Origin of the sequence: Xanthomonas cissicola (assembly GCF_008801575.1) — a bacterium.
Classification (GTDB): domain Bacteria; phylum Pseudomonadota; class Gammaproteobacteria; order Xanthomonadales; family Xanthomonadaceae; genus Xanthomonas; species Xanthomonas cissicola.
This window is the reverse complement of the sequence record NZ_VZPL01000015.1, coordinates 1-92,162: the sequence shown is the minus strand read 5'-3', so window position 1 is coordinate 92,162 and position 92,162 is coordinate 1. Positions and strand designations below refer to the sequence as shown.

Genomic DNA, 92,162 nt, shown 5'->3' with positions numbered 1-92,162 from the left:
ATCGCCACGCCGCTTTCGGCTTCGCGCAGAAAGCCGATGACCTGCTCGTCAGTAAAACGTTTCTTCACGTCCAATCTCCTCGGGGTAGGGAATTGGACTCCAAACTGAGGCGCTACTCAAAATTGGGTGGACGTCGCGAGTAGTCCAGCCGCCACCATCCACCTTGCCCCGGGGTTCAAAGGGTTCAACCTGAACCACCAGCAGCGCGGCCGGTTCCAGGCTCATCAATTCCGATAGATACCGAAAGCGGTTGTGCTCCCACTTGGAGCACGACGGCTTGCGCGGCTTGGGTTGGCGGTGGATTACATGCACAGCGAAGGGCTCAGTTTGATTGGTGAGTGCTGAGCAAGAAGCCAGGCCACCCAGGCCGCCCTAATGCTAAGAGCTTTCTACAATTTAGTCGCTATAGAATTAATAGCTTTGATGGCTAAATCACGATAATCTTTATTCACTTTTACACGGTGTCCGCTGATATTAAGTTTGCCCGTCTTCAATATATCGAACGGTGTACCACGAGCAAAGGCTACTACACCTGTTGTACCAAAATCGCGTATTTCAACTATACCGTCGGTGACTTTGTTGAAGGTGAAATGCTCACCATATGAATTAACCAAGTCAATCAAATCAGTGTCGATCCCAGACAAGACTGCGGCGTAGGCCGATGCAGAACCCATGTACTGAGTTAGGCGATTTTTCAAGATTAAGTGCACTTTCGGGAGCGATCGGCCAGCCACCTTCATTTTGCTGGCAAACGTGTACTGCTCATATACCTTTGAAGGAAGCTTGAGGCCGTAGATGAGCGAAAACGCATTCTGGATTGCGCGGCGCGATGAGTCATCAGCCATCACCGGAAGCACAACGCGATCAGCCGCAGCGAGCGCAATCTGCGTATACATAGAAAAACTCGGATTTGTGTCAATAAAGACAATGTCGTAGTCACTACCGATACGAGCCAAAAAGTCACGCAGCCAGTCGATTACCCCGAGCCATGTGTTTACCCCTGGCAATTGTAAGTTTGCCAGTGAATTCATTGCTATGGCTTGCAGTTCAAGTAACGGGTCGCCGCAAACAAGGTCGATAGACTTCGGAATTGACGAGTTGTACTTCCACGGACTGGTGATGTATTCCTTCGCATTGAAACTCGGGATCTGGTGAGCGGAGGGCATGCGCAAATCGAAGTAGCCACCGATACTGCACCGAGGGGTCATGCCCTGCCGTTCAAGAAGTTTACCGCTACCGCCATTCTGAAGACCACCAAGAAACAACTCCGACATATTTGCCTGAGGACATATGTCTATGGCCAAGATGCGTTTCGTTGGATTACTTTTTGCATATTTGCAGATAGTCTGGAAGGCAAGGCTTGTCTTGCCTGTCCCACCTTATATTGTTCCAAATTGCGTAATTTAGCATTTCATTCAATCAAAGGTCAAAAAAAGACTCTATCAGAGGTCGGCAGGAATTCGTGTAAAAAACAGCAAAAGTGATCTAACTAGCTGTCAGCAAAGGTTTTTTACACGAACCCCTGCCGACCCTCAGCCACGCTCGACCATCGCTACCTTTGACGATGCACTGAGAGCCCCATCGCCAATTCCGCCGATGACGGCAGCCGCCGCTGGATCTCGCATCGCCGCTTCTGACGATGAGATCTACTCTTTGACATTTGAGGGACCGAACTGCGGGGCTCTCCCGTCTGCGGCCGCGAGAACCGGCTATTCGACGGTCGGCAGGGAATCGTGCTGAACAGGGCCATCTATTTCGTACCGAGGTACGTACTACGTGATTACGTAATGTTTTGGGTTATGTCAGGCCACAAGTCCGCCATGCTCTAAAGCGGAATAATTCTGGTTTATCCCGCCTGATAGCGTTGAAAGCCCGGTTCTCCAGGGGGGCGCAGTATGGAACTTCCCCATCGCGCAGGATCAGGACGAGGGTCGGCAGGACGGCCGATATGCTTGCAAGGGCGCCACAAGACTTGCTATTACATTTAAATTCAATGACTTGCCCGAAAAATGGCTGTTCTCGGAACGATTCCCGGCCGACCCTCGGCAATGCCTGCCTGGGCAGAGGTTAGCTCAAGTGCCTGCGCCTCATACGCATCGACCATTTGCGTGGTCAAGGCCTCAGCATCCAGGCGCTCGGCCCCCCAACCAATTTGGGCCGCGCGCATTGCATCGTTTGCCGCCTCCTGGCGCACGGCGTCAACCGTAGGGAAAACCGGCCTGGTCAAACAGCGCCTCGGCGGCGGCAAAGATGCGATCACGCGTGTCCTTGGACAGATCCATGTACAGCTCCGTGCGGATTAACCAGTAAGAATAAGAATAATATTATTCTTACTGGCCAAGTGATTATTTCGTGACATTTTTCAGGGGTTCAGCCGACATACGTGTAAAAATCACTCACAGAATCCAATTTCTCTTGTAAGAACATGACTTTGCCAGATAAAACGGATTCCCGGCTTTTAGGCGATCAACGGCGAGGTGAAATCTCGCCGCGATCTTCCAACCAGGTGCGGACCATTTCGCCGGCGAGCTTGCTCAACGCGTACACCGCAACCAGGCCAACCAGCCACGGTGCAGCCATGTCGGCCATCTGCTCGGTGTACGCGCTCGCGTGCGGATCGTTCAGCACGAACAGCAGCATGGCGAACAGAAAGTACAGCGTAAACACAACGCCGAAGCCGACCAGGCCAGCGCGTGACAAGCCACGCAAAAGCGGCAGCAGCTGAGCGTGCAGAAACGTATTCATGGCGGAACTCCATCGAAGGACGGACAAACTCTAGCACTGCTGTCGCAGCTACTTTGGCCAGCCTCGCTGTAATGGAGCGCGAGTTGATCGTCAAGCGCACCCGTGCCGGACTGGAAATGGCCCACCAGCTTGGCCGCAGAGTCGGCCGCAAGCACCTACACCAAGGACCAATGGGTGACTGCGTGGAATTGGCCGTTATGTGCGCTGGCGGCCTCGCCGCGAGGGTGCTTGCAGCGCGGCCTTGAATGATCGACCATCAAACATCACTGTTTGATAGATCGATCATGACATCGCCCATTTCCATCACCACCTTGGCCGCCCTCGCCAGTGCCGGCGTGCTGCGCACCGTGCAGCTGGTCGGCCAGGTCGGCGGCTACACCGTGATGGTGCGGGTTGGCCAAACCGAAAAGCAACTGACCGGCCAGCGTGGCGAGCCACGCGTGTTTGCCTCGCTCGACACCGCCGCCACCCAGCTGCTGGCGCTCGGGGTGACGGTGTTCGAGGTGCTGCCGGCCAACTACGTGCGCGCGCCCAAGGTCTACCGACGCGGCCGCCCTGCCGCGTTGAAGGCGCTGGCCAAGATCCAGAGCGAGGGCAAACCCGCCAAGCCGGCCAAGAAGCGGGCCGGCGCGGCGACGGTGGCCACCGTCGCCGCGAAGATCCTGCCCAGCGATCGGGCGCAGCTGAAATTGCCCGGCTTGCCGCGCACCCGGAAAGCTGCCCGTGCCACCAGAGCATCCCATGACCACTGCAACGCGCCTGCAGCTGCAGGCCACGGTCGATGCGATCGCTGCCCACGCCTACATCGCGCCACCGCGCGTGAGGCTCTGGCGGCATCGCAATGCACGCTATAACGCGCTCACGCACACCATCGCGGTGTCCCAAACACTCGCGCTCACACTCGATGCCAACCAGCGTTACACCTTGCTCGCCCACGAAGTGGGCCATGCCCAGCGGCGCGCGACGATGCTCAAGCGGGTCGGCAGCTACTTCTGGCCGCCAGCGCTCGCGCTGGTGGTTGGCGCGATGACCGCTGCCGCTGTCGGCAGCTTCGCCGCAAAGCCGCTGGCCATCACCGACCCGCAGACCTTGTGTGCGCTTGTGCTGGGCATTGTTGCAGCCGTGGTCGCTGGGCAGCTTGCCGAGCGCACCAATCGACGCGCCCGCCGGGACAGCTACGCCGAGGAACTGCGCGCTGACCGTTTTGCCAATCGCATGGCCGGTGATCCGGCTGCTATGACAGCTGTGCTGCACTCGTGCGCCCGGATCGAGGATGGCGGCGAGCTAGGTGCTGAGGCAGAGCGACGCATTGCCTTTGCACGAGACAGTTCAACGCGAACCGGCCAGTCCAGACCCTCTGTTTGTCATCGGCGCCGCTTGAATGGACCTTGTGACCTTTGGTCGCAACCTATTCCTTTCGGGCTGCGGGCGCGATCAGTTCCTTCTGCTCAGGTAGCGGACCGGGACGGAAGCGCCCTCCCGCTCGCGCTTGCGACACGGCAAACTGCACATCATCTTCGGCATCAGAATGACTCTTAATCGAGCTTTGCCTCTTCAACCCTTGCAGTACACCCTGTGCCTCAAGATGAGTTGCCGGCTCTTGCGTCGTTTGCTCATTCGTGGTCCGGCCAGCGTGTTGCTCGACCACATATTCGCTCGCTTTCCCACTGGCGCCTGTGACGTTGAAGCATCCCATATAAGAACCCCTACTTAGAGTGCGGACTGCCAACTTCTCATGAAAAAGCGTAAACCTGCTTTAACCGAGCGAAAAACCGTGTGGACCGGCGAACTCCTGCCCAGCGATCGGGCGCAGTTGAAATTAAGGGTCGGCAGGGATTCGTGTAAAAAACAGCCGAAAGTGAGCTAATCGCTGTTGGTAGTGGAGTTTTGTTACCCGGAAATATCCGCTAACTCACTGATGCAATGGGTCAAATCCGAGCTTGTGAGTCATTTTTACACGTATGTCGGCTGAACCCCTTTCACACTTCGACGCAACGCGCATAGCCGCCCGCGCGCCTCTTGGCACGACGTCTGCGCTTGGGTTCGGTAATGTGCGCCGGCAGTGACGCGGCTCGGGGCGGCAACGGCCTGATAATTGCCGCGATGCCCCAGCCAGCTCACCGCTTCCAGCTTCAGTGGTCACGTCGCTTGCAGCGGCGGACATGGCATGTCGCTTGGGAGATGCCCATGCAGCTGGGAAGACATCGGCAGGGCGTGATTGACCTGGTTGTGAGCAACGGCAGATGGACCGTGGCCATCGGGCTGGACAACCGAACACCGCGCAAGAAGTCGATTCGCAAGCTCACGGTGTTTCCATGCGACCGGGCCTATGTGATCTGTCGCAGCGGATTGATCCACCGGGTGAAGTGACGGCGGCCGCGCTGTTGTGCGCGTAGCGCACGATGAGCGCTCTACCACTGCGCGTTGATCGATACCCTCGGCCTGGCCAGGGCCTTGTCGTCGCCACGCTTGCCACATCACTCCCTGCTGACCTGCTTTTGCGGTGAGGGAGCCGCCGGCACTGCGCCTGGGGCTTGATTAGGCCGCGCGGTGGTTGGCGCAGTGTCGGTGGGATAGGGGCGCTGGCGCCCCTATCCAGGGGTGCTAAGCCTCGACGTTCGGGCAGGTGAGCGAACTGTCATCCTCTGGCTTACGCCTTCGACCGCTTCAGTGTCCATTCGTCAATCATGTCCGCCCAGTCCTGCAACATCGCCGTCCGCTGCTCACGGTACTCGGCCTTGTTGTAGACAGCCCTGACGCCTCGCTGTTCGTGCGCCAGGCATTTCTCAACCCAGTCCGTGTTATAGCCGGCCTCATGTAGCAGCGTGCTTGCAGTGCGCCGCAAGTCATGTGGCCCGAACTTAGCGAGTGACTTCTCTTCCTTCTGCGCCAGCCGATATGTCAGCGTCATCACCTGGTTAAGCGTGGCGCTACTCATGGGCAAGTCCGAGTCGTATCGCGACGGCAACACGTAGTCCGATCCGCCGGCAAAGGTCTTGAGGGCAATGAAGATGTCCAGCGCCTGCCTTGACAGGAACACCAGGTGCGGATTGCGCCGCTTCATGCGCTCCTTTGGGATGGTCCAAAGCGCATCACTGAAGCTGATCTCGCTCCATGTCGCGTTGGTCAGCTCGCTCTTGCGCACCATCGTCAGCAGCAGCAATTTGGCGGATGCTCGGATAGATGGCGTTGTGCCGATGCGCTCCATGTACTGGTACATCAGGCCGATCTCATGGGGCGTCAGCGCACGGTCGCGCGGCTCGAACTTGGCGATAGTGGTCGGCCGCACCAGCTCTGCCGGATTCTCGACCTTCTGGCCGCGCTCAATAGCCCAGCGAAAGACCTGTAACACCACCTCGCGAGCATGCACAGCGGTCGCCGGTGCTCCGCGCTCCACGATGGTATCGGTCAGTGCGCGCAAGTCCTCGTGGGTGATCTCCACAAGCTTCTGATTGCTGAATTTCGGCTTTAGCTCGCGTTCGTAGACTGAGCGGCGCATGTCGCGGGTGGAATCGGCCATCTGGTAGCCCCGTAGCCACTTTTCCGCCCAGGCCCCGAACGTCTCCGCGTCCATGACACGGACCTTGTCCCGCGCCTTTTCCTTGGCCGGTGACTTCCCGGCCGCGATCATCTTCTTGGCCTCGCCCAACCGCTCGCGGGCTTCTGCCAGGGTGATGCCGCCGACACCGTAGCGGCCGAAGGTGATGGTCTCCTGCCTACCGTGGATCGAGTAGTTGTAGCGGAACGAAATCGCTCCAGCGGCCGTGACGGCTACATAGAGGCCGTCGCGATCATTCACCTTGTAGAGCTTGTCCTTCGGCTTGAGGTTGCGCAGCTTGGTATCGGTCAACATGGTTCTCGGCCTGATTCAACTCAAATACCATGATCCAGAAGCCGGCCAATCCTTGTGTAAAAAACAATAAAATCATCGCGTTACGTGATTTCGATACCATGAAAATCCGCAAGGTGGTTACATGGTATCGGCGACTTCTCATGCCATAGAAGCACTCAATGCCATCTATCATGCCATGAAAAAACGGCGCTTGGCGATGCTATTCATTGCCAGATGGCGCCGAACGAAATCACAAAAAATCCTGTAATGACGAGGACTTAGATATGTTTTCGTGCTACTAGATGCCAGCCGGTGCCAGACGCCGGATCACTCCCACTCGATCGTCGCCGGCGGCTTGCCGGAGATGTCGTAGACCACCCGCGACACGCCGCGCAGTTCGTTGATGATGCGGTTGCTCACCGTGCCGAGGAAGTCGTACGGCAGGTGCGCCCAGTGCGCGGTCATGAAGTCGATGGTTTCCACCGCGCGCAGTGCGATCACCCATTCGTAGGCGCGCGCGTCGCCGACCACGCCCACCGACTTGACCGGCAGGAACACCGCGAACGCCTGGCTGGTGGTGTCGTACAGGTCGGCCTTGCGCAGTTCGTCGATGAAGATCGCGTCGGCCTTGGCCAGCAGCTCGGCGTACTCGCGCTTGACTTCGCCGAGGATGCGCACGCCCAGGCCGGGGCCCGGGAACGGATGGCGATACACCATGGTGCGCGGCAGGCCGAGCTCCACGCCCAGGCGCCGCACTTCGTCCTTGAACAGTTCGCGCAGCGGCTCGACCAGGCCCAGCTTCATATGCTCGGGCAGGCCGCCGACGTTATGGTGGCTCTTGATCACGTGCGCCTTGCCGGTCTTGCTGCCGGCCGACTCGATCACGTCCGGATAGATCGTGCCCTGCGCCAGCCACTTGGCATTGGCCAGCTTGTTGGATTCTTCGTCGAAGATCTCCACGAACAGGTTGCCAATGATCTTGCGCTTGGCTTCCGGGTCGCGCACGCCTTCCAGCTTGGCGAAATAGCGGTCGGCCGCGTTGACGCGGATCACCTTGACGCCCATGTGCTCGGCGAACATCGCCATCACCTGGTCGCCTTCCTGCCAACGCAGCAAGCCGGTATCGACGAACACACAGGTGAGCTTGTCGCCGATCGCCTTGTGCAGCAGCGCGGCAACCACCGACGAATCGACGCCGCCGGACAGCCCGAGAATCACTTCGTCGTCGCCCACCTGTTCGCGCACGCGCGCGATCTGGTCCTCGATGATGTTGGCCGCAGTCCACAGCGTCTGGCAGCCGCAGACATTCACCACGAAGCGACGCAGCAAGGTCTGGCCCTGCAAGGTATGCGTCACCTCCGGATGGAACTGCACGCCGTACCAGCGCTTGGCTTCGTTGGACATGGCCGCCACCGGGATGCGGTCGGTCGTGGCGGTAATGGTGAAGCCCGGCGGCACCTGCGACACGTGGTCGCCGTGGCTCATCCATACATTCATGCGCGAAGCGCCGGCATGGTCGGTGAGGCCAGCGAACAAGGCATCTGCCGCCACCACATCCACTTCGGCATGGCCGAATTCGCGCTGATCGGCGGCTTCGGTGGCACCACCCAACTGCGCGGCGAGCGTCTGCATGCCGTAGCAGATACCGAACACCGGCAGGCCGCTATCGAACACTTCCTGCGGCGCGACCGGTGCGCCAGGCAACGTGGTCGACTCCGGGCCGCCGGACAGAATGATGCCCTTGGCACCGAAACCGGCAATCTCCGACGGATCGTGATCCCATGCCCAGATCTCGCAATAGACCCCGATCTCGCGGATACGCCGCGCAATCAGCTGGGTGTACTGCGCGCCGAAATCGAGGATGAGGATCTTGTCGGTATGGATGTTGGTCATTGAGAGCCGGGAATCGAGAATCGGGATAAGGGATTCGCAACAGCAAACGCGGCGCCGGCCGCTATCGGACGAGGAAGCGGCGGGCTCTTACGATTCCCGATTCGCGCCCCCCATTCCCGGTTACCCGGCGCGATAGTTCGGCGGCTCTTTGGTGATCTGCACGTCGTGCACGTGGCTTTCGCGCTGACCGGCGCCGGTAATCTTGACGAACTTGGGCTTGCTGCGCATTTCTTCGATGGTGGCGCAGCCCACATACCCCATGGTCGCACGCAGGCCACCGATGAGCTGATGGATGATGCCGCCGACCGGCCCGCGATACGGCACGCGGCCCTCGATGCCTTCGGGAACCAGCTTGTCGGCATCGGAAGCATCCTGGAAATATCGGTCCTTGGACCCTTTCTCCATCGCACCCAGGCTACCCATGCCGCGGTAGCTCTTGTAACTGCGGCCCTGGAACAGTTCGACCTCACCCGGTGCTTCTTCGGTACCGGCCAACAAGCCGCCGACCATCACCGTCGAGGCACCGGCCACCAGCGCCTTGCCGATATCGCCGGAATAGCGGATGCCGCCATCGGCAATCAATGGAATGCGGTCCTGCAGCGCCTCGGCCACCATATCCACCGCAGTGATCTGCGGCACGCCCACGCCGGCAACCACACGCGTGGTGCAGATCGAACCCGGGCCCACGCCAACCTTGACCGCGTCCGCGCCGGCATCCATCAACGCCAATGCCGCATCGCCGGTGACGATGTTGCCGCCGATCACCTGCAGCTGCGGATAGGTCTTCTTGACCCACGCCACGCGATCGATCACGCCCTGCGAATGGCCATGCGCGGTATCGACAATCACCACGTCCACGCCGGCCGCGGCAAGCAGCTCGATGCGCTGCTCGGTATCGCCGCCCACGCCCACCGCCGCGCCCACCAGCAAGCGCTTGGCGCTGTCCTTGGCGGCATTGGGGTTATCGGTCTTCTTCTGGATGTCCTTGACCGTGATCAGACCGCGCAGCTCGAAGCTGTCGTTCACCACCAAGACCTTTTCGATCCGGTTGCGATGCAGCAGCTCGAGCACTTCCTCATCGCTGGCGCCTTCGCGCACGGTGATCAGGCGGTCCTTCTTGGTCATGATGTGGCGGACCGGATCGTCGAGCTTCTTTTCGAAGCGCATGTCGCGGCTGGTGACGATACCGACCAGTTCGCTGCCATCCACCACCGGCACGCCGGAGATGTTGCGCGCGCGCGTCAGTGCCAGCACTTCGCCGATGGTCGTGTCCGGGCTGACGGTGAACGGCTCGGTGATCACGCCGGATTCGAACTTCTTGACCCGCGCCACTTCGCCGGCTTGCTGCTGCGGGGTCAGGTTCTTGTGGATGATGCCGATGCCGCCCAGCTGGGCCATGGCCACCGCAAGACGGTGTTCGGTCACTGTGTCCATCGCCGCCGACAGAATCGGCAGTTTCAGGCGCAGGTCGCGCGTCAGCCGGGTTTCCAGACTGACGTCCTTGGGCAGGACCATCGAGTGAGCGGGGACGAGCGAGACGTCGTCGTAGGTAAGAGCTTCAGCCTGGATGCGTAGCATCGGCGGACCCGAGTTTGGGGAAGCGCGGCATTTTAACGCATTGGGGCCGGGATTGGGGAGCCGTGATTCGGGATCGCAACAGCGTCGCGTTGCACCGCTCACCGTTTGCCTGTTTGCCGATTGCCGGCCGATCTCGGATGCGATCCGGATCAGCCGATGCAGGCACTTCGCCTTTGCCTTTAACGAATCCCGAATCCCGAATCCTGAATCCCGGCCGCATCAGCGGCCTCGATGGTGTTCTGCATCAGCGTGGCCACCGTCATCGGCCCTACCCCGCCCGGCACCGGGGTGATCCAGGCCGCGCGCTGCGCGGCGGCGTCGAAGCCGACGTCGCCCACCAGGCGGCCATCATCGAGCCGGTTGATGCCGACATCGATCACCACCGCGCCCGGCTTGACCCATTCGCCCGGAATCAGCCCCGGGCGGCCGACTGCCACCACCAGGATGTCCGCATTGCGCACGCTGGCTTCCAGCACATCGGGCGGGGTGAATTTGTGGCAACTGGTGACCGTGCAGCCGGCGATCAACAGCTCCAGCCCCATCGGCCGGCCAACGTGATTGCTCACGCCCACGATGGTGGCATTGCGGCCGCGCACCGGCTGGTCGGTGTGGCCGAGCAAGGTCACGATGCCGCGCGGCGTGCACGGGCGCAGCCCGAATTCGCGCAAGGCCAGATGCCCGACATTCTGCGGATGGAATCCGTCCACGTCCTTGCGCGGGTCGATGCGCTGAATCAGCCGGTTGGCATCGGGAATGCCCGGCAGCGGCAGCTGGATCAGAATGCCGTGGATCTTGGGATCGGCATTGAGCTCATCGATCAGCGACGCCAACTGGGCTTCGCTGGTGCCCTGCGGCAGGTCGTAATCGAAGGCTTCGATGCCGACCTTCTCGGCCGCGCGCCGTTTGTTGCGCACATACACCGACGATGCCGGATCGCCACCGACCAGCACCACCGCCAGCCCGGGGCGCGCCTTGCCGGCCGCCACCCGCGCGTCCACCCGCAGCTTCAATCCGTCGAGCAATTCCTCGGCAATGCGGCGACCATCGAGAAGGCGGGCCGAAGCGGAGGCAGCTGGCGCAGAAGCGGTCATGGGGCGTCAGGTGTAGAGTCGAAGGCCGTCTATTGTCCCCGATTCCGCCATGACCGACACCACCTCACGCACCGATTCGAGCACTACTTCGATCGAAGCGGCAGCATTTCGCCGTCTGCTGCAGCATCTCAACCAGGAACGCGCCGACGTGCAGAACATCGACCTGATGATTCTCGCCGGCTTCTGCCGCAACTGCCTGGGCGATTGGTACCGAGAAGCGGCCGAAGCGCAAGGCCGGGCCATGACCAAGGAGCAGGCGCGCGAAGCCGTCTACGGCATGCCATTTGCCCAGTGGAAACAGCAGCATCAAAGAGATGCCACGCCCGAGCAACTGGAAGCCTTCGCCGCCGCCCAGCGCAAGCATGGCTAGGCAGGCATCGGCGAGCGCGCCTGCCAAGATGTCCGGAGCAATCTGTGACTGTGAGGTGGGCGCGCTGAGAAGCCGGAGCGCACGCTCTAGTCGCGCGTCTGCGTCTCTACTTGCCCAGCCTGCGGTACCGCATCGGGATTCAGCGTGCGACTTCCGCGACGCGGCCGCGTGAACGGCGTGGGCCGGGGTGCGGTCGGCACGGTGTTGCCATACATCAGCCTGGCACCGGCGCGTGCATCGCCGGCAGCGATCTCCAGTTCGAAACGCTCTGCATCGCGGCGGCGGATCTCACGCGAAATCATGCCGGCTTCGTCCTCGTCCACACCCAGCTCCACCAGCGCCACTTTGCCGAAGATCACCGCCGACTCGAAGGTCTCGCGGATCTGGTAATCCACTCCCGCCGCGACCAACTGCAGCGAATGCTGGCGGTCGTACGAACGCACCAGCAGCTTGGCATGCGGAAACTCTCGCGTTGCCAGCTCGACGATGCGATTAGCTGCCTCTTGATTGTCGACGCACACCGCAATCGCACGTGCGCTGTGTGCGCCGGAGGCGTGCAACACATCGAGCCGGGTACCGTCGCCGTAGTAGATCTTGAAACCGAATTCTTCCGCGCTTTGGATCATCTCGATGTCGTTATCGATGATGGTCACATCCACATCGCGCGCCAGCAGCGACTGACTGGCCACCTGCCCGAAGCGCCCGAAGCCGATGATCAACACGCTGCCGGTCTGGCCACTGGCTGCTTCCACGCCATCCAGCGAGACCGCCGCCGCAGGCGTCAGCCGCCGTTGCAGCAGCACGAACAACGGCGTCAGTGCCATCGACAACACCACAATGGCGGTCAGGCTGGCATTGACTTGGGCATTGATGACGCCCGATGCCGACGCGGCGGCAAACAGCACGAAGGCGAACTCGCCGCCTTGTGCCATCAGCACGCCACGGTCCAGCGCCTGGCGATGGTCGCTACGCATCAGCCGCGCCACGCCATAGATACACGCGCCCTTGCCCACCATCAAGGCCAGCACGCCCGACGCGATCAAGCGCCAATCGGCCGCAACCACGCGCAGATCCAGGCTCATGCCGACACCCAGGAAAAACAGCCCCAGCAGGATGCCGCGAAACGGTTCGATATCCGCTTCGATCTGATGCCGGAATGTGGATTCCGACAACAGCACGCCGGCCAGAAAGGCGCCCATCGCCATCGACAGCCCGCCCACCTGCATCAACAGTGCCGCGCCCAGCACCACCAGCAACGCGGCAGCGGTCATCACTTCGCGCGCCTTGGAGGCAGCCAGGATGCGAAACAACGGATTGAGCAGCCAACGCCCGGCCACCAGCAAGCCAACGATGCAGGCCAGACCGATGCCGATGCCCTGCCAACGCTGCGATGCGGCCTGCGGGTCGCCGCTGGCTCCCATCCAGGCCACGATCGCCAGCAACGGCACGATCAACAGATCTTCGAACAGCAGGATCGCCACGATCTTCTGCCCCGGCGGCAAGGCGACGTCACCGCGCTCGGCCAACAACTGCATCACCACCGCGGTGGAGGTCAGCACAAAACCGGACGCCGCCACGAAGGCCACCGGTAGCGCAAAGCCGAGCAACATGCCGACGCCGGTCAACGCCAGCGCGCAAACCGCGATCTGCAGCGCGCCAAGTCCGAAGATTTCCTTGCGTAAACTCCACAGGTGCGAGGGGCGCATTTCCAGCCCGATCACGAACAGAAACATCACCACGCCCAACTCGGCCACATGCAGGATGGCCTGCGGCGCGTTGAACAGGCCCAACCCGAACGGACCAATGGCAAGTCCCGCTGCCAGATAACCCAACACCGAGCCCAGGCCGAGACGACGGAACACTGGGATCGCAACCACGGCAGCGCCGAGCAGCACCACCACGTTGATCAGTTCACTGGATTCGGCAGGTTGGCTCATGCCCGGATTCTAGCGGCACCGGCGCGGCCTCGGCCTGCATCAGGGTGCGCATCTTTGCCCGCGCTTGGCGTTGCCAAGCCGAGCTCTGCAGACGCGATAACGCGTACGACAAGCTCCCAAACGACGAACGACGCCAGCTGGCGTCGTTCGTAGAAACAGCGATCAGGCAACAATCAGCCGCGCACGTCGGCCTGGGCCAGTGCTTCGCGCAGGATTTCCTTCGCTGGGCCGCCATGCTTTTCGTGCTCGAGCGCAAAATGCACGGTGGCTTCGATCAGGCCGATATGCGCGCCGCAATCGAAACGGCGACCCTCGAAGCGGAAGGCATCGACCTGCTCTTCCTTCAGCAATCCGGCGATCGCATCGGTGAGCTGGATTTCGCCGCCTGCGCCTGCACCGGTGGCTTCGAGCAGGTCGAAGATCTTGGGGCTCAGCACGTAACGACCGACCACGGCCAGGTTGCTTGGCGCGACTTCCGGCTTGGGCTTTTCGACGATCGCGTTGATGCGGCCCTTGCGGCCGTCGAATGCGTCGGTGGAAACGATGCCGTAGCTGGCTGTCTTGTCGTGCGGCACGTCTTCCACGGCGATCACGCTGCCGCCCGAGGCTTCCGCCACGTTGGCCATCTGGGTCAGCGCAGCATCACCGCGGTTCCACATCAGATCGTCCGGCAGCAACACCGCGAACGGTTCGTTACCGACAACGGCCTTGGCACACAGCACTGCATGACCCAGGCCCAGCGCTTCGGCCTGCGTCACAAAAATGGCGCGAACGCCGTCCGGCAGCGCATGGCGCACAAGCTCCAGCTGCTCCAGCTTGCCTGCACGCTCCAGCTTCTGCTCGAGCTCATAGGCCTTGTCGAAGTAGTCGGCGATGGAGTGCTTGTAGCGGTTGGTCACGAAGATCAGCGTATCGCAACCAGCCTGGATGGCTTCGTCGACGGCGTACTGAATCAATGGCTTGTCGATGATTGGCAGCATTTCTTTCGGCACTGTCTTGGTTGCCGGAAGAAAGCGGGTCCCAAGACCTGCGACGGGGAATACGGCCTTGCGAATACGCTGGCTCATTACAGTCTTCTGACCTCACGTGCGGGGAATGGAACGACCGTATCAGATCGCGCGTCGACTTTCCGTCGAGCAGCCGCGAAATCCGGCATCAGGCTGCCCAATACAGTCTCCATCGCTTTGATGTCGTAGCGGTTAACGGCCTCGCGCAAGCGCATCACCAGCTGCAGCACCTGCTCATGCGAGAACTCGCGCACACCGGCCTCCAGAATTTTGGGGTGCGCGGTGGGGCGATAGGCTTCGTCGGAATAGAACAGCGTCTCGTGCAACTTCTCGCCCGGACGCAGGCCGGTGTAGAGAATCGCCACGTCCTTGCCTGGCTGCTTGCCGGCCAGACGGATCATCTGCTCGGCAAGCAGTCGAATCGGCACCGGCTCGCCCATGTCCAGTGTATAGATCGCACCATGCGACGCAGATGCAGCCGCCTGGATGACCAGCTGGCAGGCTTCGGGTATGGTCATGAAGTAACGCGTCACATCCGGATGCGTCACGGTTACCGGGCCGCCCTGGCGGATCTGTTCGCGGAACAACGGCACCACGCTGCCGGCCGAATCCAGCACGTTGCCGAAGCGCACGGTGATGAAGCGCGTCGGCGCATCGCGCGCGTCAAGGCTTTGGCAGATCATTTCTGCATAGCGCTTACTTGCGCCCAGCACGTTGACCGGCTCGACCGCCTTGTCGGTGGAGATGAAGACGAAGGTTTCGATACGTGCACGCTGGCAGGCGCGCGCCACGTTCTCGGTCGCCAGGACGTTGTTGCGCACCGCCTCGCGCAACTGCTCTTCCAGCAACGGCACCTGCTTGTACGCGGCTGCATGGAAGACCGCGTCCGGCGTGGCAGTGTTCAACGCATGCGCCACGACCGCCGGGTCGCCGCAATCGCCTAACACGCGCACCACTTCGATATCCGGGAACAGCCGGCGTAGATCCGAGTCGATGGTCAGTAGCGCCAGCTCGTCGATTTCCAGCAGCACGATACGACACGCGCCGTGGCGCGCGCACTGGCGGCAGACTTCCGAACCGATCGAACCGCCGGCGCCGGTCACCATCACGGTCTTGTTGGTCAGCCAGTCGCGGATCAGGCGCCAGTCGGGCGTGACCGGCTTGCGGTTGAGCAGGTCCTCGATCGCGACCTCCTTCAACTCGCCCGGCAACGAGCGCCCCTCCAGCACGTTGATCAGCTTGGGCACCATGCGGAACGGCAGGCCGGTGCTTTCGCAGATCGCCACGACGCGCTGCATGCCGGAGGCGTCCAGCGACGGGATTGCGATCACCAGCAATTTGGCGGCGGTCTCTTTAGCAATGGCGGCGGCCTGATCCAGATTGCCCAGCACATTGAGACCCTGGATCTTGGCCCCATGCAGGTTATTGGCGTCGTCCAAATACCCGACCGGCACAAATGCGCCGGTGCGACGCAGATCGCGCACCAACCCTTCAGCAGCCCGACCACCGCCAAGGATCAGCACGCGCTGCGCGGCATCGCCGGAGTGCGCAATCTGATAATCCTTCCATGCGCGATACAGCAGACGCGGCGTGCCAAGTAGCGCCGACAACGCAAATGGATAGACCACCAGCACCGACAGCGGCACGCCATCCAGACGGTCGTACGCCAGCGCCAGCACGATTGCGACGAGTCCAAGAAAACTCGCCTTGAAGATGTTCCACAGGTCCGGCACCGAGGCGAAGCGCCACAACCCGCGGTACAACCCCATCTTCCAGAACACCAGGCCCTGCGCCACCAACACCACCGCTGTGCGCCAGTCCCACAGCGGCAGATTCGGCGCGTCGCGTAGCATCGAGTAGCGGCCGGCATGCAGCAGCTGCCAGCACACCCACACCATCAGCAGGTCATGTACCACGACCGCTATCTGCGGCAGCGCCTTGGTCAAACGGTCACGCCAGGAAATCATAAAAGTCCATTAGTCAAGAATTGCGCAATCCATCGCGCAGAAAATGCCAGATCGCAGTGGCGCCCATGCCCCATACCAGCGCGCCGTACACCTGCAGCCAGAACGGATCATGACGGATTAACAGGTACAAGCAGACGGCAATGAGGCTGAAAGCGAAATAAACGCCCGTTACCGGAACGTGCGTCTCAAGAAGACGCGCCAGACGTTGGTACACGTGCTGGGCATGCGGCTCCCACCAGCGTTGCCCGGAGAGCATGCGAGCAAGCAGTGTGAAGCCGGCGTCTACAAGAAAGGCCGTTAACGGGAGCCAGCTGATCCACCAGCTCACCTGACCACCTGCGACGTTCAGCGCCAATAGCGCCGCCAGCACATAGCCGAGCGCACCGCTGCCGCCATCGCCCATGAAGATGCGCGCACGTGGGAAGTTGAACGGCACAAACCCGAGGCACGCTGCGGCAACCGCCAGACCTGCCCACGACCAACCGGCAGGCGCTACCAGCGAGAATCCCAGGGCGGCCAATGCCGCCTGGGTGCTGGCCAGACCGTTGATGCCATCCATGAAATTCCAGACATTGATCAACATCACGGACGCAGCGGCAGTCAGCACTCCATCCCACACGCTGCCTGTGCCATGCCAGACCAAGGCGCCCAATGCCACCGAGGCAGCCAGGTGGATCGAGAACCGCAGCCTTGCCGAAAGCGGACGGTGGTCGTCCCACCAGCCCACCCCGGCCACTGCGACCACGCCCGCCGCGAACCAGCAGACCGTCAGCCGAGATGTCGGCCATAGCGCGCAAGCTGCAACGCAGCCCAGCAAGATCGCCGCCACAATCGCCATGCCGCCGCCGCGCGGGGTTGCCACCACGTGGCTACGCCGTTCACCGGGATGATCGAGCAGGCGGCGGTGCAAGGCATAGCGCCGCAGCCCCCAGGTCCCCAGTGCCGCGACCAGCAGGTGCAGCACGCACCACAGCCACACCATCAGACCACCGCGTAGTTCAACAGCGGCTTGACCGTACCCCATTCCTTGCAGCTCGGGCATTGCCAGTGATGCGTCTTGGCACCAAAGCCGCAGCGTGTGCATCGGTAGCTCGGATTGCGCACCAGCAACTGGTCGGTGATGTGCTTGAGGTCCTGCAAGGTGCCGACCGGGTCGCTCCCCTCAGCCAGGGTGAGGTCGATCAACGCCGACTCACCACGCACCGACGGGCGATCCTTGAGCTGGCGGCCAAGATAGGCCAGCGCAGGTGCGACGCCATCCTGGGCTTCCATCAACTGGGTCAGCGCCAGCACCGGCGCAATGCCACGATAGTGCTCGGTCATCTCCGACAGGAAGTTGCGTGCGCCGGCGATATCGCCGACCCGTCGATACGCGGCCATCAATGCGGGAATGATCTCGGGCAGGTATTCCGGATCATGCCGGGCAGCACGTTCGAAAGCGCGCACCGCCGCTTCGTCGTGGCCGCGCTCGGCTTCGATGCGTCCTTCCAGAATGCCGGCGCGCACGGAGGTGCCATCGGCCTGGTAGGCACGCGCGATCGCTTGTAGCGCATCGTCGGTCTTGCCCAGGCCGCGATAGCGGTCAGCCAGTTCGCATTCGAATTGCGAGATCAGCTTGCCCATCGGCTCGCCGGTCACTTCTTCATAGCGGGTGGCGTTGTCGATCGCCTTTTCCCAATCGCGCTCGGCCTGATAGATGCCGATCAGGTGGCGCAGCGCCTGCGGCGCGCGCTGGTCCAGTTGCGCCAATTCGGTAAAGACCGTTTCGGCACGATCCAGCAGACCTGACTTCATATAGTCCTCGCCGAGCGCCAGCAATGCCTGGACGCGTCGCTGATCGGTCAGGTCGCCACGCTGCACCAGGCCCTGATGCAGGCGGATCGCGCGGTCCACTTCACCACGGCGACGGAACAGATGCCCCAACGCGACCTGGGTCTCGAAGGTTTCCTTGTCCAGTTCGGCGATATGCAAAAACAGCTCGATCGCCTTGTCCGGCTGTTCGTTGAGCAGATAGTTCAACCCGCGGAAATACGTGCTGGAAAGACGACTGACCTGCGTGTCGCCATGACGTTGACCGCCACGACGGCCGACGATCCATCCACCAAGGGCAGCCAGCGGCACGAACAGGAAGAACCAGATCCACTCGGTCAGAAAGTCCATACGTCGTTACAGTCCATCGATGGGGCGCGGCTCGACGGTCGCAGGCGTGACAGGCCTGGCGTCGGCGCGACTGACCGCAACAGCCTTGTTGGCCTGGCGCAGTTTGGAATAGAGGGGAATGACCACACTGACCAGCACCATGCCGGCACCGATCAACACACCGACCAGCAGCGCGACGATGATCGCGACGCCCGAACTGGTATGCACGCTGGAGAACAGGAAATCGAGCGTGACATCCTGGGAATTAACCGCACCAATGATCAGACCGACCAGCAGGAAGGCCAACATCACCAGCAAGCGAAGCACCTTCATGGCGAGACTCCGTCGGGAAGCGAACTAGCTTAACCGAGACGACATAAACGCAGCGCCAGAATGGCTTCAGTCTGCCGTATCGGCCACATCCACAGGCACCACGGAGCTCACGCGCTCACGCAATTCCTTGCCCGGCTTGAAGTGGGGAACATGCTTGCCCGGCAGCGCGACCGACTCGCCGGTCTTGGGATTACGTCCCAACCGTGGCGGACGGTAATGCAGCGAAAAACTGCCGAACCCGCGAATTTCGATCCGATCACCGTCGGAGAGGGCCTGCCCCATCATTTCCAGCAGCGACTTGACTGCCAGATCTACGTCGTCCGACTTCAGATGCGCTTGGCGTCGCGCCAGGATTTCAATCAATTCGGACTTGGTCATGGGAAGACTTGCTTTTTTCGACTGACACATCGGAATCGGCCCGGGCAAGCCCGGGCCGATCCATTACGCTCTTGCGAGCGCTACGCGCTTACTCGGACTTGTTGTTGTTCAACTGCGCACGCAGCAGCGCGCCCAGCTGAGTCATGCCGCCCGATGCGGAAGCGGACTGATAGTCCTCCAACGTTTCGCGCATTTCGGCATCGTCCTTGGCCTTGATCGACAGCTGCAGGGTGCGGCCCTTACGGTCCATACCCACGAACTTGGCTTCGATCTTGTCGCCGACCTTCAGGTGCTGGGTCGCATCGTCGACGCGCTCGTTGGCGATGTCGCGTGCAGCGACGTAGCCTTCGATGCCATCGGCCAGGTCGATCGTGGCGCCCTTGGCATCCACTTCACGGACCACGCCTTCGACCTTCGAACCCTTCGGGTTGGACGCCATGTACTGACCGAACGGGTCCTGCTCCAGCTGCTTGACGCCCAGGCTGATGCGCTCACGTTCCGGGTCCACTGCCAGCACGACGGCTTCCAGCGTGTCGCCCTTCTTGTAGTTGCGCACGACATCTTCGCCGGTGGTGTTCCAGCTGATGTCGGACAGGTGCACCAGACCGTCGATGCCGCCGTCCAGGCCGATGAAGATGCCGAAGTCGGTGATCGACTTGATCTGACCGGACACCTTGTCGTTCTTCTTGTGGGTGGCAGCGAAGGTTTCCCACGGATTGGCGGCGACCTGCTTCATGCCCAGCGAGATGCGGCGACGCTCCTCGTCGACATCCAGCACCATCACTTCGACTTCGTCACCCACCTGCACAACCTTGGACGGGTTGACGTTCTTGTTGGTCCAATCCATCTCGGAGACGTGCACCAGACCTTCGACGCCCGGCTCGATCTCGACGAACGCGCCGTAATCGGTGACGTTGGAGACCTTGCCGAACACGCGGCTGTTGGCCGGGTAACGACGCGCGATGTTGTCCCACGGATCTTCGCCCAGCTGCTTCAGGCCGAGGCTGACGCGGTTACGCTCGCGATCGAACTTCAGCACGCGCACGTCCAGCTCGTCGCCGACGTTGACGACTTCGGACGGATGGCGCACGCGCTTCCAGGCCATGTCGGTGATGTGCAGCAGGCCGTCGATACCGCCCAGGTCCACGAATGCGCCGTAGTCGGTCAGGTTCTTGACGACACCCTTCAGGATCGCGCCTTCCTGCAGCTTGTCCATCAGCTGCTCGCGCTCTTCCGAGTGCTCGCTTTCGACCACTGCACGACGCGAAACCACCACGTTGTTGCGCTTGCGGTCCAGCTTGATCAGCTTGAACTCCAGTTCCTTGCCTTCCAGGTAGGCCGGGTCGCGCACCGGGCGCACATCCACCAGCGAACCAGGCAGGAATGCGCGGACATCCTTGATGTCCACGGTGAAACCACCCTTGACCTTGCCACTGATGCGGCCGGTGATGGTCTCGTTCTTTTCCAACGCTTCTTCCAGCTCGTCCCACACCATCGCGCGCTTGGCCTTCTCGCGCGACAACACGGTTTCGCCGAAGCCGTTCTCGATGGAATCGAGGGCAACCTTGACCTGGTCGCCGACGCCGACATCGATCTCGCCAGCGTCGTTACGGAACTGCTCGATCGGCACGATGCCTTCGGACTTCAGGCCAGCGTTGATCACCACCACGTCGCCGCGAACTTCCACGACGGTACCGGTGACGATGGAGCCCGGCTTCAGCTTCGCCAGATTGGCTTGACTGGCTTCGAACAGTTCTGCAAAAGATTCTGTCATTTGAATTTACTCAGTTGAACACACGGGCGCCGATCGTCGGAGTGCGACAGATGCGAACCGCCCAGCCTGTTGGTCGACTCCGGACAGCGAGTCGGTTGGAAGTCATAGAACCGCCACGCAGGATGCGCGACGGAGCTTTGGAACGCCTCACGGTCGGCGGGGCAAACCCGCTTGCGAAACGCTTACGACGGCGTGCGGCCTGCGAGCAACCCGACCACACGCTGGACGACATCTTCGATTCCCATTCCGCTGGTATCGATCAGCACGGCGTCTTCGGCCGGCCGCAATGGCGCCACCACCCGCTGCGCATCACGGGCATCACGGGCCATGATCTCGCGCAGCAGGTCGTCAAAGATAACCGAAACACCCTTTTCCATCAACTGTTTATGGCGACGACCCGCACGTTCTTCGGCACTGGCGGTCAGAAACACCTTGTAGGCAGCATCGGGAAAGATCACCGTGCCCATGTCGCGCCCGTCGGCAACCAGGCCGGGCGCGCGCCTGAATGCACGTTGGCGCTCCTTCAGGGCGCTGCGAACCTCGGGAATGGCCGCAATGGCCGAGGCCAGCGCGCCGGTAGTTTCCAGGCGCAGCTCACCGGTCGCGTCTGCACCATTAACCAGCACGCGCAACCCTGCCTCTCCCGCATCGTCGAATTCCACCTTGGTGTCGAAGGTGCAGCGCACCAGCGCTGCCGGGTCGGAGACATCCAGGTCGGCCCAGCTCGCAGCGACTCCGACAGCGCGATACAGTGCACCCGAATCGAGGTAATGCCAGCCCAGCCGGGCGGCCACGATCCGGCTCACGGTGCCCTTGCCGGCACCGGAGGGGCCATCGATGGTGAGGACGGGCGACAGGTCGGTCATTCAGGTTTCCGGAAGGTCATCAGGCCGTAGTGTAGCGCCGCTCGCCGCGATCGCGCTGCAACCACTTGAAAGCACGACGAAAAGCCGGTTAGAATTGCCGGCTTAATTCCGGGTGCACCCTCGATTGCGGGCACTCTTCCATCGAATCCAACCGTTTACGCCGAGGTGTGCCATGAAAGTCCTGTCCTCCCTGAAGTCTGCGAAGACCCGTCACCGCGACTGCAAGGTGGTCCGCCGCCGCGGTAAGGTCTTCGTGATCTGCAAGTCGAACCCGCGTTTCAAGGCGCGTCAGCGCTAAGCCTTTGCGGCGCGTGCAAGACCCGAGAAAGCCGCCTCCGGGCGGTTTTTTCTTGGCCGCTGCTTCACGGCGGTGGTTGGCACACGCATCTGCCGCCGGCCGCCGCCCAGCCAGGACATGGTGCCGCTGCACCGGGGGGCGCCTGGGCAATCGCGGCGGCGCCAGGTCAGCCGTGTCTCAGCAGCGCCTAGCGTCGTTTTTTGCTGTAATCAACATCTGAAATCTTGTCCACTGGGGAGTAGATGACATGCGTAACCGTTTGTTTGTGATGCCGCCAGCCGTGCTCGCAATCGCGCTGATGGGGATCAGTGCCGTTGCTTCGGCCGATACACTGCTGGTCGACCGCGCACAGCAGAAGCCTGCCGCCGCCCTGCCTTTGCGCGGCGAGAGCATGAGCCAGGTCGAAGGCCGCTACGGCGCGCCACAGGAAAAGCTCGACCCGCGCGGCGGCCAAAAGCGCCAGTGGCCGACCATCCATCGCTGGGTGTATCCGGCCTTCACCGTTTACTTCGAAAAGAGCAAGGTGATCGACGTGGTGGCCAACAAGGCCGATGCCGACGAGATCGGGCCCAAGCCGCCGATCCGCTGAGGCGTTGGTGACGGCTCGGCCGCAGGTGCTGGCATCCGCCTCCGCACACCGGCTGTACGAGTCGCATCGCAAGGTGTACCGGGTCCGTCAGTAGCCGGACATGCGTTGCTGCAATGCTGTCAGAAGGCCGGGCGCGGCGATCAGCGCCTGGATCGCAAGAGCCCGCATCAACGTGCGGGATATCGTTGAACGTGCGGGCGATGGCCCGCACACCAAGATGAGTATTTGCCTGGCATGACCGACCGTCTTCGCTTTCCCGCCGAGTGGGAACCCCAATCCGCCGTGTTGCTCGCGTGGCCGCATGCCGGTACCGATTGGGCCGAGCGCCTGGCCGACGTGGAAGAAACCTATATTGCGCTGGTCACGGCGATCTCCCGCTTCGAGCCGGTGGTCATCTGTGTGGCCGACGACGATCTGCAGATCTATGCCGAGGCGCGGCTGCGTTCGGCGCGGGTGGACATGACGCGCGTGCGTTTCGTGATCGCCGCCTACAACGACACCTGGCTGCGCGATTCGGGCCCGATCACACTGCGCCAGGAAGCCGGCTTCCGGTTGATGGATTTCCGTTTCACCGGTTGGGGCGGCAAGTTCGAAGCCAGCCTGGACGATCAGTTGGTGAGCTCGCTGGATGCCGCACAGGTGTTCGTGCCGGCGCAGGTGGAGACCGTCGACTTCGCCCTGGAAGGCGGCGCAATCGAGACCGATGGCGCCGGCACGCTGCTGACCACCTGGAAGTGCCTGCATGAGCGGCACCCGCAGCGCACGCGCGAATCGCTCAGCAGCGATCTGGCCACATGGCTGGCGCAGGAGCGCGTGCTGTGGCTGGATCATGGCTACCTGGAAGGCGACGATACCGACGCGCATATCGATACGTTGGCGCGCTTTGCCGGCCCGGATGCGATCGTCTATCAAGGCTGCGATGTGGCCAGCGATTCGCATTACGTCGAGCTGCAGGCGATGGGCGCCGAATTGGCCGCGCTGCGCAAGGCCGACGGGCAGCCGTATCGGCTATTTGTGCTGCCGTGGGCACAGCCCATTCTCGACGAAGGCCGCCGGCTGGCTGCGTCGTATGCCAATTTTTTGATCGTCAACGGCGCGGTGCTGATGCCGGCCTATGGGGATGCGGCCGATGCAACCGCGCAGGCGGTGCTGGCGCAGGCATTCCCGCACCACGAGATCGTGCCGGTGCCGTGCCGTGCGCTGATCTGGCAGAACGGCAGCCTGCATTGCCTGACCATGCAATTACCTGCAGGCCTGCTCGCGGCCTGAGCGCAGTTGCAAACCTCGCCTGCGTTGCGGCCGCACAGACCGCGCGTGGCTCCTGTTCCGGCCGGCAGGCCGGTGTTACGCCATGGCGCGCTACCTTAGTGCGCTACTTACGTTGGATGCTGCCATGACCCGTCATCTCCTCCCCGTCGCGCTGATCCAGGAGCGCAACCACGGCGACGCCGAGGCCAACCTGGCCGTCATCGCATCGCGCGTGGCCGAAGCCGCCGCGCAGGGCGCCAAGCTGGTGCTGCTGCAGGAACTGCATAACGGTGCGTATTTCTGCCAGCACGAGTCGGTGGACGAATTCAACCTGGCCGAGCCGATTCCCGGCCCCAGCACCGAGCGTCTGAGCGCGCTGGCCAAGCAGCACGGCGTGGTGCTGGTCGCATCGCTGTTCGAACGCCGCGCGGCCGGCCTGTATCACAACACCGCAGTGGTGTTCGAAAAGGACGGCCGCCTGCTCGGCAAGTACCGCAAGATGCACATCCCCGACGATCCGGGCTTCTACGAGAAGTTCTATTTCACTCCGGGCGATCTGGGCTTCACGCCGATCGATACCTCGGTGGGCCGCCTTGGCGTGCTGGTGTGCTGGGACCAGTGGTATCCGGAAGCGGCGCGCCTGATGGCGCTGGCCGGTGCGGAGCTGCTGCTCTACCCCACGGCGATCGGTTGGGATCCGGACGACCAGCAGCCGGAGCAGGAGCGCCAGCGCGATGCCTGGATCCTCAGCCATCGCGGCCATGCGGTCGCCAACGGCGTGCCGGTACTGTCGTGCAACCGGGTCGGCCATGAGCCCTCCCCGCTGGGCGCATCGGGCATCCAGTTCTGGGGCAACAGCCATGTGCTGGGGCCGCAGGGCGAGTTCATTGCCGAAGCCGGCCAGGACCCGACCGTACTGATCTGCGATGTCGACCTGCAACGCAGCGAACATGTGCGCCGCATTTGGCCATTCCTGCGCGACCGTCGCATCGATGCGTACGGCGATCTGCTCAAGCGCTACATCGACTGACGCATGCCACTCGAGTTGCGTGCGGTCCGCAATGCGGACATTCCGGCGATCACTGCGATCTATGCGGAGCAGATCGCCGGGGTCAATACCTACGAATACAAGGCGCCATCGCTCGATGAGATGCGCGCGCGGGTCAGCGCGATCGTGGATGTAGGCTACCCCTATCTGGTCGCCGAGCTCGATGGCGTGGTCGCGGGCTACGCCTATGCAAGCGCATTTCGCGCGCGCGCCGGATATCGCTGGACGGTGGAGAACTCGATCTACCTGTCCGCAGCGATGCAGGGCCGCGGCATCGGCAAAGCGCTGCTGGGCGAGCTGATCGCGGTGTGCGAGCAGCGCGGCTTCCGGCAGATGATTGCGGTGATTGGGGATGCCGGCAATCTGGCATCGCGACACTTGCATGAACGTTTTGGATTTCGCACGGTCGGAGTCTTCAACGGAATCGGCCGCAAACACGGCCGCTGGCTGGACGGCGTGCAGATGCAACGCGCGCTCGGCTCCGGCGACACCGCCCCTCCTTCTGATGAAAAGACCCATGACTGAGCAGCCCCCCCACGTTCTGGACGATGCGCTGTCCGGCCAGCCGCATCGCATCGTCGAACGCGACGGCGTGCGCTATACCTTGCTCGGCACCGCGCACGTGTCGCTGGCCAGCGTCGCCGCCGTGCAACGGGCGATCGGCAGCGGGCGTTACGACGCAGTGGCGGTGGAACTGGATGCGCAGCGCTTGCAGGCGCTCAGCGATCCCGATGCCCTCGCCCGCCTGGATCTGGTACAGGTGATCCGCAAGGGGCGCGTGGCCTTGTTCGCGGCGAATCTGGCCCTGGCGGCGTATCAGCGTCGCCTGGCCAAGCAACTGGGCATCGAACCGGGCGCGGAATTGAAGGAGGCGGTGAACCTGGCGCGCGCGCAAGGCTTGCCGGTGCATCTGATCGATCGCGAGGTCGGCCTGACCTTCAAACGCGCATCCGGGCGCCTGGGATTTTTCGGCAAGATGAAACTGGCCGGCGGGTTGCTCGGCGGCCTGTTCGCTGCCGACGAGGTGGGCGAAGAGGAAATCGAAAAGCTCAAGCAAGGCGACATGCTGGAGGCAAGCTTCGGCGATTTCGCCAGCGAAAGCCCGGAGTTGTACGAAACGGTGATCGCCGAGCGCGATCAATACATGGCCACACGTTTGCGTGAAGAAGTCGGCGCAGACCAGCGCGAGATCTTGGCGGTAGTCGGCGCCGGGCATCTGGCCGGGCTCGCGCGCCATCTGGAACAGGGCACCGCTGCCCCCGGCCCGCTGCGCGAATCGCTGGAATACGTGCAGCAGCGCAAGCGTATCCCGTGGATCACGCTGGGCATCCTGGCGGTGATCATCACTGGCATCGGTATCGGGTTCTGGCGTGGTGGCCTGAGCATGGGCGCGGACCTGTTGTTGCAGTGGGCCATGTACACTGGCGGCATGGCCGCGCTCGGCTGCTTGCTGGCGGGTAGCCACCCGTTGAGCATTCTCACCGCCGCGGTCGTTGCGCCGTTCAAACCATTCCGCCTGAGCGTGCCGACCGGTGCATTCGCCGCGCTGGTCGAAGTGCATATGCGCAAGCCGGCCTACGGCGATTTTCTATCGCTGCGCGACGATGCGCAGACGCTGCGCGGCTGGTACCGCAACCGCGTCTCGCGCGTGGTGCTGACATTCCTGCTGACCAATTTCGGCAGCATGGCCGGTGTGTGGCTGGCCGGGGTGCAGATCTTTAACCGTCTGCATGGGTGAGCGTGGCGGCGCTGAATCCGCCAGATCCAGACCGTTCGTAGGAGCGCACCCGGGCGCGATGAGGCTTTACCGGTAAATCCCTGTCGCGCCCAGGTGCGCTCCTACGGCGTCCGGTTGATTGCTGGATGCTCCGGCGCGAGCTGCAGGCGTACCCACACCCCATAGTGATCCGATGCCCAGCGGCCTTCGGCATAAGGCGTGTCGAACAGGATGCGGGCTTCGCGGGCCAGCAGGCGGTTCTGCTGGAAAAACACATGATCGATGCGCGCAGGCCTGTCGAAGACGTGCATGTTCAAGGTGCTGACCGTGGCGTCGCTATTGCGATGCACGCTGCCGTAGCTGTCGCCGTAGCCCTTGCGTAGCGCTTGCAGATCGAGCGTGTCGGCGGCGGTGTTGAAATCGCCGGCGATCACCACCGGCGCCTGTGCGCTGTTGGAGGCGATGAAGTCCAGCAGATCGGCCACCTGGCGCGTGCGTATGCCGGTACCGCGTGCGTCGGCGCGTTCGTTGAGATGGGTGACGTAGACGTTGACCGGTTGGCCGTCGACATCCACCTGCAGATGCGCGGCGACACGGTAATCGTCCAGGGGCTGCAGCAGGCGCTGGTGCGTGGCGAGCACCCTGCGGCGGCTCAACAAGGCGTTGCCGTAGCGTTTGGGGGCGCCGACCGGATCGACCGAGGCGAAGATGTAGTCATAGCCGAGCTTGCGCGCGAGCCAGGCGGCCTGATTTTCCACGCTGCCGCGGCGCTCGATCACTTCCTGCAACGCAATCACATCCGGCGCCAGTCGCTTGAGTTCCTTGGCGATATGCGCGCGTCGCGCCGGCCAGTCTTCGCGATCGTGATGCAGGTTGAGCGTGACCAGGGTCATTTCACGCGACGCTGCGGCGGGTGACTGCGCGACGTTCGCTGACTGATCACGATTGCCGCGCTGCACTGAGGAAACGCCCTGCCCGGCTTGCCCAGCCTGCACGCCGGTGGACAACAGCAGGAGGGCGACCAACATGAGCGGCCGTTCGGAACTTCGCCATGCTGGCGCTGCCCGGGACAGCCGCCACGCCTGCCTCATTGCGTGGTGCGCTCGGCCCGCCGCACCGCGCTGGGCACATCGATTTGCACGTTCGCCGGCATCTGCTGGATGCGTAATTCGCCGTTCTGCCACTCAGCCGGTTCGCCGTTGATCGTGGCCTTGCCCGGGGTGCCCTGATACGGCCACGGCAGCACCACACCGCCCGGCGGCAGGATCAGACCGGGCTGCAACTGCAGCACCAACTGCTTGTCGGTGCGTTGCAAGGTGTAACTGAGCCGCCCGTACGGCGTGCGCAGTTCGGCGATGCCAATCCCCTTGCCTTCGAACCAGCGCGTCGGCGTGCCGGCAGCGATGACCAGGCTGGCATCGGATTCGCGGCCGTAGGCGAACATGTCCAGCACCGAGCGTACGAAGTCCGAGGCGACCCAGGCATGCGGCAGATCGCCGACGAAGAACGGTGTGCGCGGCGTGCGCGAGACCACTTCGGCCCATTGGTTCCAGGGTTGTGGCGCGCGGTCCTTGAAGAAGAACGCGGTCGCGTCCCAGGCGCGGTCGCGCCAGCCCAGGCGCACGAATGCGGCCACGTTGCGCCACTCGTAGGGCGTGTAGTCCTTCCATTCGCGCTTGCCGTCGCGGCGGTCGGAGAATTCCTTCCAGTAACGCTCGAAGGTCTTGGTCAGCAGATCCTGCGGCAGGCGTTGCTGCTCGCCGCCTGGCGTCAACGCAATGGTGGTCGAGGTCGCATCGAAGTCGCCCAGTTCCGCCGAACCCGGCACGAAGTCGAGGTTGTGCTGACGCACCGCCGAACCCAACGATGCGATCAGATCGCCGCTGAATTCATCGCGTGCGGTGCTGAAGCGGGCCACCTCCTCTGGCTTGTCCAGCGCACCGGCCAGCATCGCCGCGTCCTTGTAGCCGCGCAGTGCCCAGAAGTTGTCCCAATACGAATGCACCGGCTTGGCCGAATAGCCTTCGTGACTGATCGACACCGGCATCATCCCGTAGAAGGCCGGGTTACGCATGAAGTTTTCTTCGGTGCGCTCGCTGGCGCGCAGCGTTTCCATGTAGTCGTAGGTACCTGTGACATGCGGCCACATCTTTTCCAGGAAGGCCTTGTCGCCGGTATAGCGGTAGTACTCGGCGATGTTGTAGATCAGCTCACCGTGGCTGTCGTTCTCCGGCACCGGGTCGCTGCCGCGGTCGTCCACGCAGCACGGCACCATGCCGTCGGCGAACTGATACGGCGCAAACCAGTCCACATAGTCGCGCACCACGTCTTCGCGACCCAGCCGCAACAGCCCTTCGGAAATCATCGCGCCGTCGCGGATCCAGCTACGCGAATACGAGCGCGTGCCCGGCTGCAGGCGCGGGCCGATGCGCGAGATCAGCATGTGCGCCAGCGCGGTGCGCAAGGTATCGACCACCGGCTTGCCTTCGGCCGGCACACTGATGCGCACGCGATCGAGCTTGCTGCGCCACTGCTGCGCCACCCGCTGCTGCGCGGTGTCGGCATCGAAGCCCGCCGGCAGCTGCGCGGCGCCGGTTTGCGGAATGACCAAGGCCACTTCACGGCGTTGGCCAGGCTCCAACTTCCAGCGATACAACAGCACGCCCGACGCCAGCCCGGTTTCGTCCTTCACCTGGGTGACTGTCGGCGGCGTGGCCGCAGTGAGATGGCTGACGTCCATGCCGCTGTCGAAGGCGCTCGCAAAGCCGGCATCCGGCCGCTGTGCAGCGAACACCCGCGGCTTGCCGTTGACGCTGACCTGGCCACCATCCACTGCGAGTTGCTCGATGCGGCTGATGCCACCCAGGGTGTTGAGAAACTGTGCCGGCGGGTTGACCTGAAACGGACGCACGGCCAACGCCAAGGTGAACTCGCGCGCGTCCTTGCCGGTGTTGTGCAGTTGGTAACGCGCGACCAGTTGCGCCTGATCGGGGGTGCCCTGCACGAAGGCAGTGACACGCAGATTCATCAGGTCGTGGTGCCAATCGACGCTGGGAATCGGCAGGTAATCGTCCTGCAGGCTTTGCTCGCTGCTGACATCGGACCAGTGCAACACCTTGCCGCCGGTCACTACGAACGGCTCGATGCTGAAACCGCCCTTGCCGACTTCCACCGCACCGTCTTCGCCAATGAGGCCCTGCTCGGTGCCGCCATCCAGGCCCAGTATGGTCCAGTACGGCTGCTCGCCGGAGAAGCCGCGCGGATAACTCCCGCGCGGTAGCTGCGCGGCCAGCGACTTGATGAAGTCGTTGGGCGTTGCGGCGAATGCCAGCGGCTGCAACTGCACTTCCTTGATGCCATAGCGCCAGTTGGGGCCGTCCTTGAGATCGAAACGCAGGTAGCGTGCCTCAGTATCGGGAAGCGCCAGCCAATCGGTGCCGCCCGCGCCGGCAGTGACGGTACGCAGGTCGCGCCAGCTCCGTCCGTCGCTGGACGAACGCACCACATATTGCGAGGCCTGCAGTCCCGGAACCCACTGCACCACCGCACCGCCGAACTCGCGCACCTTGCCCAGATCCAGCGTGACCGTCTGTTGCTTGACCGCGCCGCTGAGCCAGAACGTGTCCGGCTTGCCATCGGCCAGGCGCTGTTCCAGCGCAGGCGCGGTGTCGGTGATGGCCTTGGCCTGGAGCGGCGAGGTGTCTTCAGGTGGCAGCGGCGTGAGCGTGAGCCGGTCCAAGCACACCGTGCCCTTGCCGCCGACCTTGTTGTAGATGGTGAACTCCACATCGGCGCTGCTGCGCAGCTGCTTGTCCTGACCTGGGCCCCAGGCTTTTTCGATATTGCGCTTACGGTAGCTGACCGTGGTCCAGTTCTTGGGGAAAGCAAAGCCGGGGCGGTTGACCCACCACACGTTGTCGCCGCTGGCATCGATCAGCTTGAGCTGCAGATCGTTGGACGGCGATTCGCCGCGCAACGCAAACCCGAGCCGGTAATTGTCCGGGTACTCGATGGGCAGATTGCGGCGAATGCCGACATAGCCGGCGACGCCGTTGAAGTTGTAATCCAGACACAAGGCATGCCCACCGGAGGTGGTGGCTACCGGCCGCAGCGAGCCGCTGACCTGGTTGGACACCACCAGGCGCCAGGCACCGATGTCGTTGAAGCCGTCGAGCACGCGCTCCTGCGCCTGCGCCGCGCCCGCAGACGTAACGAAAGCGGCCATGGCACACAGTCGCAGGAACACTGGTTTCACCCCTTCACACTCCCCAGCAGAAGACCTTGGATGTAGTAACGCTGCAGCGCCAGGAACAATAGCAGCACCGGAATCACCGTCACCACTGCACCGGCCATCATCAATTCCACGTCCATGATGTGCTCGCGCGACAGCGCAGCCAGCGCCACCGGCAAGGTGTATTGCTCCTGGTCGGTCAGCACGATCAGCGGCCACATGAAATCGTTCCACGAGCCCATGAAAGTGAAGATGGTCAAGGTGACCAGCACCGGCTTGAGCATCGGCAACACGATCTGGAAGAAGATGCGCATCTCGCTGGCGCCGTCGATGCGCGCAGCCTCGATCAATTCGTCCGGAATGCTGCGCGCGTACTGACGCACCAGGAAGATGCCGAAGACCGTGGCCAACGCCGGCACCACCACCCCGCCGATGTTGTTGACCAGATGCAGCTGCTTCATCAGCAGGAACAGCGGCAGCATCGCCACCTGCGCCGGGATCACCAACGCCGCCATCAGGATCTTGAAGATGCGCTCGCGGCCGACGAACTGCAGCTTGGCGAACGCATAACCGGCCATGGTGTTGACCAGCAACGACCCGAGCGTGATCAGCCCGGACACCAACAGGCTGTTGGCGAAGTTGCGCGCCATGCCGGTGCGCGCGAACAGCTCGTGATAGTTGGCCGTGGTGAACGCCGAGGGCAGCATCGGCGGCGGAAACCGGCTGGCCTCGCCAGTGGGCATGAACGACACCGACAGCATCCACAGCAGCGGCGCCAGGCTGATCACCGCCAGCACCAGCAGGCCGCCGTTGATCAGCACGGCATTCCAGCGCGATTGGCCAACTTCACGGCTCATATCAGGTCCTTCTTGCGGCCAAAGCGCAGCATCACGGTGGTCACCGCCAGAATGATGAGGAACAACAGGAACGCCACCGCCGAGGCGCGGCCGAGGTTCCACCATTTGAAGCCTTCTTCGAACATGAAATACAGCACGCTGACGGTGCTTTGCAGCGGGTCGCCGCGGGTCATCACGTAGGGTTCGGCGAACAGCTGGAAGTAACCGGAAATGGTGATCACGCCGACCACCATCAGCACCGGGCCGAGCATCGGCACGGTGATGTGCAGGAACTGCTTCCAGCGTGAAGCGCCATCGATGCGCGCAGCTTCGTACAAGTCCTGCGGGATCGCCTGCAGCCCGGCCAGGAAGATCACCATGTTGTAGCCGAAGTTCTTCCACACCGCGAACAGCATGATGGTGGGCATCGCCCAACGCGGGTCGCCCAGCCAGTCGATTGGGGCGATCCCCAACTGGGCCAGGCCGAAGTTCACCAGGCCGTACTTGATATGGAACAGGTAGCGCCAGATCACCGCCACCGCCACCAACGTGGTCACCACCGGCGCGAACAAGGCGGTACGGAACAGCGCCTTGAAGCGCGAGGCCTTGGCGTTGAGCAACAGCGCCGCGCCCAGCGACACGCCGATCGACATCGGCACGCCCAGCAGCACGAAATATGTGGTGTTCCACAGCGACTTCCAGAACAGCGGCGTCTGCAGCAGGTCGATGTAGTTGCCCAGGCCGACAAAGCGCAGATGGCTGCTGTCGGCCAATGCATACAGGTCGAAGTCGGTCACGCTGAGCACCAGCGCGGCGAACACCGGCACGCCAAAGAACATGCCCAGCACCAAGATCGACGGCGCGGCGAACACCCAGCCGGCGACGGAATTACGCTTCATCATCGTGCGGCTCCCTGGTCCGATGCGGCGGCTGGCGCGGTGGTGTCTGCAGCAGCTGGCCTCACTACCGGCTGGGCCGTGTCACCGGCCGGGCCGACATGCCCGCCCTCCTGCTCGAAGATCCAGCGGCGCTTGGCCAGAATTTCGTCCACGCGTTGATCCAGTTCCTGCACGGCGGCGTCGTGCGATTGCCCGCCGCGCACCACGCGCTCGGTCACCAGACGCATTTCCTGCACGATGCGTTCCCACTCCAGCACCTTGGGCGTGGCCTTGACACGCTCCAGCTGGTCGCCGAAGGCATGCGCCAGTGCGTCGTTGGCCAGCGAGGGCAGCTTCCAGGTACTGCGACGCGGCGGCAGGTCGCCGATGATGGCGTGGAAACGCGCCTGCACCTGCGGCTGCGACAGATATTCGATCAGCTTCCAGCTGGCGTCCTTGTGTTGCGAGGACTTGAAGATCACCAGGCTGGAACCGCCGGCAATGCCGGCACCCAGGCCATTGGGCCCCGGCAATGGCGCCGTGCCCCAGTTGCCTTCCATGCCCGGCGGCTGGCGCAGCTTGAACTCGCGCACGTTCCACGGGCCGGACAGATAGAACGCGTAATAGCCGTTGAAGAATTCGTACCAGACATTGGAGACCTGGGTCTCTGAGACCTTGGGCGCCCAGCCCTGCTGATACAGGTTGTCGTAGAAGCCCAGCGCCTTGCGGAAACCGGCGCCACGGAAATTGCCGTAGTTGTCATGGTCGCGCAGCAGGCGGTCGTCCTGCTGCAGCGCGAACGACAATTGCTGCTCGAATTCGTTGAGCGGCATCAGGATGGCGTAGCGGTCGGGGCCGACCTTGCGCTTGATCGCGGCCATCACCTGTTCCATCTCGGCCCAGGTCTTGGGCATCTGGCTGTAGCCGGCCTCGCGCAGCAGGTCCTTGCGATAGAACAGCAGGCGCGTGTCCACATACCACGGCACGCCGTACAGCGTGCCGTCGACCAGATTGGTGTCCCACACGCCAGGGAAATAATCGGCCGGGTCGACGATCTTGGAGCGCGCCACGTACGGCTGCATCGGCTCCAGCGTATCCAGCAGCGCAAATTCCGGCAGCCAGGTGTTTCCGAGCTGACACACGTCCGGCAGGCCGTCGGCGGCAAAGGCGGTCAGCAGTTTTTCGTGCGCCGCGGTCATTGGGATGTTCTGCACATCCACATGGATGGTGGGGTTCTGCTTTTCGAAATCGGCCACCAGCTCGGCGACCACTTCGGCCTCCTTGCCCATCGCCCAGAACCGCACCGTGGTCTTGCCCGGATCGGAGCGTTCGCATCCCGTCGCACCTGCACACAGGGCGACGGCCAACATCAACAGTTTCAAAAGGCGCACGGATTACTCGGGTTTTTGGCGTTGCGAGGGGTCTTGCTGGGCCTGGGCGGCGGCGGCGCGCGATTCGGCCATGCCCAGCGCGCGCGCGGCGGCTTTCTGCTCGTCCTTCTGCGGCGCCGGCTGCGGCTCGCCCTCCGGAGTGAGCCAGCCGCCGGTAAAGCCGGCGCGTTCCAGACCGGCACGGATGTAGGGGTTTTTCTTCATCACGTTCCAGACGAATTCGTTCTGGTAGTTGGCGATCATCGCCAGGATCGGGCCCTGGTCGATGGCGATGTAGTCGCTGGCCACCCAGCCGCGATCCGGCACCATGCGCCCGGTCTTGAGCGGGATGTCGTAGTTGAAGCTGGGATTGAACGAATCCAGGAAGCCATAACTGGAATACAGGAAATCGCCATAGCGCTTGTGCATCTCTTCGGTGGCCGGGATCACCACTTCCGGAGCGAACACGATCGAAGAAATCGCCGCCGAGGGCACGATGGTGCCGTCGTCGAAATTCTCGCGCAGGCCGGCGCCGCGCGAAGAGTAATGGCGGAATTGACGCTGCTCGCCGCGGTATTCCTGGCTGGTGTTCTGCGGGCCATCGCTGGCGGTGAGGCCCCAGACGTTCTCGCCGTAGTCCTTCCACTTCATCGGGTTATCGATGGCGTAGTCGCGCTGCGCCAAGGTGGCGCGGCGGCTGTTGAGGAAGTAGTCGATGCCGCGTTCGCGCATGTACTGGTCCTGGATATCGCGGAAATCGATCCAGACATGGCTGTATTGGTGGCCGAACAGCGGGCCGAACGACAGGTATTCCTGGCCCTGGTACACGCCCCAGTCGTTGTTGTAGGTGCGGGTCCAACTGGTCCATGCGTCCGGATCGACCCCATGCGTCGGCGAGCCCAGGGCGAGGATGTACAGCATCATCGCCTCGTTGTAGCCCATCCAGTCGTGGTTGATGAAGCCGCTTTCGGGGAACCAGCCCATCGAGATCAGCGGCGCGCGCTGTTGCAGCCAGCGCCAGTCCACGCGCTTGTACAGCGTGTCGGCGATCTGGCGGATCTCCTTTTCGCGCGGGTCCTCGCCGTCGTAATACGACTGGGTGAACAACACGCCCATCATCAGCAGTGCGGTGTCCACGCTCGACAGCTCGACCCAGCTGTCGTAGCGGTTGCCCTGCTGCATGTCCAGAAAATGATAGTAGAAGCCCTTGTAGCCGGCCCGGCCTGTCTTCTGCGGCCCCATCGGCGCGTCGCGGAAGAATTTCAGCGTGGTCAGGGTGCGGTCGATCGCCTGATTGCGACTGACCCACCCGTTTTCGATGCCGATCGGATAGGCGGTCAGCGCGAATCCGACCGACGCAATGCTGGCGAACGGGCGCGACGGAAACCGGTCCGGCGACAGGCCGTTGACCTCGTTGGTGGTGTCCCAGAAAAACTGGAACGTGCGGCGTTCGATGTCCGAAAACAACGGCGGCAGCGGCGGCTTGACCGGTTTGGGCGGCAGTTGTGCCTCAACCAGGATGACTTTCACCGGTGCCTTCTTTTCGGCCACCTTGGGTTCCTCGGCTTGCTTGCACGACGCCACGACCAGCGCGCCCAGCAAGAGTGGAATCGTCAACCATCGCGACGTGTTGCCCCTGTCCATCCGCCCCCCACGTGTGTAATCGATTACATCTGACACGCCAACCTACCCTATCCAGGCGCCGAGTTCGACCGCCCTGGCGTTGCGGCCAGGGCGGTCGAGCACCTCACCAGTTCAGGCCGAAAGCCAGACGGAAGGTGCGCATCGGCGACGCCAGCACACCGGTCGGTGTGCCGTAAGCCGTGTTCAAGTCCTGCAATGTTCCGGTATCGCCGTTGAAGGTGGCGTAATTAACCCAGTTGAACACGTTGAGGATATCCGCACGCACATTGAATTTGACACCACCGCCGGTGTCCCACTCTTTATTGGCGGCAATGCTGAATTCCTTGTAGCCCAGCGTGCCATCCGGCTTGAACTGGATGATCTGGCACTGGTCGTTGCCGGCCAGGCAATTCTGGCCATAGCGCGCGGTCTGGCTGGCCAGCGACAGCTTGCCGGACAGCTTGATCTCATATGGCAGCTCGTAGATGCCGGTGACCACCAAGCGGTTCTTCGGGATGCCGCCGGCCTCACGCCAGCCATAGTCCTGGATGCGTTCGCGGTCCAGCGCATAGTGCTCGCCGAACTGACGGTTCTCCTTCGCATCGGAATAGGTGTAGGCCACGGTCAGGCCCCAGCCGGACTCTTCGTCGAAGGGCTTTTCCACCTGCAAGGCCAGCTGGTTGTTGCGGGTTTCCACGCCATTGGTGCCCAGCACGATGGCGCTATAGCCGTTCGGGCCGTCGGTCGGCACGCCGGAGGTGGTGCCCGGCTGGAAGAACGAACCGTCCGGCAGGCGGTTGCCGCGCACGAAAGCAAAACCGTCGTGGCTCTCGATGCGGCTCAGGGTGACATCGGTGAACCAGTCCTGGCCCCACAACGGCACCATGTTGCGCATGCCGATGCTGAATTGGTCGGAGTACGGGGTCTTGAGGTTGTTGTCGATCAGGTAGACCTCACGTCCGCCACCGCCGGTGCTGTTGGCCGTGAGTGTGTTCAAGCCATCCTGGCTGTTGTACGCCGGATTCCAGGCCGTGCACGGGTCGCCCAGGCAAGTGGGGTTGTTGGCGCTGGTGAAGTAGTAGCTATACGACTTGAAGGAGTTGTTGAGCTGCTCCAGTGCCAGGTAATCGAAGATGTTGCGGTCGTACGCACGACCGGCACCACCATAGATCACGTGGGCCTGATCGCCGAACAGGTCGTAGGAGGCGCCCAGACGCGGCTGCCAGGCATTGTTGAACGCCTTGCGGTTGTTGCCGGTGCTGATGAAGTCGTTGATGTTGTAGTTGGCGTTGCGCAGATTGGGCCAGTTCTGCAGCGCGCTGGCGACATCCGAGGGGGTCACGAAATCCAGGAACGCCGGGGTTTGCTCGTAGTCGTAGCGCACGCCCAGGTTCAAGGTCCAGTGCTCGTTGACCTCCCAGTCGTCCTGCAGGTAGATGCCGTACTGCTTGTTCTTGGACACCACCGAGCCGCCACCTTCCACCAGCGGCGCACCGAAGCGCACGCGGTACGGCGTTTGCACGTCGGTGAGGATGTTGTAGTAGTACTGCGGGTTGGCCGGGTTGAACTGGGTCGAATCCAGATCGATGCTCTTGAACTTCACGCCCATCTTGACGGTGTGCGCGCCATGCCATTCCAGGCTGTTCAAGGTCAGGTCGTCCTGGAAGGTCCAGCCCTTCTGCCCCTTGCGCTGGAAGCTGCTGCCGGCGCCCGCCGCCAGGATGTCGGTCTCGTTGCCGCGCACCGGCGCGTAGCTGAGGATGTAGCCGTTGCCGTTGTTGATCGGCGCCTGGTTCCAGAACGCGCTTTCGTAGCTCAGGTTGGCCTCGTTGAGGAAGTTGGCCCCGCTATACTGCCAGCGCAGGTTGGCGCGCTTTTCTTCCTGACCGTTGATGCTGCCGTGCTCGTAGGTCGAGGTGCGGCCGACGTCGTTGAGCTCGTCTTCCTTGCGGTACTTGCCGGTCAGCTCGAACAGGTTGTTCTCGCCGATGGTCCAGTCGATCTTGCCGAAGTACAGGTCTTCCTTGAACGGCGTGCTGGAGGTCACCACCAACGGCTGCAGCTGTGCAGGCAACTGGTCGACGCGGTCCGAATAGATCGAGCCGGGGATCACCACGTTGGGGGTGGTGTACTCCTTGGCTTCATAGGCGATGAAGAAGTGCGCCTTGTCCTTGAGGATCGGGCCGCTGAAGGTGGCGCCGTACTGGGTTTCTTCGAAGTCGTCGCGCACGCCGGCCTTCTTCTCCAGCGGGCTTTCTTCGCGCCAGCTGTCGTTGCTGGTGTCCCAGAAGAAGCTGCCGTGGAAATCGTTGGTGCCGGACTTGGACGAGGCGACGATGGCCGCGCCGCTGACCTGGTCGAACTCGGCCTTGTAGTTGGAGGTGATGACCTTGTACTCGCCGATCGCCGACTGCGGGAACGGGTTGCCGCGGCTGGAATCCTGGCCGCTCACGCCACCGGTGAGCACGTAGTTCTTCTGGCTGACACCGTCGATGTAGACATTGGTGCCTTCGGCCGAGGTCGCGCCGGTGCGCACCTTGGTGGTGCCGTTGGCCTCACGGGTGAACTGCACGTTGGGCACGGTGTCGGCCAGCTCCAGGAAGTTGCGCGTGGCGCGCGGCAGGTTCTGGATCTGCACGTTGGAAATATAGGTGGCGTTTTCGGAGGTGCGCGTCTCCACCAGCACCGGCGGCGCCTTCACCTGCACCGCATCCAGCGTGGTGGCGTTACCACCCGCGGCCGTGGCGGGTTCGCCACCGACGCCCAGGTTCAAGGTCGCCGTCTGGCCGACCTGCACGGTGACGTTCTGCGAACTGGTCTGGCCATTGGCGGCGACATCGATGCGGTACGAACCCGGCGGCAGGCCGCCCACCGAATAACCGCCGTTGCTGACCTGCACGGTGCGGGTCAGGCCGGTGGCCAGATTGGTGGCGGTGACCTGCGCCTGGGCGGCAGGTGCGGCATCGACGGTGACCTGCCCGCGGATGGTCGCAGCGGTGCTTTGTGCGAAAGCCGGTGCGGCGCCGAGCAGCAGGCAGCTGGCAAGCGCGCAGCTGAGCAGCTTGCGCGCCGGACGGGCGGAATGGGGGTGGTGGTGGCGCATGGTCGTCCCTCCAGGGATCGGTACAGATTGTTGTTGTGGCAGTGCAGTGGTGCAGGAACAGCCGCTGCGGGGGCAGCGGGAGCGGACAGAACGCCCGCGAAAGGGTCGGCGGCCCAGAGACGCGTGGCCGGAAAGGTCAGTGAGCCGGTTCGTCCGCACCGCAGGAGGCGCGGATCACCAGCTCGGGCGTGAGCAATTGGCGGATGCCGTCGTCGCGGTCGGGCGTTTCGACCAGGCGCATCAGTCGGGTCATGGCCTGCTCGCCCAGCCGGGCGATGCTCACGCGCATGGTGGTCAGCGCGGGGTGGACAAAACGGGCCAGCGGAATGTCGTCGAAACCCGCCAGCGCCACGTCGCCCGGCACCGACACATCGGCCTGGGCGAACGCGTACAGGCAGCCCAGCGCAGTCATGTCGTTGGCGGCGAAGACCGCATCCGGCAACGCGCCGGCCGCCAGCATCGCCAGTCCGGCGCGGTGGCCGGAGGCTTCGTCGAAGTCGCCCGGATACTCCACGCCCTGCGCCTGCGCACCGAACGCGGCAAGCGCATCGCGGAAGCCGAGCAGGCGTTCGCGCGCGTCGAAGTTCAGCGCCGGGCCACCGATGAAGGCGATGCGACGGTGCCCGGCACGCAGCAGGTGCTCGGTCATGGCCATGGCACCGGCGTGGTCGTCGATGCTCAGCACCGGATAGTCGGCACCGGGCAGGTGCGCATTGATCAACACCGTTGGCAGCGACTGCGGCAGGTTATCGGTGAGGAACCCCGGCTGCTCGGCGTAGGGCGAGAGCACCAGCAAACCATCGACGCGTCCGCGCATCGAGCGCAGCGCCCTGCCCTGGGCTTCCGGGTCGCCGTGATAGCTGGACACCAGCAGGTGCTGGCCCGCCACACGCGCAGCGCCGTCGATGCCGCGAATCAATTCGGAGAAGAATTCGCCATACAAGTCCGGCAGCACCACGCCCAGCGTCTGCGAGCGCCGGCTGCTCAGGCTACGCGCGGCCGCATGCGGGCTGTAGCGCAGCCGCTCGGCCACTTCCAGCACTTGCTGGCGCACCGGCCCGGCAACATTGTCGTGCCCGTTGAGCGCACGCGACACCGTTGCGACGGAGACCTGCGCTTCCCGAGCGACATCTTTGATGGTGACCGCACCCTTGGCCATTCGTGTCGCCCTCCGCGACCGACTTCCCAAAACTGGCGCGGACTGTAAGCGTTTTCATACAGAGGCGTAAACCCCCATCTTCACACACGTGAAAACGCTTACAGATCAACTAGCTGCAGGTGAGGAGCGCGTGAAGCAATGTGCTGCGACGCAACAAATATGTTCCCATGCGTCCACAAGCCAAGCACGATGCAGGTCACGCTTAACAACGAATCGATCCGGCCTCGCCAGGAGTCGCACGACCGGCGCGACCGGCACCTATCGCCGGCACTGCCACGGCCTCGCCGGCCGCGCCCTGACCTCAGCTGGCGTGAAGGCGATTGCCGTTGTTGCCCGCGCCTCTGACACTGCGCGCACTCGGGTACGACCGTATCCCCTGCTCTACAACGTTCAGCCCACCTCGCCCGGCGCGAGGGCCTCGATCGACAAGGCATGAATATCGGTCTGCATCATCTCGCCCACCGCGGCATACACCGCACGGTGCCGTGCCAGTGGCGGCTTGCCGACAAATGCGGCGCTGACCACGCGCACATTGAAGTGCCCGCGCCCGTCGCGCGCACCGGCGTGGCCTGCATGCCGCGCACTGTCGTCGACGACATCCAGCTCGGTGGGCGCCAGTGCCGCCTGCAACGCTGCGCGGATCTGTTCGACCCGGCTCATGGCAATACCCGGCGGAACGGCCGGACCTCGGTGCGCGTGTACACACCCGCTTCCACATAGGGGTCGGCATCTGCCCAGGCGCGCGCCTTGTCCAGAGCGTCGAACTCGGCAATTACGACGCTGCCGCTGAAACCGGCCGGACCCGGATCTTCGGCGTCGATGGCCGGGCACGGGCCCGCCACCAGCAATCGCCCGGCGGCCGCAAGTTCCTGCAGACGCGCCAGATGCGCCGGCCGCGCCTGCTGCCGTGCCGCCAATGCGTCCGGCCGGTCATACCCCTCGATTACGTACCACACACGCCACCTCGCCTAAGACTGGAAGATCACCGCGCTGATTCTAGCCGCGTCGGCGCTGGACACCGCCCCCGCGCACGCATTACCCTTGGCACCACTGCACACGCAACCGGACGCAGCGGCCCGTCGGCCCAGGCTCAACGCTCTTCCCGACGACCGATTCGCTGCCCACCGCCGGCCCGCGTAGACGACCTCCTCGCTGTTCCGTCGCCGCATGCCACACGGCGCCTGCTTGCATGTGGATTGGCGTATGTAGATTTGTGGGATCGTGCCGGCACAGGCATGACATTGATCGCAATAACTCAAGGCAAAGCCCTGCAGGCGTGGCTCAGACCTCCGCCGGCGACCGTAAGACCGATGTCGACCTGATGAATTCCGAACTCGCGCACGCCGCGACTCCGCCAGCCACGAGTGCGCCGCCACAGCAGCAGGAAATGCCGCTGGCGGTGGTGCATGGGCAACCGGTCCTGCAGATCCCGCAGGATCTGTATATCCCGCCGGATGCGCTGGAAGTCATCCTGGATGCCTTCGAAGGCCCGCTGGACCTGCTGCTGTACCTGATCCGCCGCCAGAATCTGGACATCCTGGACATCCCCGTCGCCGAGATCACCCGGCAATATGTGGACTACATCAATGTCATGCAGGAGCTGCGCTTCGAACTGGCAGCCGAATATCTGGTGATGGCGGCGATCCTGGCCGAGATCAAATCGCGCATGCTGTTGCCGCGCCCTCCCAGCCAGGATGGCGAAGAAGAAGATCCGCGCGCCGAATTGGTCCGCCGTCTGCAGGAATACGAACGCTTCAAGCAGGCCGCCGAGGATCTGGACACCCTGCCCCGCATGGGCCGCGACAGCGCGCCGGTGCAGGCGCATTTGCCCGAGCGCGCAGCGGTCAAGCTGCCGCCGCCGGTGGAATTGAAAGAAATGCTGATGGCGCTGTACGACGTGCTCAAACGCGCCGAGCTGTTTACCGGCCATGCGATCAAGCGCGAGGCGCTGAGTGTGCGCCAGCGCATGGGCGATGTGCTGAGCCGCCTGGACGATGGCAAGTTCTACCGTTTCGAATCGCTGTTCACTGCCGAAGAAGGCAAGCTCGGCGTACTGGTCACCTTCCTGGCGCTGCTCGAACTGGCCAAGGAGCAGTTGCTGGACATCGTGCAGGAAGCGCCGCTGGCGCCGATCTACGTGAAGTCGCTGGCGTTGGGCAATACCAATGCGCCGTTGCAATTCTCCAGCGAATTCGACGACAGCGATGCCGCCAACGAACCTATCTGAAGCCGATCATCGAATGGATCAAGCGCTGATCACCCGCATTATCGAAGCCGCCCTGCTGGCCAGCAGCCAGCCGCTGACGCTGGCGCAGCTGCTGGGGCTGTTTCCGGAAGACGAGCCGGCGCCGCCCGGCAGCGTGGAGCGCGCACTGGAACTGCTGCGCGAGGCCTGTGCCGACCGTGGCGTGGAACTGGTCGAGGTGGCCTCCGGCTTCCGCTTCCAGGTCAAGGCAGACGTGCATGGCTGGGTTGCCCGGCTGTGGACCGAGCGCCGCACCAAGTACACCCGCGCCACGCTGGAGACCCTGGCACTGATCGCCTACCGCCAGCCGATCACCCGCGGCGAGATCGAGCAGGTGCGCGGCGTGGCAGTGAGCAGCAACATCATCCAGGCGCTGGAAGAGCGCGAATGGATCCGCGTGGTGGGCCACCGCGACGTGCCCGGCAAGCCGGCCCTGTTCGGCACCACCAGGGGCTTTCTGGATTACTTCGGGCTCAAGCGATTGGACGAGCTGCCGCCATTGTCTGAGTTGAAGGACATCGCCGAGCTGGAACCGCAGTTGCCGCTGGACCGCGACGGGCAATTGGATGGCGCAGTGCCGGCCTCGGCAGCGATGGACGCGGCGCAGGATCGGGCGGATGCCGGTGGCGCTGAAGGCGGCGATTCGGATGCAGCGGCTGACGCTGCTGGTAATGCGGACACGGAAGCAGAAACCGACGCTGGCGCCGAGCCCGACGACAGCATCGGCGGCACCGGCGGTTGGCAAGATGCCACGGATGCGGACGAGGCCGACGCCTCGGCGACTCCGTCCCGGAACACCGATGCAGCGAGCGACCACAAGACCAGCGCCGAACGCGATCCTGAAAGTGAAACCGACAACGATGCCGATGCCGATGCCGATGCCGATGCCGACCAGCATGCGCAGGAATCGGTCGGCGATGCCGGATTCGACCAGCAAGACCCGATCTCGACCAAGCAATCGATACGCACGCGACCGACGCAGTAAACGACCAGACACCGCAACACCCCGAGCATGGCTCGGTGCACGAGAAGAACACGCAGGACCCAGACGACGCCCGTGAGGGCGACCCCGACACCGCGCCGGGAACGCGCGCGGATGCAGTGAACGAAGACGAAGACAACGCCGTCGCGACGACGACCGTGGCTGTTGACGAAGCCGATTCCGACCCAGAGGCCGACCCGCAACGCGGCGGCCGGAGCCAGACACATGAGTGACACCCCCCGCAAGCTGTCGTTGAACAAGCTTTCCCTCAAGCGCGACAGCGCGCCCGAAGCGCCAAAGCTGGAAGAGCGCCTGCACAAGGTGCTGGCCCAGGCCGGCCTGGGTTCGCGCCGCGCGCTGGAACAGCGCATCGCCGACGGCCTGATCAAGGTCAATGGCGCCGTTGCGCAGACCGGCATGTCGGTGCGCAGCGGCGACAAGATCGAGTTGGACGGCCGCAGCTTCGTGGCCAGCGCGCTGACCGAGCCCTCGCGCGTGCTGATCTACAACAAGCCCGAAGGCGAAGTGACCACGCGCGAAGATCCCGAAGGCCGCCCGACCGTGTTCGAGTCGCTGCCGGTCCTGAAGGGCTCGCGCTGGATCGCCATTGGCCGCCTGGACATCAACACCACCGGCCTGCTGCTGCTCACCACCGACGGCGAGCTGGCCAACGCGATGATGCACCCCTCCTACGAGGTCGAGCGCGAATATGTGGTGCGCGTGCGCGCACCGGAAGGCGAAGAAAAAGTCTCCGATGCCATCATTGAGCGCCTGTCGCGCGGTGTGCTGCTGGAAGACGGCGGCGCCAAGTTCGACGAAATCGAACGCATCGGCGGCACCGATTCGCACGACTGGTTTCGTGTGGTCGTCAAGGAAGGCCGCAACCGCGAAGTGCGCCGTCTGTGGGAATCGCAGGGTTGCCAGGTCAGCCGCCTCAAGCGCAGCCGCTACGGCAAGATTTCGCTGCCGCGCGAACTGCTGCGTGGGCACTCGGTGGAAGTGGCGCAGGACAAGGTCGACGCCTTGCGCGCCGAACTGAAACTGGAAGAAGGCGCGCCGTCGGCACTGACGCTGCAGCCGGTGATCGGCCAGCGCCGCGCCGCCAAGTCCACCGTACACGTCTCGCGCGATGGCCGCAGCAATGCCTACGTCAACGGCCAGACTTCCGGTGCCGATGAAGGCCGCGAGCTGCGCCGTTTCGACAATCTGCGCGAAGATCGCGGCCGCGGCGGTCGCGGCAAGCCGGGCGGCTTCAAGGGTGGCCTGACGGTCAGCGGCGAAGCGGCCGCTCGGCAATCGCAGCAGCGCCCGTTCAAACAGCGCGGCCCGGCCAAGGGCGACCGCGGCGCGTTGCCGGACGGCAATCCGGCCGCGTTCCGCAGCTGGTATGTGCCCGATGGCGTGAGCACCGGCCCAAGCGGTCACCGCAATGCCGGCCCGAGCGGCCCGGGCACCGGTCAGGCACGCCCGTATGCGAAGAAAGGACCAGGCGGCGCGCGTCCGGGTACCGGCGGTCCAGTTGGCGCCCGCTCGGGTGGTCCGGGGCGCGGCGCTGGCGGCGGACAGGGGCAGTCGCAAGGCCAGGGGCAGCGCAAGCACCCGTATGGGCACCCGGGCAACGCACCGAGCTTCCCTTCCGATCACGCCAACCCGGGTTTCAATCCGTATGGTGCGGCACGCCCTGCTGGCCGCCCGAGCGGTGGGCGTCCGGGACCGGGTGGCAATCGCGGCCCGGCATCCGCCAACCGCGGCCCCGGCGGTCCAGGTGGTGGCGCCGGCGGCCCAGGTGGCGCACCGCGTGGCCCGGGCGGCCGTCCGCCGGGCGGCGGTAATCGTCGCCCTCCTGGCGGCGGCAATCGCGGTCGTTGAGCGTCAACTGCTCCGCACAATAGAAAACGGCCCTGCAAAGGGCCGTTTTCTATGGCGGACGGCATCGGTCATCCACTTAAGACCGGGAAGTTGCGGCGCATCCGCGCGTGCAGTCGTTTAACGAAGGCACTCCCTTACACGTCATCGCGATGCAAGGGCCGCACCGATTGGTTGTGCGCAACCCGGATGCTGCGACGTAGACCGGCAGGACGCCTGCGCAGCCGTCGAGTGGGCGCGGCTCGTGCCGGAGATCGACACGAATCACTTGTGCTCGCCGGTTCTGGACGTGCCGTGCACGCCCACCCGGGCCTGCTCGCTCGGTTTGTCACCACTCTTACTTGCGACGCTCGATCACGAAATTACCGACGTTGACACCCAGGTCCACACCCTCGCCCGTACCTGCCAGCGCGAGCGAGATATCGCCCTTGGTGACCACCTGCGCGGTGCTGGACTTCACGACGCCGGCATGCGCTTCGGCAGCGGCATAGGTGCCGAACAGGTCGTTGAGGCTATAGGCACCGCTGAAGGTGCCGCGGCCGCCGACGATCTTGGACTCACCGACGGTCAGGCCACCGCCTTTGCTGGAGATTTTGACCGGAATGACCGCACCGTTATCGCACTTGATGGTGCCGGTACCGCTGGCGGTCTTGTAGAACACCGACCAACCGGACAAGTTGAACGACAGCTGGCAATCGATGTTGCCGGCGGCCTGCGCCTGCGGAGCCAGCGTGGCGGCGCCGAGCAGCGCGATGAGCGAAAGTGACTTGATCATGTGAGCAGTGCCAGTGGTGGACGTGGCGCGAGACTAGCAGCGCCGATGTGGCAGCCGCGACAAGATTTCAGTGCGGCGCATGCGTTTGTTCAGCGAGGTCTTAGCTGGACTCGACATGGCAGCAGAGCTGCCGCCGGCAGCCGCGCCATGGGATGATTACCGCATGCCACGCACCGTCTACAGTCTGCTCGTCAGCGCACTGCTGCTGCCCACCCTCGCCCATTGCGGCGAGGCAATTCCCACCCAGGGTTACACGGTCGTCAGGACCTATCCGCACGACACCGCTGCCTTCACCGAAGGCCTGTTCTATCTGGACGGGCATCTCTACGAGAGCACCGGCGAGCTGGGCCAGTCCAGCGTGCGCAAGGTCGACCTGGACAGCGGCAACGTCCTGCAGCAGGTCAACACGCCGCCGCCTTTCTATGGCGAAGGCATCGTGGCCTGGAAGGACCGCCTGATCCAGCTGACCTGGCGCAATCAGCGCGGCTTCGTCTACGACCTGGCCACGCTGGCACCGCGTACCCAATTCACCTATTCCGGCGAGGGCTGGGCGCTGACCAGCGACGACCGCCAGCTCTACATGAGCGACGGAACGGCCAACATCCGCCGGCTGGACCCGCAGAGCCTGAAACAGATCGGCACCATCAAGGTCACCGCCCGCGGCAGGCCGCTGGACAACCTCAACGAGCTGGAATGGGTCAAGGGCCAGTTGCTGGCCAACGTCTGGCTAACCACCCGCATCGCACGCATCGACCCCGCCAGCGGCAAGGTCATCGCCTGGATCGACCTCAAGGCACTGGTGCCAGACCCCGACACCTTGACCGATCCCACCAACGATGTCCTCAACGGCATTGCCTACGACGCCGAGCACGATCGCTTGTTGGTCACCGGAAAGCGCTGGCCGAAGATCTACGAGATCAAGCTGGCTCAGTAGCCGGGATTTGGGATTTGGGATTGGCAGCAGCGGGCTGGCAGGCATCTGTGCGGCAGCGCTTGTACCCATCTCGAATCACCAATCCACAATCTCGAACCGATCCGCATCCAGCATCGCGGGAAAACGGGCGCGGTGCTCGGCCAGCGCGGTGGCGCTGATGGTGGTGGTGACCACCTGCTCGCGTTCGCGGATTTCCACCTGTGGCTGGCCAAGGAAATCGATCACCGCGCTGTCGCCGGCGTAATGCAGTTGGTTGCCATCGATGCCAATGCGGTTGACCGCCGCCACAAAGCACAGGTTTTCGATTGCGCGTGCGCGCAGCAACGTCTTCCACGCATAGGCGCGGGCGGACGGCCAGTTGGCGACGAACACTTGTAGATCGAAATCCAGCTGCCCCGGGCGCTCCACATCGAAGCGGTTGCGGCAGAACACCGGGAAACGCAGGTCGTAGCAGACCTGCGGATTGATCCGCCAGCCCTTCCATTCCACTGTCAGACGCTCGCGCCCGGCCGCGTAGCGCAGATGCTCGTTGCCGAAGCGGAACAGGTGACGCTTGTCGTAACACTGCAGTGCCCCGTCGGGCGTAGCCCATAGCAGCCGGTTGAATACACCGGCATCAGTGCGCACCTGCACGCTGCCGGCGACCGCTGCACCCAGACGTGCGGCCTGCGCGCGCGCCCACGCCACGGTCGGCCCGTCCATGCCTTCGGCCTTGTCGATGGCGTCGTTGGAGAACCCGCTGGTGAAGGTTTCCGGCAGGATCACCAGATCGGTCTGCCCGACCAGCGGCTCCAGCAGCGCAGCGTAATAGTCGCGATTACCGGCGGGGTCATGCCAGCGGGTGTCGCCTTGGATCAGGGAGATGCGCAGGTCGTGCATGGTGAGACTCGGGAATGGAGAATCGGGAATAGGGAATCGAACAGCGGTTTAATGAGGGCGTTATGTCATCGAGCCAGTGCGAATTCAGATCAAAAAGCGGCCGACCGCTCTTACGATTCCCGAATCCCGATTCCCGATTCCCGGCTCGTCAGAGCCTACGCAGGCGCTCGATCGCCGCATCCAGCGTCGCATCGTTCTTGGCAAAGCACAGCCGTGCCAGGCGCTGCCCTGCAGGCGCGTTCTCGTAGAACGGCGACAACGGGATCGCGGCCACGCCGTTCTCGATCGTTAGCCACTTCACGAATTCGGTATCGGGCAGATCGCTGATGGCCGAGTAATCCACCAACTGGAAGTAGCCGCCGGGCACAGGCAACGGCTTCAAGCGCGTGGTCAGCAATTGTTCGCGGAACCGGTCGCGCTTGGCTTGATAGAACGCGCCCAGTTGCTCGTCGTGTTCGGGTTCGTCGCGGATCATCGCAGCGAAGGCGTGCTGGGCCGGACCGAAGCTGGTGAAGGTGTTGTACTGGTGCACCTTGCGGAATTCGGCCGTGAGCACCGGCGGCGCGATGGCGTAGCCGATCTTCCAGCCCGTGCAGTGGTAGGTTTTGCCGAAGCTGGAAATCACGAATGCGCGCTCGCGCAGTGCCGGCCAGCGCAGCACCGACTCGTGCCGGCGGCCATCGAACACGATGTGTTCGTAGACCTCATCGGACAGCAAAAAGATCTCGGTGCCGCGCAGCAGTTCGGTCAGCGTCTGCATGTCCGCGGCCGACAGCATCGCGCCGGACGGGTTGTGCGGCGAGTTGATCATCAACAGGCGCGTCTTGGGCGTGATCGCGGCGCGCAGCGCATCCCAGTCCACCGCGAAAGTCTGCGGGTGCAGCGCTACGTGCACCGCCCGCGCGCCGGCCAGATCGATCGCCGGCTCGTAGCAGTCGTAGGCCGGGTCCAGCACGATGACCTCTTCGCCGGCGCGCACCACCGCGTGGATGGCGTTGAAGATGGCCTCGGTGGCACCGCTGGTGACGGTGATCTCGGTGTCGGCATCGACCTGCGCGCCATAGCAGCGCTGCGCCTTGCCGGCGATGGCCTGGCGTAATGTGGCCACGCCGGTCATCGGTGGATACTGGTTGTGGCCGGCCGCCATCGCCTTGCTCAGTTCGTCGACCAGCCGCTGCGGCACCGCGAAATCGGGAAAGCCCTGGCCCAGATTGACCGCGCCGTGCTCGGCCGCCAGCTGCGACATGACGGTGAAGATGGTGGTGCCCACCTTGGGCAGCTTGGTCGTAAGGGGCATGGTGCCTGTCCGGACAAGAAACGGACCGCGAGTGTACGCAAAGCCGCCAGCAGGTTGCGCCCGGACGCTGCAAAACAGCGTTCCCTGACACACCGCGGCGCCTGCAGCGCTGCCGCAGACGTCCCCGGCATGCCACCATCGTCGCTACAATGCGCGCCCGGTCCGGCGCGCCCTGCCCCGGCCCTTCCCCATGCCGTCCTGCGACCCGAGCCCGCTGCACCGATGATCGAACCGCTGCACACCGCACCGCCGCTGCTGGCGGCGCACGACCTGGCCTTCAGCCGCAACGAGGAGCCGGTGTTTGGCCCGCTGGATTTCCATGTCGATGCCGGCGAGGCGCTGCTGGTGCAAGGCGACAACGGCGCCGGCAAGACCACGTTGCTGCGCGTGCTGGCTGGCCTGCTGCATGTGGAGCGCGGGCAGATCCAGATCGATGGCAAGAGTGCCAAGCGCGGCGACCGCAGCCGCTTCATGGCCTACCTCGGCCACCTGCCCGGCCTGAAGGCCGACCTCAGCACGCTGGAAAACCTGCACTTCCTGTGCGGCCTGCACGGCCGCCGCGCCAAGCAGATGCCCGGCAGCGCGCTGGCGATTGTCGGCCTGGCCGGTTACGAAGACGCGCTGGTGCGGCAGTTGTCGGCAGGCCAGCGCAAGCGGCTGGCGCTGGCACGGCTATGGCTGTCGCCAGCGCCGCTCTGGTTGCTGGATGAGCCGTACGCCAACCTGGATCTGGATGGCATCACCCTGGTTAACCGAATGATCTCCGCGCATTTGCGCGGCGGTGGCGCGGCGCTGGTCACCACGCATGGTGCGTATGCAGCGCCACCGGTGCGCACGCGCATGCTCACGCTGGAGGTTGCGGCATGAGCACGCATTCGCCGCAACCGTCGCTCTGGCAGGCGGCCCGCGCTCTGCTTGCCCGCGACCTGCAGCTGCTGTGGCGGCGCCGCCGCGATGCGTTGCAGTCGGCACTGTTCGCGCTACTGATCGTGGTGTTGTTCGCGTTGGGACTGGGCGGCCGCCCGGACCTGCTCGCGCAGGCCGCGCCGGCGGTGTTGTGGCTGTCGGTGTTGCTGGCTGGCCTGCTGTCGCTGGACGCCTTGTTCCGCAGCGATGTGGAAGACGGCTCGATGGAACAATGGCTGCTGGCACCGGTGCCATTAGCCTGGTTGATCGCAGTGCGCGTGCTGCTGCATTGGGCGACCAGTGCGTTGCCGCTGATTGCAGTGACGCCACTGCTGGGCGAATTGCTGCACCTGCCGCATGACCAACTGCCGGTGCTGCTGGCATCGTTGGCGCTGGGAACGCCGCTCCTGAGTCTGCTCGGCGCCGTGGTTGCGGCACTGACGGTGACGATGAAACGCTCTGGTATTCTCGTCGCGTTGCTGGCGCTGCCGCTGTACGTGCCGGTGCTGGTGTTCGGTGCCGGCAGCGTGGCGGCTAGCGGACAAGGGCAGGATGCGGTGGGTGCGTTGTTGTTGTTGGGCGCCGGATTGGTGATCGGTGTGGTCCTTGCGCCGCTGGCTGCAGCGGCCGCGATCCGTATTTCGTTGAGTTGAGCGCTGCAGTCGTTGCATTGTCGATAGCATGCCCCGCACAACGCGTTGTTGCTGTTTCGAGAGCCAATGCCATTCCAAAGGCTACTGCCATCGCATGAACGTCGTCGTCCGCTGGTTCCACCAACTCGCATCGCCCCCGATCTTCGACCGTTTTACTGCGCGCTGGGCGCCGTGGTGCTACGCGCTGGCCGTGTTGCTGCTGGGCGTGGGCATCTGGCAGGCCTTGTTCGCGGTGCCGGCGGATTACCAGCAAGGCGACAGCTTCCGTATCCTCTACATCCATGTGCCGAGCGCGTGGATGAGCCTGTTCGTGTTCGGGCTGATGGCGCTGTATGCGGCCATCGCGTTGATCTGGCGGATCAAGATCTGCGAGATTCTGGCGATGGCGTGCGCGCCGATCGGCGCTGCATTTACCGTGATCACCCTGCTGACCGGCAGCATCTGGGGCAAACCGATGTGGGGCGCCTGGTGGGACTGGGACCCGCGCCTGACCACCGAATTGATTCTGCTGTTCCTGTATCTGGGCGTGATCGGCCTGTACCACGCCATCGACGACCGCCGTCAGGCTGCACGCGCGGCGGCGTTGCTGGCCATCGTCGGAGTGGCGCTGCTGCCGGTGATCCGCTATTCGGTGGTGTGGTGGAATTCGCTGCATCAGGGCCAGAGCATCCGCCTGCTCGGCCCGTCGACGATCGATGCCAGCATGCTGCTGCCGCTGTGGTTGATGGTGATCGGCACCAAGTTCTGGTTTGCCGGCTCGCTGCTGACGCGCGCGCGCGCCGACAACCTGCGCCGCGAGGCCGGCAAGGCCTGGATCGTGGGCGATGCGCAGGAGAGTGCGGCATGAGCTACCTGCCTTACGTCATCGCCGCCTATGCGGTGTTCGTGCTGGTGCTGCTGTGGGACCTGATCGCCGGCCGGTGGCAGGTGCGTCGCGCATTGAAGATCGCCCAGGCGCGCCGCCTGCGCGAGCGCAAGCGCGCGGTGCCCAGCGATGCGGAGCTGATCCGGTGAACCTGCAACGTCGTCGCCGCCTGTGGCTGGTGCTGGCGTTGGTACTGGCCGGCGGGCTGGCCACCACGCTGGTGGCGATGGCCTTGCAGCGCAACGTGGCCTATCTATACACGCCATCGGAAGTGCTGCGCGGCGATGCCGGCGCGCATTCCCGCTTCCGGCTCGGCGGCATGGTCGAAAAAGGCTCGTTCAAACGCGCCTCTGGCTCCTTGGAAGCGCAATTCCGCGTGACTGATGGCGATGCACAATTGACCGTCAGTTACCACCGCATCCTGCCGGACCTGTTTCGCGAGGGGCAGGCAGTGGTGGCCACTGGCCGCATGCAGCACGGCATCTTCGTCGCCGAAGATGTGCTGGCCAAGCACGACGAAACCTATATGCCGAAGGAAGTGGCCGACAAGATGGGCAGCGCGCACCGCAAGCACGATGTGCCAGCCGCGGCCGGTCAAGTTGGAGAGCGGCAGTGATGCCGTGCATCGGGACATCGGCATGCCGGCCGGCAGGTGGCTTGCGCGGTGCGTGCGCAGCTAATGATGTCACCGCGCGTGGGCAAGCAGGTGCAACTGCTGCCGGAATTCGGACTCGGCAGTGCACTTGCCGTTGTGGCACTGGCCCATGCTCGACAACGCGCCGACCCGATGCTTCCTGAACTCGGGACGTTGCTGCTGGTGCTGGCCCTGCTGGTGGCGCTGGTGCAGGCCGTGGTGCCGCTGGCCGGCGCACAGCGCGGACGCAGCAGCTGGATGGCCGTGGCGCGACCGGCGGCGCTGGTGCAGCTGGCACTGATCGCATCGGCCTTCGCCGTGTTGACGCACGCCTTCTTGGTGCAGGATTTTTCGGTGCGCTACGTCGCCGAGAATTCCAACAGCCTGCTGCCGGTGATGTACCGCTATTCGGCAGTGTGGGGCGCGCACGAAGGCTCGCTGCTGCTGTGGACGCTGGTGCTGGCGTTGTGGACCGGCGCGGTGGCGATCTGGTCGCGGCAGCTACCGGCGCATGTGATCGCGCGCGTGCTCGGCGTCTTGGCGCTGGTGAGCATCGGGTTTCTGGCGTTCTTGCTGTTCACCTCCAACCCGTTTGCGCGGTTGTTTCCGGTGCCGCTGGAGGGTGGGGACCTCAATCCGCTGCTGCAGGATCCGGGGCTGATCGTCCATCCGCCGATGCTGTATTGCGGCTACGTCGGCTTTTCGGTGCCGTTCGCATTCGCCATCGCCGCACTGTTGGAAGGCCGTATGGATGCGTGCTGGCTGCGCTGGACGCGGCCGTGGACCAATGTCGCCTGGTCGATGCTCACCGTCGGCATCGCGCTCGGTAGCTGGTGGGCGTATTACGAGCTGGGCTGGGGTGGCTGGTGGTTCTGGGACCCGGTGGAGAACGCCAGTTTCATGCCGTGGCTGGTGGGCACCGCACTGTTGCATTCGCAGGCGGTGACCGAAAAGCGCGGCAGCTTCGCCAGCTGGACCTTGTTGCTGGCGATCGCCGCCTTTGCGCTGTCGCTGCTGGGCACGTTTCTGGTGCGCTCGGGCGTGCTGACCAGCGTGCATTCGTTCGCCGCCGACCCGTCGCGCGGGCTGTTCATTCTGGTATTCCTGCTGGCCGTGGTCGGTGGTTCGTTGCTGCTGTATGCGCTGCGCGCGCCGCTTCTGTCGGTGGCGGACGATCCGCGTCGCGCATTCGCCGGCAGTTCGCGCGAAACCTTGTTGCTGTTGAACAACCTGCTGCTCACCTGCGCCTGCGCAATGGTGTTGCTGGGCACCTTGTATCCGCTGCTCGCCGATGCCTTGGGGCTGGGCAAGCTGTCGGTTGGCCCGCCCTACTTCGGCACCTTGTTCGTGGTGTTGATGGCGCCGCTGGTGGCATTGCTGCCCTTCGGCCCGCTCACCCGCTGGCAGCGCGAACAGGCCTCGCGGCCGTTGGCGCTGCTGGCGCCGTGGGCAGCCCTGGCGTTGGCTGCCGGCGTGCTGGCCTGGTTCGCCGCGCCGCAGGGGCAGTTGAAAGCCGCCTTCGGTGTCGCCGGTGCAGCCTGGGTGTTGCTGGGCACCGCGCGATTTCTGTGGACGCGGCGGGCGGCCAAGGGGCGCAAATTCACCGCCGAGATGCTGGGCATGGTGCTGGCGCACCTGGGCGTTGCGGTGTTCCTGTCCGGTGCCATGCTGGTGGAGGGATTGAGCCTGCAGCGCGAAGTGGCGCTGGCGCCCGGGCAACAGGTGCAGATCGGCCGCTATGCACTGCATTTCGACGGGCTGGAAGAACTGCGCGGGCCCAATTACGTGTCCGACCGTGCCAACCTGCAGGTGTTCAAGGACGATGCGCCGGCGGGCATGCTGCATGCGGAAAAGCGCCGCTACGCCAGTGGCGGCCAGACGTTGACCGAGGCGGCGATCCGCCCTGGCCCGTTTGGCGACCTGTATGTCGCCCTTGGCGAACCGCTGGGCAACCAGGCCTGGGCGGTACGTGTCCACCTCAAACCGTTCGTCCGCTGGATCTGGCTGGGAGCGCTGCTGATGGCGCTCGGCGGCCTGGTGACCGCGGCCGACCGGCGTTTTCGTCGTTCTCCGGAGATCCAAGATGGTTGAGTCACGTTCACCCCGTCTGCCCACTGCGGTTCTCGTGGGCGCCATCGTGCTGCTGCTCGCCCTGGCAGCGCTGCTGGTCTATGCGGTGGTGCGCTCCGGTCAGGACGATCGCGATGCCCTGCCTTCTGCACTGATCGGCAAACCGGCGCCGGAATTCGCGCTGCCGCTGCTGCACGACCCTGCCATCGTGGTGCATGCGCGCGAACTGCGCGGCGCGCCGTACATCATCAACGTGTGGGGCAGCTGGTGCCCGGCCTGCCGCGAAGAACACCCGGTGCTGAGCCGCTTCGCACTGACCAAGCGCGTGCGCGTGATCGGCTACAACTGGAAGGACGAGCGCAATGATGCGCTGCGCTGGCTCGAACAACTCGGCAACCCGTATCTGCTGGTGGTCGCCGATCAAGATGGCCGCACCGCCATCGATTTCGGCATCGCCGCTGCACCGGAAACCTTCCTGGTCGACGGGCGTGGGGTGGTGCGCTGGAAGTACAGCGGCATGCTGACCCAATCCATCATCGACACCCAGTTGATTCCGGCGCTGAGCCAGATCGAACGTTCCCCCACCGCCGCACCGGACCTGCACGCCAAACAATGAGGCGCGCCTGGCTGCTGACGCTGCTGTTGCTGCCCTGGCTGGCATTCGCCCAGCCGGTCGGCGATCCGGCGCCGCTGCGCTATGCATCGGCCGAAGAGGAGGCGCGTTTTCACACACTTACCGCCGAGTTGCGCTGCGTGCAATGCCAGAACCAGTCACTGGCCGATTCCAACGCGCAGATTGCGCAGGATCTGCGCCGCGAGGTGCTGGCTCTGATGCACCAAGGTCGCAGCGATGCGCAGATCCGCCAGTTTCTGGTCGCGCGCTATGGCGAGTTCGTGCTGTACCGCCCGCGCGTGGAGTCGCGCACCTGGCTGCTATGGTTCGGCCCGCTGCTGGTGTTGCTGCTGGGCGCGGGCGCCGTGGCGCTGGTAGTACGCAAACGCAGCGTGGCCGCGCCTACCGTGCCTGCCGATGAGCAGGAGTGGTGATGGCCGGCTTTGTCATCGCGGGGCTCGTGATTGCGCTGCTGGCGCTCGGCCTGGTGTTGCGCCCGCTGTGGCGCGACGCGCGCGGCCTGGCTGCGAGCGTGGCGGTGTTGCTGCTGGCCGCGAGTGCGGCGTTGTACTGGCTGGTCGGAACGCCAGGCGCCATGACGCAGCCGACCAATCGCCTGCCCACGCCACGTTCGCTGGACGAAGCCATCGTGCAGCTGCGCGCGGCGTTGGTAAGCAACCCCGATCAGGCCGAGGGCTGGGTGTTGCTGGGGCGCTCACTGTCCAGCCAGCAGAAATTTGCCGAAGCCCGCGATGCCTTCGCACGCGCGGTAGCACTGCGTCCGGACGAAGCCGACGTGCTGGTCGCCGCGGCGCAGGCGCGCATGCTTGCCGACGACAGCGGCCGCCCGGATCCGGAAGCCATGCGCCTGCTCGAACACGCGCTGGCGATGCAACCGGACCATCAACGCGCGCGCTGGTTCCTGGGGGTGGTGCAGCGCCAGGCCGGCGAGCCGGCCAAGGCCAGTGCGACGTGGGAGCCGTTGCTGAGCGTGGTCGATACCAAGACTCGCCCCGGCCTGCTCGAACAGATCAACGCCGCGCGACAGGAAGCCAGGCTAGAGCCGATCCAGGCACCGGCTGCGCCTACCGCCGCTGCAGCGAGTGGCAAACGCATCCAGGTGCGCGTGACGCTGGACGCCGAATTCGCCAAGCGCGCCGGATTGCCCGGCGATACCAGCGTGTTCGTGATCGCGCGCGCGGCCGACACGCCGATGCCGGTGGCGGTGGAAAAACACACGCTGAGCGAGCTTCCATTGACCCTCACGCTGGACGATGGCGACAGCCCGATGCCGACGCGCACGCTGTCGTCGCTGGACCATGTACAGCTGCTGGCACGGCTGTCGCGCAGCGGCAACGCCATGCGCCAGGCCGATGACGTGGAAAGCGCGCCGGTGACGATCGCATTGCCTGCAGCCGCACAGGTGGAACTGGTGATCGGCCGCTGATGGCTGACGCATTGCGCGTGACGGGCGACATCACCGCCCTAACTGACGCGGGCAAACACTTGATCTTCGCGCCGCCATGGCGCTGTACTGAAAGCGACATCACGCCGCGTATCGACGGAAGTCAAGCGGAGTTTGCGAAGTTAGGTGCGGAGCCGGATGCTCCGTTGTCTACATGGGGCATGCAGACGAACGTATGCAACGCCGGCCAGCAACCTGCTCACTGCACCAATGAGCGACCCTCACTTCGTTGCATTTCCGAACCTCACATGCCCCCAGCACCATCGCGCAGTGCCAGCTAGAATTGGCCCATGACTGAATTCATCCCTGCCGGCACGCTGTACCACGCCCTGCCCTCGCCATTTCCGATGAAACGCGGTGGCGTGCTGCATCAGGCACGCGTTGCGTACGAGACCTGGGGCACGCTGGCCGCAGATCGCAGCAACGCGATCCTGATCGTCACCGGCCTGTCGCCCAATGCGCACGCAGCGGCAAACCAGGCCAACCCCGAGCCGGGCTGGTGGGAAGGAATGCTAGGGCCGGGCAAGCCGATCGATACCGCACGCTGGTTCGTGGTCTGCGTCAATTCGTTAGGCAGTTGCAAGGGCTCGACCGGGCCGGCCTCGGTAAACCCAGCCACCGGCGCGCCGTATCGCCTCAGCTTTCCGGACCTGTCGATCGAAGACGTGGCCGATGCCGCAGCCGACGTGGTGCACGCGTTGGGCATCGCGCAGCTGGCTTGCCTGATCGGCAACTCGATGGGCGGCATGACCGCGCTGGCGCTGTTGCTGCGCCATCCCGGCATCGCGCGCAGCCACATCAATATTTCCGGCAGCGCGCAGGCATTGCCGTTTTCGATCGCGATACGCTCGTTGCAACGCGAGGCGATCCGGCTGGATCCACACTGGAACGGCGGCCACTACGACGATGTGCGCTACCCGGAATCGGGCATGCGCATGGCGCGCAAACTCGGCGTGATCACGTATCGTTCGGCGCTGGAATGGGACGGCCGTTTCGGCCGCGTGCGGCTGGATTCCGAGCAGGCGGCCGATGATCCGTTCGGGCTGGAATTCCAGGTGGAAAGCTATCTGGAAGGCCACGCGCGCCGCTTCGTGCGTTTTTTCGACCCAAACTGCTATCTGTATCTGAGCCGCTCGATGGACTGGTTCGACCTGGCCGAGTATGTCGAGGAAAGACCGGTTGCCGGCTCTGCCATCGACAATGCCCGTGCAGATGCCCTGCCCGCTTCCGCCAAGCCACAGACCGGCGTCTCGACCGCCGACACCGTGCTTGCCGGCCTGGCACGTATCCGCATCGCGCGTGCGCTGGCGATCGGCGCCAACACCGACATCCTGTTCCCGGTGCAGCAGCAGGAACAGATCGCCGACGGCCTGCGCGCCGGCGGCGCCGATGCGCAATTCATCGGCCTGGATTCGCCGCAAGGCCACGACGCGTTCCTGGTCGATTTCGCCCGGTTCGGCCCAGCGGTGAGCGACTTTTTGCAGGACTGTTGAGCTCCTTGAAGCTCGCTCTGCGCTGCCGAATATCGGCCGATGTTGCTGCAATACGGTAACCATCACCGCTGTTTTGCCGGCTGAGCAATTGATGCGTGATACGCGCGCAGACCGCACCGGCAAGCCACGCCATCCAACAGAGCGATGCGAATGCGCTATCAGGGACGTCTCAGCGACTGGAATGATCACAAGGGCTTTGGCTTCGTCACGCCCCATGGTGGTGGCGACCGTGCATTCGTCCATATCAGCGCATTTACACAGCAGACGCGTCGCCCGCGCGATGGGGAGATCATCACGTATGCAATCGAACGCGATGCGCACAAGCGCCTGAATGCCACGCAAGTGCGTTGGGCAGACCGTACCACCGCCGCCAGAACCGAACAACGTCGCAGCGGGTTGCCGCGCAAGACGCTGGCTGCGGTGTCGATGCTCGCCTTGGCGGCGGCCACGCTGATGCACGTGCTACCGGTGATCGTCCCGCTCTGGTACGCGGCGGCCAGCCTGGTCACGCTGCTGATCTATGCGATGGACAAATCGGCCGCGCAACGCAATCAATGGCGCACACCCGAATCCAGCTTGCACCTGCTGGCGCTGATCGGTGGCTGGCCAGGTGCATTGCTGGCGCAGGAAATCCACCGGCACAAATGCAGCAAGGCGGCGTTTCAGCTGACGTTCTGGCTCACGGTTGCGTTGAATGTCAGCGCACTGGTACTGGCAGTGACCGAGACCGACCTGATGGCCACGCTTCCGGCGCTGTTTGATTGAACGCGATCAACAACGTGTGGTCAGGTGATCAACGCTCACCCCGTGACCACGGTCGAGGACCGCAGCGATTGGCTACGCGTTCTGATCGAGCAACTCCAGCGTTCCCTCACGCATCCGTTAATGCCGTTGCACGACACCAGGCGGTAGCGCGTCGTGGGTGATCATCGCCAGCGAGCGTTCGCCGAGTGCGGCGGCCAGGTCGCGCAGCAGCGCGTCGGCGGTATCCACGTCCAGACCATCGGTGGGTTCGTCGAGCAATAGGATCGGGGCATCGCGCAGCAGTGCGCGCGCGAGGGCGAGCCGGCGCGCCTGGCCGGCAGACAGTGTGGCGCCGTTTTCACCGACCCAGGTGTCCAGGCCGTCGTTCGCACTGGCCCACGCGCCCAGGCGCACCTGCTCGAGCACCTGCCACAACGCGGCATCGTCGGCAGTGGCGTCGCCGATGAGCAGGTTGTCGCGCACGCTGCCGGCAAACACCGGCGCGTTCTGGGGCAGCCAGGCGATACGCTGGTGCCATTGCGCCTGTGCGACGTGACGCAGGTCGATGCCGGCGTAGCGCAGCTGCCCGGCCTGCGGATCCCACAGCCGCAGCAACAACGCCGACAATGTGCTTTTACCGCTGCCGCTGTCGCCGCTGATGGCGATGCGCTCGCCCGGCGCCAGGGTCAGATCGAGCCCATGCAGCACCGGGCGCGCGCTACCGGGCCAGGCAAACGACACCTGCTGCAATTGCAGCGTGCCGGTGCGCGGCACGTCGATTGCGTGCGCCGGATCGCTCACCGATGGCGCTTGATCGACGATGGCCTGCAGGCGCCCGGCGGCAACGCGTGCGCTTTGCAGCGCCTGCAACGCCAGCCCGGCACCGGCCCAGACTTCCAGCAACGCCATGGTCAAAAACACCAACCCCGCAGCAAGCTCGGCGGCGATCAGCCCGCGTTCGGCCGCACCAAGTGCCAGCCACAGCATGCCGGCCAGCCCCAGCCCGCCGCAGAGCGCATGCAGCAGGTTGCCGGTGATCAGCCGTCTGCGCTGGATGTGATCGCCGCCGGTGACGGCGGCAGCGGCGGCGTCGCTGCGCTGCAGCCAGGCGCCCTGCGCATGGACCGCAGCAAGGTCGGCCGCGCCCTCCAGGCCTTCGAAGGCCTGCGTGCGCAAGGTGGTGCGCTGCTGCGCACGCAACTGCTCGCGCTGCGCGCCGCCGCGTGCCACCTGCCACGGCACCAGCCCACCGATCAGCACGCCGAGCACCAACAACAAGCATGCAGCGGGAAGATAGATCAGTGCAGCGGCGACGACACCGCCTAGCCAGATGCCGAGCAACGCGGCCAGCGGTGCCAATGCGCGCACGCTGAGGCCGTCGACCTCGCCGATGTCGGACATCAGCCGCGCCAGCAGATCGCCGGTGCGGGTGGCCGACAATCGCCCGGGTGCCAGCGGCAAGGCGCGGCGGAAAAACCATACCCGCAGATCGCGGGCGATGCGCAAGGTGGCATCGTGCCCGATCAACTTTTCGCCGTAGCGCGACACGATACGCGCGAAGGTCAAGGCGCGAATGCCGGCCGAGGGCGAGAAGAAATTGAAGCCGGTCCCCATACCGGCAACGCCTGCCAGCGCAGCGGCGGTCAGGAAGCTGCCGGACAAGCCCAGCAGGCCGACACCGGCAAGCATGGTGACCAGCACCAGCACTGCCGACAACAGCAGGCGCCAGGCATGCCGACCGAACACATCGCGCACACGATCAGGCTGGGCGCGGCTCATGGTGCCTCCAGCGTGACCGTCGCGCCGCGCAGATCGATCACCGTGTCGGCCCAACGCATCACCGCAGCGCTGTGCGTCGCCAGAACGACCGCACGGACGCGCGCAAAGATGCCCAGCGTACGCAGCAAGTCCGCTTCGGTGTCCGGGTCGAGAAAGGCGGTGGGTTCGTCCAGCAGCAACACATCCGGCTCGCGCAACAACAACCGCGCCAACGCCACCCGGCGGGCTTCGCCACCGGACAAACCCAAGCCACGCTCGCCGATCACCGTGTCCAGGCCGGCCGGCAAGTGCGCGGCAAAGCGCAGCACTTGCGCCGCCTCGGCCACCGCGTGCAGGCGCGCATCGTTGGCCTGCGGGTCGGCCAGGCGCAGGTTGTCGGCGATGCTGCCGTGAAACAGGTAGGGCCGCTGCGTGGCATATCCAATGCGCGCACCCGGGCGCACGGCCACGCTGCCCGCCTCGGGTGCAAGCCAACCAGCGAGTCCTTCCAACAGCGTGCTCTTGCCGCTGCCGCTGGCACCGATCACTGCAACACGCTGCCCGGGCTCCAGCGTCAACGCAAACTCCTTGACCACCACCTGCGGCGCGCCGGCAGGACGCAGCGCCAATCCACGTGCCTGCAACAAGGGCGCATGCGCGTGTGCCGGCTCCAGGGCACGTGCGGGTGGCGCACCGGTGTCTGCAACAGCAGCCGGCTGGAAACCCTTCAGCAACCGCTCGGCCTCGGCCACTGCAGCCAAGGCGTTTGCGCGGTCATGGTAATGCGCGGCCAAGCGCCGCAGGGGCGCGAAGAATTCCGGCGCCAGCAAAAGGCAGAACATGCCCGCGCCCAGCGACGGCATACCGTGCAGATGGAGCATGCCCAAATAACTCAAACCGAAGTACAGCGCCACGATCGCCACACTGACGGAGGCAAAAAATTCCAGCACGGTCGACGACAGGAATGCGATGCGCAACACTTTCAGCGAGCGCTCGCGCACGCCCTCGGCAGCGGCGGCAATGCCCTGCAACTCAGCCTGGCCGCGGCCATACACGCGCAGCAATCCCAGGCCCTTGAGGCGATCGGCAAAATGCCCACCCATGCGCGCCAACTCGCCGACTTGTTCGCGCCCTGCGGCCTCGGCGCCCCACCCCACCAGCATCATGAAGAACGGAATCAGCGGCGCAGTAAGCAGCAACACCAACCCGACCACCCAATCGACCGGAAACACCGCGATCAGGATCAGCGGCGGCACCAGCAACATTTCGATGCGCGCGAGCTGGTAGCCGACGAAATAGCCTTCCAGTGCATCGGTATGCGCCAGGCTCAATTCGCCCAGTTCGCCGCTGCGCTGCCGGCGCAACCATAGCGGTCCGTGCTGCACCAGGCGTCTGGCAATGCGCGCGCGCAGTTCGCGTTTGGCCACGTCGGCCACTTCACCGGTCAGCGATTGCGCCCAGGCGTTGAGTAGCGCGCGCCCGATCAGCGCCAGCAGCAAGCCCGCGCCCACGTTGCGCAATTGCGCCAACGCCAGGTGCTGCACCAGCACCGCCTGTACCAGCCAGGCGATCGCAGCCGATTGCACGAGCAGCAACACACCCGACAACGCCACCGCAACCCCGGCAAGCCGCCGCGAACGCGTGGCAGATGCGGCAAGCGCATCCAGCCAGTGGCCGCGTTGACGGCGCCGGGCGGGCGTTTCGCTGGCTTGCACGCTGGGCTGGCTCACGTGGCTCTTCTGAAGACTGCGCATTGCACGCGATTGTAAGTCGCCGCCTCCCGGTCGGGGGATAGACAGTGTGACGCACCTGTCCAGGGCCGCATTGATTTGGATCAACGCGGCCGGCGCGATCGCGGCAGATGATCGCCACATTCCTTACCGACCCTCAACCAGGCCCACCCGCCATGATCGACTCGACAGTTGTCGAACTGTCGCGGCTGCAGTTCGCAGTCACCGCGATGTACCACTTCATCTTTCCGCCGCTCACCATGGGTCTGTCGTTCCTGCTGGGCATCATGGAAAGCGTCTACGTCATGACCGGCAAGCAGATCTGGCGGCGCATGACCATGTTCTGGGGTGTGCTGTTCGGCATCAACTTCGCCATGGGTGTCGGCACCGGCATCGTGATGGAGTTCGAGTTCGGCATGAACTGGTCGTACTACAGCCATTACGTGGGCGACATCTTCGGTGCCCCGCTGGCGATCGAGGGACTGATGGCGTTCTTTCTGGAAGCCACCTTTTTGGGCCTGTTCTTTCTTGGCTGGAATCGCCTGAGCAAGGTGCAGCACCTGGTCACCACGTGGCTGGTGGCGCTGGGCAGCAACTTCTCCGCGTTATGGATCCTGATCGCCAACGGCTGGATGCAGAATCCGGCCGGCGCGGTATTCAACCCGGACACCATGCGCATGGAAGTGGTGGATTTCGTGGCGGTGCTGTTCAACCCGGTGGCGCAAGCCAAGTTCGTGCATACCGTCAGCGCGGGCTACGTGCTGGGCGCGGTGTTCGTGATGTCGATCAGTGCGTTTTATCTATTGCGCGGCAAGCATATTGAAATGGCGCGGCGTTCGTTTGCGGTGGCCGCAGCGTTCGGTCTGCTGTCGTCGCTGTCGGTGGTGGTGCTGGGCGACGAGAGCGGCTACGCCGCCAGTGAACACCAGAAGATGAAACTGGCCGCCATCTAAGCGATGTGGGAAACCGAAGCTGCGCCGGCCGACTTCACCGCGTTCGGCATTCCGAACCAGACCACCCATCGCAACGATTACGCCATCAAGATTCCGTACCTGATGGGATTGATCGCCACGCGTTCGCTGGACGAGCCAATTCCAGGCATTCTCGAATTGGTGGGCCGTGCCGAACACCGCATCCGCGGCGGTCAAATCGCCTACGGCGCACTGCAACGCATCCGCGCCGACAGGAACGATGCCCAAGCGCGCAAGGTTTTCGATGCGCATTGGCAGGACCTGGGCCACGGCCTGCTGCTCAAGCGCTACCGCGACGATATCGGCAATGCAACGCCGGAGCAGATTGCCCAGGCCGCGATGGACACCGTGCCGCGCGTGCTGCCGCTGTTCTGCACCTTCCGCATCATGGCCGCCATCGGCATGTATCTCATCGCGTTTTTCGCTGTCGCCTTCTGGCTTGCCTGCAAGCACAACTTCCAGGAAAAACGCTGGTTCCTGACCTTGGCCCTATGGACGTTGCCGCTGCCCTGGATCGCGATCGAATGCGGTTGGTTCGTTGCCGAATACGGCCGCCAGCCGTGGGCGGTGGAAGGCGTGCTGCCCACGTTCTACGCCGCTTCCGGGCTGGATCTGTACGAGATCGTGCTGACGCTGGTGGGCTTCACCGCGCTGTACACAGCGCTACTGGTGATTGCGATCAAGTTGTCGCTGAAGACCATCAACAAGGGCCCGGATGTGCTGTTCCCGCCGATGCTGCCCAACGCATCGCCCGCCGCCCTGCAAGACCATGCCCCGTCGCGTCACGCACCGCTGAGTTCCGGTGCCGTGGCCGGCAGCGCACCGTAGGCGAAGGAGAAACATCATGGATTTCGTATTGCTCGATTACACAACCTTGCGCGTGATCTGGTGGCTGCTGCTCGGCGTGCTGCTGTCCGGTTACGCGGTGATGGGCGGCTTCGATCTTGGCGTGGGCGCGCTGCTGCCGTTCGTCGCCAACAACGATGCCGAACGCCGGCTGGTGATCAATACCGTCGGCCCGGTCTGGGAAGGCAACCAGGTGTGGTTGATCCTGGGCGGCGGCGCGATCTTTGCCGCGTTCCCGCCGTTGTACGCAGTGAGTTTCTCCGGGTTTTATCTGGCGATGTTCCTGATCCTGTTCGCGCTGATCCTGCGCCCGGTCGGTTTCAAGTTCCGCGGCAAGCTGGCAGGTGCACGCTGGCGCAGCAATTGGGACTGGGCGTTGTTCGTCGGCGGTTTCATTCCGGCACTGATCATGGGCGTGGCGGTCGGCAATGTGCTGCTGGGGGTGCCGTTCCATTTCGACGACAGCATGCGCACGTTCTACACCGGCAACCTGTTGGGGCTGCTGACGCCGTTCGCGTTGCTCGCCGGCTTGCTCAGCGTGGCGATGCTGCTGGCGCATGGCGCCGCGATGTTGGTGCTCAAGACCGATGGCCCGGTGGCCGCGCGCGCGGCGCGGTTCGGCAGCAGCGCTGCGCTGTGTGCGCTGGCACTGTTTGCAGCAGGCGGCGCATGGGTGGCGCTGGGTCTGCCCGGCTATGCGGTGACCTCGTTGCTGGCGACCGACGCGGCCACCAACCCGCTCGGCAAGACCGCTGCGCTCACCGCCGCGGGCGGCTGGTTGCACAACTACAGCAGCATGCCGGCCACGTTGATGGCGCCGCTGGTGGGCCTGGCCGGGCTTGCGATGAGCGCGGTGTTGTTACGCGTGCGCCGCGGTGGCCTGGCCTTCATCGCCTCCGGCAGCGCCATCGTCGGCATCGTGTTCCCAGTGGGCTTTGCGTTGTTTCCGTTCCTGCTGCCCTCCTCCACGGCGCCAAGCATGAGCCTGACGTTGTGGGATGCATCCAGCAGCCGTCTGACGTTGTGGATCATGTTGCTGGCCACTGCCGTGTTCATGCCGATCGTGCTGGCGTACACCAGCTGGGTATATCGCGTGCTCAAGGGCAAGGTCACCGACGATGCGGTCACGGCCAATCCCAACGCGTACTGAGCGCCGCGGCAGCGATCGCAATGCCTGTGCTGCCGTTGACGCACCGCGCGTCCCCATCTTTTTCAACGATTCGAGGAGCACACCAATGTGGTATTTCGCATGGATACTCGGCACCGGCCTGGCGGCATTGGCCGCGGTGCTCAACGGCATGTGGTTCGAAGCACGCGAGCCCGAGCGTGGCGAACCGTCTCAGTAAAATAATTTCATCAGATGCTTGCCGATTCCCCATTCCCTATGTAACATACGCGGCTCCTTCGGGGTGTAGCTCAGTCTGGTAGAGCGCTACGTTCGGGACGTAGAGGTCGCAGGTTCGAATCCTGTCTCCCCGACCAGTTTCAAAACACAAAACCGGCCTCGTGCCGGTTTTGTGTTTTCAGGCGTCGTTGCACGCACGTGCGCGACGCGGATGGTCTGTCATGTCCGTTGTCACTGCCGCGTCTTCTTCGTCCGCCCAGTTGCGTGGCCGCAGCCTGGTACTGTCCGCGATCTTGCTGTCCGCATTCAACCTGCGTACCGCAGTGACGTCGCTGACGCCGCTGCTGGAACGCATCGCCGACGAGTACGCCTTCGGCGCGCCCACCATGGGTGCGCTCGGCATGTTGCCGACCGCAGCCTTCGCACTCACTGGCGTGGCGACGCCCGCGTTGCTGCGCCGTTTCGGCTTGCTGCGCGCGGCCCTGTTGTCGATGGCGCTGGCCACGCTTGGGTTGGTCCTGCGCCCGCTGCTGCCGGGCACCGCCGGGTTGCTGGTCGGCTCGCTGGTGGCGTTGGCCGGCATGGGTATGGGCAACGTGGTGCTGCCGCCGCTGGTGAAGCGCTACTTCGGCGACCGCGTGGGCCGTGTCAGCACGCTGTACATCACCGTGCTGCAGGTCGGCACGCTGCTGCCGGCGCTGCTGGCAGTGCCGGTGGCAGATGCGCTGGGTTGGCGCAGTTCGATGGTGGTGTGGGTGCTGCCGGCTCTGCTGGCATCGGCGGCGTGGGCACTGGTGCACGCCAGCCACCGGCGTATCCGCGCCACCGGCCCGGCACCGGTGACCCCAACGCCCGAGGCCGAAGGCCGCGTCGCGCGTACTGCGCTGGGTTGGAGCATGGCGGTGACCTTCGGCATGACCTCGCTGGTCACCTATTCCATGTTCACCTGGCTGCCGACGCTGCTGCGCGAAGCCGGCGCATCGCCTGCGTTCGGCGGCACCATGGTGGCGTTGTTCGCGGCATTGGGCATGGTCGGCGCGCTGACCATGCCGGCGCTGGCGGTGCGCATGCGTAACCCGTTTCCCATCGTGCTGCTATGCGCAGCCTGTCACCTTGTCGCGTTCGCCGGGCTGTGGTGGGCGCCGCTGGCCGCACCGGTCCTGTGGGTGACTTTGCTTGGACTGGGGCCGAGCACGTTTCCGCTGGCGTTGGTGTTGGTGAATCAGCGCAGCCGCACGGCGGCCGGTTCGGCCGCACTGTCCGGTTTCTCGCAGGGCGTGGGCTATGCGGTGAGCTGCCTGGGGCCATTCCTGTTCGGCTGGCTGCACGCGCACAGCGGCGGCTGGACTTCCCCGTTCGTGTTCCTGGTCATCTGCCTGCTGGTGCAACTGGCCGCCGCCTGGGTGGTCTGCCGCCCGCAGTTGCTGGAAGATGCGTGGGCGCCGCCGGCACGCGGTGCCCGCGCGCTCAACGTACCGGCAGACTGATGTAGCTGGGCTGCTCGGGGGACACGTACACCCGCTGCGTGGCCTTCTGATAATCGCCAGGCTTGGCGAAGAAGATATTGGGCACGTAGGTCTGCGGATTGCGGTCGTACAGCGGGAACAGGCTGGACTGCACCTGCACCATCACCCGATGGCCCGGCTGGAAGGTGTGGTTGGCGGTCGGCAAGCCGAACTGGAATGCCAGCGGCTGATTGGACGTCAGGGGTTTGGGCGTGCTGAAGCTCTCGCGGTAGCGGCCGCGGAAGATCGCCAGCGACACCGGCAACTCATAGCCGCCCATCTTCGGGTTCGACGCCATCTCCTCCGGAAACACATCGATCAGCTTCACCACCCAATCGCTGTCGCTGCCGCTGGTGGAGGCCTGCAGATGCACGTCAGGCGCACCGGCGATCTGCAGCGGCTCGGTCAGCGGCTCGGTAACGAAGGTCAGCACGTCCGGGCGGCCATCGACAAAGTGCTGGTCGTGCACCAGCCAGGTGGTCCACATCGCGCGATCGGCAAAATCCACCGGGCGCGGCACGAACGGCACCGGCTTGGCCGGGTCGGACACGTACTCTTCAAATCCCGCCTGCCCGGCCACCGGCGGCTGGAACGACAGCTTGCCGCCGGCCTGCAGATACAGCGGCTTGCTGGTCGCCGCACAGCCCTTGTCGCAACTGCGCGGCCACGCCTTGAGCCGATCCCAGTGGTTTTCGCCGGTGTTGTAGATGAACACCGGCGGCGTATCTGCCTTGGGTGCGCCATCGACCAGGTACTGATCGACGAACGGGCGCAGCACGTCATGGCGGAACTGGCGCGCGGTATCGCCTTCGAAATTCAGCGCACCCAACGCACTGCCGTCGTAGTTCACCTGACTGTGGCGCCACGGGCCCATCACCAGGTAGTTGAGCGTATTGCGCTTGTCGCGCGGCTCCATCGCCGCGTAGCTGTGAATCGCACCCCACATGTCTTCCTGATCCCACAGGCCTTGCAGCCACATCGTGGGCACCTTCAGCGGCGTGCGCGCCATCACCTTGTCGAGCGCCTGCTCCTGCCAGAACGCGTCATAGGCGGCGTGTTCGGTGAGCTTGTGCCACCACGGCAACTGCTCCAGGCCTGCGGCCTTGGCGAAGTCGCCGGCCGAGCCGGCCTGCAGGAAATTGCTGTAATCGTCGTGCCCCTGACGCGCGATGCCGGCGCCCTTGCCGCGCTTGCTGAGCTGGCCGGTGAAGTAATCGAAATTGACCTGGCGGAACGCACCGTAATTGAACCAGTCGTCGCCCATCCAGCCGTCGATCATCGGGCTTTCCGGCACCGCCACCTTCAACGCGGGATGCGGGTTGGTCAGCGCCATCACCACGGTGAACCCTTCGTAGGACGAGCCGATCATACCGACCTTGCCATTGGATTCGCTGACGTTCTTCACCAGCCAATCGATGGTGTCCCAGGCATCGGTGGCATGGTCGACTTCGCTGGGATTGAGCGGCCCACGCAGCGGGCGCGTCATCACGTAATCGCCTTCGGAACCGTATTTGCCGCGCACGTCCTGAAACACGCGGATGTAGCCGCCTTCCGCGAAGACGTCGTCGCCGGCAGACAGCAGGTCCTTCATATGCGGCGAAGCCAGCCGTTCGGTGCGGCCACTGGCGTCGTAGGGCGTGCGTGTCAGCACGATCGGTGCGTTCTTGGCGCCCTTCGGCAGCACGATCACCGTGTGCAGCTTGACCCCATCGCGCATCGGAATCATCACCTCGCGCTTGATGTAGTCGTTGCTGGCATCGGCAGCCACGAACGGCTTGCCGGTGATGTCCGGCGTCATCGGAGAGGTTTGCGCCCAGGCGCTGCCGCTGGCGGCGGCGATGGCGGTGGCGGTGGCGAGCAGGCAGGTGGCAAGGCGGCGCATGGACGACTCCGGAAGTGCGGGGGCAGTCGTCGACTGTAGGCAGGAGCGGGCTGCCGGGGGAGTGTCAAAGGTCGTGGTTGCCGCGGTAGGTGGCGCAGTGGCGGTGGGATGGTGGGCGACCAGGTGCGCAGGCCTGATGCGCGGTGTCGGCTGCTGGATACATGCGCGGCAGCTTGTGTTCGTCAGCAGCACACGCCAGACAACACGCGACCGCGCATCGCTCGACTAGCGCCTCCCTGGCCTGTCAACGCTCGTGGAAGGCCGCCCCACTACAGGGCTGCTGTTGTGGTGCTGGCGAAGGTGCAGATGGATGCAACGCGCGCAAACCGACGAGCATGGTGTTGCGCCCTTACCGATCAGTGTCGAACCTGCCCTTCGCCGCGCACCACGAAGCGCTCCACGGTGAGCGCTTCCAGGCCCATGGGGCCGTACGAATGCAGGCGCGTGGTGGAGATGCCGATCTCCGCGCCCAGGCCCAGTTCACCGCCATCGGAAAACCGCGAGGAGGCGTTCACCATCACCACCGCCGAGCGTAGCGCCTGCACGAAGCGCTCGGCGTTGTCGGCATCCTGCGTGGCGATGACTTCGGTGTGGTCCGAGCCGTACTGGCGGATGTGCGCCAGCGCCGTGTCCAGATCCGGTACCACGCGGATGGCCAGGATCAGGTCGAGAAATTCCGCGGCATAGTCGTCGTCGCTTGCAGGAGCGATCTCGGGCAGCATCGCGCGCGTCGCCGCATCGCCACGCAGTTCCACCTTGCGTTCGCGCAATGCCTGCGCCGCAAGCGGGAGAAAGCGCTCGGCGATGTCTGCATGCACCAGCAAGGTCTCCAGCGAATTACAGGCGGCCGGCCGCGTCGCCTTGCCATCGATCAACAGACGTAGTGCAAGCGCCAGGTCCGCCGACGCATCCACAAACAGATGGCACACACCCTTGTAGTGCTTGATCACCGGCACGCGCGCGTGCTCCGCAACGAACCGGATCAGGCCTTCGCCACCGCGCGGAATCGCCAGATCGACGATGTCGTTGAGCTGCAGTAGCTCCAGCATGGTCTCGCGGCGCAGATCCTCGACCAGGGTCAGCGCCGCTTCCGGCACATTGGCTTCGCGCAAGGCGCCCTGCAGTGCGCGCGCAATGGCGGTATTGGAATGGATCGCCTCCGAGCCACCGCGCAAGATCACGCCATTGCCGGCCTTGATGCACAGCGCGGCAGCGTCTGCCGTGACGTTGGGCCGCGCCTCGTAAATCATCGCGATCACGCCCAGCGGCACACGCACCTTCTGCACGCGAATCCCGTTGGGGCGGATGTCCTCGCGCGTGACCTGGCCGACCGGATCGGGCAAGGCCGCCACCTCGCGCAACGCAGTCGCGATACCGGCTAGGCGCTGCGGATCGAGTGCCAACCGATCGAGCATGGCACTGCCGGTGCCCTTGGCACGCGCGGCCTCCAGATCGCGCGCATTGGCGGCCAGAATCGCCGCGGCATCGGTTTCCAGCGCGGCAGCCATCGCCTCCAGCAAGGCCTGCTTGGCCTGTGCAGACAATTGCGACACCACCTGCGCGGCGTCACGGCATTGCAGAGCGAGCGTTTTGATGGTCATTGGAGAATCGGGAGTGGGGAATCAGGAATGGTAAAAGCACGCGGCATCACTTTACTGCGACGGAATCGGCGCTGGGAAACGCTCGGTGCGAAGCTTTTGCGATTCTCCATTCCCGATTCTCCATTCCCCCGCTACAACACCACCAGATCATCGCGATGCACCACGTTCTCGCCGTAACTGTAGCCGAGCACGTTCTCGATCTCGCGCGAATGGCGGCCTGCGATACGACGGATATCCAGGGCCGAATACTGGCTGACGCCGCGTGCCAGACACTGTTCGTCGCCCGTGGTATCGCGCCGACGGATCTCCACCATGTCGCCGCGACGGAAATCGCCCTGCGCGCCGGCCACCCCGCCTGGCAACAGCGAAGCGCCCTTGCCGGTCAAGGCCGCTGCGGCGCCGTCGTCGATGAGGATCGCGCCCGCTTCCACCGGTGCGTGCCGCAGCCAGTATTTTCGCGCAGCGATGCGCGTGCGTGCGGCGTGGATCCGCGTGCCACGCAGGCGGTCCAGCGCCAGGGCGCGCACCACCTCGCCACTTCGGCCGTTGAACAGATAGGTTTCGATGCCGGCCGCGCCGGCCTTTGCAGCGGCTTCCAGTTTGGTGCGCATGCCTCCGGTCCCCACGTTGCTACCGCTGCCGCCGGCCATCGCCAGCACCTCCGGGGTGAGCTCGGGCACATCGTCGAGCGGGCGCGCCAACGGGTTGCTGCGTGGGTCGGCGGTATACAAGCCATCGATATCGGTGGCGATAAACAACGCGTCGGCATCGACCAGCGCAGCCACGATCGCGGCCAGGTTGTCGTTATCGCCCAGCTTCAACTCATCCACCGAGACGGTATCGTTTTCGTTGATCACCGGCAGCGCGCCCAGCCGCAGCAACTCGCCCAAGGTGGCACGCGCATTGAGGTAGCGGCGACGGTTGCGCAGGTCGTCATGCGTGAGCAGTACCTGCGCCACCGGTCGCTCGAAAAAGCGCTGCCACAACGCAATCAACTGGGCCTGGCCCAAGGCGGCCAGTGCCTGCCGTGCCGCGATCGGTGCGCCGACATCCACCGCTTTGGGCAGGATGGCACGGCCGGCGGCCACCGCGCCCGACGACACGATCACCAGCTCGCGCCCAGCTGCCAGATTGGCGGAGACGAACTGCGCCAGACCGAGCGCGAAGCGCGGGGACAGCCCTCCCCCATCGGCGGCGAGCAGGCTGCTGCCGACCTTGAGCACCGCACGGCGCCATGGCGGCAATGCCTGCTCGGTAAAGGGCAACAACGTGCTGGCAGGCGTGCTCATGGCAATGACGTCCTCAGTGCGTGTTCCACTCATACACGGTCAGTGCAGAGGCATCGCGCAGCACCAGCGGGTCACGCGCAACGATCTGCTGGGCGTCTTCGAGGGTGGCCACGTTGACCAGCACATACGCCCCACCGCTGCGATCGCTGAAACCACCGGTCAGCTCAAGCTGCCCGGCGGCGCGCAACGCATCGAGAAAGTCCAGATGCGGCTGCACCACATCGGCGGGAAACCCCGGCTTGCGCAGCGCAAGCACCAGGTAACGGGTCGTCATGCGCGCAGCGCCTGCCAGCGCGCTTGCAGCACATCCAGTTGCAGGTCGGCTGCCGCACCGGGCGAGACGCGCGCAGCCAGGCTGCCTTCCGGCGTGCGCCCCTGCCCTGCGGTCTCGGAGGCTTGCGCTGCCGCCTTGTAAGCCTCGCGGAACGGCACACCGGCCACGGCGGCTTCCACTGCCACGTCGGTGGCGTACATGCCCGAATCGATGGCTGCGCGCAGTTTGTCCGGGCGCCATTCCAGATTGGCCAGCAAGGCCGGCAACAGTTCCAGCGCCGCAAGTCCGCGGCCAAAGCCGTGCACGATCGCGCCCTTGCTACTTTGAAGATCGCGGTGATAACCCGACGGCAGCGACAGCAGCTGTTCGATCTCGGTGCGCGCTGCCGCCACGCTGGCATGCGTTGCGCGCATCAGCTCGATCACGTCCGGGTTGCGCTTGTTCGGCATGATCGAACTGCCGGTGGTGTATTGCGCCGGCAAAGCGACAAACGCGAATTCGCCGCTGGTGAACAGCGACAGATCCCAGGCGATGCGGCGCAGATCCAGCGTGGCGCTGCCCAGCGCTTCGAGCGCGGCCAGTTCGTATTTGCCGCGCGAAAGCTGGGCATAGATCGGCGAGACCAACAGGCGTGCAAACCCCAGTTCGGCGGTGGTATGCGCACGATCCAGCGGCAGATTCACGCCATAGCCCGCGGCCGTGCCGAGCGGATTGCTGTCGACCAAGTGGACGGTGTCACCGGCGCGCACGGCATTGTCGATGAAGGCTTCCGCCCAGCCCGCCCACCACATGCCGGCCGACGACACCACCGCACGCTGGATGTGCGTGTAGCCCGGCACTGGCAGCTCGGCCTCGGCCTGTGCGCGCTCCAACGCCACCTCGGCGATCTCCGCGCTGAGCGTGGCCACGCGCTGCAGCTTGTCCTTCAACCACAAGCGGGTGGCGACCAGAATCTGGTCGTTACGGCTGCGGCCGGTGTGGATCTTGCGGCCTGCATCGCCCAGACGCTCGGTCAATCGCGCTTCGATGGCCGAGTGGCAATCCTCGTATTGCGCATCGAGCACGAATGCGCCGCTGCGGAAGTCGGCCGCCAGCAGATCGAGCTGCTCACTCAAGCCACCCAGCTCCTGCAACGACAAGATGCCGATATGCTGCAGCCCCTGCGCATGCGCCTTGCTGGCGGCGATGTCGTACAGGAAGAATTCGCGATCCAGGATCACATCGTCGCCGGCAAGGAAACTCTGGATCTTGGCGTCCACGGCAACGCCAGGTTTTTGCCACAACAGATTGGTCATCGGAAAGCGTCTCGAGTAAGTCGTCCAGTTTCGATCCCCGCACATGGATGTGCGGGCTGTTGCGAGGGACTCGCATCGTTAAATCCCTGCACAGGGATGTGCAGGCTCTTGCGAGGGACTCGCATCAACGAATTGCCATCAACTCGTCCCAGCCCAGCGCCAGGTTGAGGTTCTGCATCGCCTGCGTCGCTGCACCCTTGAGCAGGTTGTCCAGCGTCGCCACCACCACCACGCGCTTGTTGCCGGGCGCCAGCGTCACCCCGCCAATCTGCACACCGTGCTTGCCGGCGATGCGGCTCACCCAAGGCGCTTCGTCGACGATCTCGATCAACGGCTCGTCGGCATAACGCTGCGTATAACGCGCCTGGATCTGCTCGCGCGTCAGCGGCTGCTGCAGCCACAGATTGACGGTCATGGTGATGCCGCGGAAATGCGGCGCCACGTGCGGCATGAACTCCACCGGCACGCCGAGCTGCGCAGACACCTCGCGCTCGTGCATGTGGTTGGTCAGCGCATACGGCATCAAATTATTGGAGAGCAACTCGGGGTTGTTCTTGTCCGAGGGCGTGGTACCCGCGCCCGAATACCCGGACACGCCGAAACACTGCGGCGGCCCGGCCAACTGGTCGAGCAGTGGCGCGATGGTCAGCTGCATCGCGGTGGCATAACAGCCCGGATTGCTGATGCGTCTTTGTCCGGCGTAGCTGCCGCGCGTCAGCTCAGGCAAGCCGTAGTACCAGGCCGGATCGAAGCGATAGTCTGCCGACAGATCGATCACCAGCGTCTGCGGCGTTGCTGCGTCGATCGCGGCGACGAAGGGCGCTGCCTTGCCATTGGGCAGCGCCAGGATCACCACGTCGGCAGCCTTGACGGCCACCGCGTCGGCATCCAGGTTCTCGTAACGCAACTGCCCCTGGTAGGCATCGTTATGCTCGGCCACGCGCTGCCCGGCCAGCTCGCGCGAGGACACGAAGCTCAAGTGCAGCTGCGGGTGCGCCGCAACCAGTTTGATCAATTCCGAGCCGGCATGCCCGCGGGCGCCGACAATGCCGATGGTCTTTGGTTGAACAGTCATGCGTTTGCTTCCAGGCGGAACTGCAGGTGGCGTTTGACCCCTGCCCATTCCGTATCGATGATGGAAAACACCACGGTATCGCGCAGCGTACCGTCGGCGTGGCGGGTGTGGTTGCGCAGCACACCGTCCTGTTTTACGCCCAGCCGCGCGATCGCCGTGCGCGAGGTGTGGTTGAACCAGCTGGTTTCGAACGCCACGCTCAAGCACCCCAATGTTTCGAAGGCGTATTGCAGCAGCATCAGCTTGGCTTCGGTGTTGACGCCGCTGCGCTGCATGCGCGGTGCGTACCAGGTGTAGCCGATCGACAGCCTCGGCACAGCTGCATCCAGCGCGTAGTAGCGCGTGCAACCGACGATGTCGCCGGCCGCATCGCGCACCGCAAATGGCAACGCCGCGCCATCGGCGCAGGCGGCCAAGGCTGCAGCGATATACGCATCGACCTGCTCCGGTGCGGGCACGCTGGTGTACCACAGCCGCGACAGCGCGCCGTCGCCCACTGCCTCACGCAACCCATCGGCATGCGCTGCCTGCAGCGGCTCCAGGCTCGCGTGCCGTCCACGCAGGCTGGGCTGTTCGCGCCAAAGGGGCGGCAAGCCGACGGCGCTCATCGCACTCAGCCCAGCAAAGTCGGCTGACGCGTCGCACAGTGCGCAACGCAATGCTGGATCTGCTCGAAATTTTCCAGCCCGTACCAGAACACCTTCCACTTCTCCTGCTTGATGCAACCGTCGGATTCGGCGTAGTAAAAGATATTGACCTGGTTGTTATGGCGCGAGCGCCAGAACAGCTGCGGGGTCTCTTCGCGCATCACATTCCACACCGCGCGGCCAAGACCTTCGCCCTGCGCATCGTCGAGCACGGCGAACTTGTCCAGATAGGTCAACCTGCCCGCACCGAACTGGCCCTCGTCGGTCAGGATCACCGCCGCACGGTAGTTTTCGCTGACATACGCCCGCAGCAACGTGGTGGTGTCGAAATACTCCGGCACCAGCGTGCGGCCGAAGCTGGATTCGATCAGCGACTTCAGGCGAGGCAGATCCAGTTCGTCCCAGGAGGTCGCGCGCAGCACGCGCTCGCCGCGCCGCACCAGCGTGCCCGAGCCCTTGTGGGTGAACAGCTCCTTGGCCAGGTCCGACGGCCGGGTGATCGACACCGACGACTCCAGCGGCAGACGATCGAGCAAGTCCTTGATCTGCTCGATCTTCACCCGCATGCCGCCATTGATCCACGGCTGCTGCATCAGGTGATCGAACTCGGTAGACAGGTTGATCGAGTCGATCAACTTGCCATCGGCATCCAGCAGGCCGCCGGTGCCGGTAAGGAAAATGATCTTGTACGGCTGCAGCTCCTGCACCAACTCGTTGGCGGCAAAATCCGCATTGACGTTGAGGATCTGCCCGCTGGGCGTTTCGCCCAGGCTGGTGATCACCGGGATGGAGCCGGCCTGCAGACTGGCTTCGATCGGCGCCAGATTCACCGCCTTGACCTCACCGACCAGGCCGTAGATGTCGCGATCCAGATACTCGGCCTCGAACACGCCACCGGTGATCGAGGTCGCACGCGCGCCGTTCTGCTGTAGCGCTTCCACCAGTTTCAGGTTGGAGGCCTGGAACACCTTGCGCACGATCGCCAACGCTTCCGGCGAGGTGACGCGCAGTCCGTTGATGGTGTGCTTTTCGATGCCGGCTGCCGACAGCTCTGCATCCAGCTGCGGGCCGGCGCCATGCAGCACGATCGGGGTCAACCCCACTTCCTGCAGGAACGACAGCGACGAGGTCAGCGCGTCCAGATCGTCGCGCAACACCGCGCCGCCCACCTTGACCACCGCAAAGCGCTTGGCATCGAGCTGCGAAAACCGCTTGAGGTACTGGCTGATTTCCTTCGCGCTGGCCATGCTCGAGAGCAGGCGCACGATGGTCTGGCGGGTCTGTTTGTGGGGCTGTGCGGAAGAGGACATTGCCGTGTTCGAAAGAGGAAAGGGGGCGCCAGGCGCGTGTCGGTTCAGTGGGAACCGTTGATGATGCGATGGACCGATTCGGCGTAACGCTGCAATTGCGCAAGCGTCACGAATTCGTCGGCGGTATGGGCCTGGGCGATGTCGCCCGGGCCATAGACCAGCGCGGTGTAGCCACCGGCCGAAAACAGCGATGCTTCGGTCCAGAAGTCCACTGCGTTGCCGATCGGCAGATCCAGCGCATCGGCTACATCGCGTGCGGCCAGACGACGTTCTTCTGCGCGTGCGATGTCGCCGGATGGCAGGCTCGGCCCGCGAAAGGTTTCTTCGAAATGCGCTGCCGCCGGTTCGGCGAATCCGGCGAAGGTTGCCAGCAATCCATCCACATCCATCGACGGCAGCGGACGAAAGCCGAAGCGCACTTCGGCTGCCGGCGCGATCATGTTGGCCTTGATGCCGCCCTCGACGCGTCCGATGTTGAAGCGCAATCCGGTCAAACCACCGAAGCGCGCATGCGCCAGCGATTCGACATGGTCCAGCGCCTTGCCGCCCCAGCGCATTGCCTGATGCAAGGCACTTGCAGAGGGGTCCTGTTTGCCCGAGGCGTGCCCGGCGCGCCCGGCAAACCGCATCAGCACCGAACTGATACCACGATGCGCCAGCACCGCTTCGCCCATGGTCGGCTCGGCCACCACGACAGCTTCATACGGCACGCCACGCGCCAGGAACGCGGCGATACAGCGCGGATCATTGGCTTCTTCGTCCGAAGAAAACAGGAACGCGGCATCGCCGTCACCGGTATTGGCCGCGGCAACCAACGCCGCCGCCGCGCCCTTGATGTCGCACACGCCCAAGCCCACCACGCGGTCGTCCAGACGCCGCATTACGTGCGGGTCGGCACTCCAGTACGGCGAATCCGGCACGGTATCCAGATGCACATTGAACAGGTACTTCGGCGTGCCGCGCACCGCGTACAGGCTCACCGCACCTGCACCGTGATCGACCACCTCGACCTCAAACCCCGGCAGCTGCGCACGCAGGTAATCGAAGATGCCGCCTTCGGCGGCAATCGCACGCGGCGGATTGCGGGTGTCGAACGCCACCAGCGCCTGCAGGTGGTCCAGCGTGGAGGTGAGCAGGTCAGTCATGTGTGTCAGTCAGCCGTGGTGGTGGTGGTGCGGTAGAGATCGGGATAGGCGATTTCCATCAACGCCTGCGGCCGCGCCGGCGCGGCGAAGCCGTGCTGTGCGTACAGCGCATGCGCATCGGAGGTGGCGAGCATGAGGCGGCGAAGGCCTTGCAGATGCGGATGGGCCATTACTGCCGCCACCAGTTGCTTGCCATAGCCGCACCCACGGTGTGCATCAAGCACGAACACATCGGCGAGATAGCCGAAGGTGGCACCGTCGGTGATCACTCTGGCGAACGCCACCTGCCCTACGCCCTCGCAATAACCGCCGAAACACAGCGAGCCGTCGATCGCCCGCTGCACCGTGTCCAGCGGGATGCCCAGGCACCAATAGGCCTGCTCGCTGAGGAAGCGATGGATCAACGGCAGATCGAGTTCCTGCTTGTCGGTACTGATGCGTAGTGCGGGCATGGGTTCCATCGCAGTGGCCCTCTTCTCCCCTCCCCATGGAAGAGAGAGGGGCCTTTTGCTCAGCGGTTGACCTGCGCGTACAGCGTGGAGCTCATCCCGAACAGCTTGATGAAGCCCTCGGCCTCTTCCACGCCCCAGTCGGCCGATTGCGCGTAGGTCGCACCCTTGGTGTTGAGCAGGTGCGGCGAACGCACCGCCACCGCATCGACGCGGCCGCCGCGGGTTTCCAGCGTCACCTCGCCATTGACCTTGGCCTGCGAGGACTTCAGGAACGCCTCGATATCGCTCTTGAGCGGGTCGTGATAGAAGCCTTCGTACACCAGCTCCACCCACTTGCGCGCCACGTCCGGCTTGAAGCGGTTCTGCTGCTTGGTCAGCACCGCATCTTCCAGTGCACGGTGCGCGGTGAGCAGCGAAATCAGGCCCGGCGCTTCGAATACGATGCGGCCCTTCAAACCGATCACGGTATCGCCGGTATAGACGCCGCGGCCCACGCCGTACTGCGCGAACAAGGTGTTGAGCTTGGCCAGGATCTTCGCACCCGGCAGCGGCTTGCCGTCCAGTTCCACCGCTTCGCCTTCGACGAACTTCAGCGTCACCGTCAGCGCTTCGCTCGGCCAGGCGCTGCGCGGCGCGCACCAGCCGCGCGCGCCCTCGCCCGGCGCTTCCCAACGGTCGATCTCGCCGCCGGACATGGTCAGGCCCAGCAGGTTCTCGTTGATGGTGTAGGCCTGCTGTTTGGCACGCACGCCGAAGCCACGCGCTTCCAGATACTTCTGCTCATAGGCACGGGTCTGGGTGTGCTCTTTCTGGATCTCGCGAATCGGCGCGACGATCTGATAGTCGCCCAGCGCCTTCACTGCCAGGTCGAAACGCACCTGGTCGTTGCCCATGCCGGTGCAACCGTGCGCAATGATGCGCGTGCCCAATTCTTCGGCACGCTTGAGCGCAGCATCCACGATCAGGTAGCGGTCGGACACCAGCAACGGATACTGGCCCTGGTACCCCTCGCCCGCCCACACGAACGGCTTGACGAAGCCTTCCCAGATCGCCGGGCCACCGTCCACGGTGACGTGGCTGGCCGCGCCCAATTCGGCAGCGCGCTTCTCGATGAACTCACGTTCTTCGGCATCCACACCACCGGTATCGGCAAACACGGTGTGCACCGCGTAGCTGCGCTCCTGGAGATACGGAATGCAGAAGCTGGTGTCCAGACCACCGGAAAACGCGAGAACGATGTCCTTGGTGCCGGAAGTCGCGATGGGGAATTCGGGATTGGTGGAAGCAGCGCTCATCATTGTTCCTTAGTACGTAAATGTGGGGGCCAAGGTGTTGCTGTTGCGATTCTCTATTCCCGATTCCCGATTCCGGCTTGCGAAGCAAGCGCCGCCATGATCGCCTTCTGCACATGCAGGCGATTTTCGGCTTCGTCGATGGCGATGCAGTTGGGCGAATCCATCACAGCGTCGGTCGCCTTGACGTTGCGACGCAGCGGCAGGCAATGCGAGAACACGCCATTGTTGGTCAGCGCCAACTTGCGTTCGTCGACGATGAAATGCTTGTACTGGTCGCGAATCGGTTTTTCCGGTTCCCAGTTGCCGAAGAACGGCAGCGCGCCCCAGCTCTTGGCGTAGACGACATCGGCGCCGGCATAGGCGCTGTCGATGTCATGGCTGACCTGTAGCGAACCACCGCTTTCGACCACGTTTTGCGCGGCCCAGTCCATGTAGCGCTGATCCAGGATGTAATCCGGCGTCGGGCACAGCAGGGTCACGTCCATGCCCATGCGGGTGGCGATGGTCAGCGCCGAGTTGGCCACCGCTGTGTTCAGCGGCTTGGGGTGGTAGGTCCAGGTCAGCACGTACTTCTTGCCGCGCAGATCCTGGGTACCAAAGTGTTCCTGCAGCGCCAGCGCATGCGCCAGCTCCTGGCACGGGTGGGTGATGGTTTCCATGTTGATCACCGGCACCGGCGAATACTTGGCAAAGCTCTTGAGCACCTGGTCTTCGCGGTCCTTGGACCAGTCCACGAACTTCGGAAACGCGCGCACACCGATCAGGTCGACGTAACGCCCCAGCACACGCGCCACTTCGGCGATGTGCTCTTCGGTGTCGCCGTCCATGACCGTGCCCAGATTGAATTCGATCGGCCACGCATCCTTGCCCGGCTGCAAGACCACCGCATGCCCGCCCAATTGAAATGCGCCCAGCTCGAAGCTGGTACGGGTGCGCATGGACGGGTTGAAGAACACCAGCGCAATCGACTTGCCCTTCAGCTCGCTTCCCAGCTTGTTGCGTTTGAACAACGCGGCCTGGGTCAACAGCGCGTCCAGTTCGGCGCGGCTCCAGTCCTGGGTGTTCAAGAAGTGCTTCAGTGACATCGATCGATCCTTTGCTGCGTGCTACTGCTGCGTTTGTCCGCCAGGAGCGACGGGGTGCGCGACATGCGCGTTTCTTGCGGTTGAAACTTTCGTGACGCCAAAACGAAAAAACCCAGCCTGGGAGCTGGGTCTTCGACGTCGGAACAGCAAACGCCCCGGCTTACCCAGCGAACATGTGGGATTCCGGTCGGCGGGCACGCGAGGTCATGCCGGAGGCCATCCGGGCGGCGCTGGTGTCGTGCTGAAAGGCGTTTGCTTGCATAGGGCGCGAATCCTCGCACGCATGTGGGCACGGCGCAACCGCTGCGCATCTCATCGCGGCGGCGCGACGATGGCGTCGGGAATGTACGGGGTCACCGAAACCCGGATGCGCAGCCGGTTACCCGGATCTTCCGGCAACCGCGAACGGTATTTGGTGCCCTTGTAGACATAGTCCACGTCGAAGGCGATTGGCCGGCGGAACTCGCGCGGCACTTCCACGACCTTGCAGTTGCGTCGCGTGCTGGTCGGGGGCACCGCAGCGGGCGCGGCCGGTTCGGGGCGACGCGAGAACATTTCCTTGACCGAATCCACCATGCGGTTGATGCGGCCCTCGTCCTCGGACGGCGCTGCAGCAGCCTGTACCGCCTGTTCGGATTCGCATTGCTCTTCGATACGCGTGGCGCGAAGCGTCTGGTAGACCGGCTCGACGTTGAGCACCTGCGCATAATCCAGCTTCACGTTCTCGATGACCACGACCCGATTCTTGGGGTCGGGCTCTGCCGCGTACGCCGGAATGAGGTGCCCGGCAAACGTACACAGCAGCATGAAGAACGAAGAAGGTCGCATCAGTACCGGGAACGCGCAGCCAGGCAGTACGTAAGTGTATGGAGCTTGCGGCCGCGTGGGCTGAACGCAACCCATCCGGTCGCCATTGTCAGGCTGGCGATTCGCCATCGCGCCACAACGGGCTAGAATCGCGCGATTGCCCTTTTTCGGATGCCGATGAGCCTGCGCCTGCACAACAACCTGACGCGGCGGGTCGAGCCGTTCGCGCCGCTCGATCCGTCCAGCCCCACCCTGTATGTCTGCGGTCCCACCGTCTACAACTACGCGCATATCGGTAACGCCCGCGGCCCGGTGGTCTTCGATGTGCTTGCCGCATTGCTGCGGCGACGCTACGGCGCGCTGCGCTACGCGCGCAACATCACCGACGTGGACGACAAGATCAACGCCGCCGCGCAGGCGCAGGGTGTGCCGATTTCGACGATCACCGACCGCTTCGCGGCGATCTACCGGCAGGACATGGCGGCGCTTGGCGTGGTTCCACCGGACATCGAACCGGAGGCCACCGCGCATATCCCGCAGATCGTGGCGATGATCGAGCAGCTGATCGCCAATGGGCATGCCTACGCCGCAGAAGGCCACGTGCTGTTTTCGGTTTCCAGCTTCGATGGCTACGGCAAGCTCTCGCGGCGCGACCCGGACGAAATGCTGGCCGGCGCGCGCGTGGACGTGGCGCCGTACAAGCGCGACCCCGGCGACTTTGTGCTGTGGAAACCCTCCAGCGCCGACCTGCCCGGCTGGGAATCGCCCTGGGGCCGCGGCCGCCCGGGTTGGCATATCGAATGCTCGGCGATGGCTGCGGCGCATCTGGGCCCCACCATCGACATTCATGCCGGCGGCGTGGACCTGCAGTTTCCGCATCACGAAAACGAGATTGCGCAGAGCGAGTGCGCGCATGGCGGCGCCACCTTTGCGCGGTTCTGGCTGCACAACGGCATGCTCAATTTCAGCGGCGCGAAGATGAGCAAGTCGCTGGGCAATATCGAAACCGTGCACGAGCTCATCGCCAGGCATCCGCCCGAAGCGCTGCGCTATGCGCTGTTGAGCGCGCATTACCGTCAGCCGCTGGATTGGTCGGATGGGCTGATCGAGCAGGCGAAAAACACGCTGGACCGGTTGTATGGCACGTTGCGGGATCTGGCTGCGCTGCAAGCCGATAGCGGCAACGATGTAGCGCCATCGAGGACGATTCCCGTCGAGGTGGAGTCCGCGCTCGAAGACGATCTCAACACGCCGCTGGCCTTGTCGGTTATCGCCAGCATCGCCTCGGAAGCCCGCGCGCTGCGCAATGAGTTGGTTCATGGCGGCGAACCCTCGACGCGTATGAGCGACCTTCATGCGGTGCACGCGAAGTTGCTGGGCGCCGGCTTGGCCTTGGGACTGCTGCAGCAAGACCCGGCCGCCTGGTTCTCGCGCGGCACTGATGCCGGCGACGATGCACGCATCACCGCCTTGGTCGAAGAACGCAGCACGGCAAAAAAAGCCAAGGATTTTGCCCGCGCCGATGCCATCCGCAAGCAACTGGCAGAAGAAGGCATCGTGCTCGAAGACACCCCGCAAGGCGTGCGCTGGAAACGCGCTTGACCTTCTCCCTTCTCCCGCCGGGAGAAGGTGCCCCGCAGGGGCGGATGAGGGTACGGGCGAAGCCGCATGAGAGAAGTTAATGCACGTGGCTCCGCCCGTACCCTCACCCCAACCCCTCTCCCATAGGGAGAGGGGCTATCACCGACTGATTCTGGATGTTAGATGACCACCTCCCCCTTCCCGCTCGAACCCACCGCCGTCGACGCGCAGGCCGCCATTGCCGAGGAATTCTCCTTTTTTGGCGACTGGTCCGAGCGCTACCAGTACCTGATCGATCTTGGCCGCAAGTTGCCCACCTTCCCGGAACAATGGAAAACCGAAGAGCACCGCCTGCACGGCTGCCAATCGATGGTCTGGATCGTGCCGGAAGGCAACGCCGAGCGGCTGGATTTCCATGCCGTCAGCGATTCGGCCATTGTCTCCGGGCTGATCTACCTTGCGCTGCGCGTGTATTCGGGGCGTAGCGCGCAAGAGATCCTGGCCACCGAGCCTGACTACATCGCCGGAATCGGCCTGGCCAAGCATCTGTCGCCGACCCGCAGCAACGGCGTGGCGGCGATGCTGGCCTTCATCCGCGATACCGCGCGCGCGCAGCAGTGAGCACGCCTGCCCCGTCGCCCGCCGATTCGCTGCGGACGCTGCTCGCCCATCCAGGCTTCGGCCTGGTGCTGCTCTACCGCGTGGCGGCGATGCTGTCCTACCAGATCGTCGCCGTGACGGTCGGTTGGCATATCTACGAAATTACCGGCAACCCGCTCTCGCTGGGGCTGATCGGCCTGGCCGAAATCCTGCCGTTCTTCTGCATCGCCCCCTTCGCCGGCTACCTGGTCGATCACCTGCCGCGCCGCCGGCTGGGCATGGTCGCCGTGCTGGGTTTGGTCGCGACCGCGCTGCTGCTGTTGGCGATCACGCAAGGCTGGCTGCCCGTCGAAGGCGTGTGGCCGATCTATGCCGCCATCTCGCTCACCGGCGCGGCGCGCTCTTTTTTGTCGCCGGTCTACAACGCCTTGTTCGCACGGGCGCTGCCTCGCGAGGCATTCGCGCGCGGTGCCAGCATCGGCAGCGTCACCTTCCAGGCCGGCATGGTGATCGGCCCGGCGCTGGGCGGTGTGCTGGTCGGCTGGGGCGGCAAGGGCCTGGCCTACGGGGTCGCCGCCAGCGTGGCGATGCTGGCGATCCTGGCGTTGGCACTGCTGCGTGTCAGCGAGCCGGTCAGCGAGGGCCCACGTGCGCCGATCTTCCGCAGCATCGCCGAAGGCGCGCAGTTCGTACTGTCCAACCAGATCATGCTGGGCGCGATGGCGCTGGACATGTTTTCGGTACTGCTCGGCGGCGCGGTATCGATGTTGCCGGCCTTCATCCACGACATCCTGCACTACGGCCCCGAAGGCCTGGGCATCCTGCGCGGCGCGCCGGCGCTGGGTTCGATCGTGGTTGGCGTGTGGCTGGCGCGGCACCCGCTGCAGCGCAATGCCGGACGCGTCCTGCTGCTGTCGGTGGCCGGCTTCGGACTCTGCACCATCGCCTTCGGACTGTCGCGCCATTTCTGGCTGTCCGCTGCAATCCTGCTGGTGTACGGCATGTGCGACGGCGTCTCGGTGGTGGTGCGCCAGACCATCCTGCAGCTGGCCACCCCCGATGCCATGCGTGGCCGGGTGTCTTCGATCAACGGCATCTTCATCGGCTCGTCCAACGAGCTGGGCGCGTTCTACGACGGCGTCATGGCGCGCCTGGTCGGCCTGGTGCCGGCGGTGGTCATCGGCGGCTGTGTCACCCTGGGCGTGGTGGCCACCACCGCCTGGAAGGCGCCGCGCCTGCGCAAGCTGGACCTGCGCGATCTGCAGTGAGCTGCGCGATCGCGTGATTGCCTGTGCCCACAGCGCCGCTGCGGTGCGAAGGTGTTCGAGCTGCGGGCCGCAGTCACGTGCCGCCACGCAGCTGCGTGCGACGGCGTCCCACAAACGGCGCTGACTGACCAAGCGCTAATTCGACGTATCAGGCGCCCATAAAAAAAACCCCGCACATGGCGGGGTCTTTCGGCGAGCCGGGCGGACGGTCAGTCGCCCTGCTGCTTCTGCAAGTGCTCCCAACGCTCCTGGGCGTCGATGGTGCGCTCGGCGGTCAGACGCGCTTCCAGGCGGTCCAGGCCAATCTCTTCGCCGGTGTCCACGCAGTAACCGTAGTCGCCGTCTTCCAGACGCTTGAGCGTGCTGTCGATCTTGGAGATCAGCTTGCGGGCGCGATCACGGGCACGCAGTTCCAGCGAGTTTTCGGTCTCGCGGGTGGCGCGTTCGGCTTCGTCGCCGATGTCACGCACTTCTTCGCGCAGGTTTTCGATGGTCTGCTTGGATTCCTCCACCATCTCGTTGCGCCAGCTCTGCAGACGCTGGCGGAAATATTCTTGCTGCAGCTTGTTCATGTACTCCTCGTCCGCGGCAGGCTTGTAACCCTGCGGCAGGATCGGGCGACCGGTGGCTTCGTCGGTCTTGTACTCGACCACCTTGTACTTGGTCTTGGGCGCCGAGCTGGACGGCTTGGACGTCACGGCCACGGCCACCTTGCCGACCGGACGGGTCGCAGCAGGCTTGGCGGGGGCTTCGGTTTTGGTTGGCGTTTTTGCGGAAGATTTCGAAACGGGCACGGGATTCTTAGATGACGGGGTCGCAGGCTTTGCCGGCTTCGCAGGGACGGCCTTGGGGACCGGTGCGGGCGCGGGCTTCTCGGCCTTGACCGGGACTGACTTGGCCGGAGCCGGCTTGGTGGCCGGCTTCGGTACGGACTTGGACGCCACCGGCTTGGCAGCCGGTTTGGCGGCAGCCGGAGCTGCCTTTTTCGCCGCCGGCTTGGCAGCACTCTTGGCGACGGGTTTCACTGCCTTGGGGGCTGCGGACGCGGTGGGCTTGGAAGCCGGCGCCGGCTTGGCGGCGGCCTTCTTCGCAGGTGCCTTCTTCGCGGGTGCCTTCTTGGCAGCCGGCTGCTTGGTCGCCGGCTTTGCGGCCGGTTTCGCAGCAGCAGACGTCGCTGCCTTTTTCGCAACGGGTTTGGCGGACTTCTTGGCGGCCTCTACGGCCTTTTTTGCAGATTTTTTAGCAGCCACGAAACGCTCATCCTTAGTTCCCCCGGGGCCCGGGAAAGCGGGCCTTTATAACGTACCCCGCGGACCCCCGGCAACCACCTATTAATGCAAGTGGCATATCATTGGCAAGTGATCTCACGCCTGCTCATCGCGCTGCTGCGCGTCTACAAGCTCGTCATCAGCCCCCTGCTCGGGCCGCGTTGCCGTTTTGCACCAAGCTGTTCGGACTACGCGATGACCGCCATCGGCCGCTTCGGCCCGCTGCGCGGCAGCTGGCTTGCCGCACGCAGGCTCGGCCGCTGTCATCCCTTCCATCCGGGCGGATTCGATCCGGTGCCCGATGCGCCCACCTCGCCCTCCCCGTCTTCTTCCTGCAGCTGCAAAGGACCCCATCCATGAGCCGAACCGTCATCGTCAATGCCCGCCTGGTCAATGAAGGCAAGGAGTTCGACGCCGATCTCCTGATCGAGGGCGGCCGCATCGCCAAGATCGACAGCAAGATCGTCCCTGCCCCTGGCGATACCGTGGTGGACGCCGCCGGACGCTGGGTGCTGCCAGGCATGATCGACGACCAGGTGCACTTCCGCGAGCCCGGCCTGACCCACAAGGGCGACATCGCGACCGAATCCGGCGCCGCTGTCGCTGGTGGCCTGACCAGCTTCATGGACATGCCCAACACCAATCCGCCGACCCTGGATGCCGCCGCACTGCAGGCCAAGTACGACGCCGCCGCCGGGCGCGCCTGGGCCAACTACGGCTTCTACATGGGCGCCAGCAACGACAACCTGGCCCACATCCAATCGCTGGACCCCAAGACTGCACCAGGCATCAAGGTGTTCATGGGCGCCTCCACCGGCAACATGCTGGTCGATAACCCCGAAACGCTGGACGCCATCTTCCGCGACGCGCCCACGCCGATCATCACTCACTGCGAAGACACCCCGACCATTGATGCGACGATGGCGCAGTACAAGGAAAAGTATGGCGATGCGCTGACACCGGAGATGCACCCGGACATCCGTTCGCGTCAAGCCTGCCTGAAGTCGTCGCAGCTGGCGGTGTCGCTGGCGCGCAAGCACAACACCCGCCTGCACGTACTGCACATCTCCACTGCCGACGAGCTGTCGCTGTTCGAAGCCGGCCCGCTGGTCGATGCCGACGGCAAGCTGCGCAAGCGCATTACCGCCGAGACCTGCATCCACTTCTTGCGCTTCGATCGCAGCGATTACGCGCGACTGGGCAACCTGATCAAGTGCAACCCCGCGATCAAGGACGCCGAAGATCGTCTGGCGCTCATCGATGCGCTGGCCGAAGACGTCATCGACGTGCTCGCCACCGACCACGCCCCGCACACCTGGGAAGAAAAGCAAGAGCCCTATGCGCAGGCGCCCTCGGGCCTGCCGCTGGTGCAGTACGCGCTGGTCGCGGCACTGGAGCTGGTGCACGAAGGCAAGTTGCCGATCACCCGTATCGTGCAGAAGTTCGCGCATGCGCCGGCGCAGTTGTTCGATGTGGAAGAACGCGGCTTCCTGCGCGAAGGCTATTTCGCCGACCTGGTGATGATCGACAACACGCCGTTCACCGTGAAGCGCGAGCAGGTGCTGTCCAGGTGCGGCTGGTCGCCGTTCGAAGGCACCACCTTCCGTTCGCGCATTGCCGCAACCTGGGTCAACGGCCAGCAGGTGTGGGATGGCGAACAGCTGGTGGGCAGCGCTGCCGGCCAGCGCCTGACCTTCGACCGCTGATGCGCGCAGTCCTGTTTGGCGCCTGGTTGATCCTGGCGCCAGTCGCGCTGGTTGCAGGACGCGCCGATGCGCAGAGTGCGGCCGTCGCAACTGATGTCGTGTTTCCGCAAAGCGCTTCGCAAGGTGCGCTGGTAATCGGCAAGGTGCCGGCTGATAGCAAGGTGCAATACGCCGGCCGCAGCTTGCGTGTGAGCGGTTATGGAAGCGTCGTGTTCGGTATCGGCCGCGATGCGACCGGGCCTTTGCAGGTGCAGGTCACCCAACCCGATGGCAGCACGCGGACCGTGAGCATCGCAGTGACGCCGCGCGACTGGCCGGTGGAACGCGTCAATGGCGTGCCGCCCAAGACGGTCAACCCGCCGGCCGAGATTGCTGCGCGCATCAAACGCGAACAGGCGCAGGTCACGGCGGCGCGCGACCGCGATGACGCACGCACCGATTTCGCCCAACCCTTCATCTGGCCGGTGCAGGGACGCATCAGCGGCCGCTTCGGCAATGCACGCGTGTACAACGGCCAGCCCGGCGCCGGCCATTCGGGCATGGACATCGCCGTACCCACCGGCACCCCGGTGAAGGCACCGGCTGCCGGCGTGGTGACGTTCGCGGCGCCGGACCTGTATCTCACCGGTGGCACGGTGCTGCTGGATCACGGCTTCGGGGTAAGCTCGAATTTCCTGCACTTGTCGCGTATCGACGTGAAGGTGGGCGACCGGGTCGAGCAAGGCCAGGTGATTGCCGCGGTTGGTGCCACCGGGCGCGCCACGGGGCCGCATCTGCATTGGGGGATGAATTGGTTCGACACCCGCATCGATCCGTTGCTGGTGCTTGAGCGGACGAAGTAGAGCGTTCGAAAGATCGCCTCTTTGACGCGCGGTGGCATTGAAGACGCTGTTATACGCTTCCTGTAAGAGCCTGCTTGGCCAGCCCGGTCTTCTGCTGACTCGAGTTTCCCTCACACAAATTATCGCGTCTCGGACGTACTGGAACGGAGCCGCAACAGTGGATAGCAATGCAGGCGTGGCCAACGTTGATCACATCGGGTTTGCCGTTTCATCTCTTGACGAGGCTATCCGGTTCTGGACCGAGGCCCTGGGGTTCACGCTCGAACGACAGGCAGAGATGGGCGGCGATTTCCTGCATCAGGTCACCGGCGTGGATGATCCGAGCGTGCGAACGGCAATCGTGAAGGCTCCGGACGGATTCATCGTCGAGTTGCTGCAATATTCCAAAGGTCGTCGGAATGGGCAGTCGCCGGAAAGCGCGGGTGCGATCGGGGCTGCCCATCTGGCGCTGACCGTCCGGGATATCCATGCGGCCATCTGCCGTGTCGAGGCGGCCGGGTGGAAGGCGAAGGGCAAGCCGCTGCCGATTCCGGGAGGTCCGAGAACAGGAACGCTCACCGCCTACGTGTCTGGTCCCGACCATATTTCCATCGAGTTCATGCAGCCCGCTGGACCGTGACAGAACCGGCGCGCCCCAACGACCGGCGCGGTCGTCGGCGGGATGACACCGAATGGTCGCATCCCCGCCCCGTTGATGGACCATGATCCCGATCCGCCTTAGCGTGCGGCTGCAGAGTCATTCTGCGATGACCCCACTATTTGATGCATCGCGACCACTGGATCAGGCCCCCTCAATTTAACAACGGGCCACACCCTGCGGCGCCAGAAGAAAAACGCAACCCACGACCATTGCGCCGGAACGCTACACACCCGGTCAGAGGCGACCCACCCGTTGTGCCTGTGTTCGCCAGCGGGCTTTGGGGTATAACCGAGGCGACCGTCGCGCGTCGCTGCAGCTGAACGCTTGAGTTGCTGACGGTCGGTCCGTCGCTTCGGCGTCGGGCGTGCTTCATCTCCCCTCCCCCGACTGCAGGAGATGTGCGACATGCGCAACGAGCACCTCAAACCGACCCTGGGCACCTGGCAGCTGTGGGGCATCGCGGTGGGGCTGGTGATTTCAGGCGAGTATTTCGGCTGGAGTTACGGCTTGGGCACCGCCGGTACGCTCGGCTTTCTGGCGACCACGCTGCTGGTCGCCGTGATGTACACCTGCTTCATCTTCAGCTTCACCGAATTGACCACCGCCATTCCCAATGCGGGCGGGCCCTTCGCCTACAGCCTGCGCGCGTTCGGCACCTATGGCGGCATGCTGGCGGGCCTGGCCACGTTGATCGAATTCGTCTTCGCGCCGCCGGCCATCGCGATGGCGATCGGCGCGTATCTGAATGTGCAGTACCCCATGCTCGATCCGCGCATCGCAGCGATTGGCGCCTACCTGGTCTTCATGAGCTTGAACATCGTGGGCGTGGCGATTGCAGCGACCTTCGAGCTGATCGTGACCTTGCTGGCGGTGATCGAGTTGCTGGTGTTCATGGGTGTGGTGGCGCCGGGTTTCAGCGTGGCGCGCTTCGCCGCCAACGGCTGGGCCGGCAGCGACGTGTTCGGGCCGGCGGCCATTTCCGGAATCTTCGCCGCGATTCCGTTTGCGATCTGGTTTTTCCTGGCGATCGAAGGGGCAGCGATGGCGGCCGAAGAAGCCAAAGACCCCACGCGCACGATTCCGCGCGCCTACATCGCCGGCATTCTCACCCTGGTGATCTTGGCGCTGGGGGTGATGGTGTTTGCCGGCGGCGTCGGCGACTGGCGCCAGCTGTCCAACATCAACGACCCGCTGCCGCAGGCGATGAAGGCGGTGGTCGGCAACAGTTCCAGCTGGTTGCACATGCTGGTGTGGATCGGCCTGTTCGGGCTGGTGGCGAGTTTCCACGGCATCATCCTGGGCTATTCGCGGCAGTTCTTCGCGCTGGCGCGTGCCGGCTTCCTGCCGCATGGGCTGGCCAGGCTGTCGCGTTTTCGCACGCCGCATCGCGCCATTCTGGCCGGCGGCGTCATCGGCATTGCGGCAATCTGCAGCGACAGCGTGGTCAAGATCCAGGGCATGTCGTTGACCGCAGCGATGATCACCATGTCGGTGTTCGGGGCGATCGTGATGTATGTGATGAGCATGCTCAGCCTGTTCAAGCTGCGTCGCGCCGAACCGGGGTTGGAGCGTAGTTTCCGCGCACCGGGGTACCCGGTGGTGCCGGCCATTGCGCTGCTGCTGGCGCTGGTGTGCCTGGTACCGATGGTGTGGTTCAACCCGATTGTGGCGTTGATCTTTCTGGGCCTGCTGCTGTTCGGCGCGGCGTGTTGCGTCCTTAGCCTGCGCACCCAGCACACGCCCGCGGCCCGCGCCGGATGAGCGGCTTTGCCTTCACCGCAGGCGGCGAGCGTTTTCGGTTTGCCGATCTGAAGCAGCTGCTGGCCAAGGCGACGCCGGCACGCTCCGGCGACCAGCTGGCCGGCCTTGCCGCCGACTCCGGCCTGCAGCGCGTCGCCGCACAGATGGCGCTGGCCGATCTACCGCTGCAGCATTTCCTGCAGGAGGCGGTGGTGCCTTATGAAGCAGACGAAGTCACCCGGCTGATCATCGACCAGCACGATGCCGTTGCATTTGCCGCTGTGGCGCATCTCACCGTGGGCGGCTTCCGCGATTGGCTGCTGAGTGCGCAGGCCGACGAAGCCGCATTAACCGCATTGGCACCCGGCCTGACGCCGGAAATGGTGGCCGCGGTGTCCAAATTGATGCGGGTGCAGGACCTGATCCTGGTGGCGCAGAAAACCCGGGTCGTCACCCGCTTCCGCAACACGCTGGGGTTGCGCGGACGCCTGTCGACGCGCCTGCAGCCCAACCACCCCACCGATGACGCCACCGGCATTGCCGCCAGCGTGCTCGACGGCTTGTTGTACGGCAACGGCGATGCGGTGATCGGCATCAACCCGGCCAGCGACAGCCTGGCCGCAACCACGGCCTTGTTGCGCATGCTCGATGCGGTGATCAGCGGTTATCGGATCCCCACGCAATCGTGCGTGCTAGCGCACATCACCACCACCATCGAAGCGATCGGTCGTGGCGTGCCGGTGGATCTGGTGTTTCAGTCGATCGCCGGCACCGAAGCGGCCAATGCCAGCTTCGGCATCAATCTGGCCTTGCTGCAGGAAGGTTACGAAGCGGGCCTGTCGCTGCGCCGCGGCAACGTCGGCGATAACGTGATGTATTTCGAAACCGGCCAGGGCAGCGCGTTGTCGGCCAATGCACACCACGGTGTGGATCAACAGACCTGCGAGGTGCGCGCCTATGCGGTGGCGCGCCACTACAAACCGCTGCTGGTGAACACCGTGGTTGGCTTCATCGGGCCGGAATATCTCTACGACGGCAAGCAGATCATCCGCGCCGGGCTGGAGGATCACTTCTGCGGCAAGTTGCTCGGCGTGCCGATGGGCTGCGACATCTGCTACACCAATCATGCCGAGGCCGATCAGGACGACATGGATATGTTGCTCACCCTGCTCGGTACTGCCGGCATCAACTTCATCATGGGCATTCCCGGCTCGGACGATGTGATGCTGAACTACCAGACCACCTCGTTTCACGATGCGCTGTATGCGCGCCAGGCGCTTGGCCTGCGCGCTGCGCCCGAATTCGAACAGTGGCTGGAGCAGCACGACATCCTGCAGCTGCGCGATGGCCGCTTCGAGCTTGGCAGCGAGGTACCGGCGCCATTTCGGCGTGCATTGGCACAGGCCAGCGGTAGACCGACGCCATGAGCGTACCCTCCACACCGCCACGCGATGCCTGGGCGCAACTGCGCCAACTGACCCCCGCGCGCATTGCGCTGGGCCGGGTGGGGACCAGTCTGCCGACGGACGCGCACCTGGAGTTCCAGCTGGCGCATGCGCAGGCACGCGATGCGGTGCATCTGGCATTCGACCCGGCACCGCTTCAGGCCGCGCTGGAGCAACGCGGGCGCAGCAGCATCGACGTCCACCCAATTTTGAGTAGCGCCTCAGTTTGGAGTCCAATTCCCTACCCCGAGGAGATTGGACGTGAAGAAACGTTTTACTGACGAGCAGGTCATCGGCTTTCTGCGCGAAGCCGAAAGCGGCGTGGCGAT

At 64.2% G+C, this 92,162-nt stretch carries 80 protein-coding genes, 1 tRNA gene and 7 pseudogenes; 42 read left to right on the top strand and 46 right to left on the bottom strand.

Features of this window, described 5'->3' with window-relative positions; all coding sequences use genetic code 11:
• The 4 genes and pseudogenes from F7R02_RS27505 to F7R02_RS09075 all read right to left on the bottom strand — a co-directional run.
• Positions 1-68, bottom strand: a pseudogene (locus tag F7R02_RS27505) (transposase); the annotation flags it as partial.
• A gap of 321 nt (positions 69-389) precedes the next feature.
• On the bottom strand, positions 390-1,343 hold the full coding sequence (locus F7R02_RS09085) for a ParA family protein (protein WP_208789118.1): 954 nt from the start codon (positions 1,341-1,343) through the stop codon (positions 390-392).
• 698 nt (positions 1,344-2,041) lie between these two features.
• Positions 2,042-2,282: pseudogene (locus F7R02_RS26890) on the bottom strand (DNA-binding protein); the annotation flags it as partial.
• A 184-nt stretch (positions 2,283-2,466) separates the two neighbouring features.
• Entirely contained in the window at positions 2,467-2,745 is a 279-nt protein-coding gene (locus F7R02_RS09075; RefSeq protein ID WP_078589359.1) for a hypothetical protein, read from the bottom strand.
• Between the two features lie 284 nt (positions 2,746-3,029).
• Here F7R02_RS09075 and F7R02_RS09065 point away from each other — a divergent pair.
• The 3 genes and pseudogenes from F7R02_RS09065 to F7R02_RS09050 form a co-directional block, all read left to right on the top strand.
• Positions 3,030-3,488 (top strand): annotated as a pseudogene (locus F7R02_RS09065) (ParC-related protein); the annotation flags it as partial.
• Positions 3,487-4,284, top strand: coding sequence for a M48 family metalloprotease (locus F7R02_RS09060; protein WP_235857282.1), 798 nt, complete (start codon positions 3,487-3,489; stop codon positions 4,282-4,284). The pseudogene F7R02_RS09065 and the gene F7R02_RS09060, both read left to right, overlap by 2 nt.
• Positions 4,285-4,932: 648 nt before the next feature.
• Positions 4,933-5,115 (top strand): hypothetical protein, encoded by a 183-nt coding sequence (locus F7R02_RS09050; protein ID WP_078589436.1) that lies wholly within the window; start codon positions 4,933-4,935, stop codon positions 5,113-5,115.
• Between the two features lie 280 nt (positions 5,116-5,395).
• Here the strand turns inward: F7R02_RS09050 and F7R02_RS09045 are convergent, their stop codons facing one another.
• The 4 genes from F7R02_RS09045 to folD all read right to left on the bottom strand — a co-directional run bounded on the left by F7R02_RS09045 (position 5,396) and on the right by folD (position 11,139).
• The gene (locus tag F7R02_RS09045) at positions 5,396-6,598 is read right to left on the bottom strand and encodes a tyrosine-type recombinase/integrase (protein WP_078589361.1); all 1,203 of its coding nucleotides are present in this window, start codon (positions 6,596-6,598) and stop codon (positions 5,396-5,398) included.
• A 306-nt stretch (positions 6,599-6,904) separates the two neighbouring features.
• Entirely contained in the window at positions 6,905-8,470 is a 1,566-nt protein-coding gene (gene guaA, locus F7R02_RS09035) for a glutamine-hydrolyzing GMP synthase (RefSeq protein ID WP_078589363.1), read from the bottom strand.
• Between the two features lie 120 nt (positions 8,471-8,590).
• Positions 8,591-10,048 carry an IMP dehydrogenase gene (gene guaB / locus F7R02_RS09030; RefSeq protein WP_005913202.1) on the bottom strand — a complete coding sequence of 486 codons (1,458 nt, stop codon included), beginning with the start codon at positions 10,046-10,048 and terminating at the stop codon, positions 8,591-8,593.
• 179 nt (positions 10,049-10,227) lie between these two features.
• Positions 10,228-11,139 carry a bifunctional methylenetetrahydrofolate dehydrogenase/methenyltetrahydrofolate cyclohydrolase FolD gene (folD, locus tag F7R02_RS09025; protein WP_003489637.1) on the bottom strand — a complete coding sequence of 304 codons (912 nt, stop codon included), beginning with the start codon at positions 11,137-11,139 and terminating at the stop codon, positions 10,228-10,230.
• A gap of 49 nt (positions 11,140-11,188) precedes the next feature.
• Here folD and F7R02_RS09020 point away from each other — a divergent pair, with 49 nt between their 5' ends.
• Positions 11,189-11,509, top strand: coding sequence for a DUF1244 domain-containing protein (locus F7R02_RS09020; RefSeq protein ID WP_003489638.1), 321 nt, complete (start codon positions 11,189-11,191; stop codon positions 11,507-11,509).
• 86 nt (positions 11,510-11,595) lie between these two features.
• Here the strand turns inward: F7R02_RS09020 and F7R02_RS09015 are convergent, their stop codons facing one another.
• The 9 genes from F7R02_RS09015 to cmk form a co-directional block, all read right to left on the bottom strand.
• Positions 11,596-13,446: a monovalent cation:proton antiporter-2 (CPA2) family protein gene (locus F7R02_RS09015; RefSeq protein ID WP_005922500.1), complete on the bottom strand. Its 1,851-nt coding sequence runs from the start codon at positions 13,444-13,446 to the stop codon at positions 11,596-11,598.
• Positions 13,447-13,619: 173 nt separating this feature from the next.
• Positions 13,620-14,513 carry a UTP--glucose-1-phosphate uridylyltransferase GalU gene (gene galU / locus F7R02_RS09005; protein ID WP_078589366.1) on the bottom strand — a complete coding sequence of 298 codons (894 nt, stop codon included), beginning with the start codon at positions 14,511-14,513 and terminating at the stop codon, positions 13,620-13,622.
• On the bottom strand, positions 14,513-16,420 hold the full coding sequence (locus F7R02_RS09000; RefSeq protein WP_167520999.1) for a polysaccharide biosynthesis protein: 1,908 nt from the start codon (positions 16,418-16,420) through the stop codon (positions 14,513-14,515). The genes galU and F7R02_RS09000 overlap by 1 nt, the downstream gene beginning before the upstream one ends.
• Before the next feature lie 13 nt (positions 16,421-16,433).
• Complete coding sequence (locus F7R02_RS08995; protein WP_078589369.1) at positions 16,434-17,402, bottom strand: MraY family glycosyltransferase; 969 nt, start codon at positions 17,400-17,402, stop codon at positions 16,434-16,436.
• Positions 17,402-18,580: a lipopolysaccharide assembly protein LapB gene (gene lapB / locus F7R02_RS08990; protein ID WP_078589372.1), complete on the bottom strand. Its 1,179-nt coding sequence runs from the start codon at positions 18,578-18,580 to the stop codon at positions 17,402-17,404. The genes F7R02_RS08995 and lapB overlap by 1 nt, the downstream gene beginning before the upstream one ends.
• A 6-nt stretch (positions 18,581-18,586) precedes the next feature.
• On the bottom strand, positions 18,587-18,892 hold the full coding sequence (locus F7R02_RS08985) for a lipopolysaccharide assembly protein LapA domain-containing protein (protein ID WP_003489650.1): 306 nt from the start codon (positions 18,890-18,892) through the stop codon (positions 18,587-18,589).
• 66 nt (positions 18,893-18,958) lie between these two features.
• Positions 18,959-19,270, bottom strand: coding sequence for an integration host factor subunit beta (locus F7R02_RS08980; protein WP_003489651.1), 312 nt, complete (start codon positions 19,268-19,270; stop codon positions 18,959-18,961).
• Positions 19,271-19,358: 88 nt separating this feature from the next.
• Positions 19,359-21,044 carry a 30S ribosomal protein S1 gene (gene rpsA / locus F7R02_RS08975; protein WP_003489652.1) on the bottom strand — a complete coding sequence of 562 codons (1,686 nt, stop codon included), beginning with the start codon at positions 21,042-21,044 and terminating at the stop codon, positions 19,359-19,361.
• A gap of 182 nt (positions 21,045-21,226) precedes the next feature.
• Positions 21,227-21,910: a (d)CMP kinase gene (gene cmk / locus F7R02_RS08970; protein ID WP_003489653.1), complete on the bottom strand. Its 684-nt coding sequence runs from the start codon at positions 21,908-21,910 to the stop codon at positions 21,227-21,229.
• A 172-nt stretch (positions 21,911-22,082) separates the two neighbouring features.
• Here cmk and ykgO point away from each other — a divergent pair, with 172 nt between their 5' ends.
• The 6 genes from ykgO to F7R02_RS08940 all read left to right on the top strand — a co-directional run bounded on the left by ykgO (position 22,083) and on the right by F7R02_RS08940 (position 26,831).
• On the top strand, positions 22,083-22,208 hold the full coding sequence (ykgO, locus tag F7R02_RS08965) for a type B 50S ribosomal protein L36 (RefSeq protein WP_005913193.1): 126 nt from the start codon (positions 22,083-22,085) through the stop codon (positions 22,206-22,208).
• Positions 22,209-22,455: 247 nt separating this feature from the next.
• On the top strand, positions 22,456-22,797 hold the full coding sequence (locus tag F7R02_RS08960) for a hypothetical protein (RefSeq protein WP_078589374.1): 342 nt from the start codon (positions 22,456-22,458) through the stop codon (positions 22,795-22,797).
• Between the two features lie 234 nt (positions 22,798-23,031).
• Positions 23,032-24,066 carry an agmatine deiminase family protein gene (locus tag F7R02_RS08955; protein WP_039576721.1) on the top strand — a complete coding sequence of 345 codons (1,035 nt, stop codon included), beginning with the start codon at positions 23,032-23,034 and terminating at the stop codon, positions 24,064-24,066.
• A gap of 124 nt (positions 24,067-24,190) precedes the next feature.
• Positions 24,191-25,075: a carbon-nitrogen hydrolase gene (locus F7R02_RS08950; protein ID WP_003489660.1), complete on the top strand. Its 885-nt coding sequence runs from the start codon at positions 24,191-24,193 to the stop codon at positions 25,073-25,075.
• Between the two features lie 3 nt (positions 25,076-25,078).
• Positions 25,079-25,618 (top strand): GNAT family N-acetyltransferase, encoded by a 540-nt coding sequence (locus F7R02_RS08945; protein ID WP_078589377.1) that lies wholly within the window; start codon positions 25,079-25,081, stop codon positions 25,616-25,618.
• Positions 25,599-26,831, top strand: a complete 1,233-nt coding sequence (locus F7R02_RS08940) for a TraB/GumN family protein (protein ID WP_078589379.1) — start codon at positions 25,599-25,601, stop codon at positions 26,829-26,831. Before F7R02_RS08945 ends, F7R02_RS08940 begins: the two co-directional genes overlap by 20 nt.
• A gap of 101 nt (positions 26,832-26,932) precedes the next feature.
• Here F7R02_RS08940 and F7R02_RS08935 read toward each other — a convergent pair whose 3' ends face one another.
• The 10 genes from F7R02_RS08935 to F7R02_RS08890 all read right to left on the bottom strand — a co-directional run bounded on the left by F7R02_RS08935 (position 26,933) and on the right by F7R02_RS08890 (position 40,966).
• Positions 26,933-27,835: an endonuclease/exonuclease/phosphatase family protein gene (locus tag F7R02_RS08935; protein ID WP_139370886.1), complete on the bottom strand. Its 903-nt coding sequence runs from the start codon at positions 27,833-27,835 to the stop codon at positions 26,933-26,935.
• Positions 27,836-27,897: 62 nt separating this feature from the next.
• Positions 27,898-31,035 carry a discoidin domain-containing protein gene (locus tag F7R02_RS08930; RefSeq protein WP_167520998.1) on the bottom strand — a complete coding sequence of 1,046 codons (3,138 nt, stop codon included), beginning with the start codon at positions 31,033-31,035 and terminating at the stop codon, positions 27,898-27,900.
• A 26-nt stretch (positions 31,036-31,061) separates the two neighbouring features.
• Positions 31,062-31,898, bottom strand: coding sequence for a carbohydrate ABC transporter permease (locus tag F7R02_RS08925; RefSeq protein ID WP_005913170.1), 837 nt, complete (start codon positions 31,896-31,898; stop codon positions 31,062-31,064).
• Positions 31,895-32,779, bottom strand: a complete 885-nt coding sequence (locus tag F7R02_RS08920) for a carbohydrate ABC transporter permease (RefSeq protein ID WP_078589383.1) — start codon at positions 32,777-32,779, stop codon at positions 31,895-31,897. The genes F7R02_RS08925 and F7R02_RS08920 overlap by 4 nt, the downstream gene beginning before the upstream one ends.
• Positions 32,776-34,146, bottom strand: coding sequence for a sugar ABC transporter substrate-binding protein (locus F7R02_RS08915; protein ID WP_078589385.1), 1,371 nt, complete (start codon positions 34,144-34,146; stop codon positions 32,776-32,778). Before F7R02_RS08915 ends, F7R02_RS08920 begins: the two co-directional genes overlap by 4 nt.
• A 3-nt stretch (positions 34,147-34,149) precedes the next feature.
• A complete protein-coding gene (locus F7R02_RS08910) occupies positions 34,150-35,769 on the bottom strand; it encodes a glucoamylase family protein (protein WP_011051505.1) in 1,620 nt (539 codons plus the stop codon).
• A 103-nt stretch (positions 35,770-35,872) separates the two neighbouring features.
• Positions 35,873-38,851: a TonB-dependent receptor gene (locus F7R02_RS08905; protein ID WP_078537553.1), complete on the bottom strand. Its 2,979-nt coding sequence runs from the start codon at positions 38,849-38,851 to the stop codon at positions 35,873-35,875.
• A 136-nt stretch (positions 38,852-38,987) separates the two neighbouring features.
• On the bottom strand, positions 38,988-40,010 hold the full coding sequence (locus F7R02_RS08900) for a LacI family DNA-binding transcriptional regulator (RefSeq protein WP_078589387.1): 1,023 nt from the start codon (positions 40,008-40,010) through the stop codon (positions 38,988-38,990).
• A gap of 390 nt (positions 40,011-40,400) precedes the next feature.
• Positions 40,401-40,670 (bottom strand): BolA family protein, encoded by a 270-nt coding sequence (locus tag F7R02_RS08895; protein ID WP_003487030.1) that lies wholly within the window; start codon positions 40,668-40,670, stop codon positions 40,401-40,403.
• Complete coding sequence (locus F7R02_RS08890) at positions 40,667-40,966, bottom strand: YciI family protein (protein ID WP_003487028.1); 300 nt, start codon at positions 40,964-40,966, stop codon at positions 40,667-40,669. Before F7R02_RS08890 ends, F7R02_RS08895 begins: the two co-directional genes overlap by 4 nt.
• A gap of 365 nt (positions 40,967-41,331) precedes the next feature.
• Here F7R02_RS08890 and F7R02_RS08885 point away from each other — a divergent pair, with 365 nt between their 5' ends.
• From F7R02_RS08885 to F7R02_RS08875, 3 genes and pseudogenes are all read left to right on the top strand, one after another.
• Positions 41,332-42,237 (top strand): segregation and condensation protein A, encoded by a 906-nt coding sequence (locus tag F7R02_RS08885; protein WP_005913161.1) that lies wholly within the window; start codon positions 41,332-41,334, stop codon positions 42,235-42,237.
• Positions 42,238-42,250: 13 nt separating this feature from the next.
• Positions 42,251-43,470, top strand: a pseudogene (gene scpB, locus F7R02_RS08880) (SMC-Scp complex subunit ScpB).
• Positions 43,463-45,106 (top strand): pseudouridine synthase, encoded by a 1,644-nt coding sequence (locus tag F7R02_RS08875; RefSeq protein WP_078589389.1) that lies wholly within the window; start codon positions 43,463-43,465, stop codon positions 45,104-45,106. The pseudogene scpB and the gene F7R02_RS08875 overlap by 8 nt, the downstream one beginning before the upstream one ends.
• Positions 45,107-45,440: 334 nt before the next feature.
• Here F7R02_RS08875 and F7R02_RS08870 read toward each other — a convergent pair whose 3' ends face one another.
• Entirely contained in the window at positions 45,441-45,878 is a 438-nt protein-coding gene (locus F7R02_RS08870; RefSeq protein WP_078589391.1) for a hypothetical protein, read from the bottom strand.
• A gap of 163 nt (positions 45,879-46,041) precedes the next feature.
• On the opposite strand from F7R02_RS08870, the gene F7R02_RS08865 reads away from it, so the two are divergent.
• The gene (locus tag F7R02_RS08865) at positions 46,042-46,812 is read left to right on the top strand and encodes a glutaminyl-peptide cyclotransferase (protein ID WP_005922525.1); all 771 of its coding nucleotides are present in this window, start codon (positions 46,042-46,044) and stop codon (positions 46,810-46,812) included.
• Between the two features lie 75 nt (positions 46,813-46,887).
• On the opposite strand, the gene F7R02_RS08860 is transcribed toward F7R02_RS08865, so the two are convergent.
• Both F7R02_RS08860 and F7R02_RS08855 read right to left on the bottom strand, forming a co-directional pair.
• Positions 46,888-47,691, bottom strand: coding sequence for an amidohydrolase (locus tag F7R02_RS08860; protein ID WP_011051508.1), 804 nt, complete (start codon positions 47,689-47,691; stop codon positions 46,888-46,890).
• 148 nt (positions 47,692-47,839) lie between these two features.
• Positions 47,840-48,988 carry a pyridoxal phosphate-dependent aminotransferase gene (locus F7R02_RS08855; RefSeq protein WP_078589393.1) on the bottom strand — a complete coding sequence of 383 codons (1,149 nt, stop codon included), beginning with the start codon at positions 48,986-48,988 and terminating at the stop codon, positions 47,840-47,842.
• Between the two features lie 222 nt (positions 48,989-49,210).
• Between F7R02_RS08855 and ccmA the strand changes: the two genes are divergently transcribed.
• The 11 genes from ccmA to F7R02_RS08800 all read left to right on the top strand — a co-directional run bounded on the left by ccmA (position 49,211) and on the right by F7R02_RS08800 (position 58,452).
• The gene (ccmA, locus tag F7R02_RS08850) at positions 49,211-49,855 is read left to right on the top strand and encodes a heme ABC exporter ATP-binding protein CcmA (protein ID WP_003487011.1); all 645 of its coding nucleotides are present in this window, start codon (positions 49,211-49,213) and stop codon (positions 49,853-49,855) included.
• Complete coding sequence (gene ccmB / locus F7R02_RS08845; RefSeq protein WP_078589395.1) at positions 49,852-50,547, top strand: heme exporter protein CcmB; 696 nt, start codon at positions 49,852-49,854, stop codon at positions 50,545-50,547. The genes ccmA and ccmB overlap by 4 nt, the downstream gene beginning before the upstream one ends.
• 94 nt (positions 50,548-50,641) lie before the next feature.
• On the top strand, positions 50,642-51,394 hold the full coding sequence (gene ccmC, locus F7R02_RS08840) for a heme ABC transporter permease CcmC (RefSeq protein ID WP_078589397.1): 753 nt from the start codon (positions 50,642-50,644) through the stop codon (positions 51,392-51,394).
• Complete coding sequence (locus F7R02_RS08835; RefSeq protein ID WP_033483498.1) at positions 51,391-51,561, top strand: heme exporter protein CcmD; 171 nt, start codon at positions 51,391-51,393, stop codon at positions 51,559-51,561. Before ccmC ends, F7R02_RS08835 begins: the two co-directional genes overlap by 4 nt.
• Positions 51,558-52,028 carry a cytochrome c maturation protein CcmE gene (ccmE, locus tag F7R02_RS08830; RefSeq protein WP_078589399.1) on the top strand — a complete coding sequence of 157 codons (471 nt, stop codon included), beginning with the start codon at positions 51,558-51,560 and terminating at the stop codon, positions 52,026-52,028. Before F7R02_RS08835 ends, ccmE begins: the two co-directional genes overlap by 4 nt.
• Before the next feature lie 171 nt (positions 52,029-52,199).
• Complete coding sequence (locus F7R02_RS08825; protein ID WP_078589445.1) at positions 52,200-54,137, top strand: heme lyase CcmF/NrfE family subunit; 1,938 nt, start codon at positions 52,200-52,202, stop codon at positions 54,135-54,137.
• The gene (locus tag F7R02_RS08820) at positions 54,130-54,732 is read left to right on the top strand and encodes a DsbE family thiol:disulfide interchange protein (protein ID WP_007964622.1); all 603 of its coding nucleotides are present in this window, start codon (positions 54,130-54,132) and stop codon (positions 54,730-54,732) included. The genes F7R02_RS08825 and F7R02_RS08820 overlap by 8 nt, the downstream gene beginning before the upstream one ends.
• Complete coding sequence (locus tag F7R02_RS08815; protein ID WP_167520997.1) at positions 54,729-55,163, top strand: cytochrome c-type biogenesis protein; 435 nt, start codon at positions 54,729-54,731, stop codon at positions 55,161-55,163. The genes F7R02_RS08820 and F7R02_RS08815 overlap by 4 nt, the downstream gene beginning before the upstream one ends.
• Complete coding sequence (locus F7R02_RS08810) at positions 55,163-56,176, top strand: tetratricopeptide repeat protein (RefSeq protein ID WP_167520996.1); 1,014 nt, start codon at positions 55,163-55,165, stop codon at positions 56,174-56,176. Before F7R02_RS08815 ends, F7R02_RS08810 begins: the two co-directional genes overlap by 1 nt.
• A 308-nt stretch (positions 56,177-56,484) precedes the next feature.
• Positions 56,485-57,687, top strand: a complete 1,203-nt coding sequence (gene metX, locus F7R02_RS08805) for a homoserine O-acetyltransferase MetX (protein WP_078589403.1) — start codon at positions 56,485-56,487, stop codon at positions 57,685-57,687.
• A gap of 150 nt (positions 57,688-57,837) precedes the next feature.
• Positions 57,838-58,452, top strand: coding sequence for a DUF1294 domain-containing protein (locus F7R02_RS08800; protein ID WP_039576668.1), 615 nt, complete (start codon positions 57,838-57,840; stop codon positions 58,450-58,452).
• 117 nt (positions 58,453-58,569) lie between these two features.
• On the opposite strand, the gene cydC is transcribed toward F7R02_RS08800, so the two are convergent.
• Both cydC and cydD read right to left on the bottom strand, forming a co-directional pair.
• Positions 58,570-60,210 (bottom strand): thiol reductant ABC exporter subunit CydC, encoded by a 1,641-nt coding sequence (gene cydC / locus F7R02_RS08795; RefSeq protein ID WP_078589405.1) that lies wholly within the window; start codon positions 60,208-60,210, stop codon positions 58,570-58,572.
• The gene (gene cydD / locus F7R02_RS08790; protein WP_078589407.1) at positions 60,207-61,943 is read right to left on the bottom strand and encodes a thiol reductant ABC exporter subunit CydD; all 1,737 of its coding nucleotides are present in this window, start codon (positions 61,941-61,943) and stop codon (positions 60,207-60,209) included. The genes cydC and cydD overlap by 4 nt, the downstream gene beginning before the upstream one ends.
• A gap of 152 nt (positions 61,944-62,095) precedes the next feature.
• On the opposite strand from cydD, the pseudogene F7R02_RS08785 reads away from it, so the two are divergent.
• From F7R02_RS08785 to F7R02_RS08765, 5 genes and pseudogenes are all read left to right on the top strand, one after another.
• Positions 62,096-63,718, top strand: a pseudogene (locus tag F7R02_RS08785) (cytochrome ubiquinol oxidase subunit I).
• 16 nt (positions 63,719-63,734) lie between these two features.
• Positions 63,735-64,886, top strand: a complete 1,152-nt coding sequence (gene cydB / locus F7R02_RS08780) for a cytochrome d ubiquinol oxidase subunit II (protein ID WP_078589409.1) — start codon at positions 63,735-63,737, stop codon at positions 64,884-64,886.
• 85 nt (positions 64,887-64,971) lie between these two features.
• Positions 64,972-65,082 (top strand): cytochrome bd-I oxidase subunit CydX, encoded by a 111-nt coding sequence (gene cydX, locus F7R02_RS08775; RefSeq protein WP_005922536.1) that lies wholly within the window; start codon positions 64,972-64,974, stop codon positions 65,080-65,082.
• 59 nt (positions 65,083-65,141) lie between these two features.
• A tRNA-Pro gene (locus F7R02_RS08770) sits at positions 65,142-65,218 on the top strand.
• A 123-nt stretch (positions 65,219-65,341) separates the two neighbouring features.
• Positions 65,342-66,568 (top strand): CynX/NimT family MFS transporter, encoded by a 1,227-nt coding sequence (locus tag F7R02_RS08765; protein WP_167521000.1) that lies wholly within the window; start codon positions 65,342-65,344, stop codon positions 66,566-66,568.
• On the opposite strand, the gene F7R02_RS08760 is transcribed toward F7R02_RS08765, so the two are convergent.
• The 13 genes from F7R02_RS08760 to F7R02_RS08700 all read right to left on the bottom strand — a co-directional run bounded on the left by F7R02_RS08760 (position 66,549) and on the right by F7R02_RS08700 (position 80,743).
• Positions 66,549-68,468: a CocE/NonD family hydrolase gene (locus F7R02_RS08760; RefSeq protein ID WP_078589412.1), complete on the bottom strand. Its 1,920-nt coding sequence runs from the start codon at positions 68,466-68,468 to the stop codon at positions 66,549-66,551. The genes F7R02_RS08765 and F7R02_RS08760 overlap by 20 nt on opposite strands.
• Positions 68,469-68,824: 356 nt before the next feature.
• Positions 68,825-70,069: a glutamate-5-semialdehyde dehydrogenase gene (locus F7R02_RS08755; protein ID WP_078589414.1), complete on the bottom strand. Its 1,245-nt coding sequence runs from the start codon at positions 70,067-70,069 to the stop codon at positions 68,825-68,827.
• Positions 70,070-70,200: 131 nt separating this feature from the next.
• Positions 70,201-71,358, bottom strand: a complete 1,158-nt coding sequence (proB, locus tag F7R02_RS08750) for a glutamate 5-kinase (RefSeq protein ID WP_078589417.1) — start codon at positions 71,356-71,358, stop codon at positions 70,201-70,203.
• 13 nt (positions 71,359-71,371) lie between these two features.
• Entirely contained in the window at positions 71,372-71,632 is a 261-nt protein-coding gene (locus F7R02_RS08745; RefSeq protein ID WP_003486965.1) for a YciI family protein, read from the bottom strand.
• Positions 71,629-72,927, bottom strand: coding sequence for an argininosuccinate lyase (locus F7R02_RS08740; RefSeq protein ID WP_003486963.1), 1,299 nt, complete (start codon positions 72,925-72,927; stop codon positions 71,629-71,631). Before F7R02_RS08740 ends, F7R02_RS08745 begins: the two co-directional genes overlap by 4 nt.
• 124 nt (positions 72,928-73,051) lie before the next feature.
• Positions 73,052-74,002: an N-acetyl-gamma-glutamyl-phosphate reductase gene (gene argC / locus F7R02_RS08735; protein ID WP_078589419.1), complete on the bottom strand. Its 951-nt coding sequence runs from the start codon at positions 74,000-74,002 to the stop codon at positions 73,052-73,054.
• The gene (locus F7R02_RS08730; protein WP_078589422.1) at positions 73,999-74,610 is read right to left on the bottom strand and encodes a GNAT family N-acetyltransferase; all 612 of its coding nucleotides are present in this window, start codon (positions 74,608-74,610) and stop codon (positions 73,999-74,001) included. Before F7R02_RS08730 ends, argC begins: the two co-directional genes overlap by 4 nt.
• 5 nt (positions 74,611-74,615) lie before the next feature.
• Positions 74,616-75,959, bottom strand: a complete 1,344-nt coding sequence (locus F7R02_RS08725; RefSeq protein WP_003486956.1) for an acetylglutamate kinase — start codon at positions 75,957-75,959, stop codon at positions 74,616-74,618.
• A 44-nt stretch (positions 75,960-76,003) separates the two neighbouring features.
• On the bottom strand, positions 76,004-77,104 hold the full coding sequence (locus F7R02_RS08720) for an acetylornithine deacetylase (RefSeq protein ID WP_078537544.1): 1,101 nt from the start codon (positions 77,102-77,104) through the stop codon (positions 76,004-76,006).
• A gap of 5 nt (positions 77,105-77,109) precedes the next feature.
• Complete coding sequence (locus F7R02_RS08715; RefSeq protein ID WP_078589424.1) at positions 77,110-77,565, bottom strand: GNAT family N-acetyltransferase; 456 nt, start codon at positions 77,563-77,565, stop codon at positions 77,110-77,112.
• A gap of 50 nt (positions 77,566-77,615) precedes the next feature.
• The gene (locus F7R02_RS08710; RefSeq protein ID WP_172397203.1) at positions 77,616-78,854 is read right to left on the bottom strand and encodes an argininosuccinate synthase; all 1,239 of its coding nucleotides are present in this window, start codon (positions 78,852-78,854) and stop codon (positions 77,616-77,618) included.
• Positions 78,855-78,904: 50 nt separating this feature from the next.
• Positions 78,905-79,936 carry an N-acetylornithine carbamoyltransferase gene (locus F7R02_RS08705; RefSeq protein ID WP_078589428.1) on the bottom strand — a complete coding sequence of 344 codons (1,032 nt, stop codon included), beginning with the start codon at positions 79,934-79,936 and terminating at the stop codon, positions 78,905-78,907.
• A gap of 312 nt (positions 79,937-80,248) precedes the next feature.
• A complete protein-coding gene (locus F7R02_RS08700) occupies positions 80,249-80,743 on the bottom strand; it encodes a hypothetical protein (protein WP_003486945.1) in 495 nt (164 codons plus the stop codon).
• A gap of 177 nt (positions 80,744-80,920) precedes the next feature.
• Here F7R02_RS08700 and cysS point away from each other — a divergent pair, with 177 nt between their 5' ends.
• From cysS to F7R02_RS08685, 3 genes are all read left to right on the top strand, one after another.
• Entirely contained in the window at positions 80,921-82,345 is a 1,425-nt protein-coding gene (gene cysS / locus F7R02_RS08695; RefSeq protein ID WP_015463287.1) for a cysteine--tRNA ligase, read from the top strand.
• 162 nt (positions 82,346-82,507) lie between these two features.
• Positions 82,508-82,945: a SufE family protein gene (locus F7R02_RS08690; RefSeq protein WP_005913111.1), complete on the top strand. Its 438-nt coding sequence runs from the start codon at positions 82,508-82,510 to the stop codon at positions 82,943-82,945.
• The gene (locus F7R02_RS08685; RefSeq protein WP_003486939.1) at positions 82,942-84,192 is read left to right on the top strand and encodes an MFS transporter; all 1,251 of its coding nucleotides are present in this window, start codon (positions 82,942-82,944) and stop codon (positions 84,190-84,192) included. Before F7R02_RS08690 ends, F7R02_RS08685 begins: the two co-directional genes overlap by 4 nt.
• Before the next feature lie 209 nt (positions 84,193-84,401).
• Here the strand turns inward: F7R02_RS08685 and dksA are convergent, their stop codons facing one another.
• Positions 84,402-84,764: an RNA polymerase-binding protein DksA gene (gene dksA / locus F7R02_RS26885; protein WP_223293187.1), complete on the bottom strand. Its 363-nt coding sequence runs from the start codon at positions 84,762-84,764 to the stop codon at positions 84,402-84,404.
• Positions 84,765-84,948: 184 nt separating this feature from the next.
• Here dksA and F7R02_RS26880 point away from each other — a divergent pair, with 184 nt between their 5' ends.
• The 9 genes and pseudogenes from F7R02_RS26880 to F7R02_RS27500 form a co-directional block, all read left to right on the top strand.
• Positions 84,949-85,527 (top strand): hypothetical protein, encoded by a 579-nt coding sequence (locus tag F7R02_RS26880; RefSeq protein ID WP_015463289.1) that lies wholly within the window; start codon positions 84,949-84,951, stop codon positions 85,525-85,527.
• Positions 85,527-85,820, top strand: coding sequence for a membrane protein insertion efficiency factor YidD (yidD, locus tag F7R02_RS08675; RefSeq protein ID WP_005913106.1), 294 nt, complete (start codon positions 85,527-85,529; stop codon positions 85,818-85,820). Before F7R02_RS26880 ends, yidD begins: the two co-directional genes overlap by 1 nt.
• Positions 85,817-87,166 (top strand): dihydroorotase, encoded by a 1,350-nt coding sequence (locus F7R02_RS08670; RefSeq protein ID WP_078589432.1) that lies wholly within the window; start codon positions 85,817-85,819, stop codon positions 87,164-87,166. The genes yidD and F7R02_RS08670 overlap by 4 nt, the downstream gene beginning before the upstream one ends.
• Positions 87,166-88,008 (top strand): M23 family metallopeptidase, encoded by an 843-nt coding sequence (locus tag F7R02_RS08665; RefSeq protein ID WP_011051533.1) that lies wholly within the window; start codon positions 87,166-87,168, stop codon positions 88,006-88,008. Before F7R02_RS08670 ends, F7R02_RS08665 begins: the two co-directional genes overlap by 1 nt.
• A 118-nt stretch (positions 88,009-88,126) precedes the next feature.
• Positions 88,127-88,627 (top strand): VOC family protein, encoded by a 501-nt coding sequence (locus F7R02_RS08660; RefSeq protein ID WP_078589449.1) that lies wholly within the window; start codon positions 88,127-88,129, stop codon positions 88,625-88,627.
• A gap of 417 nt (positions 88,628-89,044) precedes the next feature.
• Complete coding sequence (gene eat, locus F7R02_RS08650; protein WP_078589434.1) at positions 89,045-90,409, top strand: ethanolamine permease; 1,365 nt, start codon at positions 89,045-89,047, stop codon at positions 90,407-90,409.
• Entirely contained in the window at positions 90,406-91,815 is a 1,410-nt protein-coding gene (locus F7R02_RS08645; RefSeq protein WP_078587370.1) for an ethanolamine ammonia-lyase subunit EutB, read from the top strand. Before eat ends, F7R02_RS08645 begins: the two co-directional genes overlap by 4 nt.
• Positions 91,812-92,027 (top strand): annotated as a pseudogene (locus F7R02_RS08640) (ethanolamine ammonia-lyase light chain EutC); the annotation flags it as partial. The gene F7R02_RS08645 and the pseudogene F7R02_RS08640, both read left to right, overlap by 4 nt.
• 67 nt (positions 92,028-92,094) lie before the next feature.
• Positions 92,095-92,162: pseudogene (locus tag F7R02_RS27500) on the top strand (transposase); the annotation flags it as partial.

Bases quoted from the DNA above. Each gene is read 5' to 3' on its own strand.
- lapB (WP_078589372.1), bottom strand. From the start codon at position 18,580: ATGGACTTTCTGACCGAGTGGATCTGGTTCTTCCTGTTCGTGCCGCTG.
- argC (WP_078589419.1), bottom strand. From the start codon at position 74,002: ATGACTGTTCAACCAAAGACCATCGGCATTGTCGGCGCCCGCGGGCAT.
- F7R02_RS08800 (WP_039576668.1), top strand. From the start codon at position 57,838: ATGCGCTATCAGGGACGTCTCAGCGACTGGAATGATCACAAGGGCTTT.
- F7R02_RS08955 (WP_039576721.1), top strand. From the start codon at position 23,032: ATGACCGACCGTCTTCGCTTTCCCGCCGAGTGGGAACCCCAATCCGCC.
- cydB (WP_078589409.1), top strand. From the start codon at position 63,735: ATGGATTTCGTATTGCTCGATTACACAACCTTGCGCGTGATCTGGTGG.
- F7R02_RS08815 (WP_167520997.1), top strand. From the start codon at position 54,729: ATGAGGCGCGCCTGGCTGCTGACGCTGCTGTTGCTGCCCTGGCTGGCA.
- ykgO (WP_005913193.1), top strand. From the start codon at position 22,083: ATGAAAGTCCTGTCCTCCCTGAAGTCTGCGAAGACCCGTCACCGCGAC.
- cmk (WP_003489653.1), bottom strand. From the start codon at position 21,910: ATGACCGACCTGTCGCCCGTCCTCACCATCGATGGCCCCTCCGGTGCC.
- F7R02_RS09050 (WP_078589436.1), top strand. From the start codon at position 4,933: ATGCAGCTGGGAAGACATCGGCAGGGCGTGATTGACCTGGTTGTGAGC.
- F7R02_RS09075 (WP_078589359.1), bottom strand. From the start codon at position 2,745: ATGAATACGTTTCTGCACGCTCAGCTGCTGCCGCTTTTGCGTGGCTTG.
- F7R02_RS08985 (WP_003489650.1), bottom strand. From the start codon at position 18,892: ATGAAGGTGCTTCGCTTGCTGGTGATGTTGGCCTTCCTGCTGGTCGGT.
- F7R02_RS08870 (WP_078589391.1), bottom strand. From the start codon at position 45,878: ATGATCAAGTCACTTTCGCTCATCGCGCTGCTCGGCGCCGCCACGCTG.
- F7R02_RS08725 (WP_003486956.1), bottom strand. From the start codon at position 75,959: ATGTCCTCTTCCGCACAGCCCCACAAACAGACCCGCCAGACCATCGTG.
- F7R02_RS08875 (WP_078589389.1), top strand. From the start codon at position 43,463: ATGAGTGACACCCCCCGCAAGCTGTCGTTGAACAAGCTTTCCCTCAAG.
- F7R02_RS08715 (WP_078589424.1), bottom strand. From the start codon at position 77,565: ATGGAACCCATGCCCGCACTACGCATCAGTACCGACAAGCAGGAACTC.
- F7R02_RS08710 (WP_172397203.1), bottom strand. From the start codon at position 78,854: ATGATGAGCGCTGCTTCCACCAATCCCGAATTCCCCATCGCGACTTCC.
- F7R02_RS08930 (WP_167520998.1), bottom strand. From the start codon at position 31,035: ATGGCCGCTTTCGTTACGTCTGCGGGCGCGGCGCAGGCGCAGGAGCGC.
- proB (WP_078589417.1), bottom strand. From the start codon at position 71,358: ATGAGCACGCCTGCCAGCACGTTGTTGCCCTTTACCGAGCAGGCATTG.
- F7R02_RS08645 (WP_078587370.1), top strand. From the start codon at position 90,406: ATGAGCGGCTTTGCCTTCACCGCAGGCGGCGAGCGTTTTCGGTTTGCC.
- F7R02_RS08980 (WP_003489651.1), bottom strand. From the start codon at position 19,270: ATGACCAAGTCCGAATTGATTGAAATCCTGGCGCGACGCCAAGCGCAT.
- F7R02_RS08810 (WP_167520996.1), top strand. From the start codon at position 55,163: ATGGCCGGCTTTGTCATCGCGGGGCTCGTGATTGCGCTGCTGGCGCTC.
- F7R02_RS08665 (WP_011051533.1), top strand. From the start codon at position 87,166: ATGCGCGCAGTCCTGTTTGGCGCCTGGTTGATCCTGGCGCCAGTCGCG.
- F7R02_RS08885 (WP_005913161.1), top strand. From the start codon at position 41,332: ATGAATTCCGAACTCGCGCACGCCGCGACTCCGCCAGCCACGAGTGCG.
- ccmC (WP_078589397.1), top strand. From the start codon at position 50,642: ATGAACGTCGTCGTCCGCTGGTTCCACCAACTCGCATCGCCCCCGATC.
- F7R02_RS08730 (WP_078589422.1), bottom strand. From the start codon at position 74,610: ATGAGCGCCGTCGGCTTGCCGCCCCTTTGGCGCGAACAGCCCAGCCTG.
- F7R02_RS08865 (WP_005922525.1), top strand. From the start codon at position 46,042: ATGCCACGCACCGTCTACAGTCTGCTCGTCAGCGCACTGCTGCTGCCC.
- F7R02_RS08720 (WP_078537544.1), bottom strand. From the start codon at position 77,104: ATGACTGACCTGCTCACCTCCACGCTGGACCACCTGCAGGCGCTGGTG.
- F7R02_RS08820 (WP_007964622.1), top strand. From the start codon at position 54,130: ATGGTTGAGTCACGTTCACCCCGTCTGCCCACTGCGGTTCTCGTGGGC.
- cydX (WP_005922536.1), top strand. From the start codon at position 64,972: ATGTGGTATTTCGCATGGATACTCGGCACCGGCCTGGCGGCATTGGCC.
- ccmA (WP_003487011.1), top strand. From the start codon at position 49,211: ATGATCGAACCGCTGCACACCGCACCGCCGCTGCTGGCGGCGCACGAC.
- guaA (WP_078589363.1), bottom strand. From the start codon at position 8,470: ATGACCAACATCCATACCGACAAGATCCTCATCCTCGATTTCGGCGCG.
- rpsA (WP_003489652.1), bottom strand. From the start codon at position 21,044: ATGACAGAATCTTTTGCAGAACTGTTCGAAGCCAGTCAAGCCAATCTG.
- F7R02_RS08705 (WP_078589428.1), bottom strand. From the start codon at position 79,936: ATGTCACTGAAGCACTTCTTGAACACCCAGGACTGGAGCCGCGCCGAA.
- F7R02_RS08745 (WP_003486965.1), bottom strand. From the start codon at position 71,632: ATGACGACCCGTTACCTGGTGCTTGCGCTGCGCAAGCCGGGGTTTCCC.
- F7R02_RS08910 (WP_011051505.1), bottom strand. From the start codon at position 35,769: ATGGACAGGGGCAACACGTCGCGATGGTTGACGATTCCACTCTTGCTG.
- F7R02_RS08825 (WP_078589445.1), top strand. From the start codon at position 52,200: ATGCTTCCTGAACTCGGGACGTTGCTGCTGGTGCTGGCCCTGCTGGTG.
- F7R02_RS09015 (WP_005922500.1), bottom strand. From the start codon at position 13,446: ATGAGCCAACCTGCCGAATCCAGTGAACTGATCAACGTGGTGGTGCTG.
- cydC (WP_078589405.1), bottom strand. From the start codon at position 60,210: ATGAGCCGCGCCCAGCCTGATCGTGTGCGCGATGTGTTCGGTCGGCAT.
- F7R02_RS09060 (WP_235857282.1), top strand. From the start codon at position 3,487: ATGACCACTGCAACGCGCCTGCAGCTGCAGGCCACGGTCGATGCGATC.
- F7R02_RS08995 (WP_078589369.1), bottom strand. From the start codon at position 17,402: ATGGTGTGGCTGTGGTGCGTGCTGCACCTGCTGGTCGCGGCACTGGGG.
- F7R02_RS08900 (WP_078589387.1), bottom strand. From the start codon at position 40,010: ATGGCCAAGGGTGCGGTCACCATCAAAGATGTCGCTCGGGAAGCGCAG.
- guaB (WP_005913202.1), bottom strand. From the start codon at position 10,048: ATGCTACGCATCCAGGCTGAAGCTCTTACCTACGACGACGTCTCGCTC.
- F7R02_RS08760 (WP_078589412.1), bottom strand. From the start codon at position 68,468: ATGCGCCGCCTTGCCACCTGCCTGCTCGCCACCGCCACCGCCATCGCC.
- F7R02_RS08925 (WP_005913170.1), bottom strand. From the start codon at position 31,898: ATGAGCCGTGAAGTTGGCCAATCGCGCTGGAATGCCGTGCTGATCAAC.
- cydD (WP_078589407.1), bottom strand. From the start codon at position 61,943: ATGCGCAGTCTTCAGAAGAGCCACGTGAGCCAGCCCAGCGTGCAAGCC.
- F7R02_RS08960 (WP_078589374.1), top strand. From the start codon at position 22,456: ATGCGTAACCGTTTGTTTGTGATGCCGCCAGCCGTGCTCGCAATCGCG.
- F7R02_RS08855 (WP_078589393.1), bottom strand. From the start codon at position 48,988: ATGCCCCTTACGACCAAGCTGCCCAAGGTGGGCACCACCATCTTCACC.
- folD (WP_003489637.1), bottom strand. From the start codon at position 11,139: ATGACCGCTTCTGCGCCAGCTGCCTCCGCTTCGGCCCGCCTTCTCGAT.
- F7R02_RS08940 (WP_078589379.1), top strand. From the start codon at position 25,599: ATGAAAAGACCCATGACTGAGCAGCCCCCCCACGTTCTGGACGATGCG.
- F7R02_RS08895 (WP_003487030.1), bottom strand. From the start codon at position 40,670: ATGAGCCGGGTCGAACAGATCCGCGCAGCGTTGCAGGCGGCACTGGCG.
- yidD (WP_005913106.1), top strand. From the start codon at position 85,527: ATGCAAGTGGCATATCATTGGCAAGTGATCTCACGCCTGCTCATCGCG.
- eat (WP_078589434.1), top strand. From the start codon at position 89,045: ATGTGCGACATGCGCAACGAGCACCTCAAACCGACCCTGGGCACCTGG.
- galU (WP_078589366.1), bottom strand. From the start codon at position 14,513: ATGAGCCAGCGTATTCGCAAGGCCGTATTCCCCGTCGCAGGTCTTGGG.
- F7R02_RS08755 (WP_078589414.1), bottom strand. From the start codon at position 70,069: ATGACCATCAAAACGCTCGCTCTGCAATGCCGTGACGCCGCGCAGGTG.
- F7R02_RS08920 (WP_078589383.1), bottom strand. From the start codon at position 32,779: ATGATGAAGCGTAATTCCGTCGCCGGCTGGGTGTTCGCCGCGCCGTCG.
- dksA (WP_223293187.1), bottom strand. From the start codon at position 84,764: ATGAACAAGCTGCAGCAAGAATATTTCCGCCAGCGTCTGCAGAGCTGG.
- F7R02_RS08700 (WP_003486945.1), bottom strand. From the start codon at position 80,743: ATGCTGCTGTGTACGTTTGCCGGGCACCTCATTCCGGCGTACGCGGCA.
- F7R02_RS09020 (WP_003489638.1), top strand. From the start codon at position 11,189: ATGACCGACACCACCTCACGCACCGATTCGAGCACTACTTCGATCGAA.
- F7R02_RS08860 (WP_011051508.1), bottom strand. From the start codon at position 47,691: ATGCACGACCTGCGCATCTCCCTGATCCAAGGCGACACCCGCTGGCAT.
- cysS (WP_015463287.1), top strand. From the start codon at position 80,921: ATGAGCCTGCGCCTGCACAACAACCTGACGCGGCGGGTCGAGCCGTTC.
- F7R02_RS08905 (WP_078537553.1), bottom strand. From the start codon at position 38,851: ATGCGCCACCACCACCCCCATTCCGCCCGTCCGGCGCGCAAGCTGCTC.
- F7R02_RS08835 (WP_033483498.1), top strand. From the start codon at position 51,391: ATGAGCTACCTGCCTTACGTCATCGCCGCCTATGCGGTGTTCGTGCTG.
- ccmB (WP_078589395.1), top strand. From the start codon at position 49,852: ATGAGCACGCATTCGCCGCAACCGTCGCTCTGGCAGGCGGCCCGCGCT.
- F7R02_RS08945 (WP_078589377.1), top strand. From the start codon at position 25,079: ATGCCACTCGAGTTGCGTGCGGTCCGCAATGCGGACATTCCGGCGATC.
- F7R02_RS09045 (WP_078589361.1), bottom strand. From the start codon at position 6,598: ATGTTGACCGATACCAAGCTGCGCAACCTCAAGCCGAAGGACAAGCTC.
- F7R02_RS08740 (WP_003486963.1), bottom strand. From the start codon at position 72,927: ATGACCAATCTGTTGTGGCAAAAACCTGGCGTTGCCGTGGACGCCAAG.
- metX (WP_078589403.1), top strand. From the start codon at position 56,485: ATGACTGAATTCATCCCTGCCGGCACGCTGTACCACGCCCTGCCCTCG.
- F7R02_RS09000 (WP_167520999.1), bottom strand. From the start codon at position 16,420: ATGATTTCCTGGCGTGACCGTTTGACCAAGGCGCTGCCGCAGATAGCG.
- F7R02_RS08670 (WP_078589432.1), top strand. From the start codon at position 85,817: ATGAGCCGAACCGTCATCGTCAATGCCCGCCTGGTCAATGAAGGCAAG.
- F7R02_RS08950 (WP_003489660.1), top strand. From the start codon at position 24,191: ATGACCCGTCATCTCCTCCCCGTCGCGCTGATCCAGGAGCGCAACCAC.
- F7R02_RS08690 (WP_005913111.1), top strand. From the start codon at position 82,508: ATGACCACCTCCCCCTTCCCGCTCGAACCCACCGCCGTCGACGCGCAG.